The organism is Propionigenium maris DSM 9537 (assembly GCF_027925155.1).
Classification (GTDB): Bacteria; Fusobacteriota; Fusobacteriia; order Fusobacteriales; family Fusobacteriaceae; genus Propionigenium; species Propionigenium maris.
Map to the genome: position 1 here is coordinate 1 of NZ_BSDY01000011.1, position 115,343 is coordinate 115,343.

The window sequence follows — 115,343 nt, forward strand, 5'->3', positions numbered from 1 at the left end:
ATAGTAGTTTGAGGTATATACATTACTGGTCATATCCTTTCGAGTAGAATTTTGTGTGGTAACTCAATTATTACTCTATATTGGATATGATTTTTAATTTTTTGTGAATTACTTTTGCAACACTCTAGATACTTTAAATCTAAACAAATAAAGATCTTAAATGGATGAAGTGTTACCAGAAATATAAAAAGAGTAGCTTTATAGGCTACTCCAGTATAGCTATCCATAGCTTGTTAATTTAAAGAATCTAACTTTGCCTTTAACTGATCATAAGCTTTTCCTATGTTAATAAGGTTATTCTGAAGACAGGGATCATTAATATCCTTGAAGTGTTCAGTGGTTCTTTGAAGGATACCACATAGATATTCAATGCTTTCCCGCTCAGGGATCTCCTCACTACAAAGGAAGTTGGCATAGTTTACCAGATTTGTTAGATACTCCTCCCTGTTCCTTCTCTTCATTTCCATAAATATCCCCTCCTTGATTAATTCTAACCTGAGGCAGGAGGAAATTCAATTGAGAAAAGGAGGAGGAGTTATCCCTTTTAATAAAAGCTGCAAAAAAGAAAAAGAACTGCTGAATGAATTCAACAGTTCCTCAAGTTCTTCTCAAAAAGAAATTATAGAGCGTTTACTTTAGCTGCAAGTCTAGCTTTCTTTCTAGAAATAGTGTTCTTCTTGAAAACTCCCTTAGTTACAGCTTTATCAAGCTCCTTGTATGCTACAGAAAGAGCAGCTTTAGCAGCCTCAGCGTCTTGAGCTTCAATAGCAGCTAGTACCTTCTTAACCATAGTCTTTACTCTAGAAGTGATTGCTTGATTTCTCACTCTGTTTCTCTCTGCGATAACGATTCTCTTTTTTCCTTGTTTAGTGTGTGCCAAATTAAAAACCTCCTAAAATATCTTTACAATAAGTAAAATAGTAACATAATTGATAATGAAAGTCAAGCTAATGTCCTTGCCTTTCAAGGTTTAATTTGACAGGTAAGTTAAAAAGAGACACTAAAAAAAATTAAACAACGGACCATAAGTATTCTAACACAAAGACGGAAAAAAGTAAATATTTGAAAAACAGCTTAAGTGGGTTACAATATTAGTGCAGACAGTAAGGGGGGAGAGTTATGGGAGTATTAAAGATAGTAATATTGGCAGGTATAGCTTATCTGTACTGGGAGAATCATAAAAAAAGAAGCACTCTTGCCTGGGACTATGACCTGAGAAAAAAAGTTTCCTGGATACTGGCAGCTGATTTCAGAGCTAAGGATGAGGAGATAATGGATTTCTTTACCCACAAAACATATAAAAAGTATCTGAAGTCCTACAAGGGGGAGAAGTTTCTCTCAAAGGAGCAGGTAGATGAGCTGGGGAAGGCATATATCCAGTACCTGAAGGTCAAAAAGGGTCAATAGGTTTAAGGGTATGAGGTAAGGGAGATCCTTGAAGTAGCAGGGGCTTCATTTTAATTGCAATTAGATATACAGGATGATATAATACATCTGTATTTTTAAGGAGGTTGAAATGAAGAAGTTAACATTAATATTGATGATTCTTGTATCTGTCCTGAGCTTTGGAGCTGAAGTTGCCGGTGTGGAGGTAGCTGAGGGGATGAAGGTAGGAGAGAAGGAGTTAAAATTAAATGGTGCCGGAGTAAGGAAGAAGGCATTTTTAAGTCTATATGTGGGATCCCTCTATACAGAGAATAGGGTAGAGGATTCCTCAAGAGCAGTAGAGGGAGATGAGGAGATGTCTGTGGAGCTTCACATCGTTTCTGGGATGATATCCAATGATGCAATGAGAGAGGCTGTGGAGGAAGGATTTGATGCGTCTACCACTGTGGAGGAGAGAGCAGTCCTAAATGAAAGGATAGAGGGGTTCATAGAGGTGTTTAACGATGAGATAAATAAGGGAGACAGGTTTACCTTTAACTACCTTCCAGATGCGGGAGTAGAGGTGTATAAGAACGGAATCCACCTTACCACAGTAGAGGGGCTTGATTTTAAGAGAGCTCTCTATGGGATATGGCTGGGAGATAAACCGGCAGATAAAAATTTAAAGAAAGCTATGTTAGGCAGATAAAAAAGCGCCCTCACTTCAGGGCGCTTTTTTAATTCCTGTTTTTCTTTTTGGTCTCCCACTCCTCTCTGAGGATCCCGTAACTTAGAGAGTCATAGTATCTTCCCTCTACGATTCGGGCTTTTCTGTATACGGCTTCCTTTTTTAATCCCAAGCTTTCAGCCAGTCTCATCATTCGCTGATTGCCAGACCAGGTAGAGATCCCCAGTCTCACAATATCAGGGTGGGAATTGAAGAGTTCGTCGATCCACATCTCCAGGGCAATTTTACCTATACCTCTACCCCAGTAGTTTTCATTAAAGATAACAATTCCTGCCTCCATCCAGAGAGTTTCCACGGACTTCCAGTACCAGTTGACGCTTCCAATTATCTCATCTGTGTCCCTGTTGGCAATGATCTTTTTATTTCCATAGGGATTACTATCCCCGGCAATTAACCTTTCCCTGAGGGTTTCAATGTATTTTTTTAGCTCCTCATGGGTTTCCTTAGGAAAGTATGGGCCATTGAATTTATGAAACTCCCTGTCTGGATGGGTCCAGTGGAGGAGATCTTCCAGATCCTTTAACTTGACCTCTCTCAGTATAACTTCCAAAATATCACATCCTTCTTACCTGACTGTTTAATTTAAGGGTAGTACATAAAGGAGAAAAATCAATGGATTCAGGTAATTAAAATTTTTTAAGAAGATACTGTAGATGGAAGAACTTATCTGCTAAAATATATTGACAATGTAAACATAAAAGTATAAAATGTGCATATGCACACAAAAAGGAGTTGGTTATGGGAAGGTGTAAGAAGGAAAGGTGCTGCAGGGAGCTTGGAGGATCGAGGTTGTTTAAGCCCAGAGGAGTTCCTGGAAGGGGATTGGATATAAATAATATTGAAATAGATGAGTTTGAAGCTATGAGGCTCTGTGATCTTGAGGGGAAGAGTCAGATAGAGGCAGCTGAGGCCATGGGAGTTTCCAGGGGAACTATTCAGAGACTGCTTATAAAGGGAAGAAAAAAGGTAGTGGAGTCCCTTCTAAACAATAAGGGGATTTTAATAGAGGACAAGGAGTAGAGAGGGAGGTAAAAGATGAAGGAGAAGAGCTGCTGCAGAGAGAAGAAGCAGGAGAAGCACACATGTCAGTGTGGAGGTTCAAAGGACGGAAATGAGGAGAAGCATGGCAGTGGATGTCGTAGCAGAGAGTGTAAGTGTCATGAAAAGAAGAGAGGATAGAGATATCTTTGAGGAGCCACTGAAGGAGGTCCTGGAAAGGTATCCAGAGATAGGAGAGTTTCTGAGGGAGAGAGGTGTAGGCTGTGAGGGGTGTCCCCTATTTCACCTTGCAAACCTCAGGGAGGTATTTAGCTGCTACAAACTTAGCAGGGAGGAGTTTCATAAGATCCTTCTGAAGATAGAGATTTAAAGGATCCCCCACCGGCAGGATGTGAGCTGCAGGTGGGGGATCCTTTTATGTCTGTAAAAAGAAAAGCCCTCTGACCCTAATAATAGGTCAGAGGGTTTACTTTATTCTGAAACTCATTATAGATTAATAGTTTTGAATAACCATCTCTCCAGCTTTATAGTCAAAACACTCGATCTGGCAATCAGGATAAACCTTCAGAAATCTATTGTAGATCTTTAGTGCTTCCTCTTCTCTGTTAACTACCTTCTTTTCCTTTAGAAAGGTTCCCTCAGCGGTGATCTTCTCAATTACCCTTACAATATAACAATTACTACCTCTTGAATTACTCATCTTGGTACCTCTCTTTCAAATATAAAGCTATAAACAGATACGCTTAAAAAAAAAGCAGCTTCGAAGCTGCCTTGAATTTAATTGGTGGCGGGGGCAGGACTTGAACCTGCGACCTTCGGGTTATGAGCCCGACGAGCTGCCAACTGCTCTACCCCGCGAAACTACTTAATACTCAAATATTATATCACAGATTGAGACAAAATAACAGGAAAATAAACAGATGATTGCACAGTTAAAGAAATATTTAGGATATGAGTCTCCGGTAATAGAGAGGTAAAGTTCCTGTTAAAGCTCGGTTAATAGGTCATTTTAGCTCCTTAAAAAATCACAAAAAAGAAAAAAAGTCAGGTTATATTTCCTGACTTTTTTAAGCAGATTTTAAGTTTTGCTAGAGGATTCCAGCCATCTTTTGAACTTCTAAGCCCTTCTCCTCCAGTGCCTCTATGATCTTATTCAGACCGATGGAGTCACTGGCCATGTGTCCGGCTACAATTACATTTCCAATATTCTGCTCAGCTACAGCCTTTCTTACACCGTCTGGTACGTGCATACAAACGATAGTTCCCACTCCAGCTTCAAAGTAGGACTTGAAAACATCTGTTCCTCCGTTTGTTCCCCCTGCAAAGAGTACGATAACCTTTCCTGCATAGCTGGACTCGGATCCCACTCTGATTATAGGTCCCGCCACAGCATTCCTATAGATATCCATCTCTCTAAGGGCATCTACGATATCCTGGCAGGTAGCCTTTGGCTTGTCTCCTGTAAAGTCATCTAAGTACTTCTGTACGATCTTCTCTCCGATTATATCTGCAGGCAGGTGGATATTCATGAAGGGTATCTTCAGAAGTCTTGCTGCTGAACTTGCTCTGTCATAGTTTGCCACATGGGTATTTAGAGCCACCTCGGCCTTTCTCTTGGCCAGAGCCTTCTGTGCCTTGTTGATAGGTACACCGTATTCCACCATCTTATCTACCTGAACATCCATTACTTTGTGGAAGTCGATTCTTGCCTCATCTGAGTTTGGGTGGTGGCTGATAACAAGGTCCACTCCAAGTTCCCTTCCAAGAAGGATCTCAGGAGTTTCCATATCCACACCTATAAGAACTTTTTTAATATTTTCTCCCTCTACCTGGATTCCCGAATCAGCAGGAGCTTCCTCGAGACCAGCAAGGTTAAGGGCTACATCCATTATCTCTTTTGTATTCATCTAAACTTTCCCCCTCTTCACACTTTAAAATTATAGATATGATATACTTAGCTGGGGATAAAGTCAATAAATATAGGGGTATCATTAACAAAAAGAATGAAAATCCCTGCTAGTATTCAATAAAAAAAATCTAGCGTTACAAAACCTGTAGAATTTGGTATAATCTATTTTTTATGATAAAATTATTAGAAAGAATTTTGAAAGGAACAATGAGATGGATATAAATGAAATGATATCCTCTAGTGCCAGAAATGCTATGATAAAAGCCATTGAGGAGGCTGAAGGGAACGAGGTTTTCTTCAGGGGAATCCCCGATGAGGATGGCGTGGTAGAGGATGTAGTGGTGCTCGCCCGGGGAAATAAGCACTCGGTACCGGCCATTATGAATAAGATGAAGAGGAGAGAGGTAATTATACACAACCATCCCTCGGGACACCTCTACCCATCGGATCCAGATGTGGCCATAGCTTCCATGTATGCCAATCAGAAGAGCGGGGCTTCCTACATTATAAACAACGATCTTACAGATATCTACGCTATAGTGGAGCTTACACCTGAGGAAAATGTAGCCATAGATATAAAGCCCTACTTTGAAAGAAAGGGAATGCTTTCCCAGGCTTTTCCCGAGTTTGAGTACAGGGATGAGCAGCTTCAGATGGCCAGCGTGATAGAAGAGGGACTGAATGTGGGAAAGAAGGTTATAGTGGAAGCGGGAACTGGAACTGGAAAGACCCTGGCCTACCTTCTCCCAAGTATTGAGTGGGCTATACAGAACCAGAAGAAGGTGGTTATATCCACAAATACCATAAACCTTCAGGAGCAGCTTCTGAATAAGGATATCCCCATAGCCAAGAGGGTTATCCAGGGAGACTTTAGCTACCTTCTTGTAAAGGGAAGGGGAAACTACCTGTGTAACAGAAAGGTTATGAATATGGCCAGTGGTGAGACGGTGGATTTCGAGGATTTCACCCAGTCCCAGAAGGAGCAGTTTCAGGCAATCCTCAGATGGTCTGCTAAGACCAAGAAGGGGGATAAGGGAGAGCTTCCCTTTGAGGTGGATAACTTCGTGTGGGAGTTCTTCCACAGTGAATCGGATATGTGCTCGGGACCCAAGTGTCCCTACAAGGGAGAGTGTTTCTTCCTCAAATCCAGAGAGGAGAAGAAGCAGGCAGATATCCTCATAACCAACCACCACATGTATTTTGCAGACCTTTCCATAAGGAAGGAAACAGGCTTTAATACAGAGTACGCCATCCTGCCAGACTATGATCTGGTGGTATTTGATGAGGCACACAATATAGAGAAGGTAGCAAGGGACTACTTCTCCTATGAGTCCTCCAAGTACTCCTTTACTAAAACCATGAACCAGATCTACAATACAGGGAAGAAAAGAAAGAAGCTGGGAAGCTATCAGCTTCTCCTGAACTACCTGAAGAATATAAAGTTTGACAACTACAAGGATGTAGAAAGGCTCATAGCCAACGACCTCACTGAAAGACATATAGACCTTCAGATGAGAGGGGGAGACTACTTTATGAGGCTTATAGACGCCTTCAGCCGTGGACAGAAGGGGAATGTAAGCGCAAGGCTGAGACCAGAGGAGCTGGAACACGCTCCCTTCTGGCCGGATCTGAAGGAGGCGGAGGAGGAACTTCTTCTTACCTACAACTCCTATATGAAGAAGGTAAGAAGCCTTATAAGGGTTGTAAAGGAAGCAGATGATGAGAGCGGTATAATAAATGATTTTACAAAGTATATCGACCGTCTGGAAGCCTTCTTTATGAACTTTAAGTTTATCCAGGAGATGGATGACAACAACTTTATCTACTGGGTATCTGTAAACGGGGTGAAGAACAATGCAAAACTTGTGGCAACTCCCCTGAAGATAAACGATGAGCTGGATAAGAGCCTCTACATAAACTTAGACCACATAGTCTTTACCTCGGCAACCATCGCCATTGGAGATGACTTCAACTACTTCAAGGAATCCATAGGCCTTACCGAGGAAACTCTGGAGAGGGTAATCCACTCTCCCTTTGACTATGACAGACAGATGAGGGTATATATTCCAAGCGATGTGCCCCTTCCCAACGATAAAAATTTTACCTATGAAATAAAGGATTTCATAAAGGAGCTCGTAAGAAGAGCAAAGGGAAACACCTTTATACTCTTTACGTCCTATTCCAGCCTGAACTATATGTACTATATGATAAAGGATGAGCTGGAGGAGGAGGGATACGATCTCTTCATCCAGGGGATGGCCCCTAGAAATCAGATAGTGAATATGTATAAGATGAGTAAGAAACCTGTCCTTTTTGGAACGGATTCCTTCTGGGAGGGAGTGGATGTAAAGGGGGACAAGCTGAGCTCTGTAATCCTTGTAAAGCTTCCCTTTAGGGTTCCAAGTGACCCCGTGGTAGAGGCAATCATAGAAAACCTCAACGCCGAGGGAAAGAATGCCTTTTTGGAGTATCAGATACCTGAATCCATAATAAAGTTTAAGCAGGGGATAGGAAGGCTCATAAGGAGTAAGGATGACAGGGGGATAATAACTATACTGGACACCAGAACTATAAAGAAAAGATATGGAAAATTATTTTTAGATGCAATACCTACTAAAAATATATTGGTAAAGACTAAGAATGACATACTTTATAAATAGGAGGCATGTGTCTCATGAAGAAGATAGAGATATTTAAGAGAAGGCTGATCTTTAAGATCGAAAAGAAGGAGGAGGAGGAGAGGGAGTACGATATAAACCCCGAGGAGATCCTGGGTGAGAAGATAGTGTACCTTATAATCCTCATAGCTGCCATTGTAATATCGTCTAAGATATTTCTTCTCTCACCAACACTGGATGTGGGAGATGTAGTAACCAAGGACATAATAGCTCCCCGTAACCTCAAGTACAACGACAGGGTAGGAAAGGAAGACCTTGTTGCCAGTATAATAACGGGGTCTGAGAAGCAGTATATCTATATTCCAGAGGTTGAAAAAACTGCCATCAGAAAGACAGAAACCTTCTACAGGATAATGCTTCAGCTAAAGAGCAGGGAGGGGGAGATCGATCTTCAGGGTGCCCTTCAAAACCTGGATGTGGTAATGGATACAGAGGTCCTGGAGGGGATCCTCAAGATGAAGCCTGCAGATATAGAGAGGAGCCGGGAGAGGGTAGAGGCTAAACTCAGGGAGATATATAGTGTGGGAGTCCTCAAGGGAAACAACCTGAGAGACCCTGAAAAGAGTATCAGGGATCTGGAGGGCGAGATGGATCCCATAGATATAGCGGTGGTGGAGAGGTTTCTTACACCGAACTATATCTTTGACGAGGAGAGTACAAGAAAGATAATAAACGATAAGATAGCCCAGGTAGACGATGTAATTGTAGAGATAAAGGGGGGAAGCCTCATTGCAGGGAAGGGAGATATCCTCACAAAGGAGCAGGTTTCCATGATGAGGGCCTATGGAATCCACAGCTTCCAGAAGAATATATCCCTTATAATCTCATACTTTATCTACCTTCTGGGATTGTCCATAATATTTTATTCGGTAACAAAGAGGTATCTGAGAAGGGAGCTTCTGAAGAAGAGTTACTTCAGATCTACCTTCCTAATAGTGGGAGTTACCCTTATGGCTATGAGGCTTACAAGCAGTGAGCTCACATACCTTCTTCCCCTGGATGCCATGTTCTTCCTTCTGGGGATCCTTGTGGGACCAAAGTTTGCGGCAATAATGGGGACCTTTTTGCTCTCCTTTTCCATGCCCCTTCTGAACTTTGATCTGGTATACTACCTGGCAAACATCATAACCTTTTTGCTGGGGCTCTACCTCCTGGGGAGCATAAAGAACAGGACCACCCTTATAAATGCAGGGGTAAAGATGGGATTTGTCAAGATGATAGTGGTGGTATTTGTGGGGTTTATATTGAGGGAGGACCTCTTTAAGTTAATACTGGATGGAGGAGCGGTACTTCTCTCGGGAATCTTCTCGGGAATGCTCACGATAGCCCTTCTTCCATACTTTGAGAAGACATTTAATATCCTAACAACATTTAAACTGCTGGAGCTGGGAGACCTTTCCCATCCCCTTCTAAAGGAACTATCGGTAAATACTCCGGGGACCTTCCACCACTCTATGATGGTGGCAACTCTTTCTGAGAATGCAGCAGAATCTATAGGAGCCAATGCAGTATTTGCAAGGGTAGCAGCATACTACCACGATATCGGTAAGATGAAGCGTCCTAACTTCTATGTGGAGAACCAGAGGGGAGGGGAAAATCCCCACAACAAACTGAATCCGTCTATGAGTAACCTGATTATCACTGCCCATACCAAGGATGGAGTGGAGATGGCCAAGGAGCACGGAATCCCCAAGGAGATAAGGGATATAATGATAGAGCACCAGGGAACCACCCTGCTGGCCTACTTCTACAACAAGGCCAAGCAGCAGGATTCAAATATCCAGGAATCTGATTTCAGATACTCGGGACCTAAGCCCAGAACCAAGGAGTCGGCAATAATTATGCTGGCAGATTCCATAGAGGCTGCGGTGAGATCTCTAGATCACAAAACCCCAATAACCATAGAGAAGATGATAAGAAAGATCATAAATGGAAAGATAGAGGACAATCAGTTGTCGGAAGCAGATCTGACCTTTAAGGAGATCGAGATAATTATCCACAACTTCACTAAGGTACTCATGGGGATACACCATATAAGACTCAAGTATCCTGGTCAAAAAGGTTAGAAAATACAGGGATAGAGGTAAGTATAAGATGGCAAGGGGAGCTGTTCCTCTTGCTATTTGTTTTTTAGAAATTTATAGGAAAATTTGATATACTAAGTAAGTATTATTTAGCAAAGAAAACAGGAGATGATGATAATTGGAACTAGTACTAGAACTGACTAAGGGAATAGAGGGATGGGAGGATAAGCTGGACCTTCAGACTATAGAGGACTATATAAAGGTGGTAATAGAGGATGAGTATACCCCGGAGAAGCCCGTTTATATCTCGCTGCTACTCACAGGGAACGATAATATTCAGGAGGTAAACAGGGAGTACAGAGGGAAGGACAGTGCAACAGATGTGATCTCCTTTGCCTACCACGATTCAGATGAGGCAGAGTTTGGTCCCTACGATACCCTGGGAGATATAATTATATCCCTTGAGAGGGTAGAGGAGCAGGCAGGGGACTACGGTCATAGCTTCAGAAGGGAGTTCTACTATGTGCTTACCCACGGTCTGCTTCACCTACTGGGATACGACCATATAGAGGAGGAGGACAAGAAGGAGATGAGAGCCAAGGAGGAGGAGATCCTCTCAAGACACGGCTATACCAGAGACAACTAGGAGGCGCTTATGAACAAGTTGAAGGATGGACATACCCTGAGAGAGAGCTTTAACTATGCTATCGAGGGGATAATAGATGCACTGAAGACTGAAAGGCATATGAAGGTCCATGCTGGGATGACCTTTATCGTGGTGATGCTGTGCATATTGTATGGAGTGACTAAGCAGGAGATAATAGCTCTCTCTGTGGTGATAACAATGGTATGGATGGCTGAGCTCTTCAATACCGCTGTAGAAAACTCCATAGATATAGTGTGCAAGGCCTACCATCCCCTGGCTAAAAAGGCCAAGGATGTGGCGGCGGGAGCTGTCCTGGTTACCTCTGTAAATGCAGCTGTAGTGGGATATCTTGTTTTTCACGACAAGCTCAAGGATAAGATGCAGCTGACCTTTGATGTGTTCAAGAGATCATACCAGCACAGTCTGGTAATGATAATGGCTATAATAGTTATTTCAGTATTTGTAATAAAAAGCTTTTTTAAGAAGGGAACCCCTCTTCAGGGGGGGATGCCCAGTGGTCACAGTGCCATTGCGGCTTCTCTCTGGATAACAGTGGCCTTCATCACTAGCAGCATAAAGGTGTTTTTTCTATCTATGTTTCTTATGCTTCTGGTTATCCAGTCCAGGGTGGAGGGAAAGATTCACACTCTGGGAGAGACCCTTGCTGGAGCTCTTTTGGGAGCTGCAGTCACCTATCTGGTGCTTATATTTTTAGGAATGTAGGTGATACTAATGAATTCAGCAATGGAATATCTCCTTCTCAGCACCCTCTCCTATGGAGACTTCTCCAATATGGATAGGGGAAGAACTCTGGAGGAACTCTTCTATGGAGGAGGGGGAAGCCGAGAGAGGATAATGAAGAACAGTAAGGGGTTTCTCACAGATGAGAGTGCACCCCACCTCTTTGAATTTTTTAAGGAGGTCTTCAGGGAGTGGGAGGTCTACTATGTAGATAATAGAACTGAACATGGAAAAAACTTCTACTCCAAGGCTTCAGGTTTTTATGCAGTAGTATTTAAAAATAAGGAAAAATATGTAATCTCCTACAGGGGAAGTGAGAGGTTTCCTCTAGAGGATGCCTACAAGGATTTTGTGGAAACGGATCTCCTTCTGGGAATGGGAAAGAGACCCCAGCAGTTTATGGAGGGGTTTGAGGTATATGAAGATCTTCTGGAGATGCTCCAGGGGGAGAGTGAAAATATCTCCATAACAGGGCACTCCCTTGGGGGAGGGATAGCTCAGTTTGTGGCTATAATGGCAGATAAAAAGGGATATACCATCCCCTATACCTGCACATGGAACGCAGTGGGAATAAATAAAAGCGGCATAGTAGGTGTAGATGACTTTATAGATTTCGATGGAGCAATAAGGGAGGTCTATCCCTTTAAAAGTGAGGAGATAGGAGCTCTTATAGGGTTCAAGGAAGCCTATATGGATTTCCTCATGAGGGAGCTAAAGAAGAAGGGGTACATAAAGGACAGGGGAAATGTAAAGGTTAGCAATGGCCACCTTGTACACCATGAGATAAAGCCCGAGAATATAGAGGAGTTTATAAAGTCTACAAAGCTCAACAAGCATGTGAGCAGCTTGAGTATAGCCACAAGGAGGGGGCTCTTCAGAGACCAGGAGTTTGTAAGGAAGCTTCTTACCCTACCTGAGCTGGGAAGGTGCCTTTTGGAAGCAAAGAACTTTATTGAAAAGGTGAGGAACAACAAAGCCTATGAGGATGTGGTGGTAAACTTCTGCCACTCCAAGGACCTCACTATCTCCCTCTTCAATCATGTGGGGAGTGTATACCTCATAGACAGGGAGTTTGAGCAAAAAGAGGTTAGAAATACAGGGTTCATGAAAAATATATTCCTCTTCACTAAGTCGGTAAAGGACTATCACCTGGAAAACGTGTTTCTTCCATTTCTGGTAACAGAGGGAAGCAGGAGGGGGAGGTTCTCCCGTTACCTGAATATTGACTTTATAGCAAGCCTCCTAAGAAAGGTCATACACTTTGCCGGTGAGGAGGACAGGGCACTCCTTATAAGATACTATAAGAGGGAGGTTCTCCAGGCTGAGACAGCAGAGGAGGTGAAAAAACTTCTTCTAGTGGGAGTAGGAAGGTGCAGGGAAAACCTTCTCTACAGGGAGCAGGCCTTGAAGGCAATAGAAAACTTTAGTGCCGGTGAGGTAAAGATTATCTGGGAGAAGGTAAAGGAAAAACTGGTCAGTCCCTATGAGGCTACAGACCTCTTTGACATCATTCTTTTTGGGGGGTCAAGTTGACTTTTTTACAAGAAGTATAGTATAATTGTGCAGTCAAATGAAGCTCAAATGGGAGGAAATAACAGATGAAACAAGCAGATCAATTAAGAGCAGGAAGTACTTTTGAAGATAACGGAGTACCATTCCTTATACTAAAGGGAGAGAGATTCCAATCAACATCTGGTAAGAGACAGAGAGCACCAGAGATTAAGTTTAGAGTAAAGGACCTTATCAGTGGAAAGGTATCGGATATAACTGTAAAGGCTAACGATATGATGAACGACATCATCCTTGAGAGAAGCCAGATGCAGTTCCTATATGAGATGGACGGAGAGTACCACTTCATGAACCAGGAAACTTACGACCAGATAGCACTTCAGAAGGATGACCTAGCTGACGCTGTTAACTACCTTAAGGAGGAGATGGTAATAGACATCCTTTTCTTTGAGGGAAGAGCAGTAGGTGTGGAGCTAGAAAACCATGTAGTATTAAAGGTTACTTATACTGAGCCTGGACTAAAGGGAGATACTACTGGAAAGGCAATGAAGCCGGCAACTCTTGAGACTGGTTTTGAGATCCTAGTACCTCTATTCATCGAGATGGATGAGCTTATCAAGGTAGATACAAGAACTGGTAAGTACGTAGAGAGAGCAAAGTAAGATTATAGAGGAAGGTCCGTGGACCTTCTTTTTTTATGTTTAAAGGGAGGAAGCAATAGGAAAAAATTCTTCTTAATATTTTATTCGGAAGAATTAATAAAGTATTTATATATCATTATCTATGGAAAAGTATCTTAAAAAAGTGGGAAATTAAAAGGATTTCCTTGGAAAGACAGGAAGAGTAAAGGAAACCCTAATGAAAGTGTAGGTAAAGTTTTAATCTACTCTTAATCTCCAAGGAGTATGTTTTATTAAATTTATCTGGAGGGAGAGAATGAAAAAAATTATAGTATTTGTCTACATCCTCCTCTCCATATTGGCCTATGGAGAGGTTGCTTATATAGCCTCCTTTAATACTCTTCATCTTGGATGGAATGAGGAGAAGAGGTATGACAGGATGGCAGAGTTTTTAAGTTTCTTTGATCTTGTGGCGCTGCAGGAGGTCATGGATGAGAGGGGCCTTGAGGAGCTGGTAGATGAGCTGAACCACAGGGGAGAAGAGAGGTGGGAGTATCATATCTCCCCCTACAGTGTTGGCAGCGGAGAGTATAGAGAATACTATGCCTTTATATGGAAGGGTCAGAGAGTAAAGTTTATAGGAGAAAATGGTTACTATCAGGGGAGAGGCAGGACAAACTTTGAAAGACCTCCCTATGGGGCTACCTTTAAGATAGGGGAATTTGATCTCATCCTTGTTTCCTGCCATAGTATATTTGGAAAGAGTATCAGCGAAAGAAGGGCAGAGGCACTTCAAATGGAGGAAGTATATGAGTACTACCAGGGACAGGATTCCAGGGAGCAGGATATACTTTTGGCAGGAGACTTTAACCTGCCAGCTTACGACGAAGCTTTTTCCGATCTTCTGTCCCACAAAGATCAACTCTACTATGGAATAAGCCCTAAAAATAAGACAACCATAGGAAAGAAGGGGCTATCAAGTTCCTACGACAATATCTTTTATTCCTATAAATATACTGGCGAATATACGGGAAATAGTGGTATAATTGACTTCACAAATGGAAGGTATAGGGAGGTGAGGAAGGCTATTTCAGATCATCTACCGGTGTTTATAGAAGTTGATATTACAAGGGATGATGACTGAAGGGAATGTAACTATGATGAAGAAGCTAGCTTATGTATTTCTCAGCGGAGAAGCAGGGGGGAGCATAGAATACTATAAAAACCTCATTGAGGAGAAGGATATCTACTGCGGTGACGGGGGAGCCAACCTTGTAGATGAGATAGGCCTATACCCCAAGGAGATATGGGGAGATATGGATTCCGTAAGGGAGGAGGTCCTGAAAAAGTTTCAGGAGATGGGAACTCAGGTAAAGAAGTTCTCACCTGATAAGGATTTTACAGACGGGGAGCTGATCCTAGAATATGTATCCTCCAAGGGTTACGATGAAATTCATGTAATAGGTGGTTTTGGGGGAAGGATAGATCACAGCCTGACAAATACCAACCTCCTCTTCAAGTATAGAAGGGTAAAGTTTATAACTGAGAGGGAGGAGGTCTTTGCCATAGATAGTTTTGCAGAGCTGGACTATCCATCTGGAACAACGGTCTCATTTATACCCTTTACAGATGAAGTGGTGGGAGTTACCCTAATAGGTTTTAAATTCCCATTGGATAACTACACCCTGAAAAGAGGAGAATCTATCTGTATGAGTAATGTGATTTTACAGAGAGGAAGAGTAGAGTTTAAGGCCGGAAAACTATTGTGTGTAGTACAAAAAAAATATAGGAAAAACATGGAAATATAGTATAATCTAATTAAGAAGTCAAAATGAAAGGGGGACGGTTCTATGGCTGTTATTATTGCATTGGCGCTAGTATCCCTGTTAATTGTGATATTATATGCATCGGCACTTTTGATCTTTACTCCCTATGAAGAGGACGATAAGTACCTCCTGAAGATTATGGAATCAGGATTCAGAGTACACGACTGGGCATTGAAAGGTCCCAAATTTTTAAGGAAGACGGAAGACGGTATTGCAAAGTTTATATTGGGAATAAGTTATTTCATACTTAAGGATAGAAAGTACATAGATGATAAAAAATAGAGAGCTTAAAGCTCTCTTTTTTTTAATAAGTTTTTTTTCCTCTTTCTTTTGAGAAATGGAGTTCATTTTGCTGAAAAACACTGATATTCATGATTATGTTTTTCAGTACTCAGTCAAAACCTTGACTGAGCACCCAAGCAACGTTATCCCGTTGTGGGGAAACATAGTCGTTAAAATTAACTCCTTGTTTCACACAAAAGTCTAGGGATTCATAAATGTCTTTTTGAGCAGACTCAGGGTATCCGTTTCTTTGCAGGACTCTCTACAGAGCCTAAAGAAGTTCAACGAAACGAAGCAAAAATATTATTGTGATGCACAACGACTATGAGTCACGTTTTCAAACTCATATTTAAGTAAGGTAAATCTTTAGTCGAAGGAGATCTCTGCAACTATATCTCCCTCAAAGGAGATGACCTTGAAGGAGGAATCTTTAAAGATACCATAGGAGTTTTTATTTCCTCCCTTGGGAAGACTTATGGAACCGGGATTAAGGATGAAGATATCCTTCTCCTTTTTGGCCACCGGTAGGTGGGTATGTCCATAGATGAGGATGTCTCCACTGCTCATTGGAGGAGTATTCTCCTCATTGTAGATATGTCCGTGGGTAGCTGTAATCCTTCTTCCCTCCCAGAGAAGTGTGGAAAGATCTGAAGTTATGGGATAATCTAAAACCATCTGATCAACCTCACTGTCACAGTTTCCCCTTACAGCTATTATTTTATCTTTATATTTATTGAGGGTCTCAGCCACAAGCTTTGGATTGTATCCTTCTGGCAGGGGATTTCTGGGACCGTGGTAGAGCTCGTCCCCCAGGATAAGGATTAGGTCGGCATTGTCCCTGTGGAAAACCTCAAGGGCCTTCTCCAGATAGTGGTAGGAACCGTGGATATCCGATATAGTTAAAATAGTCATCTTGCACCTCCTGTTATGTATAGATTTATACTACCATTCCCTCATTTAAAATCCAAGGTAAATATTAAAAGTTTGACAAAAGTCAGGATATATAGTAAAATCCTTCGGAAGGTTAATTGAGGGAGGGATGGAAATGTTGAGAGAAGGAATGGAACTGACACTTAAAAAGGTAGTAACACCAGCAGATACAGCAGCTAAGGTAGCTTCAGGAGCACTGGAAGTATTTTCTACTCCTATGATGATTGCCTTTATGGAGAATACAGCTTTTGAATTGGCTCAGAGAGAGCTTTCCGTTGGAGAGACTACTGTGGGTATATCTGTTAATATCAGGCATATGAGAGCAAATCTTATTGGAGATGAGCTTCAGTGTAATGCAGTATTAACTAAGATAGAGGGAAAGAAACTCCACTATACAGTGGAGGTTACATTTAGTGGTGAAGTTGTTGGAAGCGGTGATCACGTTAGATTTATAGTTGATGAGAAAAAGTTTTTGGAAAATATTAAGAAGTAGTTCAAGGGGATAGTGTCCCCTTTTTTTATGGAATAAAATAAGGTAATGAAATAACCTGACTTTAAAATGTTGGGAATAATTAAGTTTATAAAATAATTTATATAAGATATGGGGAGGAAAAGGAAATGCATAAAATTGAAGGAAAGACCAAGTATATACTTGGATTACAACACGTACTGGCAATGTTTGGAGCTACAGTACTGGTACCGTTTTTAACAGGGTTGAATCCATCTATAGCACTACTTGCAGCAGGAGCAGGAACACTACTATTTCACATGTGCACCAAGAAGGTTGTACCGGTATTTTTAGGATCATCCTTTGCATTTATAGGAGCTATCTCACTTGTTTTAAAGGCTGAGGGAATTGCCAGCGTAAAAGCCGGGGTTATGGGAGCAGGGGTAATCTATATGCTTATGGCTCTTCTGATTAAAAAGTTTGGAGTGGATAAGGTAAGATCCTTCTTCCCGCCAATTGTAACTGGACCTATCATCATGGTAATCGGACTGAGAATGAGTCCTATAGCTCTGGGAATGATTGGATATGCTGACGGAGCTTTTGACATCAAGAGTCTTCTTATAGCCCTTGTTGTTGTGTCATCTATGATAGTGATATCTGTACTGGAGAAATCCTTCTTCAGACTGGTACCAATCCTTATCTCGGTAACTCTGGGATACCTTATCTCGATACCTGCAGGACTGGTTGATTTTGCAGCTATAGCAAAGGCTAACTGGATAGGTTTCTCACCAGAAGCTATGAGCCACCTGCTTACTGTACCTAAGTTCTCTGTAACAGGAATAGTAGCAATAGCGCCAATAGCTATGGTTGTATTCATCGAGCATATAGGAGATATAACTACAAACGGAGCTGTAGTTGGAAAGGACTTCTTTGAGGAGCCTGGAATCCACAGAACTATGCTGGGAGACGGAGTGGCTACAATGTTTGCTGGGCTTATTGGTGGACCGGCAAACACGACTTACGGTGAGAATACAGGGGTACTTGCTGTAACTAAGGTATATGATCCTGCAGTACTTAGAATTGCAGCAGTATATGCAATAGCACTGAGTTTTATAGGGAAGTTTGGAGCAATACTTCAGACGATCCCAGTACCTGTAATGGGAGGGGTATCGATAATCCTGTTTGGAATGATCGCCTCTGTGGGAGTAAGAACCCTTATTGAAGCTGAGCTTGATTTTGGACACTCAAGAAACCTTATTATAGCTTCTCTTATCTTTGTTCTTGGAATAGCTATAGATAATGTAGTGATCTGGAAAACAGTATCCCTTTCAGGCCTTGCTATTGCAGCCCTGGTTGGTGTGGTACTTAACAAGAGCCTTCCTAAAAATATATAAGATTATTACAGGGAGCTTAAAGTTTTCTTAAAAAGGACCCTTAAAGACACAAAAACAACATAAAAATGTAGTATACTTCTATTAAGTTAAAGGATGTTATCGCATTTTATAAAAGGAGGGGCTTTTATGAAAAGGATGTTGAAGAACTTTAGGGGAATCTTTAGAAAAAGAGAGAAAAAACAGGAGAAACCAGAAATTAAACATACATTGGACTACAAGGTGTTTATCCAGTAGAGGGCTATTAGCCCTCTATTTTTATTGTGCATTTCTTTTGTTACCCAAAAGAAACGAACCAAAGAAAATGTACCCTCTTTATAATTTTTTAGAAGTAGAGATTATTAATCTACGACCTTTGAAAGATACAGTCCTCGTTTCTAATGTAAAATATATGAGAATATCACTGTGGAACTTATTCTGTTGTACGGTCTAGCCTATATTTGAGTAGAAAGCTATATCGATATAAAGAGGGAGAGAGATTAGATGGAGAAATGAAGAGAGAATAGCAGAATGTGATGAACCCATCTTAAATAATATAAATGATTTTTTAACAAGCACCAGTAATCTGTGCAGGGTTAAGGAAAAGGATTAAGGGACAGAAGGAGAAGAGGACAGCATTAGCAGTTGTTATTTAGAAAGTAAAAATTGATCATTAAAAAAAATAAATTCGCCTTTAATTGAAAAAATAGGGTAACTTCTCTATAATATAGTTCACAACATATAAGGAGGCTATACAATGAAGAAGTTATTTTATTTAATTGCAGGGGTATTTTTAATGACCTCTGTGGCATTTGCAGCTAACCCGGTTCAGCTGTCTGTACCAGGGGCAAACCTTCCAGAGGGAGATGTAAAGGGAGCGAGGCTAAACCTTCTCTATGGAAAGACTGAGAATGTAACTGGAGTAAATGTATCTGTTCTTGGACTTTCTGAGGTAGAGAACTTTAAGGGACTTCAGCTGGGATTCATCCTGGGAGGAGCAAGGGTAAACGGAGAGTTTACAGGAGCTTCCCTGGCACTATTTAACTGGCAGGAGGGTCAGAGTAAGGGATTAAACATAGGACTTTTAAACTACACAAACAATATGAAGGGTGTACAGCTAGGATTAGTCAACTACACAAAGAGTGAAAGTCTTATCGATCTTGGGCTTTTAAATGCAACCAAGGGAGATTCTATGCTAAAGCTAGGTTTTGTTAACTATACCGGTGGACACTCCACTATAGATCTTGGATTTGTAAACTATGCTGAATCAACAACATTCCAGCTGGGATTTGTAAACGCTACTAAGAACCTGGACGGTCTGCAGGTAGGACTTGTAAACTATGCTGAGAATGGAATATTCCCAGTACTTCCAATTGTAAACTTTAGGAAGAGTATGTAATTTATAAAGAAAGCCTTTAGGGCTTTCTTTTTTTCTTATGTATGCCTTTCTATAAAAGGTCAAGAAACAACATTTAATTTTTAAAAATTTTTATAAGTAAGTTAGGATCAATGTTTGTACCTTTTGTCTTGACACAAAAGGTACCTAAAAGGTCAAGTCTTCCGGCAATGGTCTTTATAAGTGTTACAGAGTTTCCATTGCTCTCCTGGGCTCTCTACAGAGCCTAAAGGTGTAAAACGCAATGAAGCAGACTGGAAGTGAAGCTCGACAACCGCCTGCAGACAGCCACTTTAATTCAAAATCTTAATTCGTATAGATGCTTTCACAGACACTTGGTTTTATGATTAGTGTAAATTCGTGGTAAGTGTATTTGTGGCAATAGCCTTTCCACGGTAAATTGAGATTCTAAAGTGGCTGTCTTACTACACTAATTATCCTTACTTCGCTTCGTCAGACAGAATAGGTTCTATCTATCCCACTAGCTCTTAATTTATGGAATAAATTTTAGAGATATGGGAGTTTGTTCATCTAGAGTTCATAAAAGAAACGGAAACATGTTCTACCTTCAAAGACAATTATCGGAAGTCTTGAACTTCGTGGAAATCAAAGAGTCATAAGATGACGACTATAATTTGCCGCAACGCAATGTTTCTTTGCGTTGTCTGGGCACCTTTTTTTAAGAGAAAGGTGCGAAATACTTCTTATCCAGAAAATAAGAGTAGAATGATTAAAAAAATTAAGGATCAAAGAAAGATCATATGGATCTACCGGAACAAAAGTTTTCTTTTGCGTCAGGTGACATTTTTAAATGTAATTATGGGTAGTATAATGTGCCTATAAAGAATAAAATCACTGACGGAAAGGGAGGAATTGTTATGAAAAAATTATTATTAGTAGGAATGGTAGTAGTGGGAGCAGTTTCTTACGGAAGGGATCATGAGTTTAGGACAAGAAATGAGTTTATAGAGGTACAGAAGGAGTATGCGGAGAATCAGGAGATGCTAAACAGAGCTACTCCAGAGGAGTACAGCTTTATAGTTACAGAGGAAAGAAGGGATAGGGAAGCTAATATGGAGACCTACTCTGAGTTCCACAGGGACCTGGACAATATGGGAAGGGGTCACGAAAACAGATAGAGATTGGCAGAGGGGGCTGAGCCCTCTCTTTTTTTGACATTTATCTCTAAATGGCTTAATATGGAAGGGAGATAGAGGAAGGTTAGGAGGAGAGAGATGGAATATGAGGGAAGAGTTTTCAGACCCCCCAGCGAGGGGAGGAGTCTGATTATACAGGCAACTATCGGGTGCTCCCACAACAGGTGCCGTTTCTGTACCATGTACAGGGAGAAGAAGTTCAGGATGAGGAGCAGTGATGAGATAATAGAGGAGCTCAGAGGTCTGAAGAACTATTATGATTACTATAAGAGGGTCTTTTTAGCTGACGGAGATGCTATGGGGATGCCAACTTCCGAGCTTATGAGGATACTTACCTTTATAAGGGAGGAGATCCCCCAGATAAACAGGGTGGGGATATATGCCCACGGGAAAAACCTGCTGGGAAAGAGTGTAGAGGAGCTGAAAAAGCTCAAGGAGGCGGGACTTGGAATAGCCTATATAGGTCTTGAAAGCGGAAGCGATAGAGTGCTCTCCCAGATGAATAAGGGGATATCTGTGGGAGAGTGTGTAGAGGGAGCTCTGAGAGCCAAGGAAGCGGGAATGAAGGTATCTGTGATGCTCATATCGGGTCTTGGAGGAAGGAAGTTGATGAAAGAGCATGCTGTGGAATCTGCAAGGGCAGTGAACAGGATAAAACCCAACTACCTGTCCCTTCTCACCCTTATGCTGGATGAAAGCGCTGAGATAATGAGAGATATAGAGAAGGGAAGGTTTGAGCTTCTGAGTCCAGAGGAGGTCTTGGATGAAGCAAGGATCTTCCTTCAGGAGACAAGCTTAGATAAGACAATATTCAGAAGTAACCATGCTTCCAACTACCTGGCTATGGAGGGAGTTCTCGGAAGGGATAAGGAAAAGCTCTTGAGGGAGATAGAGGAAGCTATAGAGGAAGAGGATTATAAGGAGGAGTTCTTTAGGGGACTCTAAGAAAAGAGAGGTCGCTTGTTGGCGACCTCTTTTTAATTATTTAATTAATTATAGAAATTTATAAAACTTATAACAATTCTTTTGGTATTCATTTCTTTTAACCAGCAATACCCCAAGAGTACTTCCTCATTTCATTCACTGCGAAGAAACGAACCAAAGAAAAGCTGGCCCTCTTTATAATCTCTCTAGGGCTTAACTATTTCTCTACGGCCTTTGAGAGCTACAGTCCTCGTTTCTAATGTAAAATATACGAGGGTATCGCTGCGGAACTTATTCTGTTGTACGGCCTAGCAGATAAATAAGTACAAAGCTAGGTCGATATAAAGAGGGAATTTGATTATTTAGAGCTTTTCAATGATCAAAAGCCGTGTAAATGCTTTTCCCAGATACTTACCACGATAATTAGTGGATTTCGTGGCAAGTGTTTAAAGGCTTCATAAATTCATGCTTAGATAGGTTTACAGGAGTTCGATACCAGCTTCCTCGCAGGCTTTTACCATCTCCTCTGGCCATAGAGAGGACTGAACCTCACCTATGTGGGCCTTCTCCAGGAAGAACATACAGATTCTAGACTGACCTATACCTCCTCCCACTGTGTATGGAAGCTCACCCTCTAGAAGCATCTTGTGGAATGGAAGCTCCCTTCTCTCTGTGCACCCTGCTATCTCCAGCTGCTTGGCAAGGCTGTCCTCATCTACTCTGATTCCCATGGAAGACAGCTCAAAGGCTCTCTGAAGGAGGTCGTTCCAGAAGATGATATCTCCGTTTAACTCCCAGTCATCGTAGTCTGGAGCTCTTCCGTCGTGCTTCTCACCGCTCTTCAGTGCCCCTCCGATCTTGCTTATGAATACAGCACCATATTCCTTGGCTGCATAGTCCTCTCTCTCCTTTGGAGTAGAATCAGGATATCTGTCCTCCAGTTCCTGTGAGGAGATGAAGGTGATATCCTCTGGAAGCTTCTTATCCAGGGCAGGATATAGACCTGTGATATACTCCTCAGTTTCCTTGAATACCCTGTAGATCCTTCTAACGATATCCTCTAGCTTCTCTGGAGTTCTTGCCTCCTTTGGGATTATCTTTTCCCAGTCCCACTGATCCACATAGAGGGAGTGGATGTTTGAAAGTTCCTCACACTTTCTGATGGCGTTCATATCAGCATAGAGACCGTTGTATGGCTTGATCCCATATCTGTGGAGGGCCATCCTCTTCCACTTAGCCAGGGAGTGGACGATCTGTACCTCCTTCTCGTGGTCTGTGGAGAAGGAAACAGCTGTCTCCAGACCGCTAAGGTCATCGTTTAATCCAGATTCCGATCTTACAAAGAGAGGTGCTGAAACCCTTGTAAGGGAAAGCTCCTTGGAGAGGGATACCTGGAAGAAGTCCTTGAGCTCCTTTATGGCGATCTCAGTTTCAAATAGTGGTAGTTTTGCAGTGTAGTCCTTTGGGATAATTAGTTTTTTCATGGTAGTACCTCCTGAATTTTTATAATTGATAAAATTTTTTATGAAAATGTTATTAAAACCTTAAAAATAGATTCTTTGCCACGGATTGTAATAATGAAACTCAGAACTTCCTTTGGTCGCCTGAGTGCTTTAAATTATATATCGGATAGTTATTCTCATTAATTTAAAACAAAAAAGCCGCCTGGATTTTAACCCAGACGGCTCAACATTCAATGGTTTGAGGAATTTGTCATGGGCTAAAATCTTTTTGATACGCAAAATAGATTCGAACCAATGACTAATTTTAAATAGTTAATGGCGCAAATCCCTCATATTATTATTATTATTATTATTGTTGTTAATTAGAAACATTAAAGTTTTCATAGGACATCTCTCCGTGAATTAGATTTATTTGATAGTAAGGATATACCAAAAAATCAGACTTGTCAACGATAAGTTTTGATGAGAGTTCAAAAAAAGGAAAAAATACATCTTCCGAACACTGAGAGACCCCTTTTGAATAAAGGTTTTAAAAGAGATCCAACGGTCTGTTAAAAAACTTTGATTTATGGTGAAAAAAGTTAGTGTTTCTATGTTTGTAAAAATTAATTTCTGAAGAAACGGAAGAGATTACATAGTATGAGATTTCCTAAGGGTAAGGAGTAGAAGGAAGGAATGGAGCTTATGAAGGGGATAGAAGGAGAGACAGGAAGAGAGATACTCTGAGGAAGAATGAAAGGAGTTTCAATCTCCTCTAAAATCTGCTATATTAAAGGGAAGTTGAAGGAAATCTCTGAAAAAGGGGAATACTAAATAGACAAGTAGAATAGGGGAGTGAAAAATATGAGAAAAAGACTTTTTATACTTGCTCTTATAGCTGTTATGGGAATAGGAGGACACATCTACCTCAATAGGGGAAGGGAAAAGATGACTCCTGTGACTGCGGAGAAGGAGATGGCCGACACTGGTGAAGTGGGGAGCCAAACAGCTGAGATAAAGGAGGATAAAGGAGTGAATGAGACAAAATTAAGAAGCAGAAGCGAGATAGATCCTAAGTATAAATGGAACCTTAAGGATATCTATGAGGGATGGGAGGCCTGGGAGGCAGACCTTGAAAAGGCCAAGGAGCTCATGGATAAGATACCGGGATACAAGGGAAGGATAAAGGAGAGTTCCAAGGACTTTATAGATGTGATGATGATGGAGGAGGAGCTTTCCAAGCTTGTGGACAAGATATACCTTTACCCATATATGATGAGAGACCTGGATTCCACAGATGAGGTGGCATCTTCAAAGCTACAGGAGGTACAGGCACTATTGACCCAGTACTCTGCAGCAACAGCCTGGGTAACTCCAGAGATCCTGGAAGTTCCCAAGGAGAAGATGGTAAAGTGGATAGATGACAACAGCGAGCTGGAGGATCACAGATTCTCTATCATGGAGATCTACAGACTGGAGGAGCATGTACTGGAAGCCAATGAGGAGAAGCTGCTCTCCTACTATGGACAGTATATGGGGGCTCCAACAAGTATATACAAGGAGCTCACAACTTCCGATATAAAGTGGAATGAGGTGGAGCTCTCTACAGGGGAGAAGCTCCAGGTTACAAATGGTGTGTATTCCAAGGTACTTAATACCTACAGAAACCAGGAGGACAGAAGGAAGGCCTTTGAGGCTCTCTACAGCTCCTACGCAGACAATAAGAATACCTATGCAGCAATCTACAGATCTATACTTCAGAAGAACTTTGCTTCCACTCAGGCAAGGAACTACGACTCTATATTATCAAGGGCTCTTGAGGGGAACAATATACCAACTGAGGTATATGAGAACCTGATAAGGGTAACCAGAGAGAATACGGAGCCCCTTCAGAGATATACAAGTCTCAGAAAGAGACTTCTGGGAATAGATGACTACCACTACTATGACAATCAGATAAACCTTGTGGAGTATGAGAGAAGGTTTGAGTATGATGATGCCAAGAACATAGTTTTGGACTCGGTAAAACCACTGGGGAAGGAGTATGAGGAGAGAATAGAGAAGGCTGTAGGAGAGGGATGGCTGGATGTATATGAGACCCAGGGAAAGAGAAGCGGAGCTTACTCCCTTGGAGTATATGGAGTTCATCCATATATGCTACTGAACTATACAGGAACTCTGGACTCGGTATTTACCCTGGCCCATGAACTGGGACATACTATGCACAGCATGCTTTCCATGGAAAACCAGTCCTATGCTAACCACAGATACACTATCTTTGTGGCTGAGGTGGCGTCTACCTTCAACGAGAGACTTCTTCTGGACCACATGCTAGAGGAGACAACGGATCCAGTTGAGAGGATAGCCCTTATAGAGCAGGCTCTTGGAAATATTGTGGGGACATATTATATACAGACTTTATTTGCAGATTTTGAGTATCAGGCACATAAGATGGTAGAGGAGGGGCAGGCTATAACTCCAGAGGTACTGGATGGAATTATGGATAAGCTCTTCAAGGATTACTTTGGGGATACCATAGCCATAGATGATCTACAGAAGATAATCTGGGCAAGGATACCTCACTTCTATAACTCGCCATTCTATGTATACCAGTATGCTACATGCTTTGCTTCATCTGCTGTGCTTCACGACAAGGTTACAAATGAGAAGTACAGTGCCCAGGAGAGGGAGGAAGCTCTGGACAGGTACTTAACCCTTCTAAAGTCCGGAGGAAATGATCATCCTATGGAGCAGCTGAAGAAGGCAGGGGTAGATCTCTCTGAAACGGAGGCAGTGGCAGCAGTGGCCAAGGATCTGGATAAGCTTCTGGACCTTCTGGAGCAGGAGATAGACAAGTATGAAAGGAAAAAGAAGTAGGGGCCGATAGGGCTTCTGGGAAAAGTTTAGATTAGTTACTCAGGGGAGGTCCTGTGAACCTCCCCTGAGTAAGTTTTGTTGATGATGGAGGAAGATATGGTTGTATTTAAATTACTGAAAAATGTTATACTGTTTATCCTAAAAGAGCTGGCCTCCTTTGCTATAAAGATCCTTATTGTAGTAGCCATCCTTACAGGGATATTCATAAAGATCAGCGGAGACAGGGAGAAGAAGGTTGCCAGGATTAAGGATGATTCCTACCTGGAGCTGAACCTGTCCTCTGAGGTGGCGGAGAAGGGAGGAATGACCCTCTTTGCTATAGAGGGAGAGAACATAAACTTCTATAACCTCTTAAAGATACTGGACAGCGCAGAGAGGGATAGCAGGATAAAGGGAGTTATATTAAAGAGCGACGATGTAGCTCTTAACAGAGCCCAGATAGAGGAGCTCAGCGACAAGCTGACTGAGCTGAAGGAGGCAGGAAAGCCTGTATATGCCTTTAGCAGGGTTATGGATAACAGGAACTACTACCTGGCTGTTAATGCCAATGAGATAGTGATGCCCCCAAGCAGGGGAAGCAGCATAGACCTCAAGGGTTACTATACGGAATCCAGGTACCTTAAGAGGCTCACAGACAAGGTGGGTATAAAGTACAATGTTATCCATGTGGGAGACTACAAGGCCTTTGGGGAAACCTATGTAAGGGAGGATATGTCTCCAGAGAGGAAAGCAGACCTTACAAGGATACTGGACACTATATATGATGAGTTTGTGGCTAGGGTTGCTGAAAGAAGAAACCTTCCGAGAACCATATTAAACAGAAAGATACTGGACGGGGATTTTGTCTTGGCAGACCCGTTTAAGCTTAAGAAGGAGAGGCTTATAGACAGCCTGGAGTACTACCATGAGTTCCTGGAGAACAGAGGAATAGAAAATGTAGTGGGGCTGGGAGAGTATTCCAAGAATATTCACAGCCCCAAGGAGGTAAAGGATAAGATAGCAGTGGTATACGCTGAAGGGAATATCCTCTATTCAGCCCAGAGATCTCCCAAGGCTATAATTACCCCTGAAAACCTCATTAAGGAGCTGGATATGGCTGGGGAGAACCCCGATGTAAAGGGGATAGTGTTGAGGATAGATTCACCGGGAGGATCTGCTCTTGCCAGTGAGGTTATAAATGCCAAGATGAAGGAGATAGGGAAGCCTATCTACATCTCCATGGGTGGAACAGCAGCCTCTGGAGGATACTACATATCCTCAGCGGGACAGAAGATATACGCCAGCCGTGGAACGGTAACGGGATCCATAGGTGTGGTAAGTATAATTCCAAACTTCTCAGAGGTAAGCGAGAAGCTGGGAGTGAATACAGAGATAATCGAAAAGGGTAAGTTTTCAGGGATCTACTCCCTCTTTAACGAGATGACTGAGGAGGAGAGAGAGAGGATCTATGAATCCAGTCTGGGAGTTTACGAGGAGTTTAAGGAAAGAGTTTCCGGCGGAAGAGGAATAGACAGCGAAAGCCTTGAGAAGATAGCCGGCGGAAGAGTATGGCTGGGTGAAGAAGCTGTGGAAAACGGCCTGGTAGATGAGATCGGCGGAATAGAGGCCGCCATAGAGGGTATGGCAGAGTATCTGGAGCTAGAGGAGTACAGTGTAGTAGAGGTAAGGGATGAGAAGCCATTTGAAAGGTTCTTTATGAGCTACAGCTATATGAGAGGAGTCTACAGCAGGGTAATGGCTGTAATTTCCGGAGATGAGAAGGCTGTTGTAGAGGAGAATGAGCTCCTTGTAAGGCCGGTAATGTACCTTCCATACAAGATATAGGTCACTGGGGAAGTTATAAAATCTTTGAAAATGAGCCCTGAAAAAAGGAAAAATCGATAATTTTTCTAGAAAATAATCATAGGGGGGTGTATTTCTATGATTTTAACTAGGGCGAACTATATAATGAGTGTGGGCAGCAGCGGAGGAATATCTGACGGGATGCGCTTTGTAGCTATATTTTTTATGCTGGCATTTCTTATAGATTTTCTTATGTTGCTGGTCTGTGAAGAGGGAAGCAGGAAGATGCCTGTGAAGAGCTATATCTCGTATATGGTGATGTATTTTATATACCGGATATCATTGATATAAAAGGAGGAGCAGGTGCTCCTCCTTTTTTTAATCTTGATTTTTTATTCACTGTGCTATTTGAATAGTTTTCTAAAACTCTATGCAATATACGGTAAAGTTTCTTTAGAAAGGTATATGCTTATGTTCATTTCTTTTGATCAGCAAAAGAAACGAACCAAAGAAAAGCTGACCTCTTTAATTATTTCTCCAAAGTATAATAGTTACTCTACGACCTTTAGTAGCTACAGTCCTCGTTCCTACTGTAAAATATTAGCTTATCACTGCGGAACTTATTCTGTTGTACGGTCTAGCGCATAATTAAGCAGAAAGCCAGATTGATATTAAAGAGGATATTTAAAAGCAAAATTCGTGTAGATGGTCCACAAATTCATGCACTCATAATTAGTTTAATTCGTGGCAAGTGTTTAAAGTCTTTATAGAATAGCATATATTCATTTCTTTTGGTCAGCAATACCTCAAGAGTACTTCCTCATTTCATTCACTGCGAAGAAAGAAACCAAAGAAGGTTCGATACTTTTGTCTTGATACAAAAGTATCCCAAAAATCAAGTCTTTTGGCAATTGTCTCGTGAAAAGTAAATAATTTTAATTATTGTACTTTTCCGCAACGTTAAAGCTATTTTAACGTTGTTTCATTATGTATCAACGTAATGTATAGATTACGTTGTGGAGAAATATAATCGCTCTGAAAGAGCTCATTATTTCTCACAATTCCCCATTGCTCTCCTGGGCTCTCTACAGAGCCTAAAGGAGCTAAACGCAATGAAGTAAGCTTTTTAAGTGAAGTCCGACGACTGCCTGCAGCCAGCTCTTTAATTCATAATTCATGTAAATGCTCTCACAGACTTTTACTTTCAAAATTCATGTCAATTTGTGATAAAGGTCAAGAACTCTTTATTAGCCACCAATACACACCAATCATGCATAGCATACACTGTAGAAGTATTTTAAAGACATAACCAATGATGATGGAATCTCAGAATTACCTATGGTAATCTGAGTACTGATAATTATGCTCAGAAGTTCCTTCGCTAATTTTCCGCAATTGGTGTGGATTGGTGAAAATTAGTGGCAAAAACGTGTGAAGCAAGGAGTTAAGGTTTTAACGACTATGCTTCCCCGCAACGTTTTGATTTTAAAACGTTGTTTCTTTATAATTTTTCTCTGCGAACCTCTGCGATCTCCGTGTCTCTGTGTTAAAGGGCTTCTTTATAGGTTTATTTATTTGTTTAGAAGTTATTCGTGGTAGGTGTTTAAAGTCTTTTGTTTTAAAAGTTAAAAAGTTATTTCAAAGCCTCGTTTATATCGATGTGGCAGTAGCCTCCCGGGTTCTTTGTGAGGTAGTCCTGATGGTACTCCTCAGCATCGTAGAAGGATATCAGGGGAAGAACCTCGGTAACTATGGGAGCGGAGTAGCTGGAGGAGATCTCCTCTATATACTCCTCTATCTCCCGGGCCTCCTCCTCAGTCTTGTAGTAGATACCTGTACGGTACTGGGTACCCCTGTCGTTACCCTGTCTGTTTAACAGGGTGGGGTCGATTATCCTGAAAAGATACTTCAATATTCCCCTGAGATCTATGATCTCCTCATTATAGGTTATTCTGCATACCTCGGCGTGACCGGTGGTTCCTGTACACACCTCTCTATATGTGGGGTTCTCCTTGTGACCGTTGGCATATCCTACCCTTGTATCCACAACCCCTTTTATAAGTTTGTAGTAGGCTTCTACACCCCAAAAGCAGCCTCCTGCAACTACTATATCCTTCATGGTATCACCTCCAGAGTTTATAGGAGGTATATACGGGAAGATGGGGAGAAATCTTTTTTCCTCTTTTTTAGTATTCTCTTTTATAATTTTATTTGTTCTCCCTTGTTAATAATATCAATTTTTTTATTTATACCTTTTGTCTTGAAACAAAAGGTACCCAAAAGTTCAAGTCTTCCGGTAATTGTCTTTTTGGGTATGCTCAAAGTTCCCATTGCTCTCCTGGGCTCTCTACAGAGCCTAAAGGAGTTAAGCGCAATGAGGTGGATTATTATAGTGAAGTCCGACGACTACCTGCAGACAGCCACTTCCATTCAAAACCTTTCTTTTAGTAGATCGGCGCTAATCTGTAACTAAGATCAAAATTTCTTCTAGCCACGAATCTTCAAAAATTATGTGTAGCATAATGGAAGGACTATAAAGATATGATCTCTGGCCTTTCTGACTTTATTAGTGCCAATTCGTGTAATTCGTGACAAAGATGAGGTTTAAAGTTTTTTACTAATGGTTTATTGGTGTCTATCGGTGTTAATTGGTGGCAAAAATAAAGTTTATTTTTTCAAATAGAAATTAGGATTTTAGTTGACATCTAACTATTCTAATAGGATGAACATTTGCAAATTTTTGCAAACTTGGGGTATTATATAGGTGAATGATAACAGCCAGGTGGTGAAAAGATGAGAACAGATGTAGTAATCGGAGTGATATCCAATATAAGGGAGAAGAGTGCCCAGTTTATAAATAAAGAGCTTAAGGACAGGGGAGTAGAGGGCCTTATCAACAGCCACGGTACGGTGCTTTCAGCCATGTATGACAATGACGGAAAGATGACTATGAACGGTATAGCCAGGTTTGTGGGGAAGAGGAAATCTACCATCACAGATATGGTAAAGAAGCTGGAGAAGCTTGGATATGTGAGCAGGGAGAAGAGTAAGGAGGATGCCAGGGTAATAGAGGTAACCCTTACGGAGAAGGGATGGGAGTTCAGAGATATCTTTAAGGAGATAAGCAGGGAGCTTCTGGATAAGACCTATACCGGCTTTACAGAGGATGAGAAGGAGGTCCTTATGGGACTCCTCTTTAAGATAAGAAAAAACTTCAGGGAGGAGTAGTCCTTCCATATAGCAATCTCAATGGGGTTAGGCGTTATTTTATTGCAAAATCTATATTTAATGTGCTATAATCATAGGGCAAAAGCACAATAGGAGGAGGAGTATTCGGTGGTTAGAAAATTAAAATCAAAGAATAATAAAGCAGGTGGAGGACAGATGGATATCTTAAAGCAGGCTCAGGCGATGCAGCAGGAGATGCTAAAGATACAGGAAGGTCTTAAAGAAAAGGAATTAGAAACTTCTGTTGGTGGAGGAGCAGTAACTGTAAAGATCAACGGACAAAAAGAGATCCTTGAGATAAAGCTAAGCGACGAGATCGTAAAGGAAGCAGCTGAAGATGACAAGGAGATGCTAGAGGATCTAGTACTTTCTGCAGTATCTGAGGCTATGAGACAGGCTGAAGAGCTTGCTGAAAAGGAGATGGGTCAGGTAACTGGTGGAATCAACATTCCAGGACTTATCTAGTAATAGCTTTTAAAGGGGGAAAGGGCTTTTCCCTCTTTTTTCATACAAGAGAAAATCCATGTAGAGTTAAGGCAGGATAGGGTATCTCCCTTGGGTAGGGAGATGGGTTATAGCTGCTTTAACCTATTATTAAAGCTGAGGACGGGAGATGTTTTAAGATGGAGGAAAATAAGAAATATAGCAGGTATGGGGCAGTTCTCTACTTCATACTGAAGCTTGTATCTAAGACCCTGAGGTTCCAGATGGTAAAGAGCGATAAGGTGGATCCTGCCGACAACTATACCTATGGTTTCTGGCACAATAAGCTTGTTATAGCTTCTCTTTGTCTGGGATATACAGAGAAGGCCGCGGTACTTGCAAGCCCCTCAAAGGACGGAGAGCTCATAGCTGTTCCCCTTGAAAAGCTGGGATTTAAGGTGGTAAGGGGTTCATCCAATAAGGAAAGTGTAAAGAGTCTCATCAAGCTTATAGGCCTTGTGAGGAAGGGATATAATGCAGGAACTCCGGTAGATGGTCCTAAGGGTCCCATCTACAAGGTGAAACCGGGGATGCTCTATATAGCACAGAAATCCGGAAAGAAGATGATCCCGGTAGGAGGAGCCTTCAGCAATGCATGGGTATTTGAAAAGGCCTGGGATAAGTTTAACTTTCCAAAGCCCTTTTCCAGGGTAGCCTGTGTAGTGGGAGATCCAATAGAGATACCAAAGGACGCAGACTTAGATGAGTATGCACTGAAGATAGAGGCAGAGATCCACAGGCTGGACAGGGAAGCTGAGGAGCTTCTTAAGAAGTAGGGAGCTAAATTTATAATTGAAAATGTACGATTTAAAATTATAAAATGACTTTGCAGAAATGCAGTGAAGGATAACAAGACTAAAAGATCTGGTCACTAATGACACGAATTAACACGAATAAAATAGCAAAAGCTCAGGAGTAATTGAATAAATACCTATTATTTTTAAGTTAAAATCTTTAGATTTCTTCAATTTAAAAGTAAAAGAGGTTTTTGAAAAACTTCTGTGATTTAACTGTAAAGTCTTAGAATTCGTGTAGATTCGTGACAAAAAAGATTTTGAATTTAGAGAATTAAATTTATTTGGAGGATGATAGAGTGAGTAAGAATTTTTATGTAACTACACCGATATACTATGTAAATGGAGATCCCCATGTGGGAAGTGCTTATACGACAATTGCAGCAGACGTAATAGCAAGATACAAGAAGACTATGGGATACGACGTATTCTTCCTTACTGGAACAGATGAGCACGGTCAGAAGGTAGAGGAGACAGCTATAGCCAAGGGACACACGCCTCAGGAGTGGACAGACATCATGGCTCCAAGATTTAAGGAGATGTGGAAGACTCTGAATATTCAAAACGATGACTTTATCAGAACCACTGAGCCTAGACACGCAGATGCAGTGAGAAAGATAATCAAGAAGGTATATGACAAGGGGGATATCTACAAGGGTGCATATGAAGGAAAGTACTGTGTATCTTGTGAGACATTTGTTCCTGAGAACCAGATTGCCGGGGAGAATAACTGTCCAGACTGTGGTAAGGAGCTTAGAGTTGTAAAGGAGGAGTCATACTTCTTTAAGATGAGCAAGTATCAGGATGCCCTTCTTAAGCACATAGATGAAAATCCTGACTTCATCCTGCCTACTTCAAGAAGAAATGAGGTAATCTCATTTATCAAGCAGGGACTTAACGACCTGTCTATCTCAAGAAACACATTTAAGTGGGGGATCCCTCTTGAGTTTGAACCGGAGCACGTAACCTATGTATGGTTTGATGCCCTGACTAACTATATCACAGCTGCAGGATATGAGAATAACCCTGAGATGTTTGATAAGTTCTGGACAAATGGAGAGGTAGTACACCTTCTTGGAAAGGATATCCTGAGATTCCACGCTATTATCTGGCCATGTATGCTTATGGCAGCTGAGGAGAAGCTTCCTGAGAAGGTTGTAGCTCACGGTTGGTGGACTGTAGAGGGAGAGAAGATGTCTAAGTCCAAGGGGAATGTTGTGGATCCTATCGCTGAGACTGAAAAGTACGGTGTAGATGCATTCAGATACTTTGTAATGAGAGAGGTACACTTCGGTAACGACGGTGACTACTCGACAAACTCCATGGTAACAAGAGTAAATGCAGATCTTGCCAACGACCTTGGAAACCTTTTAAACAGAACTCTTGGAATGAGCAAGAAGTACTTTGGAAGTGTAGTTGTAGAGGGAACAGGACACGAGATCTATGACGATCAGATCAAGGAACTTTGGAGTGAGACTCTTGTCAATGTAGAGAAGCACATGGACAGACTGGAGTACTCAAAGGCACTTGAGGCTACGTGGAAGTTTATCTCCAGAATGAATAAGTATATAGATGAAACTATGCCTTGGGCTCTGGCTAAGGATGAGGAGAAGAAGGCAAGACTTGCTGTAGTTATGTATAACCTTGTAGAGGCTCTCTACAAGATAGCTGTAATGGTATACCCGTTCATTCCAGAGTCAGCAGGTAAGATCTGGGCTCAGCTTGGAGTGGAGAAGAATATAGAGGAAGCTAAGGTAGCAGATATCACAGCCTGGGGATCTATGGAATACGACCACAAGCTGGGAGAGGCACAGCCTATCTTCCCTAGAATAGAGATAGTTAAGGAGGAACCTAAGGCAGAGATCAAGGAGGATCTTGAGATAGAGAATCCTATTACAATAGATGATTTTGATAAGGTGGGAATCCAGGTAGTTGAGATCCTAGAGGCTGGGAATATAGAGGGAGCTAAGAACCTTCTTAAGTTTAAGGTGGATACTGGTTCAGAGATCAGACAGATAGTATCTGGTATCGCTAAGCACTATAAGAAGCCGGAGGAGCTTGTGGGGAAGAAGGTCCTTGCAGTAACTAACCTGGCTCCAGTAAAGCTTAGAGGAGAGCTAAGCCAGGGGATGCTTCTGACTACAGAGGAGAAGAAGAGATTAAAGTTAATCGAGATCGATTCTGTTGTTAAGCTGGGAGCGAAGGTAAAGTAGTAGATAGGAAAAAGTCTTCACGTATGTGAAGGCTTTTTTTATTGGGGGTAAGGTATTTTTACCAATTTATAGAAATATATTTACAGTAATTTTCATTTTACTTTTTAAAGTTCATTTCTTTTGGCCAGCAAAAGAAACGAACCAAAGAAAAGCTGGCCCTCTTTATAATTTCTCATAAGTAGTATAATTGATTTACGCCCTTTATGAGCTACAATCTCCCTTTTAAGAGTTACAACACAATGTATAGCAGTCGATAAACTTAATTTGTATAACGGCCTAGCAGATAAGTGAGTACAAAGACACATCGATATAAAGAGGGAAGTTTTAAAACTAAAAGTAAAGTTTATGGGAAGACTCCCTTCTTTGCAGGGCTCTCTCCAGAGCTTGAATAGGTTAAACGCAATGAAGTAAACTTTTAACGACTGACTTCAAACACTTTCGTTAATTTGAAACCTTTATTCGTGTAAATACTTCTGTTGGTTTTTACTTCCATAATTAGTGTAATTCGTGGTAAGTGTTTAGTTGTTTAATCTGTATAATCTGTGATTAAGATCAAAATATTTTTTTGCCACGAATTTACACGAATCTTCACTAATGGAATCTCTTTTTTTAGGATCCTTGGTCGGCTGCAGATAGTCGTCCTGCTCCACTTTCACCCATACTTCGTTTCGTCGAGCTCATTAGGTTCTATCCAGAGCCCATAAAAGAAACGGTTAATATGCTCTGCTCATAAAGACACTTATCGGAAGTCTTGAACTTTGGGCACCTTTTTTTGCCCTGACCGAAGGGAAGAAATGCCCTTGGGGTACAAGAGAAAGGTGCGAAAGGAATTTATAGTTTGTAAGAGAACGAACAAAAAAAGAAAGAGTTTGCAAACTCTTTCTTTTTTTTAAATGCTACTTTGGCATATGGGGTGTAAAGGGAGTAACCACATGGTTTACGGATGTTGCTGAGATTCCGGCCATACCAGTTGAAAGGCTGTTTTCACTGTCTTCATCCATACCAAAGGCTGCTATAAAGGTATCAGAAAGATCCTTCCTCTCTTCCTCAACTTTTTTAACTTCCTCTGATGTTGCCTTAGTTTTTTCTATCTTATTTTCTCTATCCCTTATCTCCTCATCACCAAATACAGAAAGACTCCATGCACCTGTAAGGATGAGGATTAACAGTAGTTTTTTCATAGAAGATACCTCCCTGAAATAACAAAAGCTATGAAAACCTACTGGGTAAAGATAAAGGTTTGAGGTAGATTAAATTAAAAAAAATTAATAAAAGAGGAGGGGTTATCCCTCCTCTTTTTATATAAAGTAATTACTTTCCATGACCGTATCCATGACCGTGTCTATAGCTATATGGAGTGAATGGCGGAGTAACCTGGTTTGCAGCAGCAGAGGATATAGCGGCCATACCAGGTCCCAAACTTCGGGCACTAGCACCTTGAGCACTAGGACCTCCCTCGCCAGTATCTCCAGCTGCAGCTGCATCCATTCCAAAGGCAGCCATGAAGGAATCTCCAAGTCCGCTGCTGGGAACAGCAGTAGCAGTTACAGGAGAGCTCTCAGCCTGAGTAGCAGGAGCATTATTATCAGTAGATGTATTCTCTTCTGCATAGAGGGCAGCTGAAGATAGTATGCAGAAAGATAGGATTAAAAGTGTTTTTTTCATGTGGTCCTCCTTGGTTTTTGAAGTTTCTTTGCTATTCAAAGAAAGTTAATAAAGAAAAAATTTTATATTAGAACTTTTATTTTCATTCTCTATTAAGAGAATGAGTTCATTTCTTGTCATGACACAAGAAACGAACCAAAGAAAGTCTAGGGCTTCATAATTGTCTTCTTGGGTATTATCAGCATTTCCGTTCCTTTGTCGGGCTCTCTACAGAGCCTGAAGAGGTTCGACGGAACGAAGTAACTATTTCTTGTGTAGCTAGTCGACTATGAACCCCGCCTTTTTAATTCACTTTAACCTTTGATAAAATCAAAAACTAAATGTATCTCATAATATGTAACCTAATAAAATCGGTAACTTATAAACTCAAAATTCTTAGGGTTCTTGGCCGACTGCAGTTAGTCGTTGACCTTCACTGAGATATGTTACTTCGACTCGTCATACAGGATAGGTTCTATCCAGAGCCTGTAAAAAGAGTCGAGAACTTTGCTATACCCTAAAAGACAATTAACGGAAGTCTTGACCTTTTAGGTACCTTTTGTGTCAAGACAAAAGGTACGAAATATCTTTTTATTTAATTGATATTTGTTTATGTTATTTGTAACAAATCAGCAATTAATTCTAAATTTAGAATGTGAAACCTACAGCCAGAGTTCCCAGGAACTTAACTGAATCTGCATCTTCGTCCTCTTTGAAGACATCCTGGGCAGCAAGTCCTATTGTTACCGGGTAAGCCGGCATAGGTACGATACTTGTACCAAGGGTAGTGATTCCCGATGTATAGTCGGCAACTAAACTCATCTGCGGGTGAACATATACTGCAGCAGATACGAATTCATCCCACTTGTGCTTTCTGTCGTTTCTTGTAGTTTTTGGGTCGTCCTTGCTGATATCTGCATAGGCGTTACTTCCCATACCTGCTGAGATTATTACCGGTGCAATATCGTTGGGGAACAGCTTTGTAACAGCTCCATAGTAACTTGGATCCAGCTCATCGTCGTGAGTCTCGTGCCATAGGTCTACATTGGAAACCCCCACAGAAACTCCCAGCCCATACTTAGGGATGTGTCTTCCCAGGCTTAGGTTTAATGATCCTCTGTTGAAGCATCCACCGTCGGTAGGATCGATACTACCTATGGAAAGGGACGCAGCTCCTCCCAGGTATTTTACCGGGTCACCAAAACCAGCACCCATTGCAAGGGCTCCGTCGGTATCATCGCTGTAGGTAGTACCAGCAAGGGATACGAAGGCTGTACCAAATCCAGGTACAAGACCAGATGGTGCTCCAAAGGAGAAGCCAGGCAGGGCAGCTAAGCCGCTGAAGTCATCTACCAGGTAGAATAGTTTGTCTGATTTTTCATCTAAAGATTTAGCCTTTAAATCTGTTAGGGCTGCAGATGAAGCAGCGGTGTTGGCAGTGGTTTCAGCCAGTGCCAGGGAACTGATAAGAAGCCCCCCCAGGATAATGGATTTCTGTAAGTTCATAATTTTTCCTCCCTTTAAGTGTTTCAAGTATATTTTAAGTTGTAATTAGTATGGGTAAGCTCATAGGAGGATCTAGTCATCTCCATAGCTCAGGTTGAGAAGAACCTTTGCAGGGGTCTCCTCTAAGATCTCAAGGTAGAGACCGTCTATTATTTTAAAGGTGGACCTTCCCACGATCGGAGGACGGTAAAAGTATCGGCCATCCTTCTCCACAGCTGCCTCAGGGATGTCCCTGCTGGAGATAACCCACGCAGAAGGTTTATACTTATTGTCGTTGATCTCCACCATCCTTCCCTTTATCACTTCGTATACCGGAGTATTATTTACAGGAAGGATGGATACCAGGGTCTCGGGAGGAGTGTAGTCCTCATCGATATACCAGACTATGATCCCTCCAGGATAGGGTAGCTTATTTGGGGTGTGAAGGAGACCTTCATCGATCTCCCTGTCCACGGGCTGTCTGTATTCTATAAGGAGATATCTCTCCAGTTCCTCATCCCCTCTGGCTTCAGAGAAGCCGTCGAAGATTATCTTATTTTTATCTATCTTCAGATCGAAGATCTTTTTTCCATCTGCTGTAACCCTGATATCCGATACATAGACTCCCTTTCTCCACTCCTTAATGGAGGGGAGGAGAACTCCCCTTATCTCCACGGTATGCCCGCTATACCTATTTAGGTCGTACTCAAAGGAGAGCCACTGTCTTCTATCCCCGTAGGGAAGCTCTCCCTTCCTGTTTTTCCTTTCCAGGAGTACCCAGTTGTCCCCGATAATTGGCTTTATATAGAGCCGGGCATTCCCTCTGTCCAGACTGGAGTTAAACCAGGCCTCCAGTTTCAGTAGGTTATCTGTATGCCTGGGGAGGTATGTGGTAAAGGTAAAGCTACTCCCCCTGTTGAAGAAGTTGTCGCTGTAGTATGTTTTCTTTGGCTTTATGGGAATGGTCGGTCTTTTTCCCGGCAACTTTATCTTAATGAGATTGTCGTTTTTCTTATTTCTACTGCTGTGGAGGGTCACAAAAAGAGGTTCCTCTTTCAGGTCCTCCAGCTCATATTCCTTGGTCTGGGCCCAGAAGGTCTGGATATTCTTCATATTATAGATGTTCTGAAGGTTATTTCTGTGGTAGCCTCCAAAGGAATTAAGCTTACTTCCGGGAATCTCGCCGCAGTAGAGATAGGCCATGCTGGACCAGAATCCCACAGTGGAACTTTTCCCATAGAGGTCTGAGAGCCCCAGAAAGTGTCCTATCTCGTGGATGTAGAGATCCAGGGGGATATCCTGGGGTATGAGGGAGAATTTATTGACTATCCACTTCCTTCCCTCATGATCGGCAAAGTAGGCAAAGGGTCCCTTTGAGATATCTGAAAATGTGTTGTAGTGGGGCCAGATAGCCCTGCTCCCAAGGGAGTTTTTAAATTGCTCTCCCCTGCCGGCATAGACGATGACGATGCCGTCGATGATGCCGTCTCCCTCCAGATCATACCTGGAAAAATCCACTTCCTCCTCCACCAGTTTGTCGATGGCTTCCCTTACGAGATCGGCAGCACCCTGCCTGTCCCCCTTGCCCTGGATATTCCTTCCATAGTGTTCAGAGGGCTTGGAAGCAGTATACCACCCGTAGATGTCCCCCACCTCTCCCTCGAGGGAGAAGGTTCCACCAGACTCCATCTGAAAAAATCTTCTGGCAGAGATGAGTTTTTCACCGTTGTATGCAGCATAGGTTTCTTCTGCAAAAAACATCTCACCGTAGAGGGAAGGATTAAACTCCTCCCCCTTACGCTTATTTATAAGTTCCTCCTCCCTCAGGTGGAGGGATCTATAGCTGTAATCTGGAAAGTCCATCAGAACCGTCAGGGGTCTGAAGGTTTCTCCCAGGGTGATGACACTGATAATTAAAAATAAGATTATCTTCATGGCAGGCCTCCTGGAGTAAAGTCGGAAAGCTTTTTAAGAATAATAGCTTATTTATTTTTAATACCAGAAAAACTAAAAATCAACAAAATTCATAAAAAATATATTATTTAACAGGATAGATGATACAGAGAATCTTTTTAAAAAACAAGGGACAAAGTCACCATTTGATAATTTTTTTACAATATGATTATTTTAAAATGGATTTAGAAGTAAAGATTTAAACATTTGAGAAGAATTCTCCCAAGGGGATTTCTTGCTTAAATCAAGGATTTTTAACGACTATGATTTATGCCAATGACTCTTGTGGTTACTCGCTACCCTCACAGCATTCCACGGATTATGGAAGTGGAAGTCTGTGGAAGTATTTACAAAGAATAAAAAGTTAAATTGGTAAACCGTGATGATGGAAGCAATAAAAACAAACCCTTCAACACAGAGACACAAAGTTCTCAGAGGTTCTCAGAGGGACCTGTGAAGGAAACAACGTTTAAAAATTAAAACGTTGCGGGAAATCATAGTCGTCAATATTTTGACTCCTTGATTTACACGATTTAGTCACGAATTATACGAATTGGCACTAATAAAGACTTAAAAACTAAATATTTGCCACGGATAAACACGGATTATGAAAAAGAAAATCTGTGGGAGCATTAATACAATAAAGTTTGATTTAATTTGTGAAGATCAGTGCAAATTAGTGGTTAAAAGAACTTGATCACGGTCGCAGATTAACGCAGATTCAATCAATTAACCTTTGAAGATTAAGAACTAACCACGAATGACACAAATTATGAAAGCAGAGATTTGTGTAAGTATTTACACGAATTATGGTTGTAAATAATTAAACACCGTCTTTATATCGATAGAGCTTTGCGCTTAGTTATTCACTAGGCCGTACGACAGAATAAGTTCCGCACCGATAAACTCGTATGTTTTGCAGTGGGAGCGAGGACTGTAGCTATTAAAGGCCGTAGAGGAATAATTCAACTCAAGAGAGATGATAAAGAGGGCCAGTTTTTCTTTGGTTCGTTTCTTCGCAGTGAATGAAATGAGGAAGTACTCTTGGGGTATTGCTGGTCAAAAGAAATGAACTCACAAAGTGAAATAAGGTTTTATAAAGAGTAAAAATTTAAATTTCAAATACCCCCATTGAGGGGATGTACTTCCCCCTTACCAAGGGGAGAAGATAGGAGAGAAAAAGGAAAATATTTGCCACGAATATTCACTAATCAACACCAATTGCTGAGAATTAGCGAAGGAGCTTCTGAGCATAATTATCAGTACTCAGATTGCCATAGGTAATTCTGAGATTCCATCACCATTGGTTTCATTTTTAGAATACGTCCATAGTGCATCTATAGAATTAGTGAAGATTCGTGTTAATTTGTGGCAAGGATTAAGGTTTTATATCTTTTTCTTTCTTTATCTCTGCGACTTTCAGCTTTTCCCTATGGGGGACTCGGTTTCCGGGAAGGAAAAGTGATAAAACTTAAGGAACAATTGACAAAGTCACTGTTATTTTTATCCTATATTTTATAAAATAAGCTTTGATGAAATAAGGGAATTTGGGGAGGAGAGTGAAAATAATTTAGTAATGGGTGACAAAGTCACTTATATCTAGTGAAATTTTAGTATATACTATTTAAGGTCTAAAATTGTACCCAGAAGCAAGAATTAAAGGAAGGTAGGAGTATAGGATATCTAAAGAAAGTTGACAAGATCAACCGGATAAAGAGTGATTTTAGTGCCTGGTCTTTATTAAAGTAAAGAAGAGGGATTGGTGGAGTATTTTCGAAGTGTTAAGTAAATTATTTTTATTTTATTAACTTTTGGAATACCCAATTAATTCTTTAAAAAATTAACTTAAAGTAAATGGAGGAAGAAGAGGTTGAAGAGATCGAAGAGAATGTATGAAGAGGAACTCTACTACGATGAGGGAGCAGATGAGGATGAGATAGAGCTCATGGATCTGGTGTTTATCCTGGTGAGAAGGTGGAAGCTTATTGGAATTACCACTGCAGGTATGGCGGTACTGGGAGTAGTATTTGCCCTGGTAAAGCCTGATGTTTATACAGCCAGCACAAAGCTAATGATATCCAGCGGAAATTACAGTGCAAGATCTCTGGACAAAAATGAGCTGAGCCTGAATCAGCAGCTGGTAACTACCTATACTGAGATAGCCAAGAACAGGGAAGTATCCATGGATATAATCAGAAAGTTTGGACTGGACATGACTCCAGGTGCAATGGCTAAGAAGATAAAGGTAAGCCCTGTGGGAGACACGGAGTTTATTAAGATAGGTTATACAGACGGGGAGCCCCGTATGGCGGCTATGATCTCCAATGAGATAGCCAGAGCCTTTGTGGTAAGGGTAAGAGAGGTAATGGGAACCCAGAACCTGAAGGTTGTGGAACAGGCAGAGACACCGATCTATCCGTCGGGAACTAGCAAGAAGCTGATAGTAGCTATAGCCATAGTACTGGGGGGAATGATAGGAGTATTTATCGCCTTTGGTCTGGAGTTTTTCCACAATACCATCAGAAAACCGGAAGACATAGAGGGGATCCTGGGGGTATCTGTTATCGGAAGCATACCTGATTTTGAGGATTTAGAAGCTAGGGAGGCAAAGAAGAATGGCAAGAGATAGAGATAGAGACATACAGCAGGCACAGAGAAAGATATTTTTTAATGAGGATACAAACTCTCCCATGGCAGAGGCCTTCAGAGGGCTGAGAACCAACCTCTACTTTATGAATGAGAGGGAGGAGTGCCACGTGGTGGTGTTTACAAGCTCGGTTCCCAAGGAGGGAAAGACCACTGTGGCAGCCAACTACGCCATGAGTACAGCTGTAAACGGGAAGAGGACCCTGATCATAGACTGCGATATAAAGAGACCAAGGATAGACAACGCCTTTGATATAGAGGCTAGGGGAGGACTTCTGGCTCACCTGAGGGGAGAGAAGGAGCTTGCAGAGTGCATCGTAAGGGAGAGGTACAGAAACCTGGATATCCTTCCTACCAAGGGAAGCACCGAGTATACCACTGAGATGTTCCACAGCCAGAAGTTTGCTGGTGTAGTGGAGGAACTGAAGAAGAACTACGATCAGATTGTAATAGATACAGCTCCAGTGGGAGTAGCGGGAGAAGCGGGAATCATCTCCAAGCACGCCCACGGGGTAGTTGTGGTGTGTGGTTATGACATGATAAACAAGAAGCAGCTGATGCATACCAAGAAACACCTTGAAAATGCAGGGGCAAATATCTACGGCGCTGTGGTAAACAGGATAGACAGAAGCGGTTACGCATACGGATCATACAGCTACTACACAGATTATTACAAGTACTACAATGAATATCAGCAGGGGTAGCCTATGACGGACCTACACAGCCACATCCTTTACGGGATAGATGACGGAGCAAGGAGCCTGGAGGAGAGCAGAAGGATGCTTCTCCAGGCTAGGGAAGTAGGATATAGGAGGATAGTGAGTACAAGGCACTATCCCAACAATCAGTTTAAGGGTGACGGGGAAGATTTCAGTATCTCTCAGAGGCTGGAGATAGTGAAATCTGAAGCTGAGACCCTTGGAATGGAAGTGCTCAGGGGAGCTGAAGTGATGATAAGTCCCGAAACCCTCAGGGAGATAGAGGACGGGCAGGCGGATACCCTGGGAGAGAGCAGGACTGTTCTCATAGAGTTTCAGGTAGGAAGCATCGAGAGGGGCGGACTGGAGAGCGTGAGAAGGATCGTGGAAGCGGGATACATTCCCCTCATAGCCCACGTAGAGAGGTACAGGTGGAAGACCGAAATCCTGGGAGAACTGAAAAAGCTTGGGGGAATACTCCAGATGAATATGAGAGCAGCAGCTCTTGGGAAGGACCAGTGGAGGGAGTGGCTAACTTCCGGTCTCATAGATGTCCTGGCCACCGATGCCCACAGGGCAGAGGGGAGGAGCTATGAACTGACAGAGGAGATAGCTGCTCTAAAGAGTCTTTTGGGTGAGGAGAGGTTCAAGATCCTCACGGAGATAAATCCCGAAAGGCTTCTGGCTGGAGAGGAACTTATACAGTGGGAGGAAAAGCCTGAAGAAAAGATAAGTTCATTAGGTAAACTCCTCAGACTTGTTAGAAGAAAGAAAAAGTAGGAAGGTTTTTTAATTTATAATTTACAATGGGGAATTGACAATTAAAGGATCTAAGGCCTGAAAACCTTATCTTTGCCACGAATGGACACGAATTATGGAAGTAGAGATCTGTGGAAGTATTAATACAATAAAGATTGAAGTTTGTGAAGATCAGTGTAAATTAGCGGCTAAAAGATTATTTGTACCTTTTGTCTTGACACAAGAACGAACAAAAGCCCTTTAGCACAGAGTCTCAGAGAGCGCAAAGGTTCACGGAAGAAATCTAAAAGGAAACAACGTTTAAAAATCAAAATGTTGCGGGAAATCATAGTCGTCAATATCTTGACTCTTTGATTTACGCGATTTTGTCACGAATTGCACGAATGGACACGAACAAACCTTAAAAGATGTTGAATTTGGTCGCAGATTACCACAAATTACACAAATTAATCATTAGAGATTAAGAGGCTAACCACGAATGACACGAATTCAGAAGGTAAGGGTCTGTGGAAGTATTTACACGAATTTTGATTTTAAATAATTAAACACCGTCTTTATATCGATGAAGCTTTGTGCTTAGTTATCCACTAGGCCGTACGCCAGAATAAGTTCCGCAGTGATAAACTCATATGTTTTGCATAGGGAGCGAGGACTGTAGCTATTAAAGGCCGTAGAGGAATCATTCAACTTTAGAGAGATGATAAAGAGGGCCAGGTTTTCTTTGGTTCGTTTCTTCGCAGTGAATGAAATGAGGAAGTACTCTTGGGGTATTGCTGGTCAAAAGAAATGAACATATTTATTTAAGAGAGAGAAAATTTTTATAAATTAAAAATCTAATATACCCCCATCTAGGGTATGTACTTCCCCCTTGGCAAGGGGAGAAGATAAGAGAGGGAACAAAAAATATTTGCCACGGATCACACAAATTTATGAAAATGGAAGTCTGTGGAAGCATCTACTCGAATAGATAATCTAATAAATAAGCCCTTCAACGCAAAGGCGCAGAGATCTCAGAGATTCACAGAGAAAACCTTATTACTTTGCACGAATAGACCAATCAATAACAATAAAGAGGATTATAGGTTAGATTTTTCAGAGTACTTTCATAGTACAGATATAATTAGTGAAAATTCGTGTCATTCGTGACAGAAGAAGATTTTTAAAGGCAATAAGTTAAGAAAAGAGAAGAAAGAAACTCTGGGGAAGAGGAATTGAAAAAGAGAGAGGGGAAGAGATGAAGAGAAGAATTATGGGAGCAGCACTAATAGTCTTATCGGTGGCATCTTTAAGTTACGGGAGGGAGCTGGATCTGGACGGAGCTTTGGATTTGGCTGCTACTGGAAACCCGGATATAAGAATAAAGGAACTGGAAGGCAGAAAAAGGGAGTTAGAGGTAAGCAAGGATAAGAAAGAATTCCTACCTGTGGTAAGTGCAAGGACGATGTACCTGCCAAAGGAAAATAAGGACGGAGATGACGGATGGGCACCGACATTTGTAGGGGCTAACCTGCCACTGTATACCGGTGGGATCCGTAGGGCAAATCTGGCTAAGAGCAGGATAGACATGGAGATACAGGAAAGAGAGATGGAGATCCTGGATCTGGATATCAAGGAGCAGGTGGTATTTCAGTACTTTGATATCCTCAATACCAAGAAGAATATAGAGGTAAATAAAACACTGATAGAAACCCTGAATAAGCAGAGGGATAGATTAAGCGGACTCTATGAGGGAGGGAGACTGATTCCAAAATCTGAGCTCCTCAAGGTGGAATCGGATATCCTGAAAGCTGAAGCGGAGCTCTATACATTTGAGCAGACCCTAGAAGTGGAAAAATACAATCTGAAGATCCTCCTGGGGCTGGAGATGGAAGAGGAGTTAACTCTATCGGCATTTGACTACCAGGAGGTGGATCTGTCGGTATATGAGATTGAATCCAATGTAAATACAGCACTGGCTCTGGGTAACAGAGCAGATATAGAGAGGCTGAAGGTAGAGAGGGCAGAGCAGGATGTAAAGATTGCAAGAGCAGAGTTTCTCCCTAAGATAAATGCCGCTGCAGCATATGTAGCAGACGAGGGATATGAGGATTATGAGAATGACTATGTGGCAACTATAAGTGCTACCTGGAAGCTCTTTGACTGGGGAAGCAACTTTGATAACCTGAATCAGTCTAAGATAGGGCTGGAGCAGGCAGAGATAGAAAGCAGGAGAGGCCTTGATAATGTAGAGGTGGAGCTAAGATCTGAATATGCCAATATGAACAGCCTGTATATCCTTACAGAGAGCGAGGAAAAAAACCTGGCCATAAGGAAGGAAAACCTGAGGATAGATACAATGAGATATGACGGCGGCTTTATCGGATCCTTTGAATATCTGGATTCAGTGACGAAGCTAAGCCAGGCTGAGAGTGAGTTTTTTAGGCTCCAGAGAGACCTTGTTCTTTCAGAGATAAGATATCAGGATCTACTCAAATAATAATATTTCGCACCTTTTGTCTCGTGAAAAGTAAGCAATTTTAATTGCTATACTTTTCCGCAACGTTAAATGATTTAACGTTGTTTCATTTGTATCAACGTAATAAAATTACGTTGCGGCAAATCATAGTCGTCACTTTATGACTCGGTGATTTTCACGAAGTTCAAGACTTCCGTTAATTGTCTTTTGGGGTACAGCAAAGTTCCCGACTCTTTTTATAGGCTCTAGATAGAACCTATCCTGTATGACGAGTCGAAGTAACTTACCTCAGTGAAGCTTAACGACTAACTGCAGTCGGCCTATAAAAACTTTAAACACTTACCACGAATGAGGCTAATTATGAAGGCAAGAATTTGGGGAAGCATTTACACGAATTGAGGTAAAAAAGTCCTCTTCTAAGTTGACATAGCTTTGTACTTAAAAGTTGCACTAGACCGTACAACAGCTTAAGTTCCGCAGCAAAGCGAGGACTGTAGCTCATAAAGGTCGTAGAGTAAAAATTAAACTTATGAAACATTGAAGAAGAGGTGTCTTTTCTTGGGTACTTTCTTTGGACAAGCAAAGAAAGTACAAAATCATTAAAGGAAGTTAAGAGGAAGATACACCAAATATAAAAAATAGAAAGAACCATGGGAGATATAGAATGAATAAGAAATATTTAGCTATAGCAATACTGGCTGTGGGGCTCCTGGGAGGGGCAGGAATAAAGGCAGTAAACAACAGGGGCGTGAAGGACGTACGTCTGGCCACTGTAGCCAGGGAGAACCTGGAGGAGAGTGTAAGACTGGAGGGAGTAGTGGCTCCCAAGAATATGTACAACCTCTATACAGAGGTGCCTCTGGTTGTGGACGAGGTAGTTGTGAACCTGGGACAGGAGGTCAAGGCGGGAGATGTCCTGGTGAAGTTCAGCCAGGGATCGGTAGAATCTGTGGAGAACGATATAAGAGGTCTGGAGCTGGACCTGAGAAACGCCAAGTTGGAACTGGATGACCTGGAGTCGGGAAGTATGAAGCTGGATCTGGATTCCAGAAAGCTGGAAACAGAAAGAATGGAAAATCAGATGAAGAGTCTCAGAAGGAAGGAGCTGGTAGTGAAAAATGAGCTGGCTAACCTTACGGAGGAAGCAGAGGTAAAGATGCGGCTCTTTAGTGCAGAGGGGATCTCTTCCATAGAGGCCAACGATGTAATAACAAGAAAGGCCAGAAAAGAGATGGAGTATGAGGATATAAAAACTGAGGTTATTATTCTTCAGGAGAGGATGTCTCTGTCTGTAATGGGATATGAGAGGCTGAAGAGGGAGCTTGCCATCCAGAAGAATATGATAGAGAGCAGGATCGAGAAGTATCAGCTTTCACTTAACCAGATGCACAGCAGGTTTATAACTGAGCTGAAGGCACCTGTAGACGGTGTGGTAAGTGCCCTGGAGGTGGAGAACGGGACACCGGTAACACCATCAAAGAGGGTTATGACCATAGTTACCCACGATGATTTTGTGGTAAAGGCAGATGTACCTGCAAGTATCGTGGAGACCCTGAGGGTGGGCATGGATGCAGACATCGTATCCAGGGACAACTATGAGGACAAGATATATTCCGGTAAAGTTGATAAGATCGCCAGAGTAATAAAGACTGTGGACAGAGGAAACTATGAGGACAAGGTAGTGGAGGTAGAGCTTTCACTGGACAGTGCAGAGGGACTGAAGCCAGGATCCCCTGTGGATATAGATATCCTGGGTAACCGTATGGAGATGATCACAGTGGTGGATGCTTTCTCGGTACTGGAGGAGAACGGAAGAAACTATGTGTATACCATAGAGGAGGGAAGAGCCAGAAAGCAGGAGGTAAGCATAGGTGTAAAGACCTTCTCCAAGTATCAGGTTCTGGATCTCCAGGAGGGAACTGAGATAGTGGTAAATCCCTTTGCCATAAGAAACGGTGATAAGACTAGGGTGATGAGGTAAAAGAGAAAATTTATAATTTATAATTGAAAATTGACAATAGAAAATCAAAGTCAAGACATCTGACACGAACCCCCCAAGGGGACTTCCTCGCTACGCTCACAGCGTTACACAAATTATGAAAGTAGAAGTTTGTGGAGGTATTTATACGAGTTAAGGCTTAAATGGGTGAAGGGTAGGGGCATGAAATAATAAAAACTAGCCCTTTAACGCAGAGCCTCAGAGAACTCAAAGGTTCACAGAGGAGACCTCAAACATTATTTTTGCCACTAATCTTCACCAATCGACACCAATAAAGACAGATTATTAGTTTACACTTTTAGAATACTTCAATAGTAGATCTACAGAATTAGTGAAGATTCGTGTTAATTTGTGGCAAAAAAAGGTTTTAAACTTAACTAAAGGTTTACACAGATTAAAATATAAAATCTAGACACTTGTCACGAATTACCCTAATTATGGAGGTAAGAGTCTGTGGAAGCATTTACACGAAATTTTTATCAAATAATTAAAAACTTTAATTATTTAGTTATAAATTCAGCTAAGGAATACTAATGTTTTTTATATTCGTGAAAATTCGTGTCATTCGTGACTGAAAAAAAGACTTTGAACTTAGTTGAAGATTAAAAGAAATTAGTTTTTTAAATTATCCAATATTTTTTAGAAGGAGCACAGATGAAATTTTACCTTTGGACAGCAAAAAAATTCATATGGGGGAACAGGGGAAGAGCCATAATCCCCCTTCTGGGGATAGCAGCAGGGGTTTCCCTGGTGTTTGTGATCCTGTCTATTGGTGAGGGGGGGCGGCGTACAGTACGGACTGATCTGAGCCTTCTGGGAGAGAACAGGATAATGGTTGTACCCGGGAGCAGCAGGAGGGCCAAGGCCTTTGATGAGAGGGATGCAGCCAGGATAGAGGGGATCCCCGGAGTGGAGTATGTGCATCTTACTGAGAACAGGGCAGTTGCCACCACCTCCAGGGGGAGCCAGGTAGAGGTGACGGGGTATAGAGGTAAAGCCATGAATGCCATGGAGATAGAGGTCGTTAAGGGCTCTGGTTTTCCCCTTGGAAGAGGTGAGATCCTCATCGATGAGAGGACAGCCAGGGAGGAGTATGGAAGCCTGGATGTGGCCGGGAGAGGTCTGGAAATCGGCATGGGCAGCAGGAAGAGTGAGTATAAGATCTCCGGGGTATACCGTAACGGCATGGACAGCATGAAGATCCACGGGGGAGCCATGGTGGCTGGAGGAGAGATGGAGGAGATCCTTGGAAGGATAAGATCCCGGGAGATGATCGTCTCCTTCTATCCCGAGGAGAAGCCCGAGAGGAGCTATCCCCTTATCCTCAGTACCTTAGACAGATCCCACGGAGGAAGAAACTTATACAGGATCTCTGAGACCAACGGCAGGTATCAGAGGATAAAAAAGATAATGAAGATAATCAATATGTCCCTGGGAGCCATGGGAACGGCAGCCCTCCTTCTGGGGGGAGCTGGAGCAGCGAACCTCATGCTTCTTTCTATAAATGAGAGGAGATCCCACATAGGTATCCTGAGGGCTGTGGGGACACCGGGAGCGGGAGTGGGGAAGATCTTTCTCATAGAGACCCTGATCCTCACCACAGCGGGGGGACTTCTGGGAATTCCCGGAGGATTTATAGCCTCGGAGGTAGTGGGAAGGGTCACAGGAGTGAGTCCAAGCTACGGCCTGTGGCAGGTAGGGGTGACTCTCCTTATAGCCATAGCCATGGGAGGAGTGGCTGGGTACTGTCCTGCCATGAAGGCGGCTAGGATGGAGCCCATAGAAGCGATAAGGGATAATTAAAAACCAAGAAGTGGAACCGCGAATGGTCACGAATTACACGAATAAAAAGAAGCGGTGGGAGAAAAATTAGATAATAATAAGCCCTTCAACACAGAGGCTCACGGAGAGAAGATTTAGACCTTAGTTTGCCACGAATGGACACGAATTATGGAAGTAGAAGTTTGTGGATGTATTAATACAAAAGGTTGGTTTTATTAGTGAAGATTAGTGTAAATTCGTGGCTAAAAGAATTTGATCTTAGTCACAGATTTAAACAGATTAGACCCCCTTCTCGGGAGTGTGCTTCCCCCTTGGTAAGGGGAGAAGATAACAGGGGAAAAGGTAAACATTAATCACGAATTATTTTAAAATTAAGATTATTTATAGAAAGTTAACTTTGACAAATTTGACTTGAAAAATATACTTTGTGAAAAAATATTAAAAAAAAGATGAATATAAGTGACTTTGTCACTTATATTCATCTGGAAATTAGTGTAGTATATTTTCTGTAAGGGTGTATATGGATTAACCTGGAGTGAAAAAGGATTTTGTACCTTTCTCTTGAAAAAAAGGTGCCCAAAGTTCAAGACTTCCGGTAATTGTCTTTGGAGGTATAACATATTAATCGTTTCTTTTATGGACTCTGGATAGGACCTAATAAGTCCGACGAAACGGAGTAGGGATAACAGAGAAGTCGGACGACTATCTACAGTCGATAAAAAGCTTCGTGATCTCTTTGCCACCAATTAACACTAATATCCACTAATAAATATTTTAATGAAGTGATGTGGACTATGTAATCAGAAGCTTCTAAAAAGATCTACATAAAAACTGATTTTATTTTATGAAGATTCGTGTAAATTCGTGGCAGAAAAAGATTTTGGTCTTAGTCACAGGTTAGATCAGAAGACATAATTAAGGTTTAATGAGGAAACAACGTCAACGGTTTTTGACGTTGCGGGGAACCATAGTCGTCAAGAGTTTGACTCCTTGGTTCACACGTTTTTTTAGATTGAAAAGAGAACTTAAATAAATTTATTTGAAATATATATTGATATATAAAATATAAATATTGTTCTAAAGAGATTTTTTGAAGAGTGAGGATAACCTCAAACTAAGGATAGTTTAAAAAATTTGAACGACTTTGTGACAAAGTCACAGAAATGATTTTGCCTGGAGGAGGAGGTTTAAGGTAATTAAAGCTTGTTCTAGAGGCGGAAGTGAGATTAGAGAAAGATAAGTACGGGCGTAATTAACATTTACATAAAATTTAATCTAGGGGAGGAGAGAGATGTATAAATTTAGCCTTAGACGAAAGGGAAAGATAATCCTGGATGTGGGATCTATCCTGCTGGGATTCCTGGTAGCCCACCTTTTAAAGTATGACCTGACATGGAGCGATGAGCTGCAGAAGGACCACCACGGGGTATATATAATGTTTTTCCTGCTGGTATATCTGCTGCTTAACCTTCAGAATAAAAGCTGGAGGTACACGAGTATAGTGGAGATAAGCCAGATCATATTCACCAATATAATGGCGGGAATACTCATGCTGGGAACATTTATCCAGCTGGGGCAGAGTATATCTGTTTCCATGCTGGTGTTTACCACGCTGATCTGCACCCTCTTCCAGCTCTTTAACAGATATGTTCTCAGAGTGATGAGGTATGTGGAGACGATGAACAAGGTAAAGGGGGACGGAGAGCTGGCCCTGGTAATAGGAGCTGGGGAAGCCGGGGAGAGCATCGCCAAGGAGAGCAGAAAGAACCCCAACTTCAAGTATGATATCCTGGGATTCCTGGATGACAACCCCAAGAGGCATGGAGTAATCCTCCACGGTTACAGGGTACTGGGAGGAAGGAATAACATCCCAAATATCCTGGAAAAGTACAGGGTGAAGACTGTAATCATAGCTATCCCGTCGGCTACCGGCGAGGTAATCAAGGAGCTGAGAAATTACTTTGTGGATACAGATATAAAGATAAAGGTGCTTCCTGCAATGGAGAGCCTGCTGGATGGCAGATCCACGGTAAACCAGCTGAGAGATGTAAAGATAGAGGACCTTCTGGGAAGGAAGGAAGTGTCCATCAACAATGAGAACCTGGACAAGCTCATAGAGGGAAAGACGGTATTTGTTACCGGTGGTGCAGGAAGTATCGGAAGTGAGCTGGGAAGACAGATAGCTAAGCACAATCCCAAGAGACTTGTGGCCATAGATGTGAATGAAAATGACATCTACTTCCTGGAGCTGGAGCTCAAGAGAAGGTACAGTAACCTCAACTTTGTAAGTGAGATATGCAATGTGAGGGAAAGGGATAAGGTGGAGTGGCTCTTTGACAAGTACAGACCGGAGCTGGTGTTCCACGCCGCTGCCCACAAACACGTACCCCTCATGGAGCACAACCCGGAGGAAGCCATAAAGAACAATATTATGGGAACCAAGAATGTGGCGGATGCTGCAGAGAAGTACGAGTCGGAAAGGTTTGTACTGGTATCCACAGATAAGGCGGTAAACCCTACCAACATCATGGGAGCCACAAAGAGAGCCTGTGAGATAGTGATCCAGGAGAAGGCAAAGAATAGCAAGACCAAGTATATGGCTGTAAGGTTTGGTAATGTGCTGGGGAGTAATGGAAGCGTAATACCTATCTTCAAGAAGTTAATCGAGGAGGGGAAGAACCTGACACTGACCCACAAGGATATCACCAGATACTTTATGACGATACCTGAGGCTGCCCAGCTGGTTATAGAGGCGGGATACCTTGGAAGGGGAGGAGAGGTATTTATCCTGGATATGGGGGAACCTATAAAGATAATCGACCTGGCCAAGAACCTGATAGAGCTGGCTGATGCTGATGTGGGAATAGACATAGTGGGACTCCGTCCCGGAGAGAAGCTCTACGAGGAGCTCCTCTACGATGTAAATGCTGCCATAAAGACGGAGAACAGGAAGATATTTATCTCCAAGCTCAAGGAGGAGGCAGTGGATGTGGAGAACTACCTTAAGGTACTCAAGAGAGAGGTAGTAGATCCAGATGTGGATATCATAAAGGGGATAATGAAGGAGTTTGTATCCACCTATGCTGAGCCTAGTCATCACTTTGAGGAGAAGAAGGCTCCTGTGAGAGAGAAGCTAAGAGAAGCTCAGGTAGAGGAAGAGATAGTTGCTGTGAAAGGGAAGGTGGCTCTAGCATAGAGAAAGATAAAAGCAACGTTTTAAAATCAAAACATTACACCTTTGCCACGAATTTACACGAATTAGTGAGTAACAATCTGTGGAAGTATGAAGAAAAGAAGATTTTTCATTCTCTACAGAGCCTAAACCTATAATAAAACTCAGAATTTCCTCAAGAAATCTGAGAACTAAAAAATAAACTTATTAATATCAATATTTTTTAGTTACGCAATGAAGTTAACTCTTGGAGGGAAGTCCGACGACTGCCTGCAGCCGACTTATAAATCTTTGGAAATTATATTAGGGCGATATGAAGATGGTAGAAGGACACTATAAATTTTTTTTAGAATTAGAGTAGAGATTATTCTTTAGGAGAGAAAAGTGAAGAAAGTTGTGATAGTAGGCGGTGGAGGCCATGCCAAGGTGGTTATCGATGCAATAGAGGAGATGATCTCTGCGGGAGAGGAAATAGAGATATCAGGGTTTTTGGATGACAATGAGGAAAATACTGAGATATACGGATACAAGAGACTTGGAAGTATAGAGGAAGCAGAAAGCTATAAGGGAAATCTCATTCATCTGGCTGTAGGAAATAATGGTTTCAGAAAGAAGTTCTACGAGGAAAATAAAGGATTTGAGTACCTTACAGTTATTCATCCAAAAAGCATTGTTTCAAGGAGAGCTGAGTTAGAAGAGGGATGCTTTATAGGGGCTGGAGCTGCTGTAAATGCAGATACTGTCATAGGAAGACTGAGCATTGTGAATACCAAGGCTGTTATAGAACATGACTGTGAGATCGGAAGATACAGCCATATCTCCTACGGAGTTATTCTAGGTGGCGGGAGCGGTACCGATGAAAGGGTATTTATCGATATGGGAATTACAGTAGAGAGAAATAAAAAAATAAAGTTAATATAGGAGTTTGGGAGGAATGAAGTTGAATTATCTAATAGTAGTAGCTCATCCAGATGATGAGGTATTGGGAGCTGGAGCGACAACTTACAAACTGACACAAGAGGGGCATAATGTGAATGTTTGTATTTTGTCTGGGGAGGTTAATGTAAGAAATTATAGGCCTAGTGACGACGAGCTGGAAGAAGATGTTAACAGTTCCATGAAAATACTGGGAGTTAATAAGGTCATAAAGGGAGATTTTCCAAATATTAAACTAAATATGGTGCCACACTTAGAATTGGTCCAGTTTATTGAGAAGGCTATAGTAGATACCGAATCTGCAGTTGTAATAACTCATCACCCTTCTGATTTAAATAATGATCACCTTCACACATCATTGGCTTGTCAGGCTGCAGTAAGATATTTTCAGAGAAATTCAATGGTAAAGCCGTTAAAGGAACTGTTGTTTATGGAAGTTCCTTCAGCCACTGAATGGTCTCTAAATAAATCTATGAATCAATATAACCCTAATACCTATATAGAGGTAGGAGAAGAAGGAATCAATAAAAAGCTTGAAGCTCTATCTCAATACAGGGGTGTAATGAGGGAGTATCCGCATCCCAGAAGCAATGAAGCAATAAAGGGTCTTGCAGCCTACAGAGGAGGAGAAGCCGGAATGGTTTATGCAGAGTCCTTTGAGAGTGCTTTTAGACGTGGATTTTAAATAGGTGGGAGATGGAAAGATGAAGAAGAAAGTTGCATTTGTTACATGTGTTCAGCTTGGATTGAGCTGCATAGAGGAGATATACAGAATTGGCGGAGAGTTAGATCTGCTGATTACACTGAAAGATGAAAAAGCAAAAAAGAAATCAGGTAGAATTTATCTAGATGAAACAGCCTCCAATTATGATACACCACTATTAAAGATCGATAACATAAATGATATAGAGGTATTGGATGCTTTAAAGAAGCATGAGATAGACTGGTTATTCATAATCGGGTGGTCCCAGATAGCCAAAATAGATGTTCTGGAAGCACCTAGCAAGGGGTGTATTGGAATGCATCCTACGCTTCTTCCCAAGGGCAGAGGAAGGGCTGCAATTCCTTGGGCTATACTCAAAGGTCTTGATAGGACAGGAGTAACTATGTTTAAGCTGGATGAAGGAGTGGATACAGGTGAGATAATAGGCCAGGGGATAATTAATCTAAATGAGAGTACCACAGCTACTAATTTATATGAAGATGTTAACAGGATGCATGTAGACCTTATCTCCAAGTATTGGGAGGATATTATAACTGATAGAGTTTCCCTCACAAAGCAGGATGACACTCAGGCTACAGAATGGCCGGGAAGAACAGCTAAAGATGGAGAGGTTACCAGTGAGATGACTATGGATGAAGCAGAGAAGCTGGTAAGAGCAGTAACCCATCCGTATCCCGGAGCATTTTATGTAAAAGATAATAAGAAAACCATAATATGGTCTGCTAAAGTCGATAAAGAGAATGGATCGATAAAGCTTGTGGATGGGTATCTGGAACCAATTGATTTCGAGGTGGAAACAATAAATGAAGAACAATAAGATAGATCTAATATTAAAAAGAGTTATTGATATCAGCGTTTCGCTAATTGTTTTAATTGCTCTTTTACCGATATGGCTATTAATAGGGATTTTAATAAAGGTGACATCTGAAGGTCCGGTATTTTTCCTTCAGGAGAGGCCGGGACAGCATAAAAAGATATTTAAAGTTTTTAAGTTTAGGACTATGAAGCCCGGGTCGGAAAAAATGGTTAAGGGGCAGGAAGTAATGAAGGATGATGCAAGGGTCACTTCTATCGGTAAATTCCTAAGGAGAAGTAAGCTGGATGAAATCCCTCAGGTGTTAAACGTATTGAGGGGAGAGATGAGCCTGGTAGGGCCAAGACCGGAGAGGATAGCCTCACTGGAAGACTATACTCCAGAAATATCTAAGAGACTTAACGTAAAACCCGGGGTGACAGGACTTGCTCAGGTCAGCGGAAATATATATCTGTCACTGGAGGAAAGGTATAAACTGGATGTATATTATGCAGAAAACTTCAGTTTAGGTCTGGATATAAAGATTTTTATCAGAACTGTTGGAGTAGTACTGTTTGGAGAGGAAAAGTATACAAATAAAAGTTTGGTAAGGGAGCAGGGATAAGATGAGAAAAAAGAAAACCCTTATGATAACCGGAGCTAGTGGATTTGTAGGCAGTAACTTTATAAAAAAGTACAGTGAGAAATACAATATAATTCCGGTTTGTTTAATAGAAAATAAGCCGGAAGAACTGGACTATAGTAGTGTCGATTGCATTCTTCACCTTGCTGCTCTAGTGCACCAAATGAAGGGAGCTCCAGAGGAAAGGTATTTTGAAGTAAATACTGAGTTAACCAGAAGAATAGCAGTAGAGGCCAAGAAAGCAGGGGTAAAACACTTTGTATTTTACTCTACTGTAGCAGTGTGGGGGACACATGGCTACTTTGATCATGATAGAGTAATAACTTTAAATACTCCAACTAACCCCGTAACTCCTTATGCTAAAAGCAAGTTAAATGCTGAAAAAATATTAGAAGAATTATCAAATGAAAATTTTTTAATATATATTTTAAGGCCGCCTTTGGTTTATGGAGAAGGGTGTCCAGGCAATATTCCCAGGTTAGAGAGATTAATAAAAAAGCTTCCAATAGTACCACTTGGCAATGAGGAAAATAAAAGAAGTGTTGTTCATATAGAAAAATTAATTGATGAAACTGAGAGGATAATAGAGAAAAATCAATCTGGTTTATACATACCAAAAGATGATAAAGATTTATCTATTAGAGAAATAGTGGAGTTACTAGCGAAACAAAGTAGAAAGAAAGTTGTTTTGATAAAAATGAATTTTGCTTTAATAAAATTATTGCATAAGATAAGACCAAATATTATATCGAGTTTATATGGAAGCCTGGTATTTAAAATAGCAAATAATGAGGTGAAATAATGGAAAAACCAATAAGAGTTTTACAAATAGTAGGAAGAATGGAAAGAGCAGGACTTGAAACACTGATTATGAATATTTATCGAAACATTGACAGGAGTAAAGTTCAATTTGATTTTTTATGTCATTTTGGAGAAGAGGCTCATTACAATGAGGAAATAAGAAGCTTAGGTGGAGAAATCTATGAAATGCCTAAAATTAAATCGATGACAAAAACATATTACTGGAAAGTTTTTGAGTATATCAAAGCCTTGAATAGCTTTTTTAAAAAACATCAGGAGTTTAATGTTATTCACGGCCATATGACAAATACAGCTTCTTTATACATGCCTTTAGCTAAAAAACATGGCGTAAAAACATGTATTGCGCATAGCCATCTAACAAAATCCAGACAGGGTTTAACAGGAAAGGTCACAACTTTATTACAATTACCTATTCAAAAACTTTCAACGGATTATTTTGCTTGTTCTAAGGAAGCAGGAAAATGGCTTTTTGATAAAGCTGCAATAAATAGTGAAAGGTTTAAAGTTATAAATAATGCTATTGATTCAGAAGCATATGAATATAATGAAAAAATTAGAGAAAAATATAGAAAAGATCTGGGACTAAAAAATGACTTTGTGATTGGTCATGTAGGGAGATTTTTCTATCAAAAGAATCATGAATTTTTAGTAGATATATTTAATGAGATTCAAAAGCAACACAAAAATTCAAAGTTACTTTTAATCGGCAGAGGAAAGTTAGAAAATGATATAAAAGAAAAAGTTTCAAAGTTAGGCTTGGAAGATAAAGTATTGTTTTTAGGAGTAAGAGAGGATATTTCTAAATTGATGCAGGCCATGGATGTTTTTGTTATGCCTTCACACTTTGAAGGGCTACCTGTTGTAGGAGTAGAAGCACAGGCTGCAGGCCTTAAGTGTATTTTTTCTGATAAAATTACTGATGAGGCGGACATATTAAAAACGAATAGCTTTTTAGATTTAAGTGAGGGAGCTACGTATTGGAGTAATGAGATCCTTAAGTATAAAGATGGATACGGAAGAAAATCAACAAAAAAAGAAATTGTAGATAGAGGATATGACATAAAAGCTCTAGCTAAGTGGATGGAAGAGTATTACATTAATAAACATAGAGGGTAGTAGCTTAGGAAAAAGGGAGTTGGATAATGAAGATAATATATATAGTTTATAGGGAAGATAATACTTTAATATTTGAGTCCCAAGTATTGAAATATTTAAATTTGGCTAAAAAAGAGCACTACGTTGATTTAATGCTATTTAGAAATCATGAGACTTTTTTTAAGAAGAAAGAAGTTGAAGAAAAGATTTCTAAGTATCTAACTAAGTTTATTACTCTTCCTTCATTACCGCCACTTTTTGAATTTCAATTAAAAGTTGATGCATTAAGGTTAAAGCATAGAGTTGAAAAAAGTTATAAAAAGGATGAAGCTATTTTCATAATGTGTAGAGGAGAGCTTTCAACATATATAGCTAAAAAAGCATTTAAAAATTTTGAGAACGTACATATTTTATATGATAATAGAGGCTTGCCTATTGAAGAGTTAGAAATGAGAAATAAGTCTAATCTTATTTATAAATTAAATAAGAGGGTAAAGGGAAGAGCTATTAGTTTTTCAAAAGAAAATTGTAATGCATACTCTTTTGTAACGAACAACTTAAGAAATTACCTGATAAGTGATTATGACTATTCAAGGGATAAGGAGTATTTTATTATACCAACACTAGCGGATAAAGAGAAGTTAGATCAAGGTGTTTTAAATAAAATAAAGAATGAAATAAATTATGATAATAATAACTTTTATGTAACTTATATAGGGTCTGTAGCTGCTTGGCAATCTATAACTAAAATATTTGATGTATATTTAAAAGTAAGAGAAAAAATAAAGGAAGCTAAGTTGTTAATTTTAACCAATGGCGAAGTTAACTTTCCTGAAAATATCACAAAAGAGATTCAAGAGTCAATAATTATAAAATCTGTAAAACATGATTTTGTAAAATACTATTTAGAGATTAGTAATTTAGGACTTGTTATAAGAAATAACAATATTGTGAACAAGGTAGCAGCACCAACAAAAATATCGGAATATATAACTTATGGAGTTCCTTTACTATATTCAGGAAAAATTGGTATTTTGGAAGATTTAGAAAACACTCATGACAGGAACCACTTCATTGATATTTCAAAGAATGATTGGCTGGAGAAAGTGGAGTGCATTAATAGTGAAAGAAATAAAAAAGAAAGTAATTTTGATGAGACTTTTAGTATGAAAAAACAGCAAAAATATTTACTTAATAAGATTGAAAAACTTTTTAAATAAAGCGGTGATATTTTGATTAATAAAATTATTTACGAATACGAAAATCTAAGAATAAAATACTCAAATTATGAAATATTAAAGAAAGTATATGTAAGGTTATTTGAAAAAATATTTCATGTTTTTAATGAAAGTGTAGTGATTAAAATAAAAAGTGAAATAAAAGATGGAAAGTTTGATAAGTTTATACCGAATGATCTATTTTTTTTTAATTCAAAAGATAAAAAAAAATACAATAAATTTCTAGAAGAGTTAGATTTAGATAAAAATATAATTTTTCAGGCCAATAAAATATGTGATCATAAATTTAATTTATTAGGAAGTGGAGAAATTAATTTAGGAAGAAAAATTAATTGGCATAAGGACTATAAAAGTGATTTTTGCTGGCCAAAGCTGTATTATAAAAAATTGAAAATTGTAGATCTAAATAATGATTCAGATGTAAAATTCCCATGGGAACTTTCTAGATTTCAGCACATACCTACTTTAGGTCAGGCATATTGGTTGACTAATGATGAAAAATTTGCTTTAGAGTTTAAAGAAGAAGTTGAGGACTGGATTAAGGAAAATCCAGTTTATATAGGAGTGAACTGGACTTGTACAATGGATGTTTGCATAAGAGTAATAAACTTTATTATAGGTTATTTTTATTTCAATAATTCAGCGCACATTGATGAAAAATTTAAGAAAAATCTATTTAAAAATTTATATGTATCAGGAAAATTTATAAAAAGAAACCTAGAGTGTGATGTGGTGGGTCATGGTAATAATCATTATCTTACTAACTTAGTAGGCCTAATATGGTTAGGATTGTTTATGAAAGATTTTGATTCAGAAGCAAGAAAATGGTTAGATGAAGGATTGAATAGGCTCCTTTCAGAGTTTGAATATCAAGTAAATGAAGAAGGAACAAACTTTGAGGCATCTATTCCATATCATAGGTTAGCAACTGAACTATTGCTAAGCACCACAATTTTATGCGAAAAAAATAACATTAAATTTGATTCAAATTATACGTTTCGGCTAGAGAAAATGTGTGAGTTTATTTTGAATTATACAAAAAATAATGGCTTAGCTCCACAAATAGGCGATGCAGACGATGGAAGGCTGCATATTTTTTCAAACTATGGACAGGAGGAAAAAAGGGATCATAGACATTTAATGGCAGTTGCTGGAGAGTACTTTAATAGAGATGATTTTAGAGAATGTGGAAAAAATTATAAATCAGAAGCATTATGGTTGACAGGTAGGGCTAAGAATTCTTTAGGGCTTAAGTCTCTAAAAGAGGTAAAGACCATAGGATATCCTCAAATGGGATACTTCATAATTAAAGATAATAGGGTCAATATACTTATAAGGTGTGGGGGAGTAGGACAGGCTGGAATGGGAGGACACGCTCACAATGACCAATTGAGTGTTGAGATTCAAATAGATGGAAATGATGTATTTATAGACCCTGGTACTTTTGTTTATACGGCTAATTATAAAACGCGAAATTTACTTAGAAGCACAGAACTTCATAATACAGTGAGTATAGAAGGGTTAGAACAAAATCACATAGAGGAAAAAGCACTTTTTAAACTTTACGATCGAAGCAAGGCTAAATGTATTAAGTTTGAAAAGGAAGGTGAAAAAACCTGCTTTGAGGGATTGCATTATGGTTACCAAGAAAATCTAGGAGTAGTACACACCAGAAAAATAATCTACGATCCTAAAAATTATAAGATTGAAATCACAGACTCTATTAGTAATAATAAAGGCTTTAAAGCAAACTGGATTTTAGGTAGTGATGTAAAGGTAGAAAAGTTTGATGAAACTATAATAAAAACATCTGATGAAGTGACTATACAATGTAACAATGAATGTTTTTTAGAAGACGTGTTAGTTTCTCCTAGTTATGGAGTTAGTTTAGAAAGTAAAAAAATTGTGAATAAAGCCAAACAAGAAAATTATTTTGAAATTAAAATACCTGTTAGAAAAGAGGAATGTTAATGTTAAGTTGTCATAGCTGGTTAAAGAAAAAAATATTAATTATTGGTCCTTATCCTCCACCTATTGGAGGACTATCTATTCACATAAAAAGGTTTTGCGAATTTTTATTTTCAATAGGTGAGACAGACTTTGCGCTGGTGGATGACAGTAAAAACAATTCAATAAAAGATATAAATAACATGGATATTATCATTGGGAAGAGAAAGCTCCTTATACTTTTACAATTGTTGTTCATGAGCAGAAATAGGGTAATACACTATCATTCACATTCCTGGATTATGAGGTATATCTTAGTGAAAATTTGTAAATTGAGGAAAATAAAAATTTGCTTTACTTTCCATAGTTTTAGAGATGAAATTGATAGATTTAACTATTTTAAGAAAAAAATAGTTAAATGCGTTTTAGAAAAGGGAGACCATTTTATAGCAGTTAACTTACTTATAAAAGAAAAGTTAATAAAATATGGGTGTAGCCGAGAGAAGGTATCAGTCATTCCAGCATTTATAAAGCCTATTAATAATGAAAAATTTAAAATAAAAAAAGAGATTATGGACTTTATAAATAGTAAAGACAAGATACTTACAGCTAATGCATCTGGTATGAGGTTTTATGAGGGAGAAGATTTATATGGAATAGATATGTGTATAGAGCTTTTAGGACGTCTAAAAGTAAAAAGAAGGGAAAAGATTGGATTTATTTTTTTGTTGCCTCAAGTTGAGGATAGCGACTACTTTATAAAACTAAAAAAAAGAATAGAAGAATTAAAGATAAAAAAAGATTTTTTATTTATTACTGATAAAGTTGAGATGTATCCTATATTGAAGCAAAGTTCAATTTTTTTAAGACCGACAAATTCTGACGGTGATGCAATATCTGTTAGAGAAGCAATATCATTAGAAATAACATGCATAGCAAGTGATGTAGCAGTAAGACCTGAAGGAGTAATAAATTTTAAAACACGAGATTTGGATGATTTGGAAAAAATAACTAATAAAATATTAAATAATTATGATTATTATAAAGAAAAAGCAAAAAATAATGAATGCCCAAATTATGCAGAAGAAGGATATAAAGTTTATTCTAAATTATAAAATTTTACTTGAAAATATAAGATTTCTTAGGTTGTAAAAAATAGGAGTAAAAAATGAGAGCAGAAATAATTAGATGTAAAAAAGGTTTTTATAATTTAAAAGAAGATTGGGAAGCTTTGGAAAAAGAAGATGAAAATTTATCTTATTTTAATACGTTTGAATATAATTATCACTGGTTAAATAATTCAGGAATAGTAGATGATAATATTTATGTTATAGTTATTAAAGATAAAAGAGAAGCAATTTTAGGAATTGCACCTCTTTATATAAAGGTAGAAAGAAAAGTTTTATCTTTAAAAACATTAGCTTTTATGGGATGGGGAGATTATCTTAACATCATTTTAAAATCAAAAGATGTTAATAAGACAAAAGTCTTTAATTTTATATTAGAAAACATATTGTCAGAAACAACTTTATGGAATAGAGTTTCTCTTCAAAATATATCAATAGATACCGATTTAGCAAGAGTTATATTAAAACACCAAAATTATAATAAGAATTTTAAATTGCAAGTTGAAAATCCTAAAATTAATTTTTGGAAATATAAGAACTATAATGATTTCAGTTTGAAAAATATATCTAAAAGTACCAAAAATCAGCGTAATAAAATGAAAAGAGAAATAGAATACCTATTTAAAGTAGAAAAGAATCATGAAATAAACAGATATGTAGAAATAAAAGATACTCACACAAAGTTACAGATGAATATGATAAAAAATGATGGGAGAAAAGATCGAAGAACTTTATTTCAAATAGAAACGAAAGGTAAATTCTTAGAAGATCTCTATAATTCTTCAAAAAATATTATAAACTTTTTATTATTAGATAAAGAGAATAAGATAATAGCTTATGATTCTTGCTATATATACAATGATATATTGTATTCTTGGAATATAGCACATGACTTTAAATATAATAAATATAGACCTGGAAGAGTTATAAAACACGAAATAATGAATTATTGTTTTGAGAATAACATAAAATCGTATGATTTTGGATGTGGAAGATACCCATGGAAATTTGAGTGGACTCCAGAAATGAATTATGTCTATAAATTAGAAATTTGGAATAATAGTGATAAAAAGTCTAGGCTTTTAAAAAGCATGTTTAAATTTAAAGAGGCATTAAAATGTTTGAAATAGCATATAAAAGGTTAAAAAATAATAAGGTGCTATCGAGTGGGTTAGTATATTTAGCTTTTTCATTAGGTACGCAACTATTAGGGCTGTTTTATACTCCTCTATTAACGAATACCTTAAAAGTTTCTGACTACGGAATTTATAATCTAGTACTATCTCTTCAAGGAATTATTTCTATAGTATTTACATTATGTATAACAAGTGGTTTCTCAAGGTTTTATAACGATATAAAAGATAAGTCAAAATTTAAATATTCTATATTAAACTTCCTCTTTCTTATAGGTATTTTTAGCACATTGTTGATAATCAATTTCAGCAATATATTATCTAAAATATTGTTGGCAGAGACAGCAAACGGAGACAACTATATCATAATTTTATCATTGGCTTCTATGATAACAGGTTTTATTTCTGTTTACGAAGCAGAGTATATAATGGAGTTCAAGTCGCTTAAGGCATCAATTATTAATTTTTTAAGGATTTTTATACGTTTACTATTTATAAGTTATATAGTGTACTCCTACCAAGAATTAAGTGTTTTTTTGATCTTAAAGGTTCAATTAGTAATTGAAGTCATGATATTTATGACATTATTTTTGAAAGATATAAAAGGTTATAAACTTCAGATAGATATTGAAGAAATCAAAAAACCAGTGACTTTTGGTTTAGGACTTGTTTTAGGGCAGGTTTCAACCTGGATTTTAACATTAATAGACAGACGATTCTTAGTAGAGTATTCAGATTTTTCAGATGTAGGTATTTATTCTCTGGCCTATACAATAGGAATGTTAATTAACCCTGTATTATTAATACCGTTTAAAAAGATATTCACACCTTTTAAATTTAAGGTTTATGATCAAAGAGGAGGCAAGGAAAAGGTTATAGAATTTTTTAATTTCTATATTTTCTCAGGGATTTTTTGTGTTTTAGGTCTCTCTTTATATTCTAAGATATTAGTTACAATACTGGGAACAAAAGAATATTTAGAGGCAGTTAAAGTAGTTCCTTTTGTATCATTTTCTTATTTCTTATGGGGGCTCAATGAATTTTTTGGTTTGGGGCTGAATATTAAAAATAAAAGCTTGTTAAATTCCCTTTTAGCTGGTCTTGCAGCAATATTGAATATTATTTTAAATTTAATTTTAATACCTTTAATCGGAATTTATGGAGCAGCAATAGCAACTTTAATTTCATACGGGTTAACGAACATACTATATTATAAGTGTGGAAAAAAATATTATCACGTAAATTTTGAACTTAGTTATTTAATAAAGTATTTTTGTATATACATTTTTTTATACGGACTATATTCTATTTTAAATTTAAATCTATTAACAGAATTTATAATCAACATATTATTTGTCTTATCTTATTTTTTGATTTGTTTTAAATTAAGGTTGATAAGCATTGATAAACTAAAAAGAATGAGGATGTAAAGGTGATAGCTAAAGTAAAATTTATTTTAAAAAATGAAGGGGTAAGAGGAGTAATCTCTAGGCTAAAGGCAAAAGTATATCAGGATTATTTTTTATATGAGATAGACTTAAAAAACTTTTCAAAAATTGAAAGTTTTGAGATAAGAAAGATTGAGGATTTACATTTAAAGCTATTAATTTCAGAAAAAAATGAAGAAATTAGGACTGAAAAAATAAATAGACTTCAGCAGAGGCAGTTTAATAATGAAACTCAAGATTTTGTAATAATTGAAGCAGGCGCTATAGCAGGTCACTATGGATTAGCTTTTAAAAACTTAGAAAGTGATCCAGATATAAATAACGGTTTGGAATTTGGAAACGAAACTACTTATTTGTATGATGATTACACTTTTAAGAAGTTTAGGGGGAGGGGTTACCACAAAAAATCTATAGTAGACAGATTAATGCATTCGAAACAGAAAGGCTATAAAAAAAGTATTGTACTAATTTATTGTGACAATATAATCTCCCAAAAGTCTTATGAGAGATTAGGATTCAAAAAAAATAGAAAACTTTATGAAGTTAAAATATTAAAGAATAAATTAATATATGGTTCAAAACATCAAAAATAACAAGTTTATTTAATAAATAAAAGATTTAGGAGAGAGCTTATGAATGCAATTAGACTGTATAAATTTTCTAATTATCTATTCAAAAAGAAATTATTTAAAGCAGCTTTAGTTATTCAAAGTGTGAATAGAATTTTGAATAACTCACATATACCGTATAGTGTTAAAATTGGTGAAAACAGTAAGTTTGCCTATGGTGGCATAGGTGTAGTTATACATAGTAAAGCTATAATTGGAAATAATTGTATGATAGGTCAAAACACAACAATAGGAGGAAGAACAGGACATGGAGTAGCTCCTATAATAGGAGATAATGTTTATATAGCTGCAGGAAGTAGAGTTTTGGGAGGAATAAATATTGGGAGTAATGTAGTTATTGGTGCCAATGCAGTTGTAGTAAAAGATGTTCCTAGCAACTCAGTAGTTGTAGGAATTCCTGCAACAATAATTTCTAGAGATGTAGAGAAATTCAAAAAGGCAGGAATTATATGAAGATAAAAGTTTGTAAATGGAAAAACAATGCAAAATCTCCAGTAATGTTTATGGTAGATGATTTAGCTAATGTTTGGGTTGATCTTAGCGGAAACGGGAAAATTGATAGAGGTGAAGATTGGGGATACGCAAAATATGAAGAGAATTCATCGATCACTTTTTTAGAAGAGGAAATTTTAAATCAATTCCCAGATGTTAAAGTTAATTTCTATGTCCCTGTTGGAAAAAGAATAGGAATGGTAAGGGATTCTGATATATACATGTATTCTAATCCAATTAATGAAAACAAGTCTACAATTGAATTTTTTAGAAGTCTAAATAATGATTCGAGGTATGAATTATCTTATCATGGATTAACTCATGGAGAAGTTTATAATAAACCAGAGGATCAGAAACAAGAGTGGGAATGTTATTCTAGCTTGAATGAAGCCTTAGAGACAATTGATGCTGGAAAGGCGATATTCAGAGAAGTTACAGGAGAATACCCTAAAGGTGGAAAATACTGTGGGTACACTAAAGGTAAATATGGAGATGAAAGTATAGATAAATCAAACTTTTTATGGTGGAATAGGAATTTAAATTATATAAATGTCAAAAAGTATTGTGGAGACGATGATAATAAAATTACAAATTTTGATATAAAAATATTTGGAGAAAACAATGTTATTGATATTCCTTCGACATTGGGGGGGGATATTTTCAACACTAAATCGAGTTCACGTATAAAGACAGTGGTAAAAAGAATCCTAAAATTTTATATGGAGATAAAAGGAAAAAAAGAAATAGACTTCTTATTAAAAAATAACTTAGTGATATCTATTCAAGAGCATATATCACCTGCAAGAGATGATGGGAAAGTCCAAACGCCAAATATTTTTGATGACAAGGAAAGCCTAATAAAGATATTTAAGTATTTAAAAGATAAAAATGTTTGGTATTGTACTGGAACTGAATTGGCAAAATATGTCTCGGTAAGAGATAAGATAAAGATAGTAAAGAAGAATAATAACAGTTTTGCTTTTAGCGAAATAGATTTTAATGACAGAAAAAATCATGAAATAAGCGTGAAAATAGATTTGAAGTGCGATAAAATTATGCAGCCAAATAAAGTGATAGTTTCTTCAGTAAATAATATTTTTAATTTAGAAATTATGGAAGGGAACTATAAAATATTAGGTGATTAATTAAAGTAGGTGAGGAAAATAGAAAAAAAACAGAGTAAATTTTTATTGGATCTATTTGGTTTTATGGCAGTTTTTATTTTAATAATATTAATTATGCTAAAGCTAAAAAATGGGTATTTAAGCTTATTAGCCTCCTTAGTTATAAGTGTATGGGTTTTTAATATGTATTTTTCCTTCAACAAGTTGAAATCACGATTGATATTTATGATTTATCAAGTAACATTTTTCAATTTTTTGATGGGAGAATTCTTTTTTTCATTAATAAACAATGAAGAAATTGTTTTACATAATTTAACTATTGAAAGTTATGCCCATACTTTGATAGCTTTGTTATTAAGCTTGGGAATGACATTTTTAGGTTATACTTTAATCAAAGTCAAAAAAAATGAAAATTATATATTAAAAATAGGTGACAAAAAAAAGTTAAGTGATATTTATTTAGCCAGCTTGATAATGTATGTAATCTCATTTTTATCAAGAATGGCTATTTTAATTGAAAAGGGCAGGTTTGTAAGTGAGTTAGGATATTCAGAATATTACTTAAGTTATTCTTCTAACTTACCATTCATAATAAGTTTTTTTTCATCCTTTTATTATATAAGCTTTTATACGATTCTTTCCACGTTTCCAAACAAGAGAAAAACAAGGGTTTTATTTCTGATGGGGAGTATTGTTGCAGTGGTTTCACTAGGGTTTGGACAAAGAAATGGATTCGTTTTAGATATCATTTTAATGTTTATATATTTAGCTTTTAGAGAACAAACTGGTCAAAAATGGATTGACAGAAAAAAGATAGCCATAGGACTGATTTTGATCCCTTTAGTAATTGGAGGAATGCAAGATTTAAGTAACAAAAGGTTTGAAAAAAATATTTCGTCGAAGGAAGCAACCTTTAAAAAGGTAGAGAGTTTTTTTATATCTCAAGGTGGTTCCATTCATACAATAACTTATGGGTATCAGTTAAAAGATTATATTCCTAAACAAGATATAAAATATATTTTAGGTCCTTTAAGAGATTATTTGACACAAAATATAATAAGTCAAAAGTTGTTTGGATTTGAGAATTGGCAGCATGACCCAATAAAAAAAGCTACAAAAGCAGCTCTTTATGGTTCAACTTTGGCTTACATGTTATTTCCAGAAGGATACCTTGCAGGAAAGGGAATGGGTTCTTCTTATATCGCTGAAATATATCATGATTTTGGATATTTAGGGATAATTTTTGGAAGTCTTTTAATAGGAATGTCCTTAAAAAAGTTTGATAATTATAGTGTAAACAGCTGGTTTAAGTTTGTCTTTTTAATGCTAATAATAAGAAGAGTAATTTACTTGCCAAGGGATAGTGCTCTAGGCTGGATTAGTATTGTTTTTAGTATACCTAATATATTAGGTTTATTGTCAATAATATTATTAAGCAAGTTTATTAGTAAATTTAAAAAAAATATATAATAAGGAGATTTTTATGAAAAAAGTTAATATTATAGGATTAGGCTATATAGGGCTTCCTACAGCTCTTATGTTCGCTAAGAGTGGAGTAAAGATAGTAGGAACAGATTATAATAAGGAATTAGTAGCTTCACTTAATAGAAAGGAGCTTACCTTTGAAGAGGAAGGGTTGGAAGAACTTTTTGAATCAGCACTAAGCAATGGAATAGAGTTTTCCACAGAGTATCATAAAACAGATACATATATAGTTACAGTGCCTACACCATATATGAAAGATTCTAAGAAGTTAGATCCCAAGTATGTTATATCAGCTGTAAATTCTGTATTAGATGTCTGTGAAAAGGGAACTAAGCTTATAATAGAATCAACAATTTCACCGGGATCTATTGATAAAGTTGTTCGTCCTGAAATTGTAAAAAGAGGATTTGTAATAGGGAAAGACATTCATTTAGTTCATGCACCAGAAAGAATTATTCCAGGAAATATGATATATGAACTTGAATATAACTCCAGAACTATAGGAGCAGATAATAAGGAGATTGGTGAGGAAGTTAAAAAGCTTTATTCAAGCTTCTGTAAAGCAGATATAGTTGTAACAGACATGAGAAGTGCTGAAATGTCAAAAGTAGTTGAAAATACATTTAGAGATATTAATATAGCATTTGCCAATGAATTAGCTAAAATATGTAGAGAAGACGATATGGATGTATATGAGATAATTAAGATAGCAAATATGCACCCAAGAGTGAATATCCTTCAGCCAGGACCAGGGGTAGGAGGACACTGTATCTCAGTGGACCCTTGGTTCCTTGTAGGGGATTATCCAGATTTAACAAACCTTATACTAAATGCCAGAAAGATAAATGACTCTATGCCAGGACATGTATTAAAGAGGATCAGAGACATAATGAGAGAGCATAAAGTAAAGGATATCTCTGAGATTGGATTATATGGGCTTACATATAAGGAAAATGTAGATGATATGAGAGAAAGTCCAACATTACAGCTTCTTGAGAAAATGGATGAGCACTTAGCTTTTGGAGTGAAGGTATTCGATCCATTTATAAAAACCAAGCAGGTAGACAATCAATTTGTTAGTTTTGAGGACTTTGTAGATCAAGTAAAGATAGTGGTTGTAATGGTAGCCCACGATCATATCAAAGAAAATATAGAGAGAATCAAAGATAAATTAGTACTTGATACGAAAAATATCTGTACATTTGATTCAGCTTATAAATTATAATATTTTATCAGGGCAGATATTATATCTGCCCTGTTTTTAGGGGGAAGAATGAAGAAAAAGGTAATGGTAGTATTTGGGACAAGACCAGAAGCAATTAAGATGTGTCCTCTGGTAAAGGAATTAAAGACAAGAGAAGAGCTGGAAACGGTAGTTTGTGTAACGGGGCAGCATAGAGAGATGCTTGATCAGGTATTGAACGTATTTGATATTGTACCAGAATATGATCTTTCAATAATGAAGAAAAAGCAGACACTATTTGATGTGACAACAAATATACTGAATAAAATAAAGGAAGTGCTTGAAGAAGTAAAACCAGATGTAGTTTTGGTGCATGGAGATACATCTACAACATTTGTTACAGCACTAGCCTGTTTCTACCTTCAGATACCAGTAGGGCATGTTGAAGCGGGACTAAGAACATACGATATCTACTCTCCATTTCCAGAGGAATTTAACAGACAGGCAACGGGGATAATATCTTCATATAATTTTGCTCCTACAGAAATCTCAAGAGATAACCTTCTAAAGGAAGGGAAAGCTAATGAAAGCATATTTGTTACGGGAAATACTGCAATTGATGCGCTGAATACAACGGTAGATAGAAAGTATAATCATGAACTGTTTAACTGGATAGGTGATGACAGATTAATAATGCTGACTGCCCACAGAAGGGAAAATTTAGGAGAGCCTCTTCACAATATGTTCAGAGCGATTAAACGTATAGTGGATGAACATGACGATATAAAGGTAGTATACCCAATTCACATGAATCCACTGGTAAGAGGCGCTGCAAATGAAGTATTTGGAGAGCACGATAGGATAAAAATAATTGAGCCATTGGAAGTTGTAGATTTTCATAACTTCTTAAATAAATCATATATGATTTTAACGGATAGCGGGGGAATCCAGGAGGAAGCACCATCACTAGGGAAGCCGGTTCTTGTAATGAGAGATACAACTGAAAGACCTGAGGGAGTTGCAGCTGGAACTCTTAAGCTAGTAGGAACAGAAGAGGAAAGAATATATGGGACTTTCAAGGAATTATTGAATGATTCAGAAGAATATGAAAAGATGAGTAGGGCAAGTAACCCATATGGAGATGGTACTGCTTGTAAGCAGATAGCTGATGTTCTTAGTGAAAAGCTAGTGGGAATAAAGTTTAAGTCTAGTGAAAGCATAGGGGTTAAAAGAGCTTAATAATGTTCTCTATTTTCAGTTAACTTCTAAAATATATAGCTCTAAATTAGTAACCATCAGTCAAGAGAGAAGCATCTAAGTGTCTTCTAATAAAAGGGTACTATTGTAGAAAAAGTATTATAGCTATAACTAAGGAAAGATATAAAAATTTTATAGAGGTGTTTTGAATTTTTTCTTTAAGTTAAAGGAACCCCTAGAAAGCTTAAGAAAATAAGTGTTTTCATAAGAGATGCTGCTTATCAGATGTGGGTAAGGTCTTCTTTCTAGTGGTTTTGGAATCTACAACTAAATAACAAATTTATTGGAGAGATTATAAGGAGAAAATGATTGAATAAACTAGTCCTAGTTATTATATTTATTATTACATTTTGGTTTTCATCCAAGCCGGGGAACGAATCTATCAGTCAGTCGGATAAGATATTAGTTGCAGCAAAAATATTGACTGTGGAAGATCTGGCTATGAGGACAACAAAATATAGAGTATGTGACAAAATAATAAGAAAAGCGGCCCACTTCAGCCTCTACTTTATGGCAGGTATGGGAGCTTTTATTCTGACAGGAAGTGTTGGAAAAAGTGTTCTTATAGTATTTCTCATGGGAGGAATAGACGAATTCCACCAGTATTTTGTTCCCGGCAGGGGAGCTCAGTTTACAGATGTACTCATAGATACTCTGGGTGGAACTACTGGAGCAGTAGTAACAAAGTTAACAATCAGTAATTATAAAGTTTTAACAGCTAAGAGTAAAAAAGATGGAAGCTTAGAAAATTATAATGCCAGTAGATAATATAAAAAACAATTCAAAAGGAGCATACTATGTCGATACTTGTAACAGGGGGAGCGGGATATATCGGTTCCCACACAGTGGTGGAACTGCTTAACTGCGGTGAGGATGTTGTTGTTGTGGACAACTACTACAACAGCAAACCAGAGGTATTAAACAGAATTAGAGAGATAACGGGAAGAGAGGTAAAGTTCTACGAGGTGGATATCCTGGACAGGGAGGCTCTGGATGGGATCTTTGCTCAGGAGGAGATAGAGTCTGTTATCCACTTTGCTGCCTACAAGGCTGTGGGGGAGTCCGTGGAGAAGCCCATAGACTACTACTACAACAATATTACGGGGCTTCTTACTTTGACCGAGGTAATGAAGAAGCATCGTGTAAAGAATATAGTCTTCAGCTCATCGGCGACGGTGTACGGACTGAACAATATCTCGCCATTAAGAGAGGATATGCCCACAAGTGCAACCAACCCCTACGGAAGAACTAAGCTCATGGCCGAGGAGATCCTGAGGGATATCCATACCTCCGACAATGCATGGAATGTTGCCCTCCTGAGGTACTTCAACCCCATCGGTGCCCATGAGAGCGGTAGGATAGGGGAAAATCCCAATGGTATCCCTAATAACCTCATGCCGTATATCACCCAGGTAGCTGTAGGTAAGAGGGAGAAGTTAAGCGTATTTGGAAGCAACTACGACACCCACGACGGTACGGGAGTAAGGGACTATATCCACGTGGTGGACCTGGCTGTGGGGCATATTAAAGCTCTCAATAAGCTGAAGGAAGGGATAGGCTGCGAGGCCTACAACCTGGGAACGGGAAATGGTTACTCGGTGCTGGACCTAGTGAAGGCTTTTGAAGAAGCCAGCAGTGTGGAGATCAGATATGAGCTCACAGAGAGAAGAGCCGGAGATGTGGCTACCTGCTTTGCCGATGCAGGAAGAGCCAAGAAGGAGCTCGGATGGATAGCTGAGAGAGGGATAGCAGAGATGTGCAGGGACTCGTGGAACTGGCAGAGAAAAAACCCAGAGGGGTACTAACCAGAGTTGAGAGAGCGGATTAATTGATAATTGACAATGTACAAAGGACAATGAGAAAAGTAATGGATAATTTATAATGTTCAATGTACAATTAAAAAATAGTAAAAAGCATCTAAAAGGTTTTCATTGTTAATTGTCAATAGTAAATTGTACATTATCTTTTATCTGGGGTGGTTTTATGAAATCTGACAATATAATCGAAGAGAAAACTTTCAATTTAGCTTTAAGAATTATAAAGCTATATAAGTATCTTGTTCAGGAGAAAAAGGAGTATATAATCTCCAAGCAGATAATGAGGAGCGGAACAAGTATTGGGGCAAATGTTGCTGAGGCTTTAGAAGCCCAAAGTAAAAAAGATTTTATTGCTAAGATGAGTATAGCATTAAAGGAAGCTAATGAAACGAAGTATTGGTTAAGACTTTTGATTGCCTCAGAATATATAGAAGACAGATCGGGGAAAAGTTTGAAGGATGAAACTATTGAAGTCATCAAAATACTTACAGCAATATTAAAAAGCAGCAGAAAACATGAAATTAATGTATAGTGGATAATTTACAATGTAAAATTAGAAAAGATAGGAACTTAACTGTACATTATGAATTTTAAATTCTCAATTAAAAAGAGGCTCAGCCTCTTTTTTTTGTTGAAGAGAAAATGTATAGAGATTAAAGAAGGTAAAGATCTTGATTTTTATTAAATTATACATTCTACATTGTCAATTATAAATTGAGTTTTGAAGCGTCTTTGTTAACTCTCAACATTTTGAGTAGGAACGTATTATGCCTCCCCATTTCCATCCTGAGGCCTAGGAGAGAGGCTGCCCTTGTGATTGCACCTCTGATTTCTAAGAGTTCCTCTGAGAGGCTTGTTCTGCGCCTTTGAAATAATAACATTAAAACCGAACTAATGAACATTTTAATGAAAGGACTGTATTATGCCTCTAAAGGCATAATACAGTCCTTTTTTAGGTATTTTCTGCCCTAACTAACAGGGAACCTTACCCGGTAGAGATACCGCCTGCTCATAGGGTTTATACGTTCCCTTGTGAGGAAGCCCTTCCTCTCCAGCTCCCTCAGGGCGGATTTCACCATCTGCCGGGATCCACCCATCCTCACGGCCACCCTTGTGGGGGAGAAGTGAAACTCTCCCTCTCCTCTCAGAAGAAGGTAGAGAAGGAGGAGCTTTGATTTGGCAGTGAGGTCGGTCCTGCTGAAGACATCACTGTAGACATCCTTCGAGCTATTCTCCACTATGATCATCTTTTTCCACCTCCTCGCAGTTGTCGATGAGTGTTTTCAGGAAGAGTAGGCAATGTGGTAGAGGAGCTCATACTTATCCCCGTAGATACCGTCTCTGATGCTCTGAAAGGTGAGCTTTTCCAGGTGGAAGAACTCCCCGCCCACCCTGGATGTGTGGGTGGGGACCACCCTCTGCCTGGCCCTCATGAACCTCTCCCAGTAGGGACTCTCTGTGAGGATGTTTTCGGGCTCCTCCAGGACGATTTCAAAGGCAGGCAGCCAGTCCTCCACGATCCTCCTGCAGACCTCCCCTGCGGGATATGTCATAGCAGGGATCTTCTGTACCTCTATGAGTCTAAGGTAGTGAAAGAGCTCGTGGTTCTCCACCACCTCCCTCCTGTACCTTCTTCTCCGGATACCTGTTAGGAGGGGGAGGGCAAACTCAGCTGCCCTCACTACCTCTGTTACTCCCACGCTACACCTCTGTATAGTTGTCGATATAGTACTGGAAGGCCTCTGCCTCTATGAGACGGATATCCAGGTTGGCCAGGGTGGTCTCTGCCCGGTCTATCTCCTTCTGGATGATATTCCTCCAGGTGGGATAGTCGGGGTAGGGGGAGTAGGATGGCATGGGGTCCCCTGCCACCTCCTTACCGTTTATCAGTTCCAGAGTGGCCTTGTCATCTGCAATCTCCCTGAGGTAGGAATCCCTCTTTTCATTGGTCCTTGATATCCTTCCTATGGCCTCGCTTAAAAGAACCTTCTTTTCCTCAAGTGTCATATTAACACCTCCATTTTTGTAAAAAACGATAGGTTAACACAGCCAGTATCTCCTCAGGTAGTCTGCTGCTTCTGAGAGCCTGATATGGTATACACCTCCCACCTTGTGTGCCTTGAGTTTATTTCTTCTGATGTGTCTTCTGATTGTGGCGGGGTCCACACCCAGAGCCTCAGCCATCTCCACAGTTGAAACTACCTCTGCTCCCAGTCCCGCCAGTTTTCTCTGAACATAACCGATTCTAAGCACCTCCCGGTTAAAAATGATTCATCAGCTGATGTATTAGATTATTCCCTATAAAAATCACCATTGCAACACTTCAGAACTATTTGCACCCATACAGGCAAGATTATATAATGAACAATGATTTGGTCAAACTTAAAGATCCTTAAAATTAGTTAGATACTTTTGTCTTGATACAAAAGTATCCAAAAAATCAAGTCTTCCGGGAAATGTCTTTATAAGTAGGAACATAGTTTCCATTGCTCTCCTGGGCTCTCTACAGAGCCTGAAGAAGTTAAACGCAATGACGTAGTTTCTTAATGTGTCGCCAGACGACTACCTGCAGACAGCCATTTCAACTCAAAAAATTAATTCGTGTAAATTAGTGGAATTCGTGACTGATGTTAAATTGTCTCTGCGTCGAGGGGATAATGCTTAAAAATGGGAACCACGAATTACGCGAATAGTCACGAATATAAAAGTAACAGGTTTATTGGTGAAAATTAGTGTTGGTTGGTGGCAAAGATTAAGGTCTACCTTTAGCCACCAATACCTATCAAATGTGTATGGCATATTCTGTGGAAGTATTATAAGGACAAAACCTCTCTAGAAGGTCATGAATAACCCCCTTCTCGTGTATGTACTTCCCCCTTAGCAAGAAGAGTGTTCATTTCTTGTCATGACACAAGAAACGAACCAAAGAAGGTCTAGCCCTACGTAATGTCTTCTGGGTAAGTTATTAATATCTGACCTTTGATAGCTACAATCATAACTCTGTAAGAGAATAATAATGTAAAACGTTATGATAAACTTAATTTGTTTAACGGTCTAGTGGGAGTTTAAAGTACAAGGTTATATCGACTACTTCGGACACTTTTGAACTTAGAAGGAAATTCGTGATAATTCGTTGTAGTTATTAAGATTTTAAAGGATTTCTCTGAGAAACTCTGTGAGCTCTGAGCCTCTGTGTTGAAGGGCTTTATAGTTTAAATTATATAAATGAAAAAAGGAGGAAGCTCTCGATGAGAGCCGCCTCCTCTTATTTTCTTTTAATTATCAGTTCCTCTACAGACCTCTTGGGAACATAGTGGATATTTTCCTCGTCCCTGTAGTAGGTAGTGTCACCCTCTATAGCCTCTACAAGCCTTACCTCCTCATTGGGTTCTCCCAGGGCAATGAGGATCTCCACACTGTATCTGTCCTCTATATCCAGGATCTCCTTCACCTTAGCCTTGTTGAAGGCTCCCAGGAGACATCCTCCATACCCCATCTCAGAGGCTCTCAAGAGGATATTCTGCGCTGCCACTCCCATATCGAAGTAGAGGAGGGGTTGATTGAGAAAGAGCTCTGAATCTCCGCACATAACGATGTAGGCTCTCGGAGATTCCTCAGCAGTGGGATTCCACTCGATGGCTCCAGCCCATGCAGTGTGCGGGAAGATCTCACTGCAGGTAGCCCTATCTGTAACCAGAGCGTACTTTATCCCCTGGAGGTTTCTGGCAGCTGCTCCCAGCCTTCCGCACTCCATCATCTCGGTCAGTTCCTCCTGGGAGATCTCCTTAGAAGTAAAGCTTCTGTAGGATCTGTTTTTAACTATTAGGTCTTTAATCATTGGCACTCTCCTTAATTAACAAATTAAATGCTCTTAGTTTAAAAAATCTTTTTGTCACGAATTACACGAATTTTCACAAATTTATAGAACCACTCTTTGAAACTCAAGGCTATCTTTGCCAAAGTTTAAAATTATACCTAACTTTATACCAGTAGCCTTTAAGTAGTTTGCAGTTTGAGCCTTATGTTTAGAAGATATCTCTGAAACACACTTTAATTCAAGAATTATTAAATTATCAACTACTATATCAGCAATATAACTTCCAATTATTTTATCTCTGAAATGTATGTTAATAGGCTCCTGCTGATTGGCACTAATACCACTCTCTTCAAATAAAACCATTAAAGCATTTTCGTAGACCTTTTCTAAAAAACCATATCCCAATTCCTTATGTACAGTCATAGCCAGACCGATTATTTTATAGGAAAGGTCCCTATAGATTATATTATCCATGACTAGCTCCTTTAAAAAATTCGCGTCAATTAGTGAAATTCGTGACCAGTTTAGTTTTATCCTTATCTTATTTCCTTTAGCTTCTCTCTTTTAGTTAGTATTCCTATCATTGCAAGGGATACCCCTATTAGAATCAGGCTTATCACGTGGGGAGCTCTGAAGCCGAAGAACATAAGGTCCTCCGATCTGAAGAAGCTCACAAAGGTTCTTATCAGGCTATAGAGGATAACATAGATCCACCAGGTAACTCCCTCGGCGTAGTTCTTCCTTCTCATGTAGAACCATAGGAATAGAAATGCCATGAAGTTTAGCCCAAGCTCATAGAGCATAGCAGGATGCAGGGGCTGGTTTGGAAACTCCGATCCTGCCGGAGAGGAGTTTGGGAAGACGATCCCCCAGGGTACAAGCTCCTGAAACTTCATCTTAGCCTCAGTCCCCATAGCCAGGTATTCACTGTACCACGAGTAGAACTGTGGCTTTAGGGTAAAGATAACACGCCATGGTGTATAGGTGGGAACTCCGTGGACCTCACCGTTGGCAAAGTTACCTATCCTTCCCAGGGCCTGTCCTAAGATGAATGGAGCAGCTGCGATGTCACCAAGCTTCCACATACTTACCTTGTGACGCTTGGAGAAGAGGTAGGTACCCACTATTCCTCCTAGGATTCCTCCGTGGATAGCCATTCCTCCATGCCATACTGCAGGGATCTCCAGGGGATTGGAGAGATAGTAGGATAGGTTGAAGAGGACATAGTAGAGCCTTCCCCCAATAAGTCCCGATACCATAGCCACCATGGCATAGTTCTCAATAAATGCGGGATCCAATCCCTTCTTCTTGCCGTGAATCTTTCCGAGCTCTATTCCCACCAGAAGGGCCAGGGCGTACATGAGGCCATAGTACCTCACCTCAAAGCCTCCTATGGAAAATAATACTGGATCCATAAATATTCCTCCTTAAAGTAAAACTTATTTATTTTAAAATTATAAAATACTGAAATTTGTGTGCGTTTCTTATATTCTTTTAGATAATCAGCGTGAAGCTGTATGAATATATTTAAGTTAAATTAATAGTTATAAAATTTTTATATCACTCCCTAAAGGGAGCGAGTTCATTTCTTGTTATGACATACCATTCTTCTAAAGTTTACTAAAGTAAACTAAGAATAAAGGCAAAACGAACCAAAGAAAATTCGATACTTTTGTCTTGATACAAAAGTATTCAAAAAATCAAGTCTTTCGGTAAATGTCTTTCTGAGTAATTCAGAGTCTTCATTGCTTTTCTAGACTCTCTACAGAGCCTAAAGAAGCAAAACGCAATGGAGTATGCTTTTGAAGTGAAGTCCGACGACTACCTGCAGACAGCATTTAAATTTAAAATTCTTAATTCGTGTAAATATTACTATAATACTTTTACATTCATACATTAGTGTAATTCGTGGCGAGGGTTTAAAGCTTTTTATAGGCCGACTGCAGATAGTCGTCCAGCTTCACTTTCATCCTTGCTTCGTTTCGTCAAACAGAATAGGTACTATCTATCCCACTAGCTCTTAATTTATGAAATAAATTTTAGAGATATGGGAGTTTGTTTATCTAGAGCCTATAAAAGAAACGGAAGCCTTGTTATACCTCAAAAGACTATTATCGGAAGTCTTGAACTTCGTGGAAATCAAAGAGTCATAAGATGACGACTATGATTTGCCGCAACGCAATGTTTCTTTGCGTTGATACGTTAATGAAACAACGTTAATTACTTTAACGTTGCGGGAAAGTATAGCAATTAAAATTGCTTACTTTCCACGAGACAAAAGGTACGAAACATTTTTAATTACTAACCCCCGTAAAAGACTTATTCCTAAGTATATAATTTCCCCTTACTAAGAGTAAATATAGGATTAACACTAACAAAGAACACAAATTTATGATATAGTCTGTGAAACTGTTAAAATCTGAACCCTCAATGAACAGGGTCTCAGAATTTCTTTAAGAGATCTGAGCGCTGTATTCTTTTTGAGATTATAACACAAAAAAAAACTAAAATTAAGAAAGGAAAAAACTTTACGTAGGGAATATATTAACTATGTATTGGTATTTTTCTGAAAAATGTGGGTGTGTAAAGTTATAATTTACAAAAAAACCTTATAAAAATACTAAAGTTTGTTGAAATTTAACATTTTAGGCCGATTTTAACAAAAATTCCTTGTTTTAAAGTGGTTTTTTTGTTATTATTTTAAATAAATATTTGTTTCAAAATACTTGAAAAAACAATTAAAATTTTAAAATAGCTTAAGGAGGTATTGTGATGCACAATATAGTGAATGTCACTGATAAAGTTTATTGGATTGGAGCCAATGACAGAAAAACTGAGAGATTTGAAAACTACATGCCCCTACCAATGGGAGTAGCTTATAACTCATATGTTCTTGTGGATGAGAAGACTTGTCTTATAGATACTGTAGAGTTTGGAGTAGAGGGACTTTTCATGGAGAAGCTTGAGGAAGCACTTGACGGAAGAGATCTTGACTACATTATAGTAAACCACATGGAGCCAGACCACTCTGGTGCCCTTAGAGATGTAATGAAGAAGTACCCTAACGCACAGATCGTAGGAAACAACAAGACATTCCCAATGATCAAGGCATTCTTCCACGACGCAGATGAGTCAAAGTTCTTTGTAATAAAGGAAGGAGACATTCTAGATCTTGGACACCACAAGCTGACTTTCGCTATGGTACCAATGGTACACTGGCCAGAGTCTATGGTAACTTACGATACTACAGAGAAGATACTTTTCTCTAACGACGCTTTCGGAAGCTTCGGTGCTCTAAACGGAGGAATCTTCGACGACGAGGTTAACTTCGACCACTACGAGGATGAGATGAGAAGATACTACTCTAACATCGTAGGTAAGTACGGAATGCAGGTACAGAACGCAATAAAGAAGCTGGGAGGACTTGAGATCAAATATATCTGTCCGTCTCACGGAATTCTTTGGAGATCAGATGTAGCTAAGGTAATCAGACACTTTGACTACTGGTCAAGACTTGAGCCAGAGGCAGAGGGAGTAGTAATCGTATACGGATCTATGTACGGAAACACTGCTAAGATGGCCAATGCAATAGCTACAGAGCTTGGAAAGCAGGGGATCAAAGAGGTTAAGGTATACGACGCTTCTAAGACAGATCACTCATTCATCATCAGTGATATCTGGAAGTACAAGGGGTTAATCATCGGATCATGCTCACACAACAACGCAGTTTACCCTAAGGTACAGCCGCTTCTACACAAGCTGCAGAACTACACTCTAAAGAACAGATACCTTGGTATCTTCGGAAACATGATGTGGAGTGGTGGAGGAGTAAGAGGAATCGAAGCTTTCTCCGACGCACTAAACGGACTGGAAGTAATCGCTGACCCTGTAGAGGCTAAGGGTAACCCTACAAAGGAAGACTATGAAAAGCTTGAGCTTATCGCACAGAGAATGGCAGAGAAGCTAAAGGAAGACAGAGCATAGTTAGAGCTATAATTTGATTTTAAGACCTGAGGAAACTCGGGTCTTTTTTTTATTAAAAATTGTTATAAATATAGTTATTTTAATAATTACACAAATAATTTTGTACTTTCTTTGCTTGTCCAAAGAAAGTACCCAAGAAAGGACACCTCTTCTTAAATGTTTCATAAGTTTAATTATTATTATACGACCTTTAGTAGCTACAGTCCTCGCTTCGCTGCGGAACTTATTCTGTTGTGCGGTCTAGTTAAATTTCAAAGTACAAAGCCATATCAACTAAGAAGAGGACTTCTCTAATCTTAATTCGTGTAGATACTTCCATAGACTTCTGCTGTCAAAATTCGTGTCCATTCGTGTAATTCGTGACAGAGGTAAGGTTTAAAGCTTTTCTCTGTGAGCCTCTGTAGTCACCGATCACTTCTGGGGTATGTGCTTCCCCCTTGTTAAGGGGGGAAGATAAGGAAGAAGACCTTGTAACTGCGAATTATGCTAATGGCCACTGATATAAAAGTAATAGGTTATTGGTGAAAATTTATAGATTTAAGTTTTTAATTTTGAATTCAAAATCTTTTTTTTTGCCACGAATTAACACGAATTTTCACTAATTCTATAGTATGCATTATGGATTCATTCTAAAAATGTAAACTAATGATGATGGAATCTCAGAATTGCCTATGGCAATCTGAGTACTGGTAATTATGCTCAGAAGCTCCTTCGCTAATTCTCCGCAATTGGTGTTGATTGGTGAAGATTAGTGGCAAAAATATTATATTTTAAACTTTCTTAACTCCTTACTCTATCTGAATTAAAATCTTAATTCGTGTATATGCTTCCACAGATTCCTACTTTTATAATCTGTGTCAATTCGTGGCAAATGTTTGAGGTTTTTTATAGGCCGACTGCAGATAGTCGTCTAATTTCACTAACTATCTCTGCTTCGTTTCGTCGAACTTATTAGGTTCTATCTATCCCACTAGCTCTTAATTTATAAAATAAATTTTAGAGATATGGGAGTTTGTTTATCAAGGATCTGTAAAAAGAAACGCTATATATGTTAAACCTTCAAAGACAATTATCGTAAGTCTTTTACAGAGTTCTTAGTTTGTGAAATAAACTTTAGAAATCTGGGAATGCCCCTTGCTTGTAAACTTTGGGCACCTTTATTTCAAGAGAAAGGTGCGAAACATTTTTCTCAGTGAACCTTTGCGAACTCTGAGGCTCTGTGTTAAAGGGTTTTTCTTCATTAAGCTTTTGCTTTTATAATCTGTGTCAATTCGTGGCAAGTATTTGAAGTTATCTTAAAGCAACAACCGTACACTTAAAGGAACTCTCTTAATTTGGAGTATGGTACTATGAGAAATTTAAATAAAAAAATGAAGATGAGGACAGGGATATTCACTCTTTCTTTGAAGTTATTTAAGGGGAGGTAGATCAGGCAATTGATATAAGTGAATATCCGGGGACCTGGGTAATTGAACTACTAATATAAATTAATATAATTAAATAGGGGAAAAAATTGAGAAGGGAGGAGGAACCAATGAAAAAGTGGCTGCCAATAGTATTGATGATATTTTTAGTTTATGGAATAAGTTTACAGGCAGAGATGAGAAGGGAAAGTTTTGAAAAAAGAGATCTTAGAAGTGGTGTGGTGTACCTTATTGGTGAGGAGGAAGCCTATACAGGTATCCTTATAGGTTACTTTAACAAGGATCAGGGAATGAAGTGTTCCATGACCTATAAGGACGGTCTTCTCCACGGGGAAAGAGTCCTCTACTATAAGAATGGTATCATAAAATCAAGGGAGAGCTATGCAAAGGGGCATAAGGACGGAGTTACATACCTTTACTACGAAACTGGTCAGCTTATGTCAAAGATAACCTATGTTGCCGGTAAGAAGAATGGGGAGAAGGTCCACTACCATAAAAACGGAGAGGTAAAGGCGAGAACCGTCTATAAGAATGGTAAGAAGGAGGTAGCTTCTGCAAAATCTGAGGCAGCAGAGGCTACAGAGAAGGAAGTAGTAGCTAGATAAAGGAATAAAAGCGCTGATTGTACCCATACAATTGACGCTTTTTTTATTTGGAGGATTGGGGAAAGGTGTGATAAAAAATTAATATTGAAAACAATAAAATAGGGGGAGAAAAGTGAAGAAGTTATTATCAGTATTATTGGTGGTATTTATGTGCAGTATGGCAGCAGCTGCAGAAAAATTAAATGTTGGTCTTGTAATGTCCAGTGGGGGACTGGGAACAGGATTCAACCAGATGGCTTACTCAGCACTGGAGAAGCTGGAAGAAGAGGGAAGAATAGAGTTTAAGTATGTGGAGCCTGTGAATGTAAGTGAGGATCTGGAGTACCTGAGAGATTTTTCCAACAGCGGTGAGTATGATCTTATAGTTGCCATGGGAAGTGTAGTGGCGGAATCTTTAAAGGAAGTAGTAAAGGACTATCCAAATCAGAAGTATGCTCTGATAGGTGCCAGCCTGGATCTGGATAACACCATTACAATTGATTTTGCAGAGCATGAGATGTCCTTTATGGCGGGAGCTCTTGCTGCTATGATGAGTGAAAACAAGGCGGTGGGAACTATTCCTGCTATGGATACAAAGTCCTTTAACAGATTCAAGAACGGGTTTAGACAGGGAGCTCAGTATGTAGAGGGAGATATCAAGGTATTAAACACATACATGCCTACTACAAGCAGCAACCCGTTTAATGATCCTGTAACTGGTAAAAATATTGCTCAGATGATGATGGACAGGGGAGCAGACGTAATCATGCATGTAGCTGAGGGAAGCGGAAGAGGCCTCTTTGAGGCAGCAAAGGAGAATGGAACCTATGCTATAGGCTGTGATGTGGATGAGGATGGAGAGATTCCTGGAACTATCCTTACCTCTGTAAGAGTAAGAATAGACAATGCTGTATACTCTCTGGTAGAGGATCTTATGGTGGGAACATTTAATCCAGGTTACAGAATGGAGGGGCTGGCAACAGGAGCTGTATCTCTTACAGACTTTAACTACACAAGGGATATTATAGGTAAGAAGAGATTAGCTCAGCTGGAGCAGATCAAGGATGATATTGTAGCTGGAAAGATAGTTGTGAGTCAGTAGAAAAAAAGAGGGGATGCCCTCTTTTTTTCTTTACTAATAGTTTTAACTTCAAATTCATTTTGTACTTTCTTTGCTTGTCCAAAGAAAGTATCCAAGAAAGGACACCTCTTCTAAAATGTTTCATAGGTTTAATTGTTACTCTACGACCTTTGAAAGCTACAGTCCTCGTTTAATGGCTCAACTCATTAGCTCATAACTGCGGAACTTATTCTGTTGTACGGTCTAGTTAAATTTTAAAGTACAAAGCTATATCAACTTAGAAGAGTATCTTCTTAACCTCAATTCGTGAAAATGATTCCCCAGATCCTTGCTCCCATAATCTGTGTCAATTCGTGGCAAAAATTAGATTCAAAGATTTTCTCTGTGAATCTTAGTGTGCTCTGTGGCTCTGTGTTGAGGGGCTTTTGTTCGTTCTTGTCTTGACACAAAAGGTACTTAAAAAATCAAGTCTTCCGGCAATTGTTTCCTTTAGGGAATCCAGGATTTTCATTGCTCTCCCAGACTCTCTACAGAGCCTGAAGAAGTACAGACGCAATGAAGTAGACTATCATTGTGAAGTTGGACCACTGCCTGCAGACAGCCATTTAAACCTGAATTCGTTTAAATACTGCTACAGATTTCTACTATCAAAATCCGTGTCGATCCGTGGCAACTGTTTGATTTTTTTATCTTTATTAGTGCTAATTCGTGTAATTCGTGACAAAGTCTTGTAAATCAAGGAGTCAAAATATTGACGACTATGATTTCCCGCAACGTTTTGATTTTTAAACGTTGTTTTTTTTAGATTTTCTCTGTGAATCTTAGGGTACTCAGCGGTCCAGATGTTGATACTGTAATTTCATAACACTATCAAAACATCTGCATAAATTCAACTAGAGAGTTAATCCTTAACTCTAAGTTTCATTTATCTGGGGTGAAGGGTTTAGGTTTTATTGGTGTCAATTCGTGGTAAGGATTGTAATCTTTGAATTTTATGCAGTGAATAATTAAATAGATGGGATTTTGTTATATATTTATGCGAAATTAATTTTTTTATGGTTTTTTTGAAAAAAATCATTGCAAAAGTTTTTTAGCTGTGATATTATTAATTTGTTCAAGAGAAACGGAGCATAGCGCAGCCCGGTAGCGCACCTGCCTTGGGAGCAGGGGGTCGCAGGTTCAAATCCTGCTGTTCCGACCATTAATATTTTACATGTATGCGGGAATAGCTCAGTTGGTAGAGCGTCAGCCTTCCAAGCTGAATGTCGCGAGTTCGACCCTCGTTTCCCGCTCCAATAACTCTATGAGTTATGAAAGAAATAAGTGCATTATGCATTTGCCACTGGAAAAGATTAAAATCTCTTCCAACTGACGAAATTTTTAAGAATGATTTTACATCATTCGCCAGAAAATTTGTCAAGTTCTTTGCGGGGGTGGCGGAATTGGCAGACGCGCTAGACTTAGGATCTAGTGTCTTTGACGTGGGAGTTCAAGTCTCCCCCTCCGCACCATTTACTTTATAAAAAGTATATCGAATGAAGTAAATTCCTTCTCAACTTTTTATAAGTAAAATATAATAATAAAAACATTTAAGGGCAGAGTAACTTAAGCTCTTTTTTTTATTGATTTATATTTTTAGAAGTAAAGAATATAGAATAAACCTTAGATTGGAGTAAACCCGATCTTTTTTATTTCAGTAAATTAATAAAATCTAATACTCTTTAGATTAAAGGAAGTGTAGGTAGATTGTTAAGTGCAAACCTTCGCACCAAATCTCAGAAAATTAATTACTAAAAGACATTTAGAGACTATTATTTAAAAAGACGGGATCTACTCCCGTCTTTTGTTTTATAAGGTGTTAAATTTAAAACATTAATTCGTGGAAATGAATCCGTAGACCCCTACTTTCATAATTTGTGTAACGCTGTGAGCGTAACGAGGAAGTCCCCTTGGGGGCTTCACGATAAGTGTCTGAATCTTTAGATCTAATCTGCGGCTAAAATCAAAATCCTTTTTGCCACGAATTAACACGAATCTTCACTAATTTTGAAAGCGTTTTATCTAGTTAATGCTTAAGCTTTTGAAGCTTATAATTGACCTTATCTATAGAACGGTCTAGGAAGCATTCTGAGTACAAGATTTTATCAACTTAGAGGAGGAACTTCTTAACATTAATTGGTGGAAATACTTCCACAGGTCCTTACCTTTATAATTTGTGCAATTCGTGGTAAATTTTAGGTACTAATCTTAAACCTGAAGATACGTTTCTCCACATGAAAATACAATTAATAATCCTACTTGTTACCGCATCTTGAGCACACCTCATTTGTGAGTTTATCCCCTCTGACATACTCAGCAATATTTTCCAACGTAACCATAGCTATTGCCTCCAGGGCTTCCCGGGTGAAGAAGGCCTGGTGGGATGTGATGAGAACATTGTTGAAGCTGAGAAGCCTTGCCAGAATGTCATCCTCCACTATATCTGCAGAGAAGTCCTCAAAGAAGTAATCTCCCTCCTCCTCATATACATCTAAGGCTGCTGCCCCCACCTTCTTATCCTTCAGAGCCTCTATAAGGTCAATGGAGTCAACAAGAGCTCCCCTTCCTGTATTGACTATCATGACACCGTCCTTCATGAGCTTCATGCTATCCTCATTTATCATATACTTGGTCTCTGCTGTAAGGGGACAGTTCAAGGAGATGATATCCGACTCCCTGTAGATGGTATCCAGGTCTACAAACTCAAAACCTATCTCCCTGGCAACATCATAGTTTGGATAGGGATCATAGGCGATAACCCTCATACCGAATCCCTTGAGAATCTTCATGAGGACCTGGGCGATCTTTCCAGCCCCAACTATACCAGCAGTTTTGTTGTACAGGTCAAACCCCTGCAGACCATCCAGAGAGAAGTTGCCGTCCCTGGTTCTCAGATAGGCCTTGTGGATCTTTCTGTTGAGGGTAAGGATGAGGGCAACAGTATGCTCGGCAACTGAGTGGGGAGAGTATGCAGGCACCCTCACTATCCTCAGCTTATCCTTGGCATAGCTCAGGTCCACATTGTTGTAACCGGCGCATCTAAGAGCCACAAGCTTTACCCCGGCTTCCACAAGACCATCTATTACCTCTCTGTCCAGTGTATCGTTAACAAAGGCGCAGACTACGTCATATCCCCTTGCCAGGTCCACGCTTTCAGAGGTAAGCTTATCCTTAAGGAATTTCAGCTTAAAGCCAAACTCCTGGTTGTGCTGGGCAAAGGATTCCCTGTCATAGGGTTTTGTATCGTAAAAGATTATCTTCATATCTGGACCTCCATATTCCTGATTTGTTATATAAAGAATTATATGACAAATACAAACAAGATGCAAGAGGGGAGAGCTTATTTGGTTTATAAGTTTACTTTTTATAATATTCTTTCTTTTAAAAACAATGTTATAGTTTTTTCTTTATTTCCTTGAAGAAAGAAAATCAAGAATTCGATACCTTTGTCTTGATACAAAGGTATCCAAAAAATCAAGTCTTCCGGCAATTATCTTTATAAGTAATGACGTGGTTTACATTGCTCTCCTGGGCTATCTACAGAGCCTAAAGAAGCGAGACGCAATGAAGTAAAATTTTAAAGTGAAGTCCAGCGACTGCCTGCAGACGGCCACTTCTATTTTAAGCTTTTATTCGTGGAAATACTTCCAGAGATTCTTACCTTCATAATTTGCGAAAATTCGTGGTAGATCTTTAAGTTTTTTTTAATTGCAAATAAAAAGAGCTCTTAGAATCTCTAAAAGCTCTCCTTTAATCTAATATAATTTAATCTATTCTGTGTCCGTTTTCATAGTGGACCCTTTCATCCACCTCTCCCTTGTTGTTGTAGAGGATGAACTCTCCGTGCTTACGATCCTCCTTGTAGTGGCCTACAGTTTCTATCTCACCGTTAGGGTAGTAGGTTGTCTTTTCTCCCTCTCTCATCCCCTTAACATAAAACTCCTTGAGGGCCATCTTGCCAGTTTCGAAGTACTTAAACCTCTCTCCCTCCTTGAGTCCTTCCACATAGTTTCTCCTGCACTTGATCATTCCGGTTTCATAGTATGTGATAGCTTCTCCGTGGGGTACACCTTTTTTAAATGTCTTCTTACTCATCATCCTTCCATTGGGATAGTAGACTGTAACTTCACCATTTTTTTCCATTGTTCTTCCCCCTTTATATATTTAGAGTCAGTGAGTGAATTATTAGCGAATTCTTTTGTGGATAATCCATATCACGACTAGCTTATTCATCTCTTTATTTAGAGATAAATTATAATCACTAATATATTTATACCCTACTCCTGGAAAAATAAAAAATTTTTATTAAAGTACACTCTGGTGAAGGAGGGCTCTTCTTTAAAGAAAAAGCTTGCATCTGATACTAATTAGTATTATAATTTCCTTGTTATGAAAGTATATAGTAAGGACGAATGGAGAAATTTAAAACTTCTTGTTACCTTTTCAAGGTGTTACTCCTCTGTAAACCAGAGGATATACCCAGATATAAAGGCTCAGGGAGTTACGGAAACCCAGTTTTCAGTATTGGAACTTTTATATCACAAGGGAGAATTCACAATAAAGGAGATAATAGAAAAAACATTTTCCTCTGGGGGAAATATGACTGTGGTAATCAATAACCTACTCAAGGAAAAACTTGTGATGAAGAGAAGATCTGAGGATGACGGCCGTGTGTGGCTCATATCCATAACTGAAAAGGGAACAGCACTTATGGAGGAGATATTTGACAAGCATCTGCAAAACCTGAAAAGGGCCTTTGGTGTCCTCACTGAGGGGGAGCAGATGATAATGATAGAGCTTCTGAAAAAACTAGGTAAGGGCTAGAAAGTAGTTAGCTACAGATAAAATCATTTCGCTGGATGTAGTACTAACTAGTATTAAATAGGAGGAGTAATGAAGGAAAGAAACAAGCAGATAGGGAAGGAAGCTAAGATAACTATCCTGCTCTATCTTGTGTATTTTGTATGGTGGTATGGATTTGCTTATGGAATGGGAGACAGAGATCCCAGTGAATACAAGTTTATAATGGGGTTACCTGAGTGGTTCTTTTACTCATGTATACTGGGGTTTCTGATGATATCCACTCTGGTGGCTGTAGTAGTAAAGGTATTTTTTAAGGATGTGAAGTTTGACTAGTTGGGAAATTTTCCTTAAATATACCAACTAATAAATTTAAAATAAGTGGAAGTTCTTTTTATACCTTTTGTCTTAAAACAAAAGAGTATCCAAAAGTTCAAGTCTTCCGGCAACTGTCTTTTTAAGTAATACTATCTTTCATTGCTCTCCTCGGCTCTCTACAGAGCCTAAAGAAGTTAGACGCAATTAGTTGATACTATTACTGTGAAGTGGGACGACTGCCTGCAGACAGACATTTAAAAGTAAAGAAAACGATAGAAGATTCTCTGATTTTTGAAGATATTGATTCTGTCAAAAGAGAAAATAGAGAATGTAAAAGGAGAGATTAGGAAAAAAATGGATAAGATGATGATACTACTTCCCCTGATGCTGTATCTTGGGATAATGCTCTTTATTGCGTATAGAGCCAATATTGTAAAGAATTCAGGTGAAGTAAACTTTATGGAGGAGTACTTTATAGGAAGCAGAAATATGGGGGGATTTGTTCTGGCAATGACCCTTATAGCTACCTATGCCAGTGCAAGTTCATTTATAGGTGGGCCGGGAGTGGCTTATAAGATGGGACTGGGATGGGTACTTCTTGCCTGTATTCAGACTCCCACGGCCTTCCTTACCCTGGGAGTTCTGGGAAAAAAGTTTGCCATTATATCCAGAAGGATCAAGGGTGTAACTGTAACGGACTATCTGAGAGCCAGATATAAGAGTGATGTAGTGGTAATAATGGCATCGGTGGCGGTACTGGTATTCTTCTCAGCTTCAATAATAGCCCAGTTTATCGGAGGAGCCAGACTGTTTGAGACTGTTACGGGGCTGTCCTACCATACGGGGCTATTCCTCTTTGGAGTGGTGGTAATAGCCTATACATCCATCGGAGGATTCAGAGCTGTAGCTCTTACAGATGCTATCCAGGGAGTGGTAATGCTATTTGCTACCATCTTCCTCTTCTTTGCAGTTTCCAGAGCCGGTGGAGGAATGGAGAAAATAACAAGGACCCTTATGGAAACAAATCCGGATATGCTTACGCCAACAGCTGGTGGAAATATAGCTAAGCCATTCATCCTCTCCTTCTGGATGCTTGTGGGAGTCGCTGTTTTAGGACTGCCCCAGACTACTGTAAGATGTATGGGATTTAGAGATTCTAAGTCCATGCACAGAGCCATGGTAATAGGAACCCTGGTAGTAGGATTTTTAATGGTGGGGATGCACCTTATCGGTGTAATGGGAGCAGCTGTAGAACCGGGACTGGAGGTAGGAGATAAGATAATACCTACACTGGCTTTGAATAACATGCACCCTGTTCTTGCAGGGATATTTGTAGGAGGACCTCTGGCAGCTACCATGTCAACAGTGGACTCCATGCTTATCCTGTCATCGGCAGCTATAATCAAGGACCTCTATACCCACTATATAAATAAAGATGCCGGGGAGGAGAAGATAAAGAAGTTAACCTTCTTTACCTCGCTGACTCTGGGAAGTGTGGTGTTTCTTCTTTCTATGAATCCGCCGAAGCTGCTTGTGTGGATAAACCTTTTTGCCTTTGGAGGACTTCAGGCAGCCTTCCTCTGTCCTATTATAATGGGACTCTACTGGAAGAGGGCCAATGCAACTGGAGCTATCCTCTCCATGGTAACTGGTGTGGGGACATACTTCTATATGACCATGGCTAAGATAAAGTTCATGGGAATGCACCAGATAGTACCTGTGATAGGGGTATCTGTCCTGGCCTTTGTGATAGGTTCCCTGATCGGTAAGAGAAGCTCCAAGGAAACGTTGGATATCTTCTTTAATTAATGGATATAAACTTAGGTTTTAATTTTAAGCGGCTGTCTCTAGGCAGTCGCTTAGTTTTAAAATATGAACGGAATATTTGTGGTGAAAAAGAATTTAACATAAAATATTTGCCACGAATTTCACTAATTATGAAGGTATAAGCCTAGGGGAGTATCTACACGAATTGAGGTTTTAAATTGAAATCCTGTCTGTAGGTAGTCGTCGGACATCACTAAAAAAGTTTACTTCATTGCGTTTCACTTCTTTAGGCTCTGTAGAGAGCCCAGGAGAGCAATGGAAACCTTGAATTAACTTAGAAAGACAGTTGCCGGAAGACTTGATTTTTTGGATACCTTTTGTATCAAGACAAAAGTATCGAATTTTCTTTGGTTCGTTTTCTTCGCCGTAAGCGGAGCGAGGAAGTACTCTTAGGATTTTGCTGGTTAAAAGAAATGAACATGAATAAAATATTAGAAAGGGGAAATAAAGATGAATCCCAACGACATATTTAAGATAAAGGGAGTTAAGATAGGCCAGGCGGAGAATGACCAGGGATTAACCGGGGTAACTGCTATAATCTTTGAGGAGGGAGCAGTGGCTGGTGTAGATGTAAGGGGAGCAGCTCCTGGTACCAGGGAAACAGATCTGCTGAAACCTGAAAACATGGTTCAGAAGGTACACGCAATAGTTCTCAGCGGAGGGTCAGCCTTTGGCCTGGACAGTATGACGGGAGTGGTAAGATACCTGGAGGAGCAGAAGATAGGCTTTGATGTGGAAGTGGCCTGTGTGCCTATAGTTACGGGAGCGGTCCTCTTTGATCTGGCAATAGGAGATCCCACTGTAAGGCCAGATGCATCCCTTGGATATGAAGCGGCTAAAAAAGCCAATAACAGTGAGTTTCTTGAGGGGAACCATGGGGCTGGAATGGGAGCCACTGTGGGAAAGATCAGGGGAACTGAGTACTCTGTTAAGAGTGGTATAGGTAGCTATACAATTACCCTTGATGACGGCCTCATAGTGAGTGCTGTGGTGGCTGTAAATGCCTGGGGAGATGTGGTAGAGGGAGATCAGGTAGTTGCAGGAACCCTCAACGACGATAAAAAGACCTTTGCCGATGGAATCAAAGTACTTCTAGAGGGAGAAGGGGCCAAGGGCTTTGAGGGAAGGAATACTACTATAGGAGCTATTGTGACAAATGCTGTGGTGGATAAAGCCCAGGCAGGAAAGGTAGCTCAGATGGCCCACGACGGCTATGGAAGGGCTATAAACCCAGTTCACACTATGTATGATGGAGACACTATATTTGCAGCAGGAACGGGAGAGGTAGAGGCCGATGTGAATCTTGTGGGGATAGCAGCAGCTGAGGCCATGGAGAGAGCCATAAGAAGAGCTGTAAGAAATACAGAGGGCCTTGGAGGATATCCCAGTCTCAAGGAACTAAAGAAGAAGTAAAATGAAGAAGACATCCTTAGGGGTGTCTCTTTTTAATATTTGAGATAAGAGGGGAGAGGGACTTTTTGTCACGAATTACACGAATTATGCCTGGCATGTAGTAAGGAAGCATTTTAACAGATAAAGGTTTTAAATGGCCGACTGCAGGTAGCCGTTTAGCTTCACCTATTATTGCTACTTCGTTTCGTCGATCAGAATGGGTTCTATCCAGAGTCCGTAAAAGAAACGAGAACTTTGATATTGCTAAAGAAGACAATTACCGGAAGTCTTGATTTTCTTTGGTTCGTTTCTTGTATCAAGACAAGAAATGAACAGTGAAAACTTAAAGAGCTTTTTATAGAGTGGTGAAAGTAGAGGTTAAATGTTTAAGGGAGGAGAATAAGAAGAGAGACAGAAGAAACCTTATAGAAGTATGATAAGGAGGATGACTATGTTTAAGTTTGATATTAAGGAGAAGGTGGATAAGCAGGAGAGTAAGAGGATCATGGATGACCTTACTATAGAGCTGGGGAAGCTTCAGAGGGAGGCCGGTGAGAAGAAGGTTCCCATCCTCATAATCCTGGAGGGACTGGATGCATCGGGGAAGGGAGGAGTAATAAGTGAACTTCTCATGGCCATGGATCCCAGGGGATACAATGTCTACTCAAATAACAGGGAGAGCGAGGAGGAGGAACTTCGTCCACTATTTTGGAGGTTCTGGAACCACCTTCCTGGAGAGGGAGAGATAACCATCTTTGACAGGAGCTGGTACTACTCGGTTTTTCAGGAGGGTGAAAATGGGAAGAAGTATAAAAGAAGGTGCAGAGAGATAGTTCATACAGAGGAACTCCTCTCCAGGGAGGGGACCCTCATAGTAAAGTTCTTTCTATATATTACCAAGAAGGAGCAGAGGAAGAGGTTTGAAAAGCTCTCAGAGAACCCCTCTACCTCGTGGAAGGTGACCAAGAGGGACTGGAAGAGCAACAAAAACTACGATGAGATCCTGGAGAGGTATGGAAAGCTCATAGGGGATACAGACACAGGAGAAATACCGTGGAACCTCATCCTTTCAGAGGATCTGGATACAGCTAAGCTGAAGGTTATGGAGGAGCTTACTGAGAATATAAGGAGCTACCTGGATGAAGACCTCCCAGAGAGGGAGGTAGAGCTTCCTAAACCGAAGAAGGAGTTTAAACTTGAGGAGGCAAAGGCCGCTGCCCCAGTGGATAAAGATGAGTACAGAAGGAAGCTCAAGAAGTATCAGAGGAGGCTCCATGAGCTGGAGCATGAGATCTATGAGAGAAGAATACCTGTGGTAATAGCCTATGAGGGTTGGGATGCTGCAGGAAAGGGAGGAAATATAAAGAGGCTTGTGGAGAGGATGGACCCAAGGGGTTATGATGTGATTCCCATAGGGGCTCCCACAGATGTGGAGAAGATCCACCACTACCTCTGGAGGTTCTGGACCAAGCTCCCCAAGGGAGGGCATATCTCTATCTTTGACAGGACATGGTATGGAAGGGTTCTTGTGGAGAGGGTAGAGGGGTTCTGCACAGAGAATCAGTGGATGAGGGCTTATGGAGAGATAAATGAGATGGAGTCTCAGTGGGCTGAGGACGGGGCCGTCATATTAAAGTTCTGGATCCACATCGATAGGGATGAACAGCTTAGAAGGTTTGAGGAGAGGGAAAAGATAGAGCACAAGATGTGGAAGATAACTGAGGAGGACTGGAGAAACAGGGAAAAGTGGGATGAGTACAGGGGAGCTGTAGAGGATATGATAAGGTATACCAGCACCAAGAAAGCCCCCTGGTATGTTATAGAGGGGAACTCCAAGTACAGTGCCAGACTCCAGGTGATGGAGAGGGTAATAAAGACCCTGGAGAAGAGGCTGAAGAAGAAGTAATAGAAAAAAGACACCCCCAGGGGTGTCTTTTAAAGTTTCTAAAGGATTATTCAGCTACCTCTTCAGATTCTGTCCTATGCAGATCTTCCTTTGTAAGGAAGTTGATCACTCCCTCTACAGCAGTATTCAGGTCCTCATAGTACACAGTGTCGTCGAAGTCATACTTGTTGATACTCTTCTGGTAGAGAGGGTCGTAGTACTCCTCCATAATAGATCTTGAGAAGAGAGCGAACTCCTTATTCTTAAGCATCTCCTCATATCTTACTACGTCCTCCTCCTTAAGGTATCTTCTTAACTTGGTAGTACATGCAAGCATCTCATCTACCGGTGCCTTGGCATAGTCCTCCATGATGATCTCTACCCTGTGATCCATACTTGTTTCCAGAAGAACGTGGTATCCGTCTGTCATAGACTGGAAGATCGGCTCGGGAACATAGACATTTCCGATCCTCTTACTCTCACTTTCAACCAGGAAGTAGTCGTACTTTCTGGTTCTCAGGTGTTCAAAGACCTCAGATTCAAATCTCTTCTGGCTCTGTTCTCTGGATTCGCAGAGAGCTCCATAGAAGGATCCCTTGTGATCGGCAAACTTTTCCAGATCAAGGACAGAGTATCCCCTCTCCTCTAGTCTCTGAAGAACCTTTGTCTTACCTATACCAGTACGCCCGTGAAGAACCACATACTTGATCCCCTCATTTAAATGAGGAATCTCCTTGGCAACATGCTGCCTGTAGCTCTTATATCCACCATCTAATTTACTGGCTTTATATCCTAAAGCTGCGAAGAGGGAAGTTACGCTGCTGCTTCTCATTCCTCCTCTTGCACAGTAAAATACAAGCTTTTTATATTCTTTACTCAGATTATTTATCTCCTCAAACATCTCTGGGAGTTTCTTTGAGATGTAGTTCATTCCCAGTCTCTTAGCTTCCTCTGGAGAAACCTGCTTATATGCAGTTCCCACAGCTGCCCTCTCATCATTATCTAGGATAGGAACATTTACTGCCCCTGGAATAGGCTCAGCTTCAAACTCCTTGGGAGATCTAACGTCAATAAGAATAGCACTCTTTTCCTTTAAAAACCTTTCATAGCTTAAAACAACCATTTTTACCTCCAAATCTATACATACATTATATTGTACACATTAGCCCTTATTTAGTAAAGGGGAAATTCTATGTTAAGGGGCTTTTGTTCATTCTTGTCTTGACACAAGAACGAACCAAGAAAGTCAAGACTTCCGTAATTCCTCATAAGTATAGGATTCATAGTCCGAGCTTTATGGGCTACAGTCCTCGCTACACTGCGGAACTTATTCTGTTGTACGCTCTAAGATCATATTTTTAGTCTCTAGCCCCATCGGATACTACAGTCAGTTAAAATGATCTCCTTTTAATCCGTGTAAGTCCGTGGCGGATGTTTTTTCCCTTCTATTTTAATTTTTGTAATTTGTGCTCATTGGTGTCAATTAGCTGCAAAAAAATATTTTCCCTGTGAACCTTTGTGTCCTCTGTGCCTCTGTGGTGAAGGGATTATATTTTGATTCTTTACTGAATTTAAGCGATCAAAAAATAGAATTGGATTTTAAGCTTTCTTATAAAGTTAGAAGTCAGGAAAGAGGAAAGAAGAGAAGAATTAGTAAAAGATAGGTGATAATTTATAAAGGAGGGATGAGATGCTAAAGGAAAAGTTAGATGAGATAAGTTGTAAGATGGGGGAGCAGCTTCCCCAAGAGATCCTGGCAAAGCTAGGGGAGGGTCTCAAGGAGCTTCAGGATACCCATATTGAGGAGAAGACTATAAAGGCAGGGGAAAAGCTGCCTGATTTCACCTTGGTAGATACAGCTGGAAAGAAGTATACCAAGGAAACATTCAAAGATAAGAAGATGGTCTTTAACTTCTTCAGGGGGTCCTGGTGACCATTCTGCAACCTGGAACTGGGAGTTCTAGAGGAGATGCAGGATGAGATAGAGGAACTGGGAGGTAAGCTTATCTCCGTATCCCCAGAAAAACCTGATAAACACAAGACCGAGGAGGCTAAGGATGCCCAGAGTATCATAGCCAGTGATATAGATAATGTCTTTGCTAAGGAGCTTGGTCTGGTATTTTCATTGTCTGAGGAGTTAAATAAGATCTATCTGGATCTGGGAATAGACCTCGCAGACTCCAATGGAAATACAGAGGCGGAACTTCCTATGCCGGCAACTATAATCACAGATAAGTCTGGAGTTGTGAAGCATGTATTTGCCAAAGCGGATCACACCCAGAGGATGGAGCCAGATGAGATCCTAGAGATCCTTAAGAGGATATAGGGGGTACATATGTTTTTAAAGAAGTTTACAGAGATATTCAGGAGGGAACCCAGTGCCAAGGAGAAGGCTGTTCTTGTGGAGCTGAACAGAAAGTATGGGAAGGAACTTGAAAATATGAAGCTTGAGACCCATGTGTTTAAGGACTACTACTGTGATATGTACCTTCAGATCTATCAGGAGAGGTTTCACTTTGAGCACCACGAGGGCGAGTATTAAAAATGAAATAGATATTTAGAAAGAAAAAGAACCCCTAGGTGAGTGCTCCTAGGGGTTCTTTGAATTTACTATTACTTTGACAGGTTGTAGATAGCCTCGATGTAGATCTTTAGCCAGATATCCAGCTTCTCTATCTCAAGGTACTCATTCTTCTGGTGCATATTGTCTTCCTGGTCGTGAAGAAGTGCTCCAAAAGCTACTCCGTTTGTTACGGCTCTAGCATATGTACCTCCACCGATAGCTACCGGCTGAGCTTCAACATCTCCAGTGATATCTCTGTAGATATTCATAAGAGTTTCCACTAGGAAATCATCCTTAGGTACATATAGTGGTCCCATTCCTCCCTTAGACTCAAGGTCGTATCCAAGAGCAGCTACAGATTCCTTAGCCGTAGTTACTACCTTCTCAGTTTCAACTGTTACCGGGTGTCTGCAGTCTACTCCAAGGTTGAACTCTCCGTTTTCAAGGGAGATCTTACCGATATTTATAGTAAGCTTTCCAGACGGCTCATCCTCAAATCCTATTCCAAGAGACTCTCCGTGGTAGTCCGTCTTAAACTTAGAATCAAATAGGTTTATGATATCCTTAAGAGCTTCCTCTTCAATTGCGATTTCCTTAAGGAATAGCATAAGTGCATTTGCAGCGTTGTATCCAAGGAACGGCTTAGATCCGTGAGCAGATTTACCCTGAGACTCAAGGATAAGAGTGTCTCCCTCTACTCTAGATGAGATAGTGAACTCCTTCCCCTCGTTGAATGCAGGCAGCTTTGCCTCTACTTCAGTAGCGTACTTTGCTGGAAGTCTTCCCTCTACAAACTCACAAACTGAGTTAAGAGCAGTTCCTCCCTTAAATGAGATTCCGTCGATTCCCTCAAACTTCTTTGAGATATATAGTGGTGAGATTCCCTTCTCTGCGTGAGTTACAGGGAATGATGAATCTGGTGTGAATGCTAGTGTAGGCTGAGGCATCTTTAGCTCACCAAAGTAGTGGTCCATACACTTCCAACCAGTTTCCTCATTAGCTCCAAGGATCATTCTTATCTTTTTATTTGGAACGATTCCAGCATCTTTCATAGCCTTCATAGCATACAGGCAAGTGATCATAGGTCCCTTGTTGTCCAGGATTCCTCTACCATATAGCTTACCGTCAGCGATCTCAGCAGCATATGGAGCATAGTCCCATCCCTCTCCCTCAGGAACAACGTCTACGTGTCCTAGGATACCAAGGATCTCCTCCCCTGTACCAAAGTCTATGTGACCTGCATAGTTGTCGAAGTTTTCAACTTCAAATCCCATCTCCTTACCAAGATCAAGGAAATATTTAAGGGCAGCTGCTGGTCCCTCTCCAAAAGGTTTTCCCTGTAGAGGAGCTTCCTCTACACTCTTTATCTTAATAGCTTCCTGCATTGATTTAACAACGTCGTCTTTGTAGTTTAATATCATTTCTTGTAAGTTCATATCTTCCTCCCTGTGTAAAGCTCCGTTGAGCCGATTCCATAACAAAATTATATCATTTTTCAACTTTAAAGTCTATATTTTGGATACTATTATCTGAAATAAACCAGATAAAATGAATTTAAAAAAGAGGGATTATTCTCTAAGGAAATGGGGAAGCTCCACAGTATAACTACTTTAGAGGGAAAATCTTAAGGAGGAATAGGATGAAAAAATATATAAAGTGGATACTTTTAGGGCTCCTTATGGGAGTAATAATATTTATGGTGAAGCTGCCATCCATGGTTCAGGGCTTTGCTGTGACCAGGCTGGAGGAAAACCTGGGAAGAAGGGTGGAGGCTGGAAGGTTCCGGTACAACTATGCCAGAAACATCCTCTATATAGAGGACTTTAAGATATATGAGGAGGACGGCGAAAGACTCTTTGCTTACTTTGAGTTTTTCAATGTAAATATAGATATAATCCATCTCATAAGGGGGGTCTTCTATATCAGGGAGCTCACCCTGGTGGATCCCTCTTTGAGGATAGAGCATAACGGTGAGAGGTGGAACTATGAGGATATCCTGGAGAATATAGGAAGGGAGAAGAAGGAGGAGGCAGCTGGCAAGGAGGAAGGCTTCATAAAGAAGGTGGATCTGAAGGATGTCACTGTGGAGAGCTTCGTTCTCTACTATGAGGACAGAGTAATAAAGGCTGAAAACGACTTTACCCTGGAAACACCCCAGATCCTCTATGAGGGGGGAATCTTTACCCTGGACTCAGTTATAGACTTCTATAAGAAGGGGAAGATAGCTGTAGATATAGAGTATAAGGAAGATGGTTCACTGGCAGGAACCCTGGAGACGGAAAAACTCCTTCTAAATGATAAACTCTATATCCCCAAGGCCATCTATAATTTGGAGAGTATAGAGGGAGTGGTGGACAGTGCCCTTGAGTTTACAGGGAATGTTAAGACCCTGGACTTCACAGTAAAGGGAACCCTGGACGGAAGGAAGCTCAGGGTGGTCTCCAAGGAGATGGGGGAGCTCTTCTATCTGGATACCCTCAAGGGAGAGGTAGAGGAGATAACACCCCTCCAGGGAAGGTACCGGATCAGGGGAAGCGAGATATCGCAGGGAAGGATAGATATAGTCAGGATAATGGAGTATACAGATTCCATCTCCTCTCCAGAGGAGGAAAAGGAAGAAGTGGCTGAGGAAGAGAAAACTCTGGATATCAGAGTGGATAGCTTTAAAACAGCGGGTATTGACCTTACCACTCCATGGGGTAACTTTACACAGATAGAGGGAGATATCCAGAAGTTTAACAGTGGCAGGGGAAGTAAGTTCTTCCTCAACACCTCCTTTGTCTACAACGGGGACACCCAGGTGGGAGTAAGGAGTGAGAATACCCTGGTAGAGGGATTAAATATAGGGGCTGAAACCCTTATCTCCGTAGGAAATGTGAAGATTACAGGTAAGGATCTGGAGTTTCTTAAAGATTTTATCTCAGAGGAGAGAAGCTACGACTTCTCCTCGGGAGCCATTGATTATGACACCGAATATACCTATGCATATCCGAAACTGTCTCTAAAGAATACCCTTGTGGCAGATAAGCTGGTTCTCAACAACCTTATGGAGAGCTATCCCCTTTTGAGTGCAGGGAAGGTATCCACTGAAAACACCGTAGAGTATGATTTTAAAGAGGGAGGTTACAGAGTGGCGGGGGATATAGAGCTTGGAGAGGTTACCGTTGCCGATAGGACAGGAAGGAATGCTATCCAGGGAAGGGAGCTTAGAGCAAGTATCCAGGAGATAGTCAGTGGAAGGTATCTTCTGGATACCCTCATTCTCAACAGCTGGAGGATAGTATTGGAGAAGGGTGAGGAAGAGGAGGGAGCTACCCAGGAGGGTACAGAATATCCCATAGTAGGTATAGAAGACCTCCAGGTATCGGACACCACAATTACCGAGGAACGGTTTACCCTGGGAATAGTAAGTTTCAGGGGAAGCAGCCTGGGGACCCAGAAGGGAGTATCGGATATAGATCTTCGTGGTACCTTCAACGGAGCAGCAGTTGAGATCAGTGGAAGATCCGAGAGAATAAAGGAGATAAAGAGGGCAGAGGACCTTAAAAACCTTACCTTTAATGGAAGGGCACAGGTGAGATCCCTGCAGCTGGAGGATATAGATCTCTTCCTTGAGGAGAAGTATAACCTCAAGGGGTCTGCAAATATAACTTCCAGTATAGATTACTCAGGGGATAACCTGGATACAGATAATACCATCACCATGACTGGGGCCTCCCTGGAAAGAAAGGATATAGCCTTAAACTTTGATAACCTCACATCCAATAATACCCTTTCAATGAAGGATGGAAGGTATACAGTGGATGGAGGCCTCTCCCTCCAGGTGGAGGAACTGACCCTTACCCAGGATGGGGAAGAGTATACCCTGAGGGGTTACGTGGACATAAAGTCCAGGGGAAGCTACTCAGAGAAGGATCTCACCACGGAAAACTTTGTCTTCCTAGAGGGAGTGTCCATTGAAGGGGGAGGTCTGGTCGGCGGATTAGGCACTCTTACCTCAAAAAATACCTTTTCAATGGAGGGGGAAGCCTACAACCTGGGAGGAGAGGTAGAGGTCAACAATGGAAGGATGAATGTAGAGGGGATAGAGTCTACCCTGAAGGAGGGAGATGCCCAGATAGTCAGGATCACTCCAGAGGAGGTAAGGCTTAACCTTCTTCACCTGAAGGATCCCATGGTAAGACTCACAGGAGATGCTGCCCAGGAGGAGACAGATCTAGAGAAAGAGGTGGATGATGAGGCAGTGAAGAAGGCTGTAGAGGAGAGGGAGAGTAGACCCCACCTTGCAGTGAAGAAGTTCCTTCTAGAGGAGGGACGGGTGGAGTACAGGTCTCCCGACCTCAAATACAATATAAAAAATATCCTTGTGGATGTGGATAACTTTACCACAGAAAAAAATAGGGAGTTTAGCGGCATGATGGAGGGGGGCCTTACAGGAACAGGAAGGGCAGAGGCTGAGTTTGTCTCCTCCCTTGAAAGGGACTGGGACTTCAACCCCACAAGCTTCAATATAGAGGGAAACTTCGAGATATCCAACCTGGATCTTCTGGACTTCAGGGAATACCTCTCCCACAAGCTCCCCAATGAGATAGATTCCGGAAAGCTTTACTACAAGGGAGATGTGAGCCTAGAGAAGGGTAAGTTTAAGGGGGAAAACCTCATTATAGTAAAAACTGTATATATAGGGGATAATACCGAGGTCAAGTCTGCAGTGCCCCTAAAGCTGGCTGTGAATATACTGAAGGACAGGAAGGGGAACCTGGAGCTAAATGTCCCTGTATCTGGAGACTTCAATGATCCCAAGTTCGGAGTCTACAGGGTTGTTCTCCATGCAATAAGGAATATCCTGGTAAAGGCAGCCACCTCACCGGTAAATATCCTCTCCAAGACCTTCCGTCTGGGAACAGGAAATGTGATAAGTCTTGAGTATGATTACCTTGCTACCACTCCAAAGGTTAAATACAGATCCACCCTGAAAAAGGTAGTTCAGATGATGGAGGAGAAGGAGGAGGTAGATGTGGTATTTACCCTCTTTACCAACAGGGAGGAGGAGAAGAGAGTTCTCAATGAAAAGCTCAGGGAGGAGAAGTTCTTCAAGAGGGATACCAAGGATGAGGAGCTAGAAGAGAAGGTAGATGAGATCATGGCAGAGAGAAAGAGGGAGATAGAGGACTACTTCAAGGGAAGGTTACTGGAAAAAAGAGTGAAGGTGGAGATATCCGACCTTCCTCGGGACAGACCTAGATCAAATATAGACTTTGTTATAGATTAGAAAGAATTCCTATCTTTCTGTAAGCTGGTAAATAAAAAAACGCCTCAACCGAGGCGTTTTTTTATTATTAAGAGAGTATAAAATTTATAAAATAATAACTTGAAATATCCAGTGATCCCATTTGATATTTCCGTTGATTGGATGCAGCGTCACGTTGCTTTTTAATATCTTATATCCTCACCATTTCCTACCTCCAGCTCTCTGAGCTTGAAGTAGAGGTAACGTACAATCTCATATTCAAATGGTGAACCAGTTCCGTGGTACCTGAAGTCTATATTAGCTCTGGTATCTATACCATTGAGGAGCATAATTTCCAGATCGCTCTGGCTGGCATCAGCTATCTCTAAAGGATCGGTGTATCCTCTGAAGACAGTATCAACTCCGAGACCAGTGGCATCCCTCACATTGGATGGTCCAAATAGAGGGAGTACCAGATATGGACCGCTCTTTACTCCATACTTGGCCAGGGTAAGTCCAAAGTCCTCCTTCTGCCTACTCAGTCCCACCTTGGTAGCCACATCGAATATTCCAAAGACCCCGAAGGTGGAGTTTATGGCAAATCTGTTAAAGGTAATAAGGGATTTCTTTGTTTCTCCCTGAAGAACGGAGTTGGTAAAGGTCTTTACCTCTCCCAGGTTCTTAAAGAAGTTATGAACGCCCTTCTCCACAGGATCGGGAGTAACAGTTTGATATGCCCTTGCTGTAGGAAGAAGGACATACTTATCTAACTTAGCATTAAAGTAATACATCCTTCTGTTAAATGGTTCCCAGGGATCATAGACTCCCACCAGGTCTGTACTATCCTCTACACCAGTTTCCAGGATACTCTTCTCCTCAACAGTGGTATTTCTGTTTGAAAGGGAGCTGCAGGAAACTCCAAAGACTATAAGAAGGATTATCAATAAGTATTTATTTTTCATCTATAAGCACCCCTTCTTCAAAGAATTTCAGCATATTTTTTACATTTGGTTCAAAATACATATTACCACAGTGTCCCCCGAGAGGGTAGATTATAGATCTTCCCTCGAAGGTACCCCTTAAGAACTCAAGGTTTTCAGGGGTAAGGATTAGTTCATCCTCATTTGTAACCATGGCGATCTTATCCGAGGAACGGAGGTATGATTCTATCTCATGGAGGTCAGCCTTTGCCACCAGATCATCAAAGGTAAATCCAGGATAGATGTCCCTGTAGTGGGGATAGGCTATCCTTTCAATATACTCACTGAAGCTTGCCCCGTTAATCCTACGCCATACCGGGGTCATGCTCTCAAACTTCTTAGGTTCGTGATCCACATAGACTCCCTTTTGGTTGAGCATATCTGTAAGATAGTTGATATCTATGGAGATAAATCTAAAGGCAATACCTATAAGAGCAGCCATCTCCTCCTGGGTAAGAAGGTCATCCTTAAATATCTGGTAGATAGTCTCCTCACTTATCTCCACGTCTCCGTCAAAGTGCTTGATTATCTCCTGAAGGATATTTTCAATGAATCCTCCAACCTGATCTCTTCCTCCTGGTATGTTGTCATCCAGCATATTATCCAAGATCTTAGCTGAATCATAGAGGTTTACAGCGGGATTTATCATGAGGACCCTCTTGAAGTCAAAGTACTTTTCGGTTTCATCGATGAGGGATACATAGGCAACCTGAGTACCTCCCATACTGTATCCAGTAAGGTAAAAATCAGTTACATCTATCTTATCTTCCACCCTTTCATAGGCAGCTTTCATAACCCTGTAGATGTCATGGCTGTCGTTAAAGAGCAGTCCAGGAACCTTCACATTGGAAGCTGTTACAAGAAAGTTCGAGTTAAAGGGAGAGGAGATAAGAATTACATGGTATCCGGCGTCATAAAATATTCTTTCAAAGGCCTTCATCTTCCACGATTCATATCCAGTCCCTGTTCCCGCTACTACAAAGATAAGGGGGGCTTCCCCACTTTGCTTTGAAAGGGAAAACTTAAAACTGTCCTGGTACCAGAGAGTTTTATGGGGTTTTGTAAAGGGAGGAACCTTTATGGAGTAGGACCTGCTTGGGACCTTCTCGCTGACTCCCTCTGTAAGCATAGTAGAGCTACCTAAGATAGTGGCCTTATAGGGATCACGTGCTGGAAAGTTGTAATCCTCTAGGGCAAAACAAAGGGAACTTACAAGTAAAAGTAAAACTAGTATCTTTTTCATGGTTATTCTCCTATAGTGTTTAATTTTATCTTATTCTACACCAATAACAGAGGGTTTTCAAGGGAAAGAAGGTGTGAGGCCAGCAAAATAGGATAAATAAAATGAGAGGGTTAAAGAATTAACCCTCTCAAAAGTTTTAAATTATTATTTTATATATAAATCTTAGAAGATGTCGTAGTTGTTATCAGCTAGAGCATTCTTAACCTGCTCTCTGTGCTCGATGTTGAAGCACTCAACTACAAGGTCTACTTCCTGCATTCCGATGTCAAGGTTCTCTCTGTACATTGACTGATACAGTGTAAGGATGTTTGCGTTGTTTTCAGCGATTAACTTAAGAAGTCTCTCAAGCTCTCCAGCTTTATCGTGGATTCTTACCTTGAATCTGAATCTTCTTCCTTCCTTGATAAGAGCCTGGTTAAGGATTCTCTCCATAAGGTTGATATCGATGTTACCTCCAGAGATAACAGATACGATGTTCTTACCCTTCTCTTTAATCTTTCCAGAAAGTACAGCTGCCACTGCAGTAGCTCCAGCTCCCTCTGCAACAACTTTACTCTTCTCCATTAGGAATAGTAGTGCCTGAGAGATCTCAGATTCAGTAACTGTAACAATCTCATCTACATTTTCTCTGATGATTTCAAATGTAAGGTCTCCAGCTCTTCTTACTGCGATACCATCTGCGATTGTAGGACTAGAATCGATAGTGTGAACCTCATTCTTTTCAATAGCAGCCTTCATAGATGCAGCATTAGCAGCCTCTACTCCGATTACCTTTACGCTTGGCTTAAGAGCCTTTATAGCAGTAGCGATACCAGCAAGGATTCCTCCTCCTCCGATTGGAGCAACTACTACGTCTACATCCTCAAGATCCTCTAGGATCTCAAGACCGATAGTTCCCTGTCCAGCGATTACATACTCATCATCAAATGGGTGAAGGAATGTAGCTCCAGTTTCTTTTTGGATCTCGCAAGCCTTAGCGTATGCATCGTCATATACAGAACCGTGTAGTACTACTTCAGCTCCGTAGTTCTTTGTAGCCCATACCTTAGCCAGTGGTGCAGTAGCAGGCATTACGATAGTCGACTTGATTCCAGAAGCTGTAGCTCCCAGTGCAACTCCCTGAGCGTGGTTTCCAGCAGATGAAGCGATAACTCCGTTTGCCTTCTCCTCCTCTGAAAGGTTAGCGATCTTGTTAAGAGCTCCTCTTACTTTGAACGATCCAGTCTTCTGTAGGTTCTCAAGTTTGAAGAATACCTTGTTTCCAGTTAACTCCTCTAGTGTAGGACACTCAACAAGAGCAGTTCTCTTGATAGAATCCTTTACAGTATCATAAGCCTTCTTTATATCGTTAATTGTAACTTTTTTTGTCATTTGTTTTCCTCCCATAATTTTGCTATATGGGTATCCTAAAACATTTTTTCAAAAAAAGCAAATTTTTTTCACAAAAATGAGTATTGAAATAAAACTTTTAATCTGTATAACGTACAATCAGAACATTATACACATAAACTTACTTGTGAATTAAGGAATTATAGCCCTTGATATTGCTGGCTTTCAGAGGAGGTGGTCGTTTCAAAAAAACAGACTATTAATATTAATAATATTTAATATTAAATACATATAAATATTAAATTCTGAAAAAATTAGAAGATACTCAGGGACAATTCCTTGGAAAGATCCTTTAAAAGGGAGTATCCACCTATGGAGTTCCCCTTCTTATCCAGGCTTGGGCCGTAGATACCAATTCCCATCCTTCCAGGAACTACAGAGCATATTCCTCCACCTACTCCAGACTTACTAGGGACTCCCACCATTAGGGCAAACTCCCCGGAACCGTCATACATACCACAGGTAACCATTAGAGTTTTTGCTATCTTGGCTACATACTCACTGACAACCCTTTCACCGTTGCTGAGTACACCACCCCTTGCCAGGAAGAGAGCTACCCTTGCCAGATCCTCAGCTGTAACAAGGATGGAGCACTGTTTAAAGTATACATCCAGAGCATCCTCTACATCACCGTCGATATATCCCTCTCCCTTCATAAAGTATCCCATAGCTCTGTTCTTGTTTCCAGTTTCCTTCTCTCCCCTATAGATATCCTCATCTATCTCCAGGGTATCGTTTTCACATATCTTTCTGAAGAACTCCAGTACCCTTCTGAATTTATCCTGGGCGTCCCTTCCCTTGATAAGGGCTGTAGTAGCTATTGCCCCTGCGTTAATCATAGGGTTAAAAGGCTTATGCGTATCATGGGTCTCCAGCTTCTTGATGGAGTTAAAGGCATCTCCAGTAGGTTCCATTCCCACCTTGGAGAAGACGTGGTCCACACCGTTATCCAGGATGGCCAGCATAAGGGTAAGGGGTTTGGATACACTCTGTATGGTAAACTTAACGTCATAGTCTCCCACTCTCTGTACCGTACCATCTGTCTTCATGATGCACAGTCCCAGATGATTCCTGTCTGCCTTATCCAGTCCGGGAATATAGTCTGCCACACTTCCAAACTGGCACTTAGCCCTGTTTTTTTCCAATAGTTTATTTAAAAACTGCTCCATTTAAAACCTCCAAATTTTCATTATGAACTTAGTCCATGATAAATATATCATACTTTACAATAAAAAAAATTATATTTCTAGTATTGTTTTAAAATAAGATGACCGATATATAGCACATAAAAACAAGATGACTTCTCTATGCCAGTATTATAGTTTATCTTTTAATAGATGCAAAGGAATAAACTACTCCTATAAATATAAAAAAATGCTAATAACTCAGATCACCACCATAAATTAAAGATATCTTTAGAAAAAATAAAACTCCCTAAAAGTAGGGAGTTTTAATGTTTGATCCCCTGATCAGTTATTGTCCCTAGTTGTATTTCTAAGGATGAGCTCCGTTGGGATAATAACCTTGATGGGAATCTTCTTTTGATTGTTAAGCCTCTGGGTCAGAAGGTTTACAGCTTCCTCCCCCATAAATTCCGAGTGGATCTTTACTGTGGATAATGAGGGAAAGGTAAACTTAGCTGAGGGAATATCATTGACACTGATTATGGAGATATCCTCAGGTACTCTGATCCCCCTCTCATTGAAAGCCCTCAGAGCTCCTATAGCCATGGAATCATTTCCAATGAAGAAGGCTGAGGGGAAGTCCCCTCCCTGGGCGATCTCGCTGGCCATCTTGTAGCCGGACATAGAGGAGAATCCTCCAATGTGAATATCCTTCTCATTGAAGATATCCTTATAGGAGGTATATTCCCTGAAGGCCGCTTCCCTCTGATCCAGTTCATCACAGTCCCTTCCTCCGATAAAGCCTATCCTGTTGTGCCCCTTAGCCAGGAAGTGGTCGATGACCCTCTTGGTTATCCTGGTGAGATCCACAACTACAGAGTCATACTTCTCATCGTCTGGAGAGTAGTCCACAAAAACTATGTTCTCAGAGATCTTTTCCAGGGCAGAGAGGTCCTCCCCCTGAAAGTAGCCCACTGCAATAATTCCATCCACATCCTTTATCTTAGAGTGGATGCTGGATTTTATGTCGGGATAGTAGTATTTCTTTATAGTAAGCTTCTTTTCCTTTGCCTGGCTCTCTATTCCATATCTTATAGAGAGGTAGTAGGAGTCGTCGATCTCTCCCTTTTCCCTGTAGCCTAAAATAAGAGCAACTTTAAACTTCCTTTCAGAACTTCTGGTGCTCTTAGAGTATCTTGTAGCTATTGTTTTATATTGAAGTTTTTCCGCCACTTCAAATATCTTGGTCCTTGTTTCCTCACGGACATGGACACTTTCATCTTCATTTAAAACTCTTGAAACTGTAGCAGGAGAAACACCTGCCTCAGCTGCAATATCCTTTAAGGTTGCCATTTTCTCCTCCTAGAAGTAAAACTTTTCCTTTCTAAAATTATATCATCATATGTACAAAAATACAATTTATAGGAAGTTAAAGGGAAGGAGCCGGATATGATTTAAGGAAAACTTTTATCAAAGAGAGGCTCCTCCCCACAACTATAATAATTTTAATCTGAAACTATTCCTTGAGAGCTCCTCCAAGTATCCCCGAGATAAACTGCTTCTGCAGCACCAGGAAGATAGCTATAACTGGAAGTGTAGAGAGGGAAGCTCCCAGAAGCACCTGTCCGTAGTCAACCCTTGAAAGTCCCACAAGGGATGAAAGAGCAACTGGAAGGGTCTTCATAGACTGATCGTTCAGTACGATGAGCTGCCACATAAAGTTACCCCACTGTCCCATAAACATGTAGATTCCAAGGGCGGCGATAGCCGGCTTCATAGTTGGAAGGACTATCTGGAGAAAGATTCTCAGCTCTCCGCATCCGTCGATCCTGGCTGCCTCTATAAGGGAATCTGGAACCTTGAGCATATTCTGTCTCATAAGGAAGATACCAAAGGCACTTGCGATCCCTGGAATTATTACAGCCTTGTAGGAGTTTAACCAACCAAAGGCCTTCATAATGTCGAAGAGGGGTATCATAGTAGCCTGTCCCGGCAGCATCATAGTGAGCAGTATGGCACTGAATAAAAACTTCTTTCCCTTAAACTCATACTTTGCAAAGGCGTAGCCTGTAATTGTGCTCATAGCCAGGGTAAAGATTGTGTAGATTATAGATACATAAAATGAGTTAAACATAACTTTTTTCAGGGGTATCTGAGCACTTAGGTTCCGGTAGTTTTCAACTAGGTGATTCCCTGGAGTCATCTTAGGGGGAAAAGCAAATATATCTGCAGATGCATTTGTAGCCCCTATGAACATCCAGTAGAAGGGAAATATAGATATGAAAAATCCCAGAATAACCGCTGAGTAGATAATAACTTTTTTAAGTGTAGAATTAGATTCCACCATTTTCTTCCCCACCTGCCTTCATCTGTAAAAATGACATAATAGCTGTAAGAATTAGAAGTATACATGAGATTGCAGAAGCATAACCGAAGTTAAGGTTCATGAATCCCTGGTTGTAGAGGTATAGTCCAAGGGATATAGTGGAGTTGCTCGGTCCCCCCTTGGTAAGAATAAATGGCTCACTGAATAGGTTTATAGTACCTATGGTAGACATGAGCATGGAGAAGAGCATAATAGGCTTCATCTGAGGTATTGTGATGTAGAGGAACTGCTGTAGCTTTGTAGCTCCGTCTATCTCTGCGGCCTCATAGAGGGTATTTGGTATCCCCTGAAGTCCAGCAAGCATTATAACCATGTTGTATCCCGTCCACCTCCATGTAAGGGCAAGCATGATAGATGCCTTGGCCCAGAATGGGTGTATAAGCCACGGTATCTCCTTTATCCCCACAAGGGAAAGAACGTAGTTTAGCAGTCCCTTATCACTTAAAAAAAGTGAGAAGATAATGGAGTATGCCACCATCTCAGTTACCGATGGAAGGAAGTAGGCTATTCTAAACTCAGCCTTCCACTTAAGGAGTTTTGAGTTTAGAAGTACAGCCAGTATAAGGGAGAGCCCCGTCATCACAGGCACCTGAAATCCCATATAGATAAAGGTATTTCCCAGGGCCTTATAGAAGACCCCGTCGGAAAATAACCTTGTATAGTTTTGTATACCGTTGAAAACATAGCTTCCCCTCTCAAACTTGTAGAAGGACAGCATAACCGTTCTTAAAAATGGATAGATGGTAAATAATGAAAACATTATCACTGCCGGTGCTATAAAGTAATATGGAGCAGTTTTTTTATCCATTTTTAATCTGAGGGTAAAGGGCTTTTTTGTCCTTTTGGCCTCTCTTTTTAATACACTTTCCATAGCTCCTCCTTGGATTACTTTGCAATAACTCTTCCAGTAGCTTCGCTTATAGCCTTAGCAGCCTTTTCTAGCTCGGTCTTTGGATCCTTTGATCCTGTAAGTACAGCAGCCTGAGCAGCAAGTACATAATCCCCAGCCTCTGAACTGTCCTCATTGCTGTAGTTCTTATTGATATTTGGAACGATATCTGAAAGGAATCTTCCCACCTTCTGTCCTGCAAAGTATGGATCTCCCAGCTCGAAATACTCGTCCTTAAATGAAGGAAGGTATGCAGGGAAGAGGTCATACTTCTTATACATCATTACCTGATTCTCCTTGTTTACAAGAGCGTTTTTGATAAACTCCCATGCAAGCTGGTGATTCTTAGACTGTGAAGGGATAGCAAGGGAAGCTCCCCCGACATAGTTTGCTGTATTCTGTCCCTCAGTGAAAGCAGGGAATGGGATAACTCCCCACTTACCGCTCTGCTCTGGCATCTGGTCCTTGAGGGTTCCTCCCCACCATCCACCATAAGCAACAGTTGCTACCTCGCTGTTCTTTGTAGCAATAACAAGGGTATTCCATGAATCGGCATTATATGTGAGCCCCTCATCCAGCATCTTCTTCTGAAGGTTAAAGGATCTTAAGCTCTCCTCATTTCCTACTATAATCTCTCCCTTCTCATTGAAGGTTCCAGACCCCTGGGAGTTCATGATCATGTTGTGGACATATGCTCCCTTGGCATAGTTTATCGGGAACATCTTTACTTCAGGGTTGGCAGCCTGAACAGCCTTACCTGCTTCTATAAAGTCATCCCATGTAACGATAGACTGTGGATCGATACCAGCCTTGGCAAACATATCTCTTCTGTAAAACATCGCTCCTGGAGCAGAATCCCAAGGAAGAGCAAGGATATGACCTTCAAATGAACCAAGCTCCCACTTACTCGGGTCGAAATCCTCTCTAAGGTTACCAGCTACCGGAGTAAGATCTACGAAACCATTTGGAAAGTTAGGCGGGTACTTAACAAAGGCATCGGTCTCTACAGTAACAATATCAGGAAGACCGGTATTTGAGTTAAGTCCGATTGTAAGCTTCTGATATGTATCTCCAGTACCGACCTCCTCTACAATAACCTTAACATTTGGATAGATCTTGTTAAAGCTTTCTACAGTATCTCTAAGTCCCTTAGCTGCCACATCCCAAGACCAGATCCTCAGCTCTGCCACAGTGTCCTTAGGCAGTACCTCAGTGGAAAGCTCCTGAACCTCCTGGGTCTTGTTGCCCCCGCAAGCTGTCATAAGCATAGAAATAATTAAAAGAACAATACTAAATATTTTTTTCATAACTCCCTCCCTCTGCAATTATTAATAAAAAGATAAAATTAATGCCCTTTGAATCCTTATACAGTGTACTTTGAATTTAACGCCACCTCATCTATCTGGTCCTTTGAGAAGGGAACAAACAGGAGGGAGTAGTCAAACTCCTTTGCTTCCAGCTTATATTGCGGCAACTGTTCCTGACCACAACTGTTACTACCCAGACCGTTTTGAGCATAGTCCAGGTTCAGGGTGATAAACTCCCTTTTTCTGAGTTTATTTTGGTGTGTTGCTGTTTCTAGGTCCTCAGTGGTGTAGTAGTGGGCTGAGAAATCAATAGGTCTGCTTCCCTTGATGAAGAGGCCATCGCCCTTGTTTGTTGTAAGGGAAACCCACATGGTGTCTGTTCTGTTACCATTTTCCTGGGGATAGACATAGTTGGTGAAGAGACCCTCTACATCCATTCTGTATACTCCCAGGAGGTTTGCCAGCTTGCTGTCGCAGTAGGATTCTCCCTCTCCCCTGCCATACCATGCTGTCTTAGAGTAGTCCCCCTTTATTCCAAGCTGCAGTCCAAGCTTTGGAAGCATAGCAGGAAACTCATTTTTAGGAACCCCCTTGAGAGAAACCTCTAAAATACCCGAGTTGTAAATCCTGTAGATATAGGTAATATCGTACCCATACTCAAATACAGGAGGAGCTACCCTAGTGGTGGTAGTAACTTCAACAAATTTATCTTCTATATTATAGTCAACTGAGAAGACACTTTCAGCAGTGTGCTTAAAGTACTTTTTGTCCCAGATCTTCTTTACATACATATCGTTGTCTATGGGAGCCCTCCACATATTAAATGCCGGCGATCTTTCTATGACCTCTCTTTCATTTAACTTGTAGCTGAGAAGCTTTCCTCTGACCTTACAGAAGGTGATGGAGAACTCGTGCCCTGTAACTGTAAGGGCATGATCCTCCTCCTCTACATTTAGCGGAAGGTTAACTATAGGTGATGAGTACTCCTCCTCCCTATATATAGGAAGCTTTATCTGCTCCCTGGTTACCTCGTGTCCGGCCTCTGCCCAAGGGGTGGAGCTTCTTGTAACCACATACATATTCAGCCAGTGATCGGTATTTTTAACTAGAGCCCTTACTGAAGCAATATCCAGTGTAAGATCAGCACTCTCCTGAGGCAGGATAGCCTCCAGGTCCTGGCTTCCGCTTAAAAGGATCTCCTCTCCAGCACAGACCTCCCACTTTAGAGTAAAGATATCCAGCGGGGTGAAGTCCAGCATGTTTTTTACCTCTACCCTCCCCTCCTCCATATTTAATGGGGAGATCTTAACAGGCTCGATAACCTTCTTATACTCCTTCAGTCCCGGAGATGGTGTCTGATCTGGGAATACCAGCCCGTCGATACAGAAGTTGGAGTTGTTCGGATAATCTCCATAGTCCCCACCATAAGCATAGTAAGGTCTTCCCTCCTCGTCCTCCATGTAGATACCGTGATCTATCCACTCCCAGACAAATCCCCCCTGGATATTCTCATACTTGTAGAATACATCCTGGTACTCCTTCAGTCCACCGGGGCCGTTACCCATGGCGTGGGCATACTCACATATGAGCCTTGGCTTGCTGTTCTCCTCCTGTCCGAAGCCATCCATCTTTTCTGTGCTGGAATACATGGTACTTATGATATCCACAACCTCAGCTTCCCTGTCCTCCTCATAGTGGATAGGCCTTGTACTGTCTAGCTCTCTGCATCTTGCAGCCATAGCTCTGAAGTTGTCTCCAAATCCAGATTCATTTCCAAGGGACCAGAAGATGATGGATGGGTGGTTCTTCTCCCTGTGAACAGCTCTCTCTATCCTGTCTACATATGCATCCCTCCATGAGGGGTTGCAGCTCAGACGGGAAAGGTCCTCCACCCACATGAACCCGTGGGCCTCCAGGTCCGTTTCAGCCATTACATATAGCCCCAGCTCATCGCAGAGGTCGTAGAAGTATGGCTCATTTGGATAGTGGGATGTTCTTACAGCATTTATATTGTGCTGCTTCATAAGGATGAGATCCCTCTTGATCCTCTCCTTGGATACGGTCCTTCCATTTCTGGGATCGTGGTCGTGCCTGTTTACTCCCTTTATCATAAAGTATCTGCCGTTTAGGTAGAACTTATTTCCCTTTACCTCTATGGTCCTGAAACCTACCCTCTGACAGATAACCTCCCTTGTCTCCCCGACACTCATCTCAATGAGAAGCTTATAGAGGTAGGGATCCTCTGCACTCCACTTTCTCGGATTTGCAACATCAAAGGTAGTGCTAATGCTGCTATTCCCTGCGGGATAGCTCCTTTCCTCTGAGTGGACGATCCTTTCATCCCTGTCCAGAAGGGTGTAGGTAACCTTGATCTCCTCCTGAGTTTTTCCAGCCACTGCCATATCTACATTAAGCTGGGCATCTCTGTAGTCAGCATCCAGGTCAGTTCTTATAGTTAAATCCTCTATGTGAACCCTCTCCCTTGAGATAAGGAATACATCTCTGAAGATACCGCTCAGCCACCACATATCCTGATCCTCTATATAGGAAGCCTCCGACCACTGGAGGACCTTCACATCTATCTTGTTTCTTCCCTCCTTTACAAAGGAGGAAATATCAAATTCAGCTGTAAGCCTGCTTCCCTTGCTCATTCCTACCTCGTTGCCGTTTATATAGAGGTAGAAGATGCTGTCCACTCCGTCAAATCTGATGATGGTCTCCCCTGAGAGCTCCTCAGTAGACATGTAAAAATCCCTGGAGTAGAGTCCAGTTGGATTTTCACTGGGAACATGGGGAGCATTAACTGTAAAGGGGTATCCCTCATCTGTATACTGCATCTGCCCGTATCCCTTTAACTGCCAGCAGCTAGGAACCTCTAATCTGTCCCATGAAGAGTTATCGAAATCTTCAGAGTAAAATTCTTTAGGGACAAGGAGTGGGTTTTCATAGTAGGAAAACTTCCACATACCATTTAATAGTTTAAATCCCTTTGAGTCTCCAGGCTGATTCGAAAGGGCTTTCTCCCTGCTGTCATATGTAAAGAAGTGAGCCCTTGGGTTTAGTCTGTTCTTATGTAACAGCCCTTCATTTTCCCAATCTAACATTTCATACCTCCGCTTTAGTAAAAATTTTACTAAATTATAGTTAGATATTTTACCAATGTCAACTAATTTTGTATTTAAATTTCAAAAAAAGTTATAAGTGGTTGTTTAAGGTACACCAATATAAAGAAAAAACTTTGAAAATCTATTGACAACAGGGGTAGTAGGGGCTATACTCTTAAAAGTTTATTTTTAGTAATTTTTTTACTAAAAATATAACTAGTTTTATGTAACTGGATTTAAATGGAATCTTGTACTAATATTAAAGTATAGGGAATTTAAGGAGGTAGCGATGAAGGGAAATAAGTTACACATAATAGCAGACTTAGCTCTGGTGCTGGTGGCAATAATTTGGGGATCGGGATTCACGGCCAGTAAGATAGCGCTGGACAGCGGATTTGGCCCATTTTATATGATGGCCTTCAGATTTACAATAGCAGCTGTAATTATGAGGGTGGCTCTGCACAAAAAGTTAAAGAATATAACCAGGGATGAGTTAAAGGCCGGGGCCATAGTAGGGGCATTCCTCTTCTTTGCCTTTGGGACTCAGACGGTGGGACTTATCTTTACAACCCCATCTAAGAATGCATTTCTGACAGGAACCAATGTAGTAATGGTGCCATTTATCTACTGGGCAATAAGCAGGGTGAAGCCTGATATCTATTCCATCATAGCAGCAGTTGTATGCTTTCTGGGGATAGGAACCCTCTCCTATGATGGAAGTTTCTCCATGGGAATAGGGGATACCCTTTCTCTGATCTGTGCTGTTGGGTTTGCCTGTCATATCAGCTTAACGGGTTTCTTTGCCAAGAAGGTGGATGTAATAAAGCTGGCCTTTCTGCAGATGGTCTTTGCAGCTATCCTCTCCTTTGGAACGGCCATCTTCTTTGAGGACCTTCCGGCGGAGTTTAGCAGAACGGGAGTACTGTCTATAATCTATCTGGGAGTCTTCAGTACTATGGTTGCTTTCTTCCTTCAGACGGTGGCCCAGAAGTACACCACTGCTTCAAGGACAGCTATAATCCTTTCCACAGAAGCAATCTTTGGTACCCTCTTCTCGGTAATCCTCCTAAGTGAGCAGCTCACTGTGAATATGATAATAG

General features: G+C 40.1%; 99 protein-coding genes and 4 tRNA genes (1 of these 103 running past the window's edge). 70 read left to right on the top strand and 33 right to left on the bottom strand.

Features of this window, described 5'->3' with window-relative positions; all coding sequences use genetic code 11:
* Positions 1–233: 233 nt before the first annotated feature.
* Positions 234–467: a hypothetical protein gene (locus tag QMG11_RS11990; RefSeq protein ID WP_281836241.1), complete on the bottom strand. Its 234-nt coding sequence runs from the start codon at positions 465–467 to the stop codon at positions 234–236.
* 49 nt (positions 468–516) lie between these two features.
* On the opposite strand from QMG11_RS11990, the gene QMG11_RS11995 reads away from it, so the two are divergent.
* Positions 517–639, top strand: a complete 123-nt coding sequence (locus QMG11_RS11995; RefSeq protein WP_281836242.1) for a hypothetical protein — start codon at positions 517–519, stop codon at positions 637–639.
* Here QMG11_RS11995 and rpsT read toward each other — a convergent pair.
* Positions 620–880: a 30S ribosomal protein S20 gene (gene rpsT / locus QMG11_RS12000; RefSeq protein WP_281836243.1), complete on the bottom strand. Its 261-nt coding sequence runs from the start codon at positions 878–880 to the stop codon at positions 620–622. The two genes, QMG11_RS11995 and rpsT, sit on opposite strands and share 20 nt — an antisense overlap.
* A 239-nt stretch (positions 881–1,119) precedes the next feature.
* On the opposite strand from rpsT, the gene QMG11_RS12005 reads away from it, so the two are divergent.
* Both QMG11_RS12005 and QMG11_RS12010 read left to right on the top strand, forming a co-directional pair.
* Positions 1,120–1,407 (top strand): hypothetical protein, encoded by a 288-nt coding sequence (locus QMG11_RS12005; protein WP_281836244.1) that lies wholly within the window; start codon positions 1,120–1,122, stop codon positions 1,405–1,407.
* A gap of 109 nt (positions 1,408–1,516) precedes the next feature.
* A complete protein-coding gene (locus QMG11_RS12010) occupies positions 1,517–2,074 on the top strand; it encodes a chalcone isomerase family protein (RefSeq protein WP_281836245.1) in 558 nt (185 codons plus the stop codon).
* 28 nt (positions 2,075–2,102) lie between these two features.
* Here QMG11_RS12010 and QMG11_RS12015 read toward each other — a convergent pair whose 3' ends face one another.
* Entirely contained in the window at positions 2,103–2,663 is a 561-nt protein-coding gene (locus tag QMG11_RS12015) for a GNAT family N-acetyltransferase (protein ID WP_281836246.1), read from the bottom strand.
* A 188-nt stretch (positions 2,664–2,851) separates the two neighbouring features.
* Between QMG11_RS12015 and QMG11_RS12020 the strand changes: the two genes are divergently transcribed.
* From QMG11_RS12020 to QMG11_RS12030, 3 genes are read left to right on the top strand one after another with little or no spacing between them, the layout of a single operon-like run.
* Positions 2,852–3,133, top strand: a complete 282-nt coding sequence (locus QMG11_RS12020) for a DUF134 domain-containing protein (protein WP_281836247.1) — start codon at positions 2,852–2,854, stop codon at positions 3,131–3,133.
* Positions 3,134–3,148: 15 nt separating this feature from the next.
* Positions 3,149–3,292 carry a hypothetical protein gene (locus QMG11_RS12025; protein ID WP_281836248.1) on the top strand — a complete coding sequence of 48 codons (144 nt, stop codon included), beginning with the start codon at positions 3,149–3,151 and terminating at the stop codon, positions 3,290–3,292.
* Positions 3,237–3,482 carry a hypothetical protein gene (locus QMG11_RS12030; RefSeq protein ID WP_281836250.1) on the top strand — a complete coding sequence of 82 codons (246 nt, stop codon included), beginning with the start codon at positions 3,237–3,239 and terminating at the stop codon, positions 3,480–3,482. Before QMG11_RS12025 ends, QMG11_RS12030 begins: the two co-directional genes overlap by 56 nt.
* 123 nt (positions 3,483–3,605) lie before the next feature.
* Here QMG11_RS12030 and QMG11_RS12035 read toward each other — a convergent pair whose 3' ends face one another.
* The 3 genes from QMG11_RS12035 to QMG11_RS12045 all read right to left on the bottom strand — a co-directional run bounded on the left by QMG11_RS12035 (position 3,606) and on the right by QMG11_RS12045 (position 5,019).
* Positions 3,606–3,812, bottom strand: coding sequence for a hypothetical protein (locus QMG11_RS12035; protein WP_281836255.1), 207 nt, complete (start codon positions 3,810–3,812; stop codon positions 3,606–3,608).
* Positions 3,813–3,894: 82 nt separating this feature from the next.
* A tRNA-Met gene (locus QMG11_RS12040) sits at positions 3,895–3,970 on the bottom strand.
* 230 nt (positions 3,971–4,200) lie between these two features.
* Positions 4,201–5,019 (bottom strand): Nif3-like dinuclear metal center hexameric protein, encoded by an 819-nt coding sequence (locus QMG11_RS12045; RefSeq protein WP_281836257.1) that lies wholly within the window; start codon positions 5,017–5,019, stop codon positions 4,201–4,203.
* Between the two features lie 214 nt (positions 5,020–5,233).
* Here QMG11_RS12045 and QMG11_RS12050 point away from each other — a divergent pair, with 214 nt between their 5' ends.
* The 9 genes from QMG11_RS12050 (at position 5,234) to QMG11_RS12090 (ending at position 15,347) form a co-directional block, all read left to right on the top strand.
* Positions 5,234–7,681, top strand: a complete 2,448-nt coding sequence (locus tag QMG11_RS12050) for an ATP-dependent DNA helicase (protein WP_281836259.1) — start codon at positions 5,234–5,236, stop codon at positions 7,679–7,681.
* A 14-nt stretch (positions 7,682–7,695) separates the two neighbouring features.
* Positions 7,696–9,765 (top strand): HD family phosphohydrolase, encoded by a 2,070-nt coding sequence (locus tag QMG11_RS12055; protein ID WP_281836260.1) that lies wholly within the window; start codon positions 7,696–7,698, stop codon positions 9,763–9,765.
* A gap of 154 nt (positions 9,766–9,919) precedes the next feature.
* A complete protein-coding gene (ybeY, locus tag QMG11_RS12060; RefSeq protein ID WP_281836396.1) occupies positions 9,920–10,369 on the top strand; it encodes an rRNA maturation RNase YbeY in 450 nt (149 codons plus the stop codon).
* Between the two features lie 9 nt (positions 10,370–10,378).
* A complete protein-coding gene (locus QMG11_RS12065) occupies positions 10,379–11,092 on the top strand; it encodes a diacylglycerol kinase (RefSeq protein WP_281836262.1) in 714 nt (237 codons plus the stop codon).
* A gap of 9 nt (positions 11,093–11,101) precedes the next feature.
* A complete protein-coding gene (locus QMG11_RS12070; protein WP_281836264.1) occupies positions 11,102–12,643 on the top strand; it encodes a Tle-like phospholipase domain-containing protein in 1,542 nt (513 codons plus the stop codon).
* A 65-nt stretch (positions 12,644–12,708) separates the two neighbouring features.
* Positions 12,709–13,281, top strand: a complete 573-nt coding sequence (efp, locus tag QMG11_RS12075) for an elongation factor P (protein WP_281836266.1) — start codon at positions 12,709–12,711, stop codon at positions 13,279–13,281.
* A gap of 274 nt (positions 13,282–13,555) precedes the next feature.
* Positions 13,556–14,383 carry an endonuclease/exonuclease/phosphatase family protein gene (locus QMG11_RS12080; protein ID WP_281836268.1) on the top strand — a complete coding sequence of 276 codons (828 nt, stop codon included), beginning with the start codon at positions 13,556–13,558 and terminating at the stop codon, positions 14,381–14,383.
* A gap of 13 nt (positions 14,384–14,396) precedes the next feature.
* On the top strand, positions 14,397–15,047 hold the full coding sequence (locus QMG11_RS12085) for a thiamine diphosphokinase (protein WP_281836269.1): 651 nt from the start codon (positions 14,397–14,399) through the stop codon (positions 15,045–15,047).
* Between the two features lie 42 nt (positions 15,048–15,089).
* On the top strand, positions 15,090–15,347 hold the full coding sequence (locus QMG11_RS12090; protein WP_281836270.1) for a hypothetical protein: 258 nt from the start codon (positions 15,090–15,092) through the stop codon (positions 15,345–15,347).
* A 366-nt stretch (positions 15,348–15,713) separates the two neighbouring features.
* Here QMG11_RS12090 and yfcE read toward each other — a convergent pair whose 3' ends face one another.
* A complete protein-coding gene (gene yfcE / locus QMG11_RS12095) occupies positions 15,714–16,259 on the bottom strand; it encodes a phosphodiesterase (protein ID WP_281836271.1) in 546 nt (181 codons plus the stop codon).
* Positions 16,260–16,392: 133 nt separating this feature from the next.
* Here yfcE and QMG11_RS12100 point away from each other — a divergent pair, with 133 nt between their 5' ends.
* The 5 genes from QMG11_RS12100 to QMG11_RS12120 all read left to right on the top strand — a co-directional run bounded on the left by QMG11_RS12100 (position 16,393) and on the right by QMG11_RS12120 (position 21,593).
* Entirely contained in the window at positions 16,393–16,770 is a 378-nt protein-coding gene (locus QMG11_RS12100; protein ID WP_281836272.1) for a thioesterase family protein, read from the top strand.
* 125 nt (positions 16,771–16,895) lie between these two features.
* Entirely contained in the window at positions 16,896–18,119 is a 1,224-nt protein-coding gene (locus tag QMG11_RS12105; protein ID WP_281836273.1) for a uracil-xanthine permease family protein, read from the top strand.
* Positions 18,120–18,852: 733 nt separating this feature from the next.
* Positions 18,853–19,494: an LA_2272 family surface repeat-containing protein gene (locus tag QMG11_RS12110; RefSeq protein WP_281836275.1), complete on the top strand. Its 642-nt coding sequence runs from the start codon at positions 18,853–18,855 to the stop codon at positions 19,492–19,494.
* 875 nt (positions 19,495–20,369) lie between these two features.
* Positions 20,370–20,630: a hypothetical protein gene (locus QMG11_RS12115; protein WP_281836277.1), complete on the top strand. Its 261-nt coding sequence runs from the start codon at positions 20,370–20,372 to the stop codon at positions 20,628–20,630.
* A gap of 96 nt (positions 20,631–20,726) precedes the next feature.
* Entirely contained in the window at positions 20,727–21,593 is an 867-nt protein-coding gene (locus tag QMG11_RS12120; protein WP_281836279.1) for a B12-binding domain-containing radical SAM protein, read from the top strand.
* Positions 21,594–22,051: 458 nt separating this feature from the next.
* Here the strand turns inward: QMG11_RS12120 and asnA are convergent, their stop codons facing one another.
* Complete coding sequence (gene asnA / locus QMG11_RS12125; protein ID WP_281836281.1) at positions 22,052–23,056, bottom strand: aspartate--ammonia ligase; 1,005 nt, start codon at positions 23,054–23,056, stop codon at positions 22,052–22,054.
* An 822-nt stretch (positions 23,057–23,878) separates the two neighbouring features.
* Here asnA and pepF point away from each other — a divergent pair.
* The 3 genes from pepF (at position 23,879) to QMG11_RS12140 (ending at position 28,024) form a co-directional block, all read left to right on the top strand.
* A complete protein-coding gene (pepF, locus tag QMG11_RS12130; RefSeq protein ID WP_281836282.1) occupies positions 23,879–25,891 on the top strand; it encodes an oligoendopeptidase F in 2,013 nt (670 codons plus the stop codon).
* Positions 25,892–25,987: 96 nt separating this feature from the next.
* Positions 25,988–27,715, top strand: a complete 1,728-nt coding sequence (gene sppA, locus QMG11_RS12135) for a signal peptide peptidase SppA (protein ID WP_281836284.1) — start codon at positions 25,988–25,990, stop codon at positions 27,713–27,715.
* Between the two features lie 96 nt (positions 27,716–27,811).
* Complete coding sequence (locus tag QMG11_RS12140; protein ID WP_281836285.1) at positions 27,812–28,024, top strand: hypothetical protein; 213 nt, start codon at positions 27,812–27,814, stop codon at positions 28,022–28,024.
* Between the two features lie 1,282 nt (positions 28,025–29,306).
* Here QMG11_RS12140 and msrA read toward each other — a convergent pair.
* A complete protein-coding gene (gene msrA, locus QMG11_RS12145; protein ID WP_281836287.1) occupies positions 29,307–29,792 on the bottom strand; it encodes a peptide-methionine (S)-S-oxide reductase MsrA in 486 nt (161 codons plus the stop codon).
* A gap of 674 nt (positions 29,793–30,466) precedes the next feature.
* Here msrA and QMG11_RS12150 point away from each other — a divergent pair.
* The 4 genes from QMG11_RS12150 to metG all read left to right on the top strand — a co-directional run bounded on the left by QMG11_RS12150 (position 30,467) and on the right by metG (position 34,391).
* Positions 30,467–30,901 carry a MarR family winged helix-turn-helix transcriptional regulator gene (locus tag QMG11_RS12150; protein ID WP_281836289.1) on the top strand — a complete coding sequence of 145 codons (435 nt, stop codon included), beginning with the start codon at positions 30,467–30,469 and terminating at the stop codon, positions 30,899–30,901.
* Between the two features lie 108 nt (positions 30,902–31,009).
* Positions 31,010–31,366 carry a YbaB/EbfC family nucleoid-associated protein gene (locus tag QMG11_RS12155; RefSeq protein WP_281836291.1) on the top strand — a complete coding sequence of 119 codons (357 nt, stop codon included), beginning with the start codon at positions 31,010–31,012 and terminating at the stop codon, positions 31,364–31,366.
* A gap of 158 nt (positions 31,367–31,524) precedes the next feature.
* On the top strand, positions 31,525–32,160 hold the full coding sequence (locus QMG11_RS12160) for a lysophospholipid acyltransferase family protein (RefSeq protein ID WP_281836292.1): 636 nt from the start codon (positions 31,525–31,527) through the stop codon (positions 32,158–32,160).
* Positions 32,161–32,477: 317 nt separating this feature from the next.
* Positions 32,478–34,391 (top strand): methionine--tRNA ligase, encoded by a 1,914-nt coding sequence (gene metG / locus QMG11_RS12165; RefSeq protein WP_281836294.1) that lies wholly within the window; start codon positions 32,478–32,480, stop codon positions 34,389–34,391.
* An 896-nt stretch (positions 34,392–35,287) separates the two neighbouring features.
* On the opposite strand, the gene QMG11_RS12170 is transcribed toward metG, so the two are convergent.
* From QMG11_RS12170 to QMG11_RS12185, 4 genes are all read right to left on the bottom strand, one after another.
* Positions 35,288–35,572: a hypothetical protein gene (locus QMG11_RS12170; protein WP_281836296.1), complete on the bottom strand. Its 285-nt coding sequence runs from the start codon at positions 35,570–35,572 to the stop codon at positions 35,288–35,290.
* Positions 35,573–35,702: 130 nt separating this feature from the next.
* Positions 35,703–36,056, bottom strand: coding sequence for a hypothetical protein (locus QMG11_RS12175; RefSeq protein WP_281836298.1), 354 nt, complete (start codon positions 36,054–36,056; stop codon positions 35,703–35,705).
* 627 nt (positions 36,057–36,683) lie between these two features.
* Positions 36,684–37,541: a hypothetical protein gene (locus tag QMG11_RS12180; RefSeq protein WP_281836300.1), complete on the bottom strand. Its 858-nt coding sequence runs from the start codon at positions 37,539–37,541 to the stop codon at positions 36,684–36,686.
* Between the two features lie 72 nt (positions 37,542–37,613).
* Positions 37,614–39,455, bottom strand: a complete 1,842-nt coding sequence (locus QMG11_RS12185) for a M6 family metalloprotease domain-containing protein (protein WP_281836301.1) — start codon at positions 39,453–39,455, stop codon at positions 37,614–37,616.
* A gap of 1,888 nt (positions 39,456–41,343) precedes the next feature.
* Between QMG11_RS12185 and QMG11_RS12190 the strand changes: the two genes are divergently transcribed.
* From QMG11_RS12190 to QMG11_RS12320, 27 genes are all read left to right on the top strand, one after another.
* Entirely contained in the window at positions 41,344–42,102 is a 759-nt protein-coding gene (locus tag QMG11_RS12190; protein WP_281836302.1) for a YveK family protein, read from the top strand.
* Positions 42,089–42,823 (top strand): CpsD/CapB family tyrosine-protein kinase, encoded by a 735-nt coding sequence (locus QMG11_RS12195; RefSeq protein ID WP_281836303.1) that lies wholly within the window; start codon positions 42,089–42,091, stop codon positions 42,821–42,823. The genes QMG11_RS12190 and QMG11_RS12195 overlap by 14 nt, the downstream gene beginning before the upstream one ends.
* Positions 42,824–42,826: 3 nt before the next feature.
* Positions 42,827–43,597 (top strand): tyrosine-protein phosphatase, encoded by a 771-nt coding sequence (locus tag QMG11_RS12200; RefSeq protein WP_281836304.1) that lies wholly within the window; start codon positions 42,827–42,829, stop codon positions 43,595–43,597.
* Positions 43,598–44,810: 1,213 nt separating this feature from the next.
* Entirely contained in the window at positions 44,811–46,052 is a 1,242-nt protein-coding gene (locus QMG11_RS12205) for a TolC family protein (RefSeq protein ID WP_281836305.1), read from the top strand.
* 643 nt (positions 46,053–46,695) lie between these two features.
* Positions 46,696–48,012 (top strand): efflux RND transporter periplasmic adaptor subunit, encoded by a 1,317-nt coding sequence (locus QMG11_RS12210; protein ID WP_281836306.1) that lies wholly within the window; start codon positions 46,696–46,698, stop codon positions 48,010–48,012.
* Between the two features lie 672 nt (positions 48,013–48,684).
* Positions 48,685–49,833: an ABC transporter permease gene (locus tag QMG11_RS12215; protein ID WP_281836307.1), complete on the top strand. Its 1,149-nt coding sequence runs from the start codon at positions 48,685–48,687 to the stop codon at positions 49,831–49,833.
* 1,270 nt (positions 49,834–51,103) lie between these two features.
* The gene (locus QMG11_RS12220; RefSeq protein WP_281836308.1) at positions 51,104–53,008 is read left to right on the top strand and encodes a polysaccharide biosynthesis protein; all 1,905 of its coding nucleotides are present in this window, start codon (positions 51,104–51,106) and stop codon (positions 53,006–53,008) included.
* A 360-nt stretch (positions 53,009–53,368) separates the two neighbouring features.
* The gene (locus tag QMG11_RS12225) at positions 53,369–53,905 is read left to right on the top strand and encodes a PglD-related sugar-binding protein (RefSeq protein WP_281836309.1); all 537 of its coding nucleotides are present in this window, start codon (positions 53,369–53,371) and stop codon (positions 53,903–53,905) included.
* Positions 53,906–53,924: 19 nt separating this feature from the next.
* On the top strand, positions 53,925–54,605 hold the full coding sequence (locus QMG11_RS12230; RefSeq protein ID WP_281836310.1) for a PIG-L deacetylase family protein: 681 nt from the start codon (positions 53,925–53,927) through the stop codon (positions 54,603–54,605).
* Between the two features lie 19 nt (positions 54,606–54,624).
* Positions 54,625–55,461 (top strand): formyltransferase family protein, encoded by an 837-nt coding sequence (locus tag QMG11_RS12235; RefSeq protein WP_281836311.1) that lies wholly within the window; start codon positions 54,625–54,627, stop codon positions 55,459–55,461.
* Positions 55,448–56,062 carry a sugar transferase gene (locus QMG11_RS12240; protein ID WP_281836312.1) on the top strand — a complete coding sequence of 205 codons (615 nt, stop codon included), beginning with the start codon at positions 55,448–55,450 and terminating at the stop codon, positions 56,060–56,062. Before QMG11_RS12235 ends, QMG11_RS12240 begins: the two co-directional genes overlap by 14 nt.
* A 1-nt stretch (position 56,063) precedes the next feature.
* Entirely contained in the window at positions 56,064–56,882 is an 819-nt protein-coding gene (locus QMG11_RS12245; RefSeq protein ID WP_281836313.1) for an NAD-dependent epimerase/dehydratase family protein, read from the top strand.
* On the top strand, positions 56,882–58,018 hold the full coding sequence (locus QMG11_RS12250; protein WP_281836314.1) for a glycosyltransferase family 1 protein: 1,137 nt from the start codon (positions 56,882–56,884) through the stop codon (positions 58,016–58,018). Before QMG11_RS12245 ends, QMG11_RS12250 begins: the two co-directional genes overlap by 1 nt.
* A gap of 26 nt (positions 58,019–58,044) precedes the next feature.
* Positions 58,045–59,217 carry a glycosyltransferase family protein gene (locus tag QMG11_RS12255; RefSeq protein ID WP_281836316.1) on the top strand — a complete coding sequence of 391 codons (1,173 nt, stop codon included), beginning with the start codon at positions 58,045–58,047 and terminating at the stop codon, positions 59,215–59,217.
* A gap of 12 nt (positions 59,218–59,229) precedes the next feature.
* The gene (locus tag QMG11_RS12260; RefSeq protein WP_281836317.1) at positions 59,230–61,206 is read left to right on the top strand and encodes an alginate lyase family protein; all 1,977 of its coding nucleotides are present in this window, start codon (positions 59,230–59,232) and stop codon (positions 61,204–61,206) included.
* On the top strand, positions 61,206–62,297 hold the full coding sequence (locus QMG11_RS12265; protein ID WP_281836319.1) for a glycosyltransferase: 1,092 nt from the start codon (positions 61,206–61,208) through the stop codon (positions 62,295–62,297). Before QMG11_RS12260 ends, QMG11_RS12265 begins: the two co-directional genes overlap by 1 nt.
* 53 nt (positions 62,298–62,350) lie before the next feature.
* Positions 62,351–63,439, top strand: coding sequence for a GNAT family N-acetyltransferase (locus QMG11_RS12270; RefSeq protein WP_281836320.1), 1,089 nt, complete (start codon positions 62,351–62,353; stop codon positions 63,437–63,439).
* A complete protein-coding gene (locus QMG11_RS12275; protein ID WP_281836321.1) occupies positions 63,427–64,872 on the top strand; it encodes a lipopolysaccharide biosynthesis protein in 1,446 nt (481 codons plus the stop codon). Before QMG11_RS12270 ends, QMG11_RS12275 begins: the two co-directional genes overlap by 13 nt.
* A gap of 2 nt (positions 64,873–64,874) precedes the next feature.
* On the top strand, positions 64,875–65,483 hold the full coding sequence (locus QMG11_RS12280) for a GNAT family N-acetyltransferase (protein ID WP_281836322.1): 609 nt from the start codon (positions 64,875–64,877) through the stop codon (positions 65,481–65,483).
* A gap of 39 nt (positions 65,484–65,522) precedes the next feature.
* Entirely contained in the window at positions 65,523–65,972 is a 450-nt protein-coding gene (locus tag QMG11_RS12285) for a serine O-acetyltransferase (RefSeq protein WP_281836323.1), read from the top strand.
* Positions 65,969–67,156: a hypothetical protein gene (locus tag QMG11_RS12290; protein ID WP_281836324.1), complete on the top strand. Its 1,188-nt coding sequence runs from the start codon at positions 65,969–65,971 to the stop codon at positions 67,154–67,156. Before QMG11_RS12285 ends, QMG11_RS12290 begins: the two co-directional genes overlap by 4 nt.
* 9 nt (positions 67,157–67,165) lie before the next feature.
* On the top strand, positions 67,166–68,605 hold the full coding sequence (locus QMG11_RS12295; RefSeq protein ID WP_281836326.1) for an O-antigen polysaccharide polymerase Wzy family protein: 1,440 nt from the start codon (positions 67,166–67,168) through the stop codon (positions 68,603–68,605).
* Between the two features lie 13 nt (positions 68,606–68,618).
* Entirely contained in the window at positions 68,619–69,845 is a 1,227-nt protein-coding gene (locus tag QMG11_RS12300) for a nucleotide sugar dehydrogenase (RefSeq protein WP_281836328.1), read from the top strand.
* 48 nt (positions 69,846–69,893) lie between these two features.
* Entirely contained in the window at positions 69,894–71,042 is a 1,149-nt protein-coding gene (gene wecB / locus QMG11_RS12305) for a non-hydrolyzing UDP-N-acetylglucosamine 2-epimerase (RefSeq protein ID WP_281836329.1), read from the top strand.
* Positions 71,043–71,369: 327 nt separating this feature from the next.
* Positions 71,370–71,828, top strand: coding sequence for a VanZ family protein (locus QMG11_RS12310; protein WP_281836330.1), 459 nt, complete (start codon positions 71,370–71,372; stop codon positions 71,826–71,828).
* Between the two features lie 29 nt (positions 71,829–71,857).
* Positions 71,858–72,865: a UDP-glucose 4-epimerase GalE gene (gene galE, locus QMG11_RS12315; RefSeq protein WP_281836331.1), complete on the top strand. Its 1,008-nt coding sequence runs from the start codon at positions 71,858–71,860 to the stop codon at positions 72,863–72,865.
* 178 nt (positions 72,866–73,043) lie between these two features.
* Positions 73,044–73,409, top strand: a complete 366-nt coding sequence (locus QMG11_RS12320) for a four helix bundle protein (protein WP_281836332.1) — start codon at positions 73,044–73,046, stop codon at positions 73,407–73,409.
* Between the two features lie 436 nt (positions 73,410–73,845).
* On the opposite strand, the gene QMG11_RS12325 is transcribed toward QMG11_RS12320, so the two are convergent.
* From QMG11_RS12325 to lgt, 7 genes are all read right to left on the bottom strand, one after another.
* Complete coding sequence (locus QMG11_RS12325) at positions 73,846–74,124, bottom strand: helix-turn-helix domain-containing protein (RefSeq protein WP_281836334.1); 279 nt, start codon at positions 74,122–74,124, stop codon at positions 73,846–73,848.
* Between the two features lie 36 nt (positions 74,125–74,160).
* On the bottom strand, positions 74,161–74,577 hold the full coding sequence (locus QMG11_RS12330) for a hypothetical protein (RefSeq protein ID WP_281836335.1): 417 nt from the start codon (positions 74,575–74,577) through the stop codon (positions 74,161–74,163).
* Position 74,578: 1 nt separating this feature from the next.
* A complete protein-coding gene (locus QMG11_RS12335; protein ID WP_281836336.1) occupies positions 74,579–74,884 on the bottom strand; it encodes a hypothetical protein in 306 nt (101 codons plus the stop codon).
* Positions 74,885–74,917: 33 nt separating this feature from the next.
* The gene (locus QMG11_RS12340) at positions 74,918–75,130 is read right to left on the bottom strand and encodes a helix-turn-helix domain-containing protein (RefSeq protein ID WP_281836338.1); all 213 of its coding nucleotides are present in this window, start codon (positions 75,128–75,130) and stop codon (positions 74,918–74,920) included.
* A 1,012-nt stretch (positions 75,131–76,142) separates the two neighbouring features.
* Complete coding sequence (locus QMG11_RS12345; protein ID WP_281836340.1) at positions 76,143–76,715, bottom strand: nitroreductase family protein; 573 nt, start codon at positions 76,713–76,715, stop codon at positions 76,143–76,145.
* 81 nt (positions 76,716–76,796) lie between these two features.
* Positions 76,797–77,168 (bottom strand): GxxExxY protein, encoded by a 372-nt coding sequence (locus tag QMG11_RS12350; protein ID WP_281836342.1) that lies wholly within the window; start codon positions 77,166–77,168, stop codon positions 76,797–76,799.
* A gap of 62 nt (positions 77,169–77,230) precedes the next feature.
* On the bottom strand, positions 77,231–78,109 hold the full coding sequence (lgt, locus tag QMG11_RS12355) for a prolipoprotein diacylglyceryl transferase (protein WP_281836344.1): 879 nt from the start codon (positions 78,107–78,109) through the stop codon (positions 77,231–77,233).
* 1,357 nt (positions 78,110–79,466) lie between these two features.
* On the opposite strand from lgt, the gene QMG11_RS12360 reads away from it, so the two are divergent.
* The 6 genes from QMG11_RS12360 (at position 79,467) to QMG11_RS12385 (ending at position 85,278) form a co-directional block, all read left to right on the top strand.
* Entirely contained in the window at positions 79,467–80,678 is a 1,212-nt protein-coding gene (locus QMG11_RS12360; RefSeq protein WP_281836345.1) for an FprA family A-type flavoprotein, read from the top strand.
* A gap of 1,534 nt (positions 80,679–82,212) precedes the next feature.
* Positions 82,213–82,707, top strand: coding sequence for a toxin-antitoxin system YwqK family antitoxin (locus QMG11_RS12365; RefSeq protein ID WP_281836346.1), 495 nt, complete (start codon positions 82,213–82,215; stop codon positions 82,705–82,707).
* 112 nt (positions 82,708–82,819) lie between these two features.
* Positions 82,820–83,788, top strand: coding sequence for a BMP family lipoprotein (locus QMG11_RS12370; protein WP_281836348.1), 969 nt, complete (start codon positions 82,820–82,822; stop codon positions 83,786–83,788).
* A gap of 1,103 nt (positions 83,789–84,891) precedes the next feature.
* A tRNA-Pro gene (locus QMG11_RS12375) sits at positions 84,892–84,968 on the top strand.
* 18 nt (positions 84,969–84,986) lie between these two features.
* Positions 84,987–85,062: transfer RNA gene (locus QMG11_RS12380), tRNA-Gly, on the top strand.
* 132 nt (positions 85,063–85,194) lie between these two features.
* Positions 85,195–85,278 (top strand) — tRNA-Leu (locus QMG11_RS12385).
* A 783-nt stretch (positions 85,279–86,061) separates the two neighbouring features.
* Here the strand turns inward: QMG11_RS12385 and QMG11_RS12390 are convergent.
* Together QMG11_RS12390 and QMG11_RS12395 are read right to left on the bottom strand one after the other, a co-directional pair.
* Positions 86,062–87,069: a 2-hydroxyacid dehydrogenase gene (locus tag QMG11_RS12390; protein ID WP_281836349.1), complete on the bottom strand. Its 1,008-nt coding sequence runs from the start codon at positions 87,067–87,069 to the stop codon at positions 86,062–86,064.
* Between the two features lie 502 nt (positions 87,070–87,571).
* Positions 87,572–87,949: a toxin-antitoxin system YwqK family antitoxin gene (locus QMG11_RS12395; protein ID WP_281836350.1), complete on the bottom strand. Its 378-nt coding sequence runs from the start codon at positions 87,947–87,949 to the stop codon at positions 87,572–87,574.
* A 246-nt stretch (positions 87,950–88,195) separates the two neighbouring features.
* Here QMG11_RS12395 and QMG11_RS12400 point away from each other — a divergent pair, with 246 nt between their 5' ends.
* From QMG11_RS12400 to pap, 5 genes are all read left to right on the top strand, one after another.
* On the top strand, positions 88,196–88,630 hold the full coding sequence (locus QMG11_RS12400) for a MarR family winged helix-turn-helix transcriptional regulator (RefSeq protein WP_281836351.1): 435 nt from the start codon (positions 88,196–88,198) through the stop codon (positions 88,628–88,630).
* 69 nt (positions 88,631–88,699) lie between these two features.
* Entirely contained in the window at positions 88,700–88,942 is a 243-nt protein-coding gene (locus tag QMG11_RS12405) for a YhdT family protein (protein ID WP_281836352.1), read from the top strand.
* Positions 88,943–89,278: 336 nt separating this feature from the next.
* Complete coding sequence (panF, locus tag QMG11_RS12410) at positions 89,279–90,733, top strand: sodium/pantothenate symporter (RefSeq protein ID WP_281836353.1); 1,455 nt, start codon at positions 89,279–89,281, stop codon at positions 90,731–90,733.
* 468 nt (positions 90,734–91,201) lie between these two features.
* Positions 91,202–92,164, top strand: a complete 963-nt coding sequence (locus QMG11_RS12415) for a P1 family peptidase (protein WP_281836354.1) — start codon at positions 91,202–91,204, stop codon at positions 92,162–92,164.
* Between the two features lie 430 nt (positions 92,165–92,594).
* A complete protein-coding gene (gene pap, locus QMG11_RS12420) occupies positions 92,595–94,049 on the top strand; it encodes a polyphosphate:AMP phosphotransferase (protein WP_281836355.1) in 1,455 nt (484 codons plus the stop codon).
* Positions 94,050–94,095: 46 nt separating this feature from the next.
* Here the strand turns inward: pap and mnmH are convergent, their stop codons facing one another.
* Positions 94,096–95,151 carry a tRNA 2-selenouridine(34) synthase MnmH gene (mnmH, locus tag QMG11_RS12425; RefSeq protein WP_281836356.1) on the bottom strand — a complete coding sequence of 352 codons (1,056 nt, stop codon included), beginning with the start codon at positions 95,149–95,151 and terminating at the stop codon, positions 94,096–94,098.
* A gap of 567 nt (positions 95,152–95,718) precedes the next feature.
* On the opposite strand from mnmH, the gene QMG11_RS12430 reads away from it, so the two are divergent.
* The 3 genes from QMG11_RS12430 to QMG11_RS12440 are packed head-to-tail and all read left to right on the top strand — an operon-like array spanning position 95,719 to position 96,570.
* Entirely contained in the window at positions 95,719–95,961 is a 243-nt protein-coding gene (locus QMG11_RS12430; RefSeq protein WP_281836357.1) for a thioredoxin domain-containing protein, read from the top strand.
* 12 nt (positions 95,962–95,973) lie between these two features.
* Positions 95,974–96,354: a redoxin domain-containing protein gene (locus QMG11_RS12435; RefSeq protein WP_309302090.1), complete on the top strand. Its 381-nt coding sequence runs from the start codon at positions 95,974–95,976 to the stop codon at positions 96,352–96,354.
* 9 nt (positions 96,355–96,363) lie between these two features.
* On the top strand, positions 96,364–96,570 hold the full coding sequence (locus QMG11_RS12440) for a hypothetical protein (RefSeq protein WP_281836358.1): 207 nt from the start codon (positions 96,364–96,366) through the stop codon (positions 96,568–96,570).
* Between the two features lie 71 nt (positions 96,571–96,641).
* Here the strand turns inward: QMG11_RS12440 and pepV are convergent, their stop codons facing one another.
* Positions 96,642–98,027 (bottom strand): dipeptidase PepV, encoded by a 1,386-nt coding sequence (gene pepV / locus QMG11_RS12445; RefSeq protein WP_281836359.1) that lies wholly within the window; start codon positions 98,025–98,027, stop codon positions 96,642–96,644.
* Between the two features lie 185 nt (positions 98,028–98,212).
* Between pepV and QMG11_RS12450 the strand changes: the two genes are divergently transcribed.
* The gene (locus QMG11_RS12450) at positions 98,213–101,863 is read left to right on the top strand and encodes a DUF748 domain-containing protein (protein WP_444980838.1); all 3,651 of its coding nucleotides are present in this window, start codon (positions 98,213–98,215) and stop codon (positions 101,861–101,863) included.
* A gap of 161 nt (positions 101,864–102,024) precedes the next feature.
* On the opposite strand, the gene QMG11_RS12455 is transcribed toward QMG11_RS12450, so the two are convergent.
* The 9 genes from QMG11_RS12455 to ebgA all read right to left on the bottom strand — a co-directional run bounded on the left by QMG11_RS12455 (position 102,025) and on the right by ebgA (position 114,243).
* Positions 102,025–102,783, bottom strand: coding sequence for an MlaA family lipoprotein (locus QMG11_RS12455; RefSeq protein ID WP_281836361.1), 759 nt, complete (start codon positions 102,781–102,783; stop codon positions 102,025–102,027).
* Positions 102,773–104,044, bottom strand: a complete 1,272-nt coding sequence (locus QMG11_RS12460) for a serine/threonine protein kinase (RefSeq protein WP_281836362.1) — start codon at positions 104,042–104,044, stop codon at positions 102,773–102,775. Before QMG11_RS12460 ends, QMG11_RS12455 begins: the two co-directional genes overlap by 11 nt.
* A 162-nt stretch (positions 104,045–104,206) precedes the next feature.
* On the bottom strand, positions 104,207–105,415 hold the full coding sequence (gene ilvA / locus QMG11_RS12465) for a threonine ammonia-lyase (protein ID WP_281836363.1): 1,209 nt from the start codon (positions 105,413–105,415) through the stop codon (positions 104,207–104,209).
* Positions 105,416–105,687: 272 nt separating this feature from the next.
* Positions 105,688–106,602 carry a glutaminase A gene (glsA, locus tag QMG11_RS12470; RefSeq protein ID WP_281836364.1) on the bottom strand — a complete coding sequence of 305 codons (915 nt, stop codon included), beginning with the start codon at positions 106,600–106,602 and terminating at the stop codon, positions 105,688–105,690.
* 300 nt (positions 106,603–106,902) lie between these two features.
* A complete protein-coding gene (ebgR, locus tag QMG11_RS12475) occupies positions 106,903–107,910 on the bottom strand; it encodes a transcriptional regulator EbgR (protein ID WP_281836365.1) in 1,008 nt (335 codons plus the stop codon).
* A gap of 163 nt (positions 107,911–108,073) precedes the next feature.
* Positions 108,074–108,904 carry a carbohydrate ABC transporter permease gene (locus QMG11_RS12480; RefSeq protein WP_281836366.1) on the bottom strand — a complete coding sequence of 277 codons (831 nt, stop codon included), beginning with the start codon at positions 108,902–108,904 and terminating at the stop codon, positions 108,074–108,076.
* A complete protein-coding gene (locus QMG11_RS12485) occupies positions 108,891–109,814 on the bottom strand; it encodes a carbohydrate ABC transporter permease (protein ID WP_281836367.1) in 924 nt (307 codons plus the stop codon). Before QMG11_RS12485 ends, QMG11_RS12480 begins: the two co-directional genes overlap by 14 nt.
* A 14-nt stretch (positions 109,815–109,828) precedes the next feature.
* Positions 109,829–111,139, bottom strand: coding sequence for an ABC transporter substrate-binding protein (locus QMG11_RS12490; RefSeq protein WP_281836368.1), 1,311 nt, complete (start codon positions 111,137–111,139; stop codon positions 109,829–109,831).
* Positions 111,140–111,195: 56 nt separating this feature from the next.
* Complete coding sequence (gene ebgA / locus QMG11_RS12495) at positions 111,196–114,243, bottom strand: beta-galactosidase subunit alpha (RefSeq protein ID WP_281836369.1); 3,048 nt, start codon at positions 114,241–114,243, stop codon at positions 111,196–111,198.
* Between the two features lie 289 nt (positions 114,244–114,532).
* Here ebgA and QMG11_RS12500 point away from each other — a divergent pair, with 289 nt between their 5' ends.
* Positions 114,533–115,343: the 5' portion of a DMT family transporter gene (locus tag QMG11_RS12500; protein ID WP_281836370.1), read on the top strand. Its footprint extends 92 nt past the window's final position; 811 of the gene's 903 nt are visible here — the first part of the coding sequence; its start codon is at positions 114,533–114,535; its stop codon lies off the right edge, out of view.

Excerpts from the sequence above, each read along its gene's own strand:
- QMG11_RS12005 (WP_281836244.1), top strand. The coding sequence starts at position 1,120 with ATGGGAGTATTAAAGATAGTAATATTGGCAGGTATAGCTTATCTGTAC.
- QMG11_RS12275 (WP_281836321.1), top strand. The coding sequence starts at position 63,427 with ATGTTTGAAATAGCATATAAAAGGTTAAAAAATAATAAGGTGCTATCG.
- QMG11_RS11990 (WP_281836241.1), bottom strand. The coding sequence starts at position 467 with ATGGAAATGAAGAGAAGGAACAGGGAGGAGTATCTAACAAATCTGGTA.
- glsA (WP_281836364.1), bottom strand. The coding sequence starts at position 106,602 with ATGGAGCAGTTTTTAAATAAACTATTGGAAAAAAACAGGGCTAAGTGC.
- QMG11_RS12245 (WP_281836313.1), top strand. The coding sequence starts at position 56,064 with ATGAGAAAAAAGAAAACCCTTATGATAACCGGAGCTAGTGGATTTGTA.
- mnmH (WP_281836356.1), bottom strand. The coding sequence starts at position 95,151 with ATGGTTGTTTTAAGCTATGAAAGGTTTTTAAAGGAAAAGAGTGCTATT.
- yfcE (WP_281836271.1), bottom strand. The coding sequence starts at position 16,259 with ATGACTATTTTAACTATATCGGATATCCACGGTTCCTACCACTATCTG.
- QMG11_RS12195 (WP_281836303.1), top strand. The coding sequence starts at position 42,089 with ATGGCAAGAGATAGAGATAGAGACATACAGCAGGCACAGAGAAAGATA.
- QMG11_RS12255 (WP_281836316.1), top strand. The coding sequence starts at position 58,045 with ATGAAGATAATATATATAGTTTATAGGGAAGATAATACTTTAATATTT.
- QMG11_RS12350 (WP_281836342.1), bottom strand. The coding sequence starts at position 77,168 with ATGGATAATATAATCTATAGGGACCTTTCCTATAAAATAATCGGTCTG.
- QMG11_RS12215 (WP_281836307.1), top strand. The coding sequence starts at position 48,685 with ATGAAATTTTACCTTTGGACAGCAAAAAAATTCATATGGGGGAACAGG.
- QMG11_RS12025 (WP_281836248.1), top strand. The coding sequence starts at position 3,149 with ATGAAGGAGAAGAGCTGCTGCAGAGAGAAGAAGCAGGAGAAGCACACA.
- QMG11_RS12345 (WP_281836340.1), bottom strand. The coding sequence starts at position 76,715 with ATGATTAAAGACCTAATAGTTAAAAACAGATCCTACAGAAGCTTTACT.
- lgt (WP_281836344.1), bottom strand. The coding sequence starts at position 78,109 with ATGGATCCAGTATTATTTTCCATAGGAGGCTTTGAGGTGAGGTACTAT.
- QMG11_RS12210 (WP_281836306.1), top strand. The coding sequence starts at position 46,696 with ATGAATAAGAAATATTTAGCTATAGCAATACTGGCTGTGGGGCTCCTG.
- QMG11_RS12490 (WP_281836368.1), bottom strand. The coding sequence starts at position 111,139 with ATGAAAAAAATATTTAGTATTGTTCTTTTAATTATTTCTATGCTTATG.
- ebgR (WP_281836365.1), bottom strand. The coding sequence starts at position 107,910 with ATGGCAACCTTAAAGGATATTGCAGCTGAGGCAGGTGTTTCTCCTGCT.
- QMG11_RS12045 (WP_281836257.1), bottom strand. The coding sequence starts at position 5,019 with ATGAATACAAAAGAGATAATGGATGTAGCCCTTAACCTTGCTGGTCTC.
- QMG11_RS12070 (WP_281836264.1), top strand. The coding sequence starts at position 11,102 with ATGAATTCAGCAATGGAATATCTCCTTCTCAGCACCCTCTCCTATGGA.
- QMG11_RS12020 (WP_281836247.1), top strand. The coding sequence starts at position 2,852 with ATGGGAAGGTGTAAGAAGGAAAGGTGCTGCAGGGAGCTTGGAGGATCG.
- QMG11_RS12415 (WP_281836354.1), top strand. The coding sequence starts at position 91,202 with ATGAATCCCAACGACATATTTAAGATAAAGGGAGTTAAGATAGGCCAG.
- QMG11_RS12320 (WP_281836332.1), top strand. The coding sequence starts at position 73,044 with ATGAAATCTGACAATATAATCGAAGAGAAAACTTTCAATTTAGCTTTA.
- QMG11_RS12150 (WP_281836289.1), top strand. The coding sequence starts at position 30,467 with ATGAGAACAGATGTAGTAATCGGAGTGATATCCAATATAAGGGAGAAG.
- QMG11_RS12455 (WP_281836361.1), bottom strand. The coding sequence starts at position 102,783 with ATGAAAAATAAATACTTATTGATAATCCTTCTTATAGTCTTTGGAGTT.
- QMG11_RS12170 (WP_281836296.1), bottom strand. The coding sequence starts at position 35,572 with ATGAAAAAACTACTGTTAATCCTCATCCTTACAGGTGCATGGAGTCTT.
- QMG11_RS12335 (WP_281836336.1), bottom strand. The coding sequence starts at position 74,884 with ATGACACTTGAGGAAAAGAAGGTTCTTTTAAGCGAGGCCATAGGAAGG.
- QMG11_RS12185 (WP_281836301.1), bottom strand. The coding sequence starts at position 39,455 with ATGAAGATAATCTTATTTTTAATTATCAGTGTCATCACCCTGGGAGAA.
- panF (WP_281836353.1), top strand. The coding sequence starts at position 89,279 with ATGGATAAGATGATGATACTACTTCCCCTGATGCTGTATCTTGGGATA.
- QMG11_RS12055 (WP_281836260.1), top strand. The coding sequence starts at position 7,696 with ATGAAGAAGATAGAGATATTTAAGAGAAGGCTGATCTTTAAGATCGAA.
- QMG11_RS12290 (WP_281836324.1), top strand. The coding sequence starts at position 65,969 with ATGAAGATAAAAGTTTGTAAATGGAAAAACAATGCAAAATCTCCAGTA.
- wecB (WP_281836329.1), top strand. The coding sequence starts at position 69,894 with ATGAAGAAAAAGGTAATGGTAGTATTTGGGACAAGACCAGAAGCAATT.
- QMG11_RS12480 (WP_281836366.1), bottom strand. The coding sequence starts at position 108,904 with ATGGTGGAATCTAATTCTACACTTAAAAAAGTTATTATCTACTCAGCG.
- QMG11_RS12180 (WP_281836300.1), bottom strand. The coding sequence starts at position 37,541 with ATGAACTTACAGAAATCCATTATCCTGGGGGGGCTTCTTATCAGTTCC.
- QMG11_RS12110 (WP_281836275.1), top strand. The coding sequence starts at position 18,853 with ATGAAGAAGTTATTTTATTTAATTGCAGGGGTATTTTTAATGACCTCT.
- QMG11_RS12065 (WP_281836262.1), top strand. The coding sequence starts at position 10,379 with ATGAACAAGTTGAAGGATGGACATACCCTGAGAGAGAGCTTTAACTAT.
- QMG11_RS12175 (WP_281836298.1), bottom strand. The coding sequence starts at position 36,056 with ATGAAAAAAACACTTTTAATCCTATCTTTCTGCATACTATCTTCAGCT.
- QMG11_RS12080 (WP_281836268.1), top strand. The coding sequence starts at position 13,556 with ATGAAAAAAATTATAGTATTTGTCTACATCCTCCTCTCCATATTGGCC.
- QMG11_RS12140 (WP_281836285.1), top strand. The coding sequence starts at position 27,812 with ATGATTTTAACTAGGGCGAACTATATAATGAGTGTGGGCAGCAGCGGA.
- QMG11_RS12115 (WP_281836277.1), top strand. The coding sequence starts at position 20,370 with ATGAAAAAATTATTATTAGTAGGAATGGTAGTAGTGGGAGCAGTTTCT.
- QMG11_RS12030 (WP_281836250.1), top strand. The coding sequence starts at position 3,237 with ATGGCAGTGGATGTCGTAGCAGAGAGTGTAAGTGTCATGAAAAGAAGA.
- QMG11_RS12270 (WP_281836320.1), top strand. The coding sequence starts at position 62,351 with ATGAGAGCAGAAATAATTAGATGTAAAAAAGGTTTTTATAATTTAAAA.
- QMG11_RS12010 (WP_281836245.1), top strand. The coding sequence starts at position 1,517 with ATGAAGAAGTTAACATTAATATTGATGATTCTTGTATCTGTCCTGAGC.
- pepF (WP_281836282.1), top strand. The coding sequence starts at position 23,879 with ATGAGAAAAAGACTTTTTATACTTGCTCTTATAGCTGTTATGGGAATA.
- QMG11_RS12485 (WP_281836367.1), bottom strand. The coding sequence starts at position 109,814 with ATGGAAAGTGTATTAAAAAGAGAGGCCAAAAGGACAAAAAAGCCCTTT.
- msrA (WP_281836287.1), bottom strand. The coding sequence starts at position 29,792 with ATGAAGGATATAGTAGTTGCAGGAGGCTGCTTTTGGGGTGTAGAAGCC.
- QMG11_RS12200 (WP_281836304.1), top strand. The coding sequence starts at position 42,827 with ATGACGGACCTACACAGCCACATCCTTTACGGGATAGATGACGGAGCA.
- QMG11_RS12050 (WP_281836259.1), top strand. The coding sequence starts at position 5,234 with ATGGATATAAATGAAATGATATCCTCTAGTGCCAGAAATGCTATGATA.
- QMG11_RS12235 (WP_281836311.1), top strand. The coding sequence starts at position 54,625 with ATGAAGAAGAAAGTTGCATTTGTTACATGTGTTCAGCTTGGATTGAGC.
- QMG11_RS12360 (WP_281836345.1), top strand. The coding sequence starts at position 79,467 with ATGCACAATATAGTGAATGTCACTGATAAAGTTTATTGGATTGGAGCC.
- QMG11_RS12430 (WP_281836357.1), top strand. The coding sequence starts at position 95,719 with ATGCTAAAGGAAAAGTTAGATGAGATAAGTTGTAAGATGGGGGAGCAG.
- galE (WP_281836331.1), top strand. The coding sequence starts at position 71,858 with ATGTCGATACTTGTAACAGGGGGAGCGGGATATATCGGTTCCCACACA.
- sppA (WP_281836284.1), top strand. The coding sequence starts at position 25,988 with ATGGTTGTATTTAAATTACTGAAAAATGTTATACTGTTTATCCTAAAA.
- QMG11_RS12085 (WP_281836269.1), top strand. The coding sequence starts at position 14,397 with ATGATGAAGAAGCTAGCTTATGTATTTCTCAGCGGAGAAGCAGGGGGG.
- QMG11_RS12160 (WP_281836292.1), top strand. The coding sequence starts at position 31,525 with ATGGAGGAAAATAAGAAATATAGCAGGTATGGGGCAGTTCTCTACTTC.
- QMG11_RS12440 (WP_281836358.1), top strand. The coding sequence starts at position 96,364 with ATGTTTTTAAAGAAGTTTACAGAGATATTCAGGAGGGAACCCAGTGCC.
- efp (WP_281836266.1), top strand. The coding sequence starts at position 12,709 with ATGAAACAAGCAGATCAATTAAGAGCAGGAAGTACTTTTGAAGATAAC.
- QMG11_RS12400 (WP_281836351.1), top strand. The coding sequence starts at position 88,196 with ATGAAAGTATATAGTAAGGACGAATGGAGAAATTTAAAACTTCTTGTT.
- QMG11_RS12390 (WP_281836349.1), bottom strand. The coding sequence starts at position 87,069 with ATGAAGATAATCTTTTACGATACAAAACCCTATGACAGGGAATCCTTT.
- QMG11_RS12090 (WP_281836270.1), top strand. The coding sequence starts at position 15,090 with ATGGCTGTTATTATTGCATTGGCGCTAGTATCCCTGTTAATTGTGATA.
- QMG11_RS12300 (WP_281836328.1), top strand. The coding sequence starts at position 68,619 with ATGAAAAAAGTTAATATTATAGGATTAGGCTATATAGGGCTTCCTACA.
- asnA (WP_281836281.1), bottom strand. The coding sequence starts at position 23,056 with ATGAAAAAACTAATTATCCCAAAGGACTACACTGCAAAACTACCACTA.
- pepV (WP_281836359.1), bottom strand. The coding sequence starts at position 98,027 with ATGAACTTACAAGAAATGATATTAAACTACAAAGACGACGTTGTTAAA.
- QMG11_RS12460 (WP_281836362.1), bottom strand. The coding sequence starts at position 104,044 with ATGAAAAAGATACTAGTTTTACTTTTACTTGTAAGTTCCCTTTGTTTT.
- QMG11_RS12100 (WP_281836272.1), top strand. The coding sequence starts at position 16,393 with ATGTTGAGAGAAGGAATGGAACTGACACTTAAAAAGGTAGTAACACCA.
- QMG11_RS12205 (WP_281836305.1), top strand. The coding sequence starts at position 44,811 with ATGAAGAGAAGAATTATGGGAGCAGCACTAATAGTCTTATCGGTGGCA.
- QMG11_RS12395 (WP_281836350.1), bottom strand. The coding sequence starts at position 87,949 with ATGGAAAAAAATGGTGAAGTTACAGTCTACTATCCCAATGGAAGGATG.
- QMG11_RS12285 (WP_281836323.1), top strand. The coding sequence starts at position 65,523 with ATGAATGCAATTAGACTGTATAAATTTTCTAATTATCTATTCAAAAAG.
- QMG11_RS12365 (WP_281836346.1), top strand. The coding sequence starts at position 82,213 with ATGAAAAAGTGGCTGCCAATAGTATTGATGATATTTTTAGTTTATGGA.
- pap (WP_281836355.1), top strand. The coding sequence starts at position 92,595 with ATGTTTAAGTTTGATATTAAGGAGAAGGTGGATAAGCAGGAGAGTAAG.
- QMG11_RS12405 (WP_281836352.1), top strand. The coding sequence starts at position 88,700 with ATGAAGGAAAGAAACAAGCAGATAGGGAAGGAAGCTAAGATAACTATC.
- QMG11_RS12035 (WP_281836255.1), bottom strand. The coding sequence starts at position 3,812 with ATGAGTAATTCAAGAGGTAGTAATTGTTATATTGTAAGGGTAATTGAG.
- QMG11_RS12240 (WP_281836312.1), top strand. The coding sequence starts at position 55,448 with ATGAAGAACAATAAGATAGATCTAATATTAAAAAGAGTTATTGATATC.
- QMG11_RS12105 (WP_281836273.1), top strand. The coding sequence starts at position 16,896 with ATGCATAAAATTGAAGGAAAGACCAAGTATATACTTGGATTACAACAC.
- QMG11_RS12220 (WP_281836308.1), top strand. The coding sequence starts at position 51,104 with ATGTATAAATTTAGCCTTAGACGAAAGGGAAAGATAATCCTGGATGTG.
- ilvA (WP_281836363.1), bottom strand. The coding sequence starts at position 105,415 with ATGACAAAAAAAGTTACAATTAACGATATAAAGAAGGCTTATGATACT.
- QMG11_RS12325 (WP_281836334.1), bottom strand. The coding sequence starts at position 74,124 with ATGATCATAGTGGAGAATAGCTCGAAGGATGTCTACAGTGATGTCTTC.
- QMG11_RS12250 (WP_281836314.1), top strand. The coding sequence starts at position 56,882 with ATGGAAAAACCAATAAGAGTTTTACAAATAGTAGGAAGAATGGAAAGA.
- ebgA (WP_281836369.1), bottom strand. The coding sequence starts at position 114,243 with ATGTTAGATTGGGAAAATGAAGGGCTGTTACATAAGAACAGACTAAAC.
- QMG11_RS12265 (WP_281836319.1), top strand. The coding sequence starts at position 61,206 with ATGTTAAGTTGTCATAGCTGGTTAAAGAAAAAAATATTAATTATTGGT.
- QMG11_RS12120 (WP_281836279.1), top strand. The coding sequence starts at position 20,727 with ATGGAATATGAGGGAAGAGTTTTCAGACCCCCCAGCGAGGGGAGGAGT.